Annotated in this window: 104 protein-coding genes, 18 pseudogenes and 1 riboswitch; of the genes and pseudogenes, 47 read left to right on the top strand and 75 right to left on the bottom strand. The window is 35.4% G+C overall.

Annotated features, from left to right (window positions below; all coding sequences use genetic code 11):
* Positions 1 to 135: 135 nt before the first annotated feature.
* The 6 genes from trmD to H1220_02570 form a co-directional block, all read right to left on the bottom strand.
* Positions 136 to 888: a tRNA (guanosine(37)-N1)-methyltransferase TrmD gene (gene trmD, locus H1220_02595; protein ID QMI86262.1), complete on the bottom strand. Its 753-nt coding sequence runs from the start codon at positions 886 to 888 to the stop codon at positions 136 to 138.
* Positions 885 to 1,397, bottom strand: coding sequence for a ribosome maturation factor RimM (rimM, locus tag H1220_02590; GenBank protein ID QMI86261.1), 513 nt, complete (start codon positions 1,395 to 1,397; stop codon positions 885 to 887). The genes trmD and rimM overlap by 4 nt, the downstream gene beginning before the upstream one ends.
* A gap of 16 nt (positions 1,398 to 1,413) precedes the next feature.
* Positions 1,414 to 1,854, bottom strand: coding sequence for a gamma-glutamylcyclotransferase (locus H1220_02585; GenBank protein ID QMI86260.1), 441 nt, complete (start codon positions 1,852 to 1,854; stop codon positions 1,414 to 1,416).
* 84 nt (positions 1,855 to 1,938) lie between these two features.
* Positions 1,939 to 2,193, bottom strand: a complete 255-nt coding sequence (locus H1220_02580; GenBank protein ID QMI86259.1) for a KH domain-containing protein — start codon at positions 2,191 to 2,193, stop codon at positions 1,939 to 1,941.
* Between the two features lie 32 nt (positions 2,194 to 2,225).
* On the bottom strand, positions 2,226 to 2,498 hold the full coding sequence (gene rpsP / locus H1220_02575) for a 30S ribosomal protein S16 (GenBank protein ID QMI86258.1): 273 nt from the start codon (positions 2,496 to 2,498) through the stop codon (positions 2,226 to 2,228).
* Positions 2,499 to 2,582: 84 nt separating this feature from the next.
* Positions 2,583 to 3,230, bottom strand: a complete 648-nt coding sequence (locus H1220_02570; protein ID QMI86257.1) for a metal-dependent transcriptional regulator — start codon at positions 3,228 to 3,230, stop codon at positions 2,583 to 2,585.
* Positions 3,231 to 3,404: 174 nt separating this feature from the next.
* On the opposite strand from H1220_02570, the gene H1220_02565 reads away from it, so the two are divergent.
* From H1220_02565 to H1220_02550, 4 genes are read left to right on the top strand one after another with little or no spacing between them, the layout of a single operon-like run.
* On the top strand, positions 3,405 to 4,346 hold the full coding sequence (locus tag H1220_02565) for a zinc ABC transporter substrate-binding protein (GenBank protein ID QMI86256.1): 942 nt from the start codon (positions 3,405 to 3,407) through the stop codon (positions 4,344 to 4,346).
* A gap of 15 nt (positions 4,347 to 4,361) precedes the next feature.
* Positions 4,362 to 5,135, top strand: a complete 774-nt coding sequence (locus H1220_02560) for a metal ABC transporter ATP-binding protein (protein QMI86255.1) — start codon at positions 4,362 to 4,364, stop codon at positions 5,133 to 5,135.
* A gap of 2 nt (positions 5,136 to 5,137) precedes the next feature.
* Positions 5,138 to 6,019: a metal ABC transporter permease gene (locus tag H1220_02555; protein ID QMI86254.1), complete on the top strand. Its 882-nt coding sequence runs from the start codon at positions 5,138 to 5,140 to the stop codon at positions 6,017 to 6,019.
* Complete coding sequence (locus H1220_02550; GenBank protein ID QMI86253.1) at positions 6,013 to 6,846, top strand: metal ABC transporter permease; 834 nt, start codon at positions 6,013 to 6,015, stop codon at positions 6,844 to 6,846. Before H1220_02555 ends, H1220_02550 begins: the two co-directional genes overlap by 7 nt.
* Positions 6,847 to 7,035: 189 nt before the next feature.
* Here H1220_02550 and H1220_02545 read toward each other — a convergent pair whose 3' ends face one another.
* The 5 genes from H1220_02545 to H1220_02525 all read right to left on the bottom strand — a co-directional run bounded on the left by H1220_02545 (position 7,036) and on the right by H1220_02525 (position 12,074).
* Positions 7,036 to 8,538, bottom strand: a complete 1,503-nt coding sequence (locus tag H1220_02545) for a bifunctional metallophosphatase/5'-nucleotidase (GenBank protein ID QMI86252.1) — start codon at positions 8,536 to 8,538, stop codon at positions 7,036 to 7,038.
* Between the two features lie 2 nt (positions 8,539 to 8,540).
* The gene (gene phnE, locus H1220_02540) at positions 8,541 to 9,356 is read right to left on the bottom strand and encodes a phosphonate ABC transporter, permease protein PhnE (protein QMI86251.1); all 816 of its coding nucleotides are present in this window, start codon (positions 9,354 to 9,356) and stop codon (positions 8,541 to 8,543) included.
* 4 nt (positions 9,357 to 9,360) lie between these two features.
* On the bottom strand, positions 9,361 to 10,182 hold the full coding sequence (gene phnE, locus H1220_02535; protein ID QMI86250.1) for a phosphonate ABC transporter, permease protein PhnE: 822 nt from the start codon (positions 10,180 to 10,182) through the stop codon (positions 9,361 to 9,363).
* A 1-nt stretch (position 10,183) separates the two neighbouring features.
* On the bottom strand, positions 10,184 to 10,939 hold the full coding sequence (phnC, locus tag H1220_02530) for a phosphonate ABC transporter ATP-binding protein (protein ID QMI86249.1): 756 nt from the start codon (positions 10,937 to 10,939) through the stop codon (positions 10,184 to 10,186).
* Between the two features lie 82 nt (positions 10,940 to 11,021).
* Positions 11,022 to 12,074: a PhnD/SsuA/transferrin family substrate-binding protein gene (locus tag H1220_02525; GenBank protein ID QMI86248.1), complete on the bottom strand. Its 1,053-nt coding sequence runs from the start codon at positions 12,072 to 12,074 to the stop codon at positions 11,022 to 11,024.
* A gap of 172 nt (positions 12,075 to 12,246) precedes the next feature.
* Here H1220_02525 and H1220_02520 point away from each other — a divergent pair, with 172 nt between their 5' ends.
* Complete coding sequence (locus tag H1220_02520; GenBank protein QMI86247.1) at positions 12,247 to 13,437, top strand: pyridoxal phosphate-dependent aminotransferase; 1,191 nt, start codon at positions 12,247 to 12,249, stop codon at positions 13,435 to 13,437.
* A 426-nt stretch (positions 13,438 to 13,863) separates the two neighbouring features.
* The gene (locus H1220_02515; protein QMI86246.1) at positions 13,864 to 14,346 is read left to right on the top strand and encodes a hypothetical protein; all 483 of its coding nucleotides are present in this window, start codon (positions 13,864 to 13,866) and stop codon (positions 14,344 to 14,346) included.
* Positions 14,347 to 14,478: 132 nt separating this feature from the next.
* Here H1220_02515 and H1220_02510 read toward each other — a convergent pair whose 3' ends face one another.
* The 6 genes from H1220_02510 to sufC form a co-directional block, all read right to left on the bottom strand.
* Positions 14,479 to 15,363: an EamA family transporter gene (locus H1220_02510; GenBank protein ID QMI86245.1), complete on the bottom strand. Its 885-nt coding sequence runs from the start codon at positions 15,361 to 15,363 to the stop codon at positions 14,479 to 14,481.
* An 85-nt stretch (positions 15,364 to 15,448) separates the two neighbouring features.
* Entirely contained in the window at positions 15,449 to 16,843 is a 1,395-nt protein-coding gene (gene sufB, locus H1220_02505; protein ID QMI86244.1) for a Fe-S cluster assembly protein SufB, read from the bottom strand.
* Positions 16,836 to 17,276, bottom strand: coding sequence for an SUF system NifU family Fe-S cluster assembly protein (locus tag H1220_02500; GenBank protein ID QMI86243.1), 441 nt, complete (start codon positions 17,274 to 17,276; stop codon positions 16,836 to 16,838). Before H1220_02500 ends, sufB begins: the two co-directional genes overlap by 8 nt.
* On the bottom strand, positions 17,251 to 18,492 hold the full coding sequence (gene sufS / locus H1220_02495; protein QMI86242.1) for a SufS family cysteine desulfurase: 1,242 nt from the start codon (positions 18,490 to 18,492) through the stop codon (positions 17,251 to 17,253). The genes H1220_02500 and sufS overlap by 26 nt, the downstream gene beginning before the upstream one ends.
* A gap of 1 nt (position 18,493) precedes the next feature.
* On the bottom strand, positions 18,494 to 19,765 hold the full coding sequence (gene sufD, locus H1220_02490) for a Fe-S cluster assembly protein SufD (GenBank protein ID QMI86241.1): 1,272 nt from the start codon (positions 19,763 to 19,765) through the stop codon (positions 18,494 to 18,496).
* Positions 19,755 to 20,528 (bottom strand): Fe-S cluster assembly ATPase SufC, encoded by a 774-nt coding sequence (sufC, locus tag H1220_02485; protein QMI86240.1) that lies wholly within the window; start codon positions 20,526 to 20,528, stop codon positions 19,755 to 19,757. The genes sufD and sufC overlap by 11 nt, the downstream gene beginning before the upstream one ends.
* Before the next feature lie 296 nt (positions 20,529 to 20,824).
* Between sufC and H1220_02480 the strand changes: the two genes are divergently transcribed.
* Positions 20,825 to 22,228, top strand: coding sequence for an IS1182 family transposase (locus tag H1220_02480; GenBank protein QMI86239.1), 1,404 nt, complete (start codon positions 20,825 to 20,827; stop codon positions 22,226 to 22,228).
* Between the two features lie 16 nt (positions 22,229 to 22,244).
* Here H1220_02480 and H1220_02475 read toward each other — a convergent pair whose 3' ends face one another.
* From H1220_02475 to tkt, 4 genes are all read right to left on the bottom strand, one after another.
* Positions 22,245 to 22,634, bottom strand: coding sequence for a hypothetical protein (locus tag H1220_02475; protein QMI86238.1), 390 nt, complete (start codon positions 22,632 to 22,634; stop codon positions 22,245 to 22,247).
* Positions 22,635 to 22,694: 60 nt separating this feature from the next.
* Positions 22,695 to 24,167, bottom strand: coding sequence for a TrkH family potassium uptake protein (locus H1220_02470; GenBank protein ID QMI86237.1), 1,473 nt, complete (start codon positions 24,165 to 24,167; stop codon positions 22,695 to 22,697).
* A 13-nt stretch (positions 24,168 to 24,180) separates the two neighbouring features.
* Complete coding sequence (gene trkA, locus H1220_02465) at positions 24,181 to 25,533, bottom strand: Trk system potassium transporter TrkA (GenBank protein QMI86236.1); 1,353 nt, start codon at positions 25,531 to 25,533, stop codon at positions 24,181 to 24,183.
* A gap of 277 nt (positions 25,534 to 25,810) precedes the next feature.
* Positions 25,811 to 27,784: a transketolase gene (gene tkt / locus H1220_02460; GenBank protein ID QMI86631.1), complete on the bottom strand. Its 1,974-nt coding sequence runs from the start codon at positions 27,782 to 27,784 to the stop codon at positions 25,811 to 25,813.
* Between the two features lie 128 nt (positions 27,785 to 27,912).
* Between tkt and H1220_02455 the strand changes: the two genes are divergently transcribed.
* Positions 27,913 to 28,455, top strand: coding sequence for a thioredoxin family protein (locus H1220_02455; protein QMI86235.1), 543 nt, complete (start codon positions 27,913 to 27,915; stop codon positions 28,453 to 28,455).
* A riboswitch (PreQ1 riboswitch) is annotated at positions 28,455 to 28,499 on the top strand. Its footprint overlaps the gene before it by 1 nt.
* Before the next feature lie 3 nt (positions 28,500 to 28,502).
* On the top strand, positions 28,503 to 29,012 hold the full coding sequence (locus H1220_02450) for a QueT transporter family protein (GenBank protein ID QMI86234.1): 510 nt from the start codon (positions 28,503 to 28,505) through the stop codon (positions 29,010 to 29,012).
* A 56-nt stretch (positions 29,013 to 29,068) separates the two neighbouring features.
* Here H1220_02450 and H1220_02445 read toward each other — a convergent pair whose 3' ends face one another.
* The 11 genes from H1220_02445 to hrcA all read right to left on the bottom strand — a co-directional run bounded on the left by H1220_02445 (position 29,069) and on the right by hrcA (position 41,628).
* Positions 29,069 to 29,254: a hypothetical protein gene (locus H1220_02445; GenBank protein QMI86233.1), complete on the bottom strand. Its 186-nt coding sequence runs from the start codon at positions 29,252 to 29,254 to the stop codon at positions 29,069 to 29,071.
* Positions 29,255 to 29,272: 18 nt separating this feature from the next.
* On the bottom strand, positions 29,273 to 30,472 hold the full coding sequence (locus tag H1220_02440) for an IS1182 family transposase (protein ID QMI86232.1): 1,200 nt from the start codon (positions 30,470 to 30,472) through the stop codon (positions 29,273 to 29,275).
* A 258-nt stretch (positions 30,473 to 30,730) separates the two neighbouring features.
* Positions 30,731 to 31,828, bottom strand: coding sequence for an alanine racemase (alr, locus tag H1220_02435; GenBank protein QMI86231.1), 1,098 nt, complete (start codon positions 31,826 to 31,828; stop codon positions 30,731 to 30,733).
* A complete protein-coding gene (locus H1220_02430; GenBank protein ID QMI86230.1) occupies positions 31,825 to 32,181 on the bottom strand; it encodes a holo-ACP synthase in 357 nt (118 codons plus the stop codon). The genes alr and H1220_02430 overlap by 4 nt, the downstream gene beginning before the upstream one ends.
* 65 nt (positions 32,182 to 32,246) lie before the next feature.
* Entirely contained in the window at positions 32,247 to 33,590 is a 1,344-nt protein-coding gene (locus H1220_02425; GenBank protein QMI86229.1) for an APC family permease, read from the bottom strand.
* 172 nt (positions 33,591 to 33,762) lie between these two features.
* Positions 33,763 to 34,515 carry a DNA repair protein RecO gene (recO, locus tag H1220_02420; GenBank protein QMI86228.1) on the bottom strand — a complete coding sequence of 251 codons (753 nt, stop codon included), beginning with the start codon at positions 34,513 to 34,515 and terminating at the stop codon, positions 33,763 to 33,765.
* On the bottom strand, positions 34,516 to 36,393 hold the full coding sequence (locus tag H1220_02415; GenBank protein QMI86227.1) for an endonuclease MutS2: 1,878 nt from the start codon (positions 36,391 to 36,393) through the stop codon (positions 34,516 to 34,518).
* Between the two features lie 333 nt (positions 36,394 to 36,726).
* Positions 36,727 to 37,890: a molecular chaperone DnaJ gene (dnaJ, locus tag H1220_02410; GenBank protein ID QMI86226.1), complete on the bottom strand. Its 1,164-nt coding sequence runs from the start codon at positions 37,888 to 37,890 to the stop codon at positions 36,727 to 36,729.
* A 232-nt stretch (positions 37,891 to 38,122) separates the two neighbouring features.
* Entirely contained in the window at positions 38,123 to 39,946 is a 1,824-nt protein-coding gene (gene dnaK, locus H1220_02405; GenBank protein QMI86225.1) for a molecular chaperone DnaK, read from the bottom strand.
* A 59-nt stretch (positions 39,947 to 40,005) separates the two neighbouring features.
* A complete protein-coding gene (gene grpE, locus H1220_02400) occupies positions 40,006 to 40,560 on the bottom strand; it encodes a nucleotide exchange factor GrpE (protein QMI86224.1) in 555 nt (184 codons plus the stop codon).
* Positions 40,561 to 40,581: 21 nt separating this feature from the next.
* Complete coding sequence (gene hrcA, locus H1220_02395) at positions 40,582 to 41,628, bottom strand: heat-inducible transcription repressor HrcA (protein QMI86223.1); 1,047 nt, start codon at positions 41,626 to 41,628, stop codon at positions 40,582 to 40,584.
* Positions 41,629 to 41,990: 362 nt separating this feature from the next.
* On the opposite strand from hrcA, the gene H1220_02390 reads away from it, so the two are divergent.
* Positions 41,991 to 42,614 carry an IS30 family transposase gene (locus tag H1220_02390; GenBank protein QMI86222.1) on the top strand — a complete coding sequence of 208 codons (624 nt, stop codon included), beginning with the start codon at positions 41,991 to 41,993 and terminating at the stop codon, positions 42,612 to 42,614.
* Positions 42,615 to 43,209: 595 nt separating this feature from the next.
* On the opposite strand, the gene H1220_02385 is transcribed toward H1220_02390, so the two are convergent.
* Positions 43,210 to 43,320, bottom strand: coding sequence for a helix-turn-helix domain-containing protein (locus tag H1220_02385; protein QMI86221.1), 111 nt, complete (start codon positions 43,318 to 43,320; stop codon positions 43,210 to 43,212).
* Positions 43,321 to 43,515: 195 nt separating this feature from the next.
* On the opposite strand from H1220_02385, the gene H1220_02380 reads away from it, so the two are divergent.
* From H1220_02380 to H1220_02365, 4 genes are all read left to right on the top strand, one after another.
* On the top strand, positions 43,516 to 44,601 hold the full coding sequence (locus H1220_02380) for a transposase (protein ID QMI86220.1): 1,086 nt from the start codon (positions 43,516 to 43,518) through the stop codon (positions 44,599 to 44,601).
* A gap of 130 nt (positions 44,602 to 44,731) precedes the next feature.
* A complete protein-coding gene (locus tag H1220_02375) occupies positions 44,732 to 45,826 on the top strand; it encodes an ISL3 family transposase (protein QMI86219.1) in 1,095 nt (364 codons plus the stop codon).
* Between the two features lie 88 nt (positions 45,827 to 45,914).
* Positions 45,915 to 46,874 (top strand): IS30 family transposase, encoded by a 960-nt coding sequence (locus tag H1220_02370; protein QMI86218.1) that lies wholly within the window; start codon positions 45,915 to 45,917, stop codon positions 46,872 to 46,874.
* A 3-nt stretch (positions 46,875 to 46,877) separates the two neighbouring features.
* Positions 46,878 to 47,201 (top strand): transposase, encoded by a 324-nt coding sequence (locus H1220_02365; GenBank protein QMI86217.1) that lies wholly within the window; start codon positions 46,878 to 46,880, stop codon positions 47,199 to 47,201.
* A gap of 1,495 nt (positions 47,202 to 48,696) precedes the next feature.
* Here H1220_02365 and H1220_02360 read toward each other — a convergent pair.
* The 3 pseudogenes from H1220_02360 to H1220_02350 form a co-directional block, all read right to left on the bottom strand.
* Positions 48,697 to 49,197 (bottom strand): annotated as a pseudogene (locus H1220_02360) (DUF1542 domain-containing protein).
* Positions 49,198 to 49,563: 366 nt separating this feature from the next.
* Positions 49,564 to 50,064: pseudogene (locus tag H1220_02355) on the bottom strand (DUF1542 domain-containing protein).
* 369 nt (positions 50,065 to 50,433) lie between these two features.
* Positions 50,434 to 50,934 (bottom strand): annotated as a pseudogene (locus H1220_02350) (DUF1542 domain-containing protein).
* Between the two features lie 72 nt (positions 50,935 to 51,006).
* Here H1220_02350 and H1220_02345 point away from each other — a divergent pair.
* Positions 51,007 to 51,144: a hypothetical protein gene (locus H1220_02345; GenBank protein QMI86216.1), complete on the top strand. Its 138-nt coding sequence runs from the start codon at positions 51,007 to 51,009 to the stop codon at positions 51,142 to 51,144.
* A 3-nt stretch (positions 51,145 to 51,147) separates the two neighbouring features.
* On the top strand, positions 51,148 to 51,579 hold the full coding sequence (locus H1220_02340) for a hypothetical protein (protein QMI86215.1): 432 nt from the start codon (positions 51,148 to 51,150) through the stop codon (positions 51,577 to 51,579).
* A 158-nt stretch (positions 51,580 to 51,737) separates the two neighbouring features.
* On the opposite strand, the pseudogene H1220_02335 reads toward H1220_02340, so the two are convergent.
* The 3 genes and pseudogenes from H1220_02335 to H1220_02325 all read right to left on the bottom strand — a co-directional run bounded on the left by H1220_02335 (position 51,738) and on the right by H1220_02325 (position 56,289).
* A pseudogene (locus H1220_02335) lies at positions 51,738 to 52,130 on the bottom strand (DUF1542 domain-containing protein).
* Positions 52,079 to 55,273 (bottom strand): DUF1542 domain-containing protein, encoded by a 3,195-nt coding sequence (locus H1220_02330; protein ID QMI86214.1) that lies wholly within the window; start codon positions 55,271 to 55,273, stop codon positions 52,079 to 52,081. Before H1220_02330 ends, H1220_02335 begins: the two are co-directional and overlap by 52 nt.
* A 497-nt stretch (positions 55,274 to 55,770) precedes the next feature.
* Complete coding sequence (locus tag H1220_02325) at positions 55,771 to 56,289, bottom strand: hypothetical protein (GenBank protein ID QMI86213.1); 519 nt, start codon at positions 56,287 to 56,289, stop codon at positions 55,771 to 55,773.
* A gap of 43 nt (positions 56,290 to 56,332) precedes the next feature.
* On the opposite strand from H1220_02325, the gene H1220_02320 reads away from it, so the two are divergent.
* Positions 56,333 to 57,007 carry a hypothetical protein gene (locus H1220_02320; protein QMI86212.1) on the top strand — a complete coding sequence of 225 codons (675 nt, stop codon included), beginning with the start codon at positions 56,333 to 56,335 and terminating at the stop codon, positions 57,005 to 57,007.
* Here H1220_02320 and H1220_02315 read toward each other — a convergent pair.
* Positions 56,904 to 59,117 (bottom strand): YSIRK-type signal peptide-containing protein, encoded by a 2,214-nt coding sequence (locus H1220_02315; protein ID QMI86211.1) that lies wholly within the window; start codon positions 59,115 to 59,117, stop codon positions 56,904 to 56,906. The two genes, H1220_02320 and H1220_02315, sit on opposite strands and share 104 nt — an antisense overlap.
* Positions 59,118 to 59,485: 368 nt before the next feature.
* Entirely contained in the window at positions 59,486 to 59,812 is a 327-nt protein-coding gene (locus H1220_02310) for an LPXTG cell wall anchor domain-containing protein (GenBank protein ID QMI86210.1), read from the bottom strand.
* 37 nt (positions 59,813 to 59,849) lie between these two features.
* Here H1220_02310 and H1220_02305 point away from each other — a divergent pair, with 37 nt between their 5' ends.
* From H1220_02305 to H1220_02295, 3 genes are read left to right on the top strand one after another with little or no spacing between them, the layout of a single operon-like run.
* Positions 59,850 to 60,596, top strand: a complete 747-nt coding sequence (locus tag H1220_02305) for a hypothetical protein (protein ID QMI86209.1) — start codon at positions 59,850 to 59,852, stop codon at positions 60,594 to 60,596.
* A 32-nt stretch (positions 60,597 to 60,628) separates the two neighbouring features.
* A complete protein-coding gene (locus tag H1220_02300) occupies positions 60,629 to 61,162 on the top strand; it encodes a hypothetical protein (GenBank protein QMI86208.1) in 534 nt (177 codons plus the stop codon).
* Positions 61,150 to 61,548, top strand: a complete 399-nt coding sequence (locus tag H1220_02295) for a hypothetical protein (GenBank protein QMI86207.1) — start codon at positions 61,150 to 61,152, stop codon at positions 61,546 to 61,548. Before H1220_02300 ends, H1220_02295 begins: the two co-directional genes overlap by 13 nt.
* Positions 61,549 to 61,574: 26 nt before the next feature.
* Here the strand turns inward: H1220_02295 and H1220_02290 are convergent, their stop codons facing one another.
* Positions 61,575 to 61,718: a hypothetical protein gene (locus H1220_02290; GenBank protein ID QMI86206.1), complete on the bottom strand. Its 144-nt coding sequence runs from the start codon at positions 61,716 to 61,718 to the stop codon at positions 61,575 to 61,577.
* Positions 61,719 to 61,775: 57 nt separating this feature from the next.
* Between H1220_02290 and H1220_02285 the strand changes: the two genes are divergently transcribed.
* The 18 genes from H1220_02285 to H1220_02200 all read left to right on the top strand — a co-directional run bounded on the left by H1220_02285 (position 61,776) and on the right by H1220_02200 (position 66,867).
* Entirely contained in the window at positions 61,776 to 62,282 is a 507-nt protein-coding gene (locus tag H1220_02285; GenBank protein ID QMI86205.1) for a hypothetical protein, read from the top strand.
* Complete coding sequence (locus H1220_02280; protein ID QMI86204.1) at positions 62,270 to 62,542, top strand: hypothetical protein; 273 nt, start codon at positions 62,270 to 62,272, stop codon at positions 62,540 to 62,542. Before H1220_02285 ends, H1220_02280 begins: the two co-directional genes overlap by 13 nt.
* Before the next feature lie 73 nt (positions 62,543 to 62,615).
* Positions 62,616 to 62,801, top strand: a complete 186-nt coding sequence (locus H1220_02275; protein ID QMI86203.1) for a hypothetical protein — start codon at positions 62,616 to 62,618, stop codon at positions 62,799 to 62,801.
* Positions 62,789 to 63,322: a hypothetical protein gene (locus tag H1220_02270; protein QMI86202.1), complete on the top strand. Its 534-nt coding sequence runs from the start codon at positions 62,789 to 62,791 to the stop codon at positions 63,320 to 63,322. Before H1220_02275 ends, H1220_02270 begins: the two co-directional genes overlap by 13 nt.
* The gene (locus H1220_02265) at positions 63,310 to 63,495 is read left to right on the top strand and encodes a hypothetical protein (protein ID QMI86201.1); all 186 of its coding nucleotides are present in this window, start codon (positions 63,310 to 63,312) and stop codon (positions 63,493 to 63,495) included. Before H1220_02270 ends, H1220_02265 begins: the two co-directional genes overlap by 13 nt.
* On the top strand, positions 63,426 to 63,668 hold the full coding sequence (locus tag H1220_02260; GenBank protein ID QMI86200.1) for a hypothetical protein: 243 nt from the start codon (positions 63,426 to 63,428) through the stop codon (positions 63,666 to 63,668). Before H1220_02265 ends, H1220_02260 begins: the two co-directional genes overlap by 70 nt.
* Positions 63,656 to 63,841 (top strand): hypothetical protein, encoded by a 186-nt coding sequence (locus H1220_02255; protein ID QMI86199.1) that lies wholly within the window; start codon positions 63,656 to 63,658, stop codon positions 63,839 to 63,841. The genes H1220_02260 and H1220_02255 overlap by 13 nt, the downstream gene beginning before the upstream one ends.
* Before the next feature lie 17 nt (positions 63,842 to 63,858).
* Complete coding sequence (locus tag H1220_02250; GenBank protein QMI86198.1) at positions 63,859 to 64,188, top strand: hypothetical protein; 330 nt, start codon at positions 63,859 to 63,861, stop codon at positions 64,186 to 64,188.
* Positions 64,176 to 64,358 (top strand): hypothetical protein, encoded by a 183-nt coding sequence (locus tag H1220_02245; protein ID QMI86197.1) that lies wholly within the window; start codon positions 64,176 to 64,178, stop codon positions 64,356 to 64,358. The genes H1220_02250 and H1220_02245 overlap by 13 nt, the downstream gene beginning before the upstream one ends.
* A gap of 17 nt (positions 64,359 to 64,375) precedes the next feature.
* Complete coding sequence (locus H1220_02240; protein QMI86196.1) at positions 64,376 to 64,531, top strand: hypothetical protein; 156 nt, start codon at positions 64,376 to 64,378, stop codon at positions 64,529 to 64,531.
* Positions 64,519 to 64,704: a hypothetical protein gene (locus tag H1220_02235; GenBank protein ID QMI86195.1), complete on the top strand. Its 186-nt coding sequence runs from the start codon at positions 64,519 to 64,521 to the stop codon at positions 64,702 to 64,704. The genes H1220_02240 and H1220_02235 overlap by 13 nt, the downstream gene beginning before the upstream one ends.
* Before the next feature lie 12 nt (positions 64,705 to 64,716).
* Entirely contained in the window at positions 64,717 to 64,962 is a 246-nt protein-coding gene (locus H1220_02230) for a hypothetical protein (GenBank protein QMI86194.1), read from the top strand.
* 12 nt (positions 64,963 to 64,974) lie between these two features.
* Positions 64,975 to 65,220 (top strand): hypothetical protein, encoded by a 246-nt coding sequence (locus H1220_02225; protein QMI86193.1) that lies wholly within the window; start codon positions 64,975 to 64,977, stop codon positions 65,218 to 65,220.
* Between the two features lie 17 nt (positions 65,221 to 65,237).
* Entirely contained in the window at positions 65,238 to 65,480 is a 243-nt protein-coding gene (locus H1220_02220) for a hypothetical protein (protein QMI86192.1), read from the top strand.
* 73 nt (positions 65,481 to 65,553) lie between these two features.
* Entirely contained in the window at positions 65,554 to 65,826 is a 273-nt protein-coding gene (locus tag H1220_02215; protein ID QMI86191.1) for a hypothetical protein, read from the top strand.
* Positions 65,814 to 66,002: a hypothetical protein gene (locus H1220_02210; GenBank protein QMI86190.1), complete on the top strand. Its 189-nt coding sequence runs from the start codon at positions 65,814 to 65,816 to the stop codon at positions 66,000 to 66,002. The genes H1220_02215 and H1220_02210 overlap by 13 nt, the downstream gene beginning before the upstream one ends.
* Positions 65,930 to 66,259 carry a hypothetical protein gene (locus H1220_02205; protein ID QMI86189.1) on the top strand — a complete coding sequence of 110 codons (330 nt, stop codon included), beginning with the start codon at positions 65,930 to 65,932 and terminating at the stop codon, positions 66,257 to 66,259. Before H1220_02210 ends, H1220_02205 begins: the two co-directional genes overlap by 73 nt.
* Positions 66,187 to 66,867, top strand: a complete 681-nt coding sequence (locus H1220_02200) for a hypothetical protein (protein QMI86188.1) — start codon at positions 66,187 to 66,189, stop codon at positions 66,865 to 66,867. Before H1220_02205 ends, H1220_02200 begins: the two co-directional genes overlap by 73 nt.
* On the opposite strand, the gene H1220_02195 is transcribed toward H1220_02200, so the two are convergent.
* The 3 genes from H1220_02195 to H1220_02185 form a co-directional block, all read right to left on the bottom strand.
* Positions 66,764 to 67,081: a hypothetical protein gene (locus tag H1220_02195; protein ID QMI86187.1), complete on the bottom strand. Its 318-nt coding sequence runs from the start codon at positions 67,079 to 67,081 to the stop codon at positions 66,764 to 66,766. The genes H1220_02200 and H1220_02195 overlap by 104 nt on opposite strands.
* Positions 66,993 to 69,644 carry a YSIRK-type signal peptide-containing protein gene (locus tag H1220_02190; GenBank protein QMI86186.1) on the bottom strand — a complete coding sequence of 884 codons (2,652 nt, stop codon included), beginning with the start codon at positions 69,642 to 69,644 and terminating at the stop codon, positions 66,993 to 66,995. Before H1220_02190 ends, H1220_02195 begins: the two co-directional genes overlap by 89 nt.
* Before the next feature lie 335 nt (positions 69,645 to 69,979).
* Positions 69,980 to 70,597, bottom strand: a complete 618-nt coding sequence (locus H1220_02185; protein QMI86185.1) for a recombinase family protein — start codon at positions 70,595 to 70,597, stop codon at positions 69,980 to 69,982.
* 961 nt (positions 70,598 to 71,558) lie between these two features.
* Here H1220_02185 and mobC point away from each other — a divergent pair.
* From mobC to H1220_02165, 4 genes and pseudogenes are all read left to right on the top strand, one after another.
* Complete coding sequence (mobC, locus tag H1220_02180; protein ID QMI86184.1) at positions 71,559 to 71,909, top strand: plasmid mobilization relaxosome protein MobC; 351 nt, start codon at positions 71,559 to 71,561, stop codon at positions 71,907 to 71,909.
* Positions 71,910 to 71,914: 5 nt separating this feature from the next.
* Positions 71,915 to 72,285, top strand: a pseudogene (locus tag H1220_02175) (relaxase/mobilization nuclease domain-containing protein).
* 464 nt (positions 72,286 to 72,749) lie between these two features.
* Positions 72,750 to 74,626 (top strand): annotated as a pseudogene (gene ltrA / locus H1220_02170) (group II intron reverse transcriptase/maturase).
* A pseudogene (locus H1220_02165) lies at positions 74,627 to 75,720 on the top strand (relaxase/mobilization nuclease domain-containing protein).
* 14 nt (positions 75,721 to 75,734) lie between these two features.
* Here the strand turns inward: H1220_02165 and H1220_02160 are convergent.
* The 7 genes and pseudogenes from H1220_02160 to H1220_02130 all read right to left on the bottom strand — a co-directional run bounded on the left by H1220_02160 (position 75,735) and on the right by H1220_02130 (position 90,253).
* Positions 75,735 to 76,559 (bottom strand): hypothetical protein, encoded by an 825-nt coding sequence (locus tag H1220_02160; GenBank protein QMI86183.1) that lies wholly within the window; start codon positions 76,557 to 76,559, stop codon positions 75,735 to 75,737.
* A gap of 14 nt (positions 76,560 to 76,573) precedes the next feature.
* On the bottom strand, positions 76,574 to 76,903 hold the full coding sequence (locus H1220_02155) for a hypothetical protein (GenBank protein QMI86182.1): 330 nt from the start codon (positions 76,901 to 76,903) through the stop codon (positions 76,574 to 76,576).
* 30 nt (positions 76,904 to 76,933) lie between these two features.
* Positions 76,934 to 77,248: a hypothetical protein gene (locus H1220_02150; GenBank protein QMI86181.1), complete on the bottom strand. Its 315-nt coding sequence runs from the start codon at positions 77,246 to 77,248 to the stop codon at positions 76,934 to 76,936.
* An 85-nt stretch (positions 77,249 to 77,333) separates the two neighbouring features.
* A complete protein-coding gene (locus H1220_02145; protein QMI86180.1) occupies positions 77,334 to 79,568 on the bottom strand; it encodes a S8 family peptidase in 2,235 nt (744 codons plus the stop codon).
* Positions 79,561 to 80,628, bottom strand: coding sequence for an AAA family ATPase (locus H1220_02140; GenBank protein QMI86179.1), 1,068 nt, complete (start codon positions 80,626 to 80,628; stop codon positions 79,561 to 79,563). Before H1220_02140 ends, H1220_02145 begins: the two co-directional genes overlap by 8 nt.
* 166 nt (positions 80,629 to 80,794) lie before the next feature.
* Positions 80,795 to 81,457: pseudogene (locus H1220_02135) on the bottom strand (DNA-binding protein).
* Positions 81,458 to 81,499: 42 nt separating this feature from the next.
* Positions 81,500 to 90,253, bottom strand: a pseudogene (locus tag H1220_02130) (DEAD/DEAH box helicase family protein).
* A 36-nt stretch (positions 90,254 to 90,289) separates the two neighbouring features.
* Between H1220_02130 and H1220_02125 the strand changes: the two are divergent.
* The 3 genes and pseudogenes from H1220_02125 to H1220_02115 all read left to right on the top strand — a co-directional run bounded on the left by H1220_02125 (position 90,290) and on the right by H1220_02115 (position 92,155).
* Positions 90,290 to 90,478: a hypothetical protein gene (locus tag H1220_02125; protein QMI86178.1), complete on the top strand. Its 189-nt coding sequence runs from the start codon at positions 90,290 to 90,292 to the stop codon at positions 90,476 to 90,478.
* Positions 90,438 to 91,838 (top strand): ISL3 family transposase, encoded by a 1,401-nt coding sequence (locus H1220_02120; protein ID QMI86177.1) that lies wholly within the window; start codon positions 90,438 to 90,440, stop codon positions 91,836 to 91,838. The genes H1220_02125 and H1220_02120 overlap by 41 nt, the downstream gene beginning before the upstream one ends.
* Before the next feature lie 158 nt (positions 91,839 to 91,996).
* A pseudogene (locus H1220_02115) lies at positions 91,997 to 92,155 on the top strand (transposase).
* A gap of 540 nt (positions 92,156 to 92,695) precedes the next feature.
* Here the strand turns inward: H1220_02115 and H1220_02110 are convergent.
* From H1220_02110 to H1220_02090, 5 genes and pseudogenes are all read right to left on the bottom strand, one after another.
* On the bottom strand, positions 92,696 to 96,964 hold the full coding sequence (locus H1220_02110) for a DUF1542 domain-containing protein (protein ID QMI86176.1): 4,269 nt from the start codon (positions 96,962 to 96,964) through the stop codon (positions 92,696 to 92,698).
* Positions 96,956 to 97,303: pseudogene (locus H1220_02105) on the bottom strand (DUF1542 domain-containing protein). Before H1220_02105 ends, H1220_02110 begins: the two are co-directional and overlap by 9 nt.
* Positions 97,304 to 97,506: 203 nt before the next feature.
* Entirely contained in the window at positions 97,507 to 98,076 is a 570-nt protein-coding gene (locus tag H1220_02100) for a GA module-containing protein (protein ID QMI86175.1), read from the bottom strand.
* Positions 98,068 to 98,415: pseudogene (locus tag H1220_02095) on the bottom strand (DUF1542 domain-containing protein). Before H1220_02095 ends, H1220_02100 begins: the two are co-directional and overlap by 9 nt.
* Before the next feature lie 215 nt (positions 98,416 to 98,630).
* Positions 98,631 to 101,402: a GA module-containing protein gene (locus tag H1220_02090; protein ID QMI86174.1), complete on the bottom strand. Its 2,772-nt coding sequence runs from the start codon at positions 101,400 to 101,402 to the stop codon at positions 98,631 to 98,633.
* A 317-nt stretch (positions 101,403 to 101,719) separates the two neighbouring features.
* Here H1220_02090 and H1220_02085 point away from each other — a divergent pair, with 317 nt between their 5' ends.
* Positions 101,720 to 102,679, top strand: a complete 960-nt coding sequence (locus H1220_02085; protein ID QMI86173.1) for an IS30 family transposase — start codon at positions 101,720 to 101,722, stop codon at positions 102,677 to 102,679.
* A 108-nt stretch (positions 102,680 to 102,787) separates the two neighbouring features.
* Here H1220_02085 and H1220_02080 read toward each other — a convergent pair whose 3' ends face one another.
* From H1220_02080 to H1220_02000, 17 genes and pseudogenes are all read right to left on the bottom strand, one after another.
* On the bottom strand, positions 102,788 to 106,210 hold the full coding sequence (locus H1220_02080; protein QMI86172.1) for a YSIRK-type signal peptide-containing protein: 3,423 nt from the start codon (positions 106,208 to 106,210) through the stop codon (positions 102,788 to 102,790).
* A 178-nt stretch (positions 106,211 to 106,388) separates the two neighbouring features.
* Complete coding sequence (locus tag H1220_02075; GenBank protein QMI86171.1) at positions 106,389 to 107,804, bottom strand: DUF1542 domain-containing protein; 1,416 nt, start codon at positions 107,802 to 107,804, stop codon at positions 106,389 to 106,391.
* A 77-nt stretch (positions 107,805 to 107,881) separates the two neighbouring features.
* Entirely contained in the window at positions 107,882 to 108,325 is a 444-nt protein-coding gene (locus H1220_02070) for a DUF1542 domain-containing protein (GenBank protein QMI86170.1), read from the bottom strand.
* 56 nt (positions 108,326 to 108,381) lie between these two features.
* Entirely contained in the window at positions 108,382 to 109,368 is a 987-nt protein-coding gene (locus tag H1220_02065) for a DUF1542 domain-containing protein (GenBank protein QMI86169.1), read from the bottom strand.
* Between the two features lie 77 nt (positions 109,369 to 109,445).
* Entirely contained in the window at positions 109,446 to 109,889 is a 444-nt protein-coding gene (locus H1220_02060; protein ID QMI86168.1) for a DUF1542 domain-containing protein, read from the bottom strand.
* A gap of 307 nt (positions 109,890 to 110,196) precedes the next feature.
* Positions 110,197 to 110,487, bottom strand: a pseudogene (locus H1220_02055) (DUF1542 domain-containing protein).
* A gap of 162 nt (positions 110,488 to 110,649) precedes the next feature.
* Positions 110,650 to 110,769: pseudogene (locus H1220_02050) on the bottom strand (DUF1542 domain-containing protein).
* Between the two features lie 15 nt (positions 110,770 to 110,784).
* Positions 110,785 to 111,066 (bottom strand): DUF1542 domain-containing protein, encoded by a 282-nt coding sequence (locus tag H1220_02045; GenBank protein ID QMI86630.1) that lies wholly within the window; start codon positions 111,064 to 111,066, stop codon positions 110,785 to 110,787.
* Positions 111,003 to 111,305 carry a DUF1542 domain-containing protein gene (locus H1220_02040; GenBank protein ID QMI86629.1) on the bottom strand — a complete coding sequence of 101 codons (303 nt, stop codon included), beginning with the start codon at positions 111,303 to 111,305 and terminating at the stop codon, positions 111,003 to 111,005. Before H1220_02040 ends, H1220_02045 begins: the two co-directional genes overlap by 64 nt.
* Before the next feature lie 245 nt (positions 111,306 to 111,550).
* Positions 111,551 to 111,841 (bottom strand): annotated as a pseudogene (locus tag H1220_02035) (DUF1542 domain-containing protein).
* Between the two features lie 162 nt (positions 111,842 to 112,003).
* Positions 112,004 to 112,210: pseudogene (locus tag H1220_02030) on the bottom strand (DUF1542 domain-containing protein).
* 245 nt (positions 112,211 to 112,455) lie between these two features.
* Positions 112,456 to 112,605, bottom strand: a pseudogene (locus H1220_02025) (DUF1542 domain-containing protein).
* Positions 112,592 to 112,828, bottom strand: a complete 237-nt coding sequence (locus H1220_02020) for a DUF1542 domain-containing protein (protein ID QMI86628.1) — start codon at positions 112,826 to 112,828, stop codon at positions 112,592 to 112,594. Before H1220_02020 ends, H1220_02025 begins: the two are co-directional and overlap by 14 nt.
* A 301-nt stretch (positions 112,829 to 113,129) precedes the next feature.
* Positions 113,130 to 113,279 (bottom strand): annotated as a pseudogene (locus H1220_02015) (DUF1542 domain-containing protein).
* Between the two features lie 79 nt (positions 113,280 to 113,358).
* Positions 113,359 to 113,562, bottom strand: a complete 204-nt coding sequence (locus H1220_02010) for a DUF1542 domain-containing protein (protein QMI86627.1) — start codon at positions 113,560 to 113,562, stop codon at positions 113,359 to 113,361.
* 316 nt (positions 113,563 to 113,878) lie between these two features.
* Positions 113,879 to 114,190, bottom strand: coding sequence for a DUF1542 domain-containing protein (locus H1220_02005; GenBank protein ID QMI86626.1), 312 nt, complete (start codon positions 114,188 to 114,190; stop codon positions 113,879 to 113,881).
* A gap of 66 nt (positions 114,191 to 114,256) precedes the next feature.
* Entirely contained in the window at positions 114,257 to 114,538 is a 282-nt protein-coding gene (locus H1220_02000; protein QMI86167.1) for a DUF1542 domain-containing protein, read from the bottom strand.
* Between the two features lie 276 nt (positions 114,539 to 114,814).
* On the opposite strand from H1220_02000, the gene H1220_01995 reads away from it, so the two are divergent.
* Positions 114,815 to 114,958: a hypothetical protein gene (locus H1220_01995; protein QMI86166.1), complete on the top strand. Its 144-nt coding sequence runs from the start codon at positions 114,815 to 114,817 to the stop codon at positions 114,956 to 114,958.
* Here H1220_01995 and H1220_01990 read toward each other — a convergent pair.
* Positions 114,917 to 115,342, bottom strand: a complete 426-nt coding sequence (locus tag H1220_01990; protein QMI86625.1) for a DUF1542 domain-containing protein — start codon at positions 115,340 to 115,342, stop codon at positions 114,917 to 114,919. The genes H1220_01995 and H1220_01990 overlap by 42 nt on opposite strands.
* Position 115,343 lies beyond the last annotated feature (1 nt).

The following is a 115,343-nucleotide window of genomic DNA, read 5'->3' as shown; positions in this document are numbered from 1 at the left end:
ATCACTTTTTATTCATTTTTTCAGAAAAAATGACTTTTTCGGTACTATCATACAAATCATGTGGGTCTTTTATACTCATTCTAAATAATAAACAAAAGGTAGCAAAAGGCTATACCCTTTGCTACCAATACACACTCATTCTTCTTTTTCAATACTATGCTCACGCTTTATTTCTTCTAATAAAGTAACTTGTTTTGATGTTAAGTCTATTTTTTCCAACATATCTGGACGTTTCAATAATGTTTGTCTTAGACTTTCTTTTTCTTTCCATTCTTCAATTTTTTGATGATGTCCACTCAACAAAACATCTGGCACACACATACCTCGATATTCTCTTGGTCTTGTGTATTGTGGATGCTCTAGCAATCCTGTTGCATGAGAGTCTGTTATTGCCGACATATCATTACCCAACACATTGGGTAATAAGCGTACCGTTGCATCAATCATCACCATGGCAGCAAGTTCTCCACCTGTTAACACATAATCCCCTAAAGAAATCTCATCCGTTACATAGTGTTTAATACGTTCATCATACCCTTCATAATGCCCACAAATGAAAATAAGTTCTTGTGCTGTTGCTAAATCTTGTGCAACGTCATGACTAAAGGGTACTCCCGCAGGATCTAATAAAACAATTCTTTGATGTGGTTTTTTAGCAGGTAATGATGTCACACTTTCAAGTGCTTCTACAATAGGTTCTACTTTCAAAAGCATACCTGCTCCTCCACCAAAAGGATAATCATCAACATGATGTTGTTTATTGTTTGCAAAATCTCTAAAATTAACAACATTTAAAGAAATAATATCGTTTTCCAAAGCTTTACCAATAATAGAATGTTCCATAGCTTGAAACATTTCTGGGAATAAACTTAAAATATGGATATTCATTCGTCTAATAACCCCTCTATATTGGCAATATCAATCCGTTGATTTGCCACACTCACCGATAAAACAACATCATTGATATATGGAATCAAAACATCTTTTTTTCCTTGACGTTGCACAACCCATACATCATTAGAACCCAATTCTAAAATTTCTTTCACTTTACCAATCATGTTGTTTTCACAAAATACAGGTAATCCAATAATTTCGTGGTAGTAAAATTCATCCTCTTCTAATGCCGTCAAATATTCTTCTGATACACCTAATAGCATACCTTTATAACGTTCGACATCGTTAATCGAAGAATGATTCTCAAACGTTAATAAATCAAAGTTTTTATGTTTTCGATGACTTGCTACTACAACGTCTTTGACAGGTTTTCCATTGTCTAACACTACTAGTGTTTGTCCTTTTTTATAGCGTTCTTGAGCAAAGTCCGTAGTCGAAATCACACGTACTTCACCTTTTAAGCCTTGTGTGTTTACAATTTTTCCAACGTGATAGACTGTCATTTATCTACTCTCCTTTTTATTTTTTCTCATTTTTTTCTTTTATCAATGCTTTTTCTAAATAAGTGATATCGAACTGATGAGCGATATAGGCTTCTTTTACCATATTATAATAATCTTGTTCTGGTTTTATATAAGGATAATCTTTCATCACATACATCATTCCTTTTATCAAACGTTCTTGGAACATAATAGACACATAAACTTTATCATATAATATTGGATAATCTTCATATTCATCTAATAGTCGTTCATGTTCATGCGTGTTAATCTCCCAAATAACAACGGGTACTTTATCCTCTTTGCTTTCTTCGAGTGTTAAATAACCGACATCTTTTCCTCGAAATGCTAAGCAATACTGTTCTAAAAAACTCGTACCCATATAAACGGCATCTTTTAGTAAATCTTTCATCCATTGGTGGTGCATATTGCTACCGTATGCGATATAATACTGTTTCATCTTTAGCTCCCATCGTTATGATGTATTTAGTGTATCATATTTTATATCATAACAGCAAAAAAGAGCCTTTATCGGCTCTTTTGATTATTCATTTTCTTGTGCATCGTTGATAACTAGGCGAACACGTTTGTTCCCTTTGTCACGTACGCTATACAAAATCGTACGAATAGCTTGCACAACACGACCTTGACGTCCGATGACACGTCCTATATCATCTTGGTTTAACACTAAATGATATTCCATAAATTCAGACGTTTCTTCTATACGAACAATCAATTCATCTGGATGTAGTACCAATGGTTTCACCATAGATAGTAATAAATCTTCAATATTTGGCATATACATCATCTCCTCGATGCGTCATTTAAGCATTATTTTGCTTGTTTTGATTCGTGGAATTTTTTCAAAACTCCTGCTTTTGATAATAAGTTACGAACTGTATTTGTTGGTTGTGCACCATTTCCTAACCATTTTAATGCTAACTCTTCATCAACTGTTACTGTTGCTGGTTCTGTTAATGGGTTGTAAGTTCCCACTTTCTCAATAATACGTCCATCACGTGGTGAACGAGAATCAGCCACAACGATACGGTAGAAAGGTGCTTTTTTAGAACCCATACGTTTTAAACGAATTTTTACTGCCATGTTTTTTATCCTCCTAAATCTTTTACTTGGTAAGTTTATCAAACTAGACAGTGTCTGTCAAGTGTTTTTTCTTTACAGTTATTTTTAAACAGCATCTACATAAATCTGCTTAGCTACAGCATGTGTCATTTGAATGGATTGAGTACCTAAAGAAATAGTGTAAATACCTGTAAAGTCATCTTTTTCACTAAAGAAAAACTCTGTACCGATTTTTAAATGATTATTTTCTAAATATCTTAATAAATCAATATTATCAATCACTCGTTTAATACGATACGACTGCCCCACCGTTACTTTATCCAATGGATAGGCAATCAATTCTTCTAAAATCTCTTCTTTTCTAGGGACAATACCTCCATGTGGACAAATACGAGGATACCCTAAAATGTGTTCCAATTTATCAACAAATAAATCTGATACAACATGTTCCAATACTTCTGCTTCTGCATGTACTTGTTCAAATGTATACCCTAGATGATTAAATAAAAACAATTCAATTAAACGGTGCTTTCTGACTAAATCTGACACAATAGCCATACTAGTTCCCTTTAATTTGTATCCTTTAACTTTATCTTTTTCAATAAAATTATCTGCCAATAATTTTTTCATCATCTCACTTGTTGCTGGAGCAGACACACCCATTACTTCTGCAATCAATTTATTAGTCACTTTAAAGTCTTGATTGCCCAATTCATAAATACATTTTAAATAGTCCTCTTTATTTGGGGTCATTGTTTTCTCCTTTCTAACATTCTTCTCGTCTAACATGATGCCACATTTTCTCTAAATTGTCCATAGTAAACAAATTTTCTAAATTTGTATAAAAATGTTGACTTTTCATATTTTTTTAATTATGATTAAAGCACTAGTTAAGCATGCTTAATTTTTTTAGAAAAGGAGAATGATATGAAAGTAAAAAAATTTTTATCAACATTAGTTCTAAGTCTATTGACACTAGGTCTTTTGTTTGGATGCCAACAACAAAAAAATGAAGCATCAACACCAATGGAGAAAAAACCAACCGTAACAGTAACAACATCCTTTTTACAAGATATGGTAAAACAATTAGTTGGGGACGATGTTAAAACAGAATTGATTATTCCAGCTGGAGAAGATCCACATTTATATATTGCTAAAGCTGGTGATTTAAAAAAATTAAAAGAAGCTGATTTAGTACTATATCACGGCCTTCACTTTGAAGGAAAAATGGTAGATGTCTTAGAACAAAAAGGACAAGCTGTTTCTAAACATTTCCCAAAAGAAAAAATTGGAACATTTGATGAGGACGGAAAAGTTATCACAGACCCTCACTTCTGGTTCGATATTAGTTTATACAAATTAGCTGTTGAAGAAGCATCTGCTGAATTACAAAATTTATTACCAAATAAAGCAACAGAGATTAAATCAAAAACAACTGACTATTTGAAAAAATTAGATGAACTAGACGCATGGAATATAGAACAATTAAGTCAGATTCCAGAAGAAAGACGCTATTTGATTACACCACATGATGCGTTTAATTATTTCTCAAGAGCGTATCATATACCCGTACAAGCACCACAAGGTGTAAGTACAGACTCAGAAGTTGATAATAAAGCAATGATTGATACAGTAGATTTCATTATTAAACATAACATTAAAGCTATTTTCTCTGAATCAACAACAAACCCTGAACGTATGGAAAAATTAAAAGAAGCTGTAAAAGCACGTGGTGGCGATGTAAAAGTAGTCACTGGTGAAGGACAAGAATTATTCTCTGACTCACTTGCACCACAAGGAGAAGACGGAGATACATACATTGATATGTACCGTCACAACACAAAACTCATTGTAGATAATTTAAAATAATAAGAGGTACAACATATGACAATAACTAATGCTGTAAAAGTACAAAATTTATCCATTAACTATAAAGGAAATACTGCTTTGCATGATGTGAATTTAATCATTCCTAATCAAACACGTACTGCCATTGTAGGACCGAATGGTGCTGGGAAATCAACATTAGTAAAAGGTATTTTAGGCATTGAAAAATTAGCATCTGGAACAGTAGAAATTTTAAATGAAACAGAACATTTGAATAAAATCATCAGTCAAAAAATTGCATATATTCCTCAAAGTTCTCAAGTAAATTGGCAATTTCCTGCAACAGTTGATGAAATTGTTTTAATGGGAAGATACCCTCATATTGCACATATGTTAAAAAAACCTTCTAAGTTAGATAAAGATATTGCAAGTCATGCACTTGAGCAGATGAAACTATCTGATTTAAAAAACAGACAAATTACAGAGCTATCTGGCGGTCAACGTCAGCGTGTGTTTATCGCCAGAGCATTAGCTCAACAAGCTGAATTATATATTTTAGACGAACCTCTTGCAGGCATTGATATTCAAACAGAACATATTATCATGGATACATTAAAAGATTTTCAAAAAGAAGGAAAAACATCTATTGTGATTCATCATGATTTACATACGGTATCAACTTATTATGATTATGTCGTTTGGGTCAATAAAACAATCGTACATTCAGGTCCTGTTGAAACAGCCTTTAATGACGAATGGTATTTTAAAACATATAAAAATGTCCAGTCTAATCAACAATTTATTAACTTTACAAATAAAGGACGTGATTAGACATGATAGATACAAGTGTTTTATTTGATTATTCTTTCATTACCGTTGCCGTTGGAACCATTATTTTAGCATTAGCTTCTAGCATGGTTGGTACTATTAGTGTTCTGACAAAACAAAGTTTAATTGGGGATACAATCGGTCATGCTTCTTATCCAGGTGTTATCTTTGCGTTTATACTCTTTCAACAAAGAGATCCACTCATTTTAACACTAGGTGCCATGTTCTCAGGATATGTTTCCTACTATTTGGTTCATTGGATTACAAGACATAGTGAACATAGTCTTATCAATGCACTGGCGTTAGTATCGTCTTCATTTTTTGGACTAGGGATGGTTTTGAAAAACTTTATACAAGGACATAAAGCCTTTAGCAAAGCTGCACAAGCAGGTTTACAAAAATATTTATTTGGACAAGCTGCCTTCATTCAACAAGATGATGTGATATTGATTTCCATTGTTTCTATTTTTTGTATCGTCATTTTCTTGTTGTTTTATGAAAAATATAAAATCTTTTTATTTGATCCAACTTTTGCACAATTAAATGGTATTTCACCTAAATTATTAAATCAACTGACAACATTTATGATGATTAGTTTGATTTCTGTGGGGTTAAAAGTCGTTGGTGCCATTTTAATGAGTAGCTTTTTAATTGCTCCTGCTGTAACAGGTATTTTATGTAGCAAACATTACAAAACAGCTCTATGGATTGGACTTGTTTCCGCTACGATTTCTGCATTTCTAGGTACTTATTTCAGTTCCATTATCAGTGGTTTATCAACAGGACCTGCCATTATCGTTTGTATGAGTATTATTGCGTTAACGACATTCTTTATCACGCAATACATCAAACCTAACTTGCACAAAGGAGGTTCTACAACATGTTAGATACATTATTGATTTTATATTTAACAGCTTTGGCTTGTGGGTCTTTAGGGACAATTCTTGTTGTTCGCAATGAATCGATGATTGCAGATGCTTTATCGCACTCTGTTTTATTAGGAATTGTTCTAGGTTTCTTTATTAGTAATAGTTTAGATTCACCATTACTCATTATTGGTGCTGCCTTATTTGGCGTGTTTACCGTCTTTTTCATTGACAAACTCATGATATCGCCTAAAATCACACATGATGCTGCAACTGGTTTAGTATTCCCTCTTTTATTTTCCATTGCAGTCATCTTGATTTCTATGTTCGCGCGAAATGTTCATTTAGACTTAGACATGGTTTTAATGGGTGAAATTATTTTTGCGTCATTGAACACAACAAACATATTCGGTATAGATATACCTATTTCATTGATTAAAATTAGTATTATTTGTTTTATAAATATTCTCTTTTTAAGCATGATGTATCGTAGATTAAGTTTATTTTTATTTGATAGTACACAAGCAAGACTTGTCGGTTTAAAAACAAAAGTATTACAGACAATCATCATGTTGTTAGTGTCGTTTACAACCGTTATATCGTTTGATATGGTTGGATCTATCACCGTTATTTGTTTCTTTGTCGGCCCAGCAATGTCTGCATTATTATTTGCTAAGCATTACAAACAACTACTCTTTTTAACAGCTTTATTTAGTCTGTTGAACTGTGTTATTGGTTTTTTCACAGCGATATATTTAGATGTTACCGTTTCTGGAACGACAACAACCATTACATTGATAACACTACTTCTTTGTGTTTATATCAAACATATTTTAAAAAATAAATAATGGAGCAAAAAAGACAGTAAATTAGCTGTCTTTTTTAGATTATTCATCAAATCGTCTTGGCTTTGAACGATATTAACCATTCACTAAATTTTTTCATTAAAATACACATTCTAAAATTAGCAAGCACTTATCTTAATCCTTTAATATAAAAAGATGCTGGTGGATAAAATCTACCAACATCTTTTTATATTAGTCTACAACAGTCAAACGGATATTCTGTTCATCAGTAATGACAATGTGTCGTTTTTCTTTCACATAGTCGATTAAAATCTCAGCAATATCGTGTGTGTCTTCTTTGATTGTTTTTAATTCTGGAAACATAGCAAAGTTTCCACCACCCGTTGCACGATAATTATTTAAGACTAATTTATATGTCTTCTCTAAAACAAGCGGTTCTCCTTTGACGTACACATCACTAATAAAATTATCCTTTGTCTTTGAAATATTCATCGTATAAGTAATACCGTCTAATAAATCATAATTATATACTTCTCGTTTTGGGTATAAAAATTTTGGATTGATATCAATAGCATCTTCTTTAACCACCCAATACTGTGACAGTTGTGTTAAATAATCCATAATATGTTGTCCTGTCATTTCTTTCAAAACAAGCGTATTTGGAAATGGGTAATTTAAAATAATATCTCTATATTTTAACGTATCTCCAAATCCCGGCATGACATCAAATAAGCAACATGCAGATATATCGGCTTGCATATAAGTCATTTGCACTCGGTTAATAAAAGCAGTAATAGGGTGCTTTGTCAGTTGTGCCTGTTTAATATCTTTAATATAACAATCTTTAAGATTAGTTGTACCAATTTCTGTGTCTAGCCAGTTTTCTGTTTTATCAAGTTCATTCTTAAAGTAATTTTCAAATTCAGTATCTACTTCATACTCAGATACGTCGATAAGATTAACTGAAATGGTATCACTAAAAGTAATTTCCATACATTTAAAGCAGCCGTCTGGAGCTTGAATAATATGTGTACCATTGATTTTCCCAACTAATTGGCGATGTTGATGCCCCGTAATCAGCACATCAATCCCGTCAATTTCTGTACATAATGCATAACCTACATTCTCGCCCGTCAATCTTTCTGTGGGTTCTCCTGTTTCAATATCTCGTTCAAACCCACCATGGTAAACGACGACAACATAATCTACTTCTTGGCGAATATGTGCTACTTCTTTTTTGACGGTATCAATAACACTTAAAATATCTAAATGGGTTAAATTGTTTGGATTTTCCCAATGTTCAATATAGTCTGTCACAACACCTACTAATCCAATTTTTTTCTCATCACATGTTATCACATGTGTTTGTCCAATAGGCTGATTTTTATAAAGTACATTGCTCGTAACACATTTTGCATGATTTTCTTGAATATAACGATATAAAAAATCACTTCCATAGTTAAAATCATGGTTCCCAATATTAACAAAATCACAAGATAATAAATTTAAAGCTTTGGCAGAGATATTTTCTGGAACATAACTATTGGCATACGTGACAAGAGGGGTTCCTTGATTGATGTCGCCATTATCAATGTAAATCACATGATGTAAAGCTCTTTGTTGTTTTAAATAAGTTGAAAATTTAGATAATCCTTTAATTGCTTGCTTTGATGTAACAAAATCATACGCTAATAAATTACCGTGTACATCTGTTGTGGCAAGTATTTTAAACATGTTTAATACCCTCTTGCTAGTTTTCTTCTAATTTTATTTGAAAAGACTTCAATGATTAAGACTAAAATAATAATCCCAACTAAAATAGAGCCCACTTCATTCCAACGATAGTTATTCATCGCAAAAATCAACGGTGCTCCGATACCTCCGGCACCAACAAGACCTAGAACCGCAGCATCTCTTAAATTCATGTCAAAACGATAAATAACAATGGAAATTAGTTTAGAATATAATTGTGGTAAAATACCGTAACGAATTTGTTCCACTTTTGTACACCCAATCGCTGATAAAGATTCGATAATCCCAAAATCTAAATCTTCAATGGCATCAATATACAATTTAGTCACCATACCAACAGATACAACAGACATTGTAAAAACACCTGCTAATGCTCCGGGACCTGTAACACCAATAAACATCAATCCATAAATAAATGCTGGAATTGTTCGAACACACATCGTTAATAATTTTCCAATCCATGCTACATATTTAGAAACAATTTTTTTAGCAGATAAAAAAGCAAATGGTATAGAAATAATCGCACCAATAATTGTTCCTAAAAATGCAATACAAATTGTTTCAAATAACAAGTATAAAACACCCTTATTATCTAATCTGAATAAAAAATGCCAATCTGGATTTAAAATACCACCCATAATATTGCTGGCAACACTTAAAGAATCTCCTGTTGTATCACCTTTTTTTATTGCAGATGACGACCAAATCAATAAACCTAAAACAATAACCGTAATCAATAAGATATACATATACGACTTAGGTTCTTTTTGTAATTTTTCTTCTATCTTTTCACGATTCATACATTTACTCCAATCTATCTCTAAAATGCTCACTTACTGTTTCAATAATAAAGACAGTTATTAACAATAACACAATAATGGTACCCACTTTAGAGTAATCTCTCCACCCTAATTTTTCGTTTAATATCAATCCGATACCACCTGCACCAACATATCCTAAAATGGCTGCGTAACGAACATTTCCTTCGAAATTAAATAATGCTGTAGAAATAAATGACGGTAAAATAATCGGTAAAACAGCATATCTAAATGCATAAAATCGTGTAAAGCCCATTGACTCCATACATTCAAAAGCGCCCATATCAACTGTTTCAATAGACTCATACAATAACTTACCAACATAAGATAAAGAAAAAATAAAAATAGCAACTGTTCCTGCAAATGTCCCTAATCCCCAAATATATGTTGCAATTAAGGCAATAACAAGCGACGGTAATGTTCTAAGAACACTTAAAAACAGTTTGAAAAAGCCGTTGATAAATTTATTTTTTGTAATATTATTTGCCGCTAAAATAGCTACTGGTAAAGAGCAAACAGCTCCTAAAAACGACCCTACAAAAGACATTTTCACTGTATCAAAAAGAGGAGGCAATACATCATTTGTATAATCCATATCCGGTGGAAACATGCTGACTAAAATATCAAAGAAATTAGCAGAGTTTTCAAAAACATCGGCATCAAATTGTGTCACATGTAAAGAAATGATAATACATATCAATAAGCCGAGTATCAGTAAAGGTGTTTTAGAACGCGGTCTTAAAATTGTTTTACCATTGTTTAAAACAATTTGTTCATTAAAAATTAGACTATCCTTTATTGTTTTCATATTACTCTCCATTGCTAAATAAATCTTTTTGATAAATTTTTTCTAAAATATCTTTTGTGACATCTTTGGCACTTCCGTCATATACGATATGCCCTTTATTGATTCCAATCACTCTATCGCAGTATTTTAATGCTAAATCAACATCATGAATGTTTAACAAAATCGTGATATTATTTTCTTTATTGATACGTCTAAAATCGTCCATTACTTGATTAGATGTCACTGGGTCTAACGCAGCAACTGGTTCATCTGCTAAAATGATTTCTGGGTTTTGTGCCAATGCTCTAGCAAGTGCCACACGTTGTTGTTGCCCACCTGATAATTGATCGACACGTACATAAGCTTTTTCAAACATATCCACTTTATCTAGTGCCTCTAATGATTTTATCTTGCATTCTCTTGGGAAAATACCAAAGAATTTTCTGAATCCTGATAATTCTGGGACAAATGCTGTTAAAACATTTTTAATCACAGTTGTTCTTGTCACTAAGTTAAAAGATTGGAATACCATACCAATATTACGTCTAAATTTACGTACATCTCTACCTGTAATTTTTTGTACATTTTGTTCATTCACAAATAGTTCTCCAGATGTAATATCATGCATTTTATTTACACAACGAATAAATGTTGATTTACCCGATCCAGACAATCCAATAATCGCAATAAACTCTCCTTGTTCAATGGTTACATCAACATCAATCAATCCTTTTGTGCCATTTGGATATGTCTTACTTACCTTTTTAAACTCTATCATACTACTTCTCTCTTTCTTCATGCTTAAAAAAGAGAGAGAGGAACACTCTCTCCCTAAAAATTCATGTTATGTCAACAATTTCCTATTTTAAGTTTTTCACGATGTCTTGAGCTTTTGCTTCATTGTCATAATCAGCATCTTTTGCTAATTGGTATCCTTCGTGACTATATACAGCGATAACTTTTTTACCTTCTTCTGTTTTTGCAATTTCCATTAAAGCATTTGCTAAAGCTGTTTTAAATTCAGGTGTTACAGTTTTTGATTTTTTAGAAACACTTACTGTATCGTTATAAATAGCATCTGTTACACCAATAACATTTGTTTCTTCCCAAATACTCATTTCTCTTGAGTAACTTTCGTTCCATTTTTTCTCTTGGTCTGTTCTAGCGTCTGCATAAGTTGCTAATACATCTACTTGGCCAGAAGCTAATCGAGCAAAAGCAGAACCATAAGAATCACTGATAACAGCATTATTGCCTAAATCTTTAATTGTTTTACCAAATGTTTTATTTAACCATAATGTTGGGTAAATGTATCCAGCAGGAGATGTTGGGTTCATAACGCTCCATTTCAAATCTTTCACATCATCCCATGTTAATGTTTCGCCTGCATTTACTTTTTTCGCAATCGCTTGTCCTTTTTCAGACGGACCAGCAATCAACAATGAACGATAAGAAGTTGCTTGTGTATCAGCTTTTTTCGTTGGTTTATTGTCATTCCAAGCTTTTGCTGAAGCATCGTCAATAGATAATCCTTTACGAGTTGCTGTTAATAATACTTCTGCACCATTTCTGTATAAAACATAAGTTCCTGCTGGAATAAAACCAACGTCTAACGTTCCTGCATTTAATCCTTCACCAACAGCTTCAAAACTTGTACCAACTGTGATATCAATGTTTTTAACATCATATCCTGATTTTGCTAATTGTGCTTTTAATAGTTCTTTTAAAGGTTCAGTGGCTGTTACAATTTCAGAAGGTTCTCTTGACGGTACAAAACCAATGGATAATTTTTCAATAACTGTTTTTCCATCAGATGATTTCATCTCTTCTTTTTTAGAGCTACAAGCCCCTAACATACCTAGTGTCACAATAAGTCCTAAAACAAAGACTAATGTTTTCTTTAAATTTTTCATACTTCCTCCTAAAACTAACATGAATTTTATAGTTCTTACCGCAGTATACCATATTTGGAACTGAAAAAAAATACAAAACCATATAAATATGTTTATCTAACAATGAAATGCTTTTTCATATCACACCAAATAATACTTAAATTATGTTACAATGAGAAAAAGGAGTGATTATATGCAAACATACGATTTTGATACACTCATCAATCGTCAAACACAATCATCAAAAAAATGGGAATTGATGCACACATGGGCAACAGATATTCCTGAACATATCTCCCCTTTTTCTGTGGCTGATGCAGATTTAAAAACAGCACCGGAAATCGTAGAGGGTTTACAAGAGTATATTCAACAAACGGTTCTAGGCTATACAACAATGACACCGGACTACAAAAAAGCCATTAAACAATGGAATAAAGATCAATTTAACTGGGATATAGAAGAAGAGTGGATTTCGACATCTCCAGGCATTGTGTCAGCATTACACTCTGCTATCTATGCTTTTACACAGCCGAATGACAATGTACTGATTATGACACCTGTTTATCCACAGTTTAAACAAACGGTTCTACATACTGGTCGAACAGTATTAGCATCATCACTTATCAACGATTTTCCAACGTACCATATAGATTTTCAAGATTTAGAAGAAAAAATGTCTTTAAAAGAAACAACATTGATGATTTTGTGTAGCCCTCACAATCCTGTTGGACGTGTATGGACAAAGGAAGAACTGGACAAAATCATTTCTCTTGCTTTAACGTATGATGTGCTCATCGTTTCAGACGAGATTCATTATGATTTAATCATGCCAAATCATACACATCATGTATTACCAACCTTATCCAAAGAAATTGAGCAAAAATGCATTGTCTGCACAGCACCAAGTAAAAGTTTTAACCTTGCTGGATTGCAAATTTCGAGCATTATTATTCCAAATGAAACATTAAGAGAACGGTTCACACATACACAACTAATACACGGCGTTCCTAGTGCCAATATGATTGGTATGCAAGCAACGGCTATAGCATACACGCAAGGAAAACAATGGCTAGAGGCTTTTCTAGCATTGATTTGGACAAACCATTTAACAGTCAAAGATTTTATGGAAACACATCTTCCTAAAGTTAAAGTTTATGCATTACAAGGGACTTACTTACAATGGCTTGATTTTTCGGCATATGGTTTTTCAACCACAACATTACAAAATCTATTAAGACAAGACGCATTTGTTTTTTGCAATGAAGGCTATACCTTTGGGAAAGAAGGCTATGGTTTTGAACGTTTAAATTTAGCTTGCCCTACCTCTACTCTTATAGATGCTTTACATCGTTTAAAAGACAGTCTATCTCGATATGAACATTAAAATGCCGTTCTCTCAAAAGTAAAAAATAAAGAATTAGAATTATTTATAAGTTACTTGAAATCAACACATTAAACAAGTTGATTTCAAGCATTTTTGAGTCATATTAAATCTATTGATTTACTGTTAAGACAATCTAAAAATGTATTATATTTATATCTATCGATACGGTTTTACAAATAGCAAACAGTCGATTAACAATAAATACGATTACTTTGACAAAATATCATTTTAATACTATACTTTAAATAGAAAACATCGTTAAAAGATGATAGGAGTGACGGTTCTGACTCCTTTGCCAAATAAAAATTGACCGAATTGATGATAGGAGTGACGGTTCTGACTCCTTTGCCAAATAAAAATTAACCGAAACGATGTTAACGATAGAGTTTTCTCTATCGTTTTTTAGTAACAAAAGGGGAATAAAATGTGACAATTCAATTCGAACAAGCACTATATACGTTAACAAGTGATTTCTACAATGATTACCCTAATAGTTCTTTCCCAGAACTTCTAAAACCTCATGGAAATCGTACTTATAATTGTATTATAGTTGAATATAAAGACTATTTTATCTGTATTCCATTTCGAAGCCATATGAAACATAAAAATGGGTATCATTTTAAAAATACCGTTCGTTCACGTCATGTTTCATCTGGTCTAGATTATTCAAAAATTGTGATCGTAAAAAATGCTACTCAATATTTAAGTACGAGTCATATTCTTATAGATAAAGATGAATATGTTGAGGCAATGCATCATTCAGAGCGTATCATTTCTGAAGCAACCAAATATTTAGATGACTATATCAATCATGCACAAAATAAAATAACATTAAATAGTCAAGAATATAAAAAAAGATATTCCTATTCAACGTTAAAATATTTTCATGATATACTACAAATTTTTTAAGAAACTACCCTGAAAAATAGGTAAAACGCTTGAAATCAACATATTCAACAAGTTGATTTCAAGCATTTTTGAGTCATATTAAATCTATTGATTTACTGTTAAGACAATCTCTTTTTCTCAAATTATATCAGCTTATATGCTGCTATTTTTTGTACTGATATATTCATGGCACATCATAGAACCTAAAATAAGAGCAGCACCAATATACTCCAATAAACCAATATGCTCTTTTAATATAAAACTAGATATGAATACTGCTACAACTGGGTCAATATAGCCTAATAATGCAACCGTTTGTGCAGGTAATTGATTAATAGCTCCAAAATACATGGCATAAGCAATACCTGTATGAAGTACACCAAGTAAAAGTAACATCACGATACTTAATGTATCGACTTTTATTTGAGATAAATTTTCAGTCCATAACACATAAGGGAATAAGACGAGTGTAGCAATACTTAATTGTGTCATTGTCTTATCGTAAGCATCAATCTCACTCATTTTCTTATTAAGCATTATGACCGTCGCATACATCATAGCTGCCATTAACCCACATAAAATACCTTTTATATCGTCTATACTTTGAATGGATGTGTTAAACACACCTGATACACATATCATGCCACATAAAGCAACTAAAATGGTCATGCACTGTGCAATATTTAAACGTTCTTTTAAAACAAATGGCGATGCAATTAAGACAAAAATAGGCGCCATATAATAGCATACAGTGGCTGTTGCAACTGTTGTATATTGTAGTGCTTCAAATAATAAAATCCAATTAAAACCAATAAGAGCACCTGATAATAGTAGTAAATAACGCTTTTGATAAAGGAAACGCCAATTTAACGGTTTACGTGTGACAACTAGAAAAAGACACAAACAGCAAACCGCAATAAATCCTCTACCAAGTGATATAAGACTGGACGGAAGTGCAATATAGCGTCTAAAAACACCAATTGTCCCAAAAATTGTCATCGAACTAATCATCATTAATGTATATTTTTTACTTTTCATTGTTTCTCTCCAGATATGTCTTATTCACTATCTTTATAAGAAATCGTGTTGATGTCTAGCAAAGACACCAACACGATTTCTATTTTTACCCAACGCTACCTTCCATTTCATAGGCAATCAATCGATTTAACTCGACGGCATATTCCATTGGCAATTCTTTTGTAAATGGTTCGACAAAGCCCATGATAATCATTTCTGTTGCTTCACTTTCAGATAACCCTCTACTCATTAAATAGAATAATTGTTCTTCTGAAACTTTAGATACTTTTGCTTCGTGTTCTAGTGAAACTTTTCCATTGTGTAACTCATTAAATGGAATAGTGTCTGAATAAGATTTATCATCAACTAAAATCGTATCACATTCGATATGCGAAATAGATCCTTCTGATTTTTTTCCAAAAACAACTTGTCCACGGTAATTTACTTTTCCACCGTCTTTAGCAATGGATTTTGATACAATAGAACTAGATGTATGTGGAGCATTATGTATCATTTTTGCACCTGTATCTTGTACTTGATTTTCTCCAGCAAAAGCAATGGATAACATTGTTCCTCTAGCATGACGTCCGTTTAAGTAAACACTTGGATATTTCATTGTTGTTTTGGCACCTAAGTTTCCATCAATCCATTCCATTGTTGCACCTTCATGCGCAATGGCACGTTTTGTTACTAAATTATAGACATTGTTTGACCAGTTTTGAATAGTTGTGTAACGACAATACGCATCTTTTTTAACGATAATTTCAACAACAGCTGCGTGTAAGCTTGCTGTTGAATAGGTTGGTGCTGTACATCCCTCTACATAATGAATACTTGCACCTTCATCAACAATAATCAGTGTCCGTTCAAATTGTCCAGATTTTTCATTGTTAATTCTAAAATAAGTTTGTAATGGCACATCACATTTAACACCTTTTGGCACATAAATAAATGTCCCACCAGACCATACTGCCGCATTCAATGCCGCTTCAAAATTATCCGAAGCAGGAACAGCTGTTCCAAAATGTTCTTTAAAAATGTCAGGATATTCTCTCAATGCAGTATCTGTATCCGTAAAAATAATCCCTAATTTTTCAAATTCTTGCTTCATACTATGGTAAACAGCTTGAGATTCATATTGTACAGTTGCACCTGCTAAATAAGCTCTCTCAGCTTCTGGAATACCAATTCGTTCAAATGTTTCTTTAATTTTTTCTGGCACATCATCCCATGATTTTGCCACTGTTTCATTCGCTTTTTGATAATATGTAATATCTGAAAAATCAAGTTCAGATAAATCGGCACCCCAAGTTGGTTTATCTAATTTATAAAATAAATTCAAAGATTTTAAACGATAGTCTAGCATCCATTCCGGTTCATTTTTTTGTTGAGAAATATCTCGAACAACCGCTTCAGACAATCCTTGTCCTGTCGAATATAATATTTCAGCATCGTCTTTAAATCCAAATTTATATTCTGCTAAAGCAGGTACTTCACTCATTTTCTTCCAACCTTTCTAATAATGTTTCTAGCACTTTCCAACTCAATGTAGCACATTTAATACGTGTTGGAAATTTGGATACACCTTGCAATAATTCAGCATCTGCTAAATCAATCCCCACATCGTGCCCTTGCACAAGTTCAAAAAATGATTTGATTTTTTCTTTTGCAAGTGTCACATCTTCGCCTTTCAACAACTCACACATCATACTGGCACTTGCCTTGCTAATGGTGCATCCTTCTCCTGAAAACGAGATGTCTTCAATACGATTTTCTTTGGCACGAATGTGAACAGTTATCACATCTCCACACGTTGGATTTAACATTTCTAAAGAGTCTGTTTCTTCAATCTGTTTACGAAATTGTCGTGGGTGTGCTGAATGATCTAAAATCACTTGTCTATATAAATCATCTAATTTCGTCAATGCGACCATTCGTAAAAAACTCCTTTACTTTTTTGACCGCCTCAACAAAACGATCCACATCTTCTTTGGTATTATATATATAAAAACTTGCTCTAACTGTTGCTGTGACATTTAACTGTCGCATCAAAGGTTGTGCACAATGATGCCCTGCACGAACAGCAACGCCTTCCATATCTAAAGCTGTTGCGACATCGTGAGGATGAATACCTTTTAAGTTAAAACTAATGATGCTTCCACCATTATAGCCTTTTTCATGCCCATAAATCAGTACATCCGGTATAGTCTGTAACTGATGTAATGCAGCCATTGTTAACTGCTGTGTATATTGTCGAATAGTATCCATATCACATTGTTGTATATATTCAATAGCGGCACCTAAGCTAATCGCACCAATAATATTTGGTGTCCCCGCCTCAAATTTATAAGGTGTTTTTTGATACGTACTTTCCATATCGCCTACATATTCAATCATATCGCCTCCAAATGTGATTGGTGGCATCTTTTCAAGTAATTCATGACGACCATACAGTACGCCTATTCCATTCAACGCTCCTAATTTATGTCCACTAAAAGCATAAAAATCATAATGGGTTACATCAACAGACAGATGTGGTGTAGATTGTGCTCCATCAACAACGATAACACCACCTACATTATGAACTATATTGGCTAATGTTTCTATATCATTATGAACACCTAAAACATTGGATACATGTGTCACAGCCACTATTTTGGTGCGATGTGTCGCCATTTTTGATACAGCCTTAACATCTACTTCGCCTGTTTCTAATAGAGGCATAAAAATCAATTTTGCACCTGTTTTTTTCGCCAATTCTTGCCAAGGAACTAAATTTGCATGATGCTCTAAAGCAGATACAAAAATTTCATCTTGTTCTTGTAGTATACTTTCACCATAACTTTTTGCGACTATATTCAAACTATCTGTTGTACCACTTGTAAAAATAATATCCTTTTCAGACGTAGCATGAATAAAGTTTTTCACAATATCTCTGACTTTTTCATACTCTTGCGTTGCTTGGTATGCCGTTGTGTACACACCTCTATGCACATTCGCATACGTCGTATTTAAAAATGTTGTTATTTTTTCTTGAACAGGAAGTGGCACAAATGAAGAAGCTGCACTGTCTAAATAAATATAAGGTTCATCATTGATAGATTGATTTAATACGGGAAAATCCTTTTTTATATCCATACTATTATCCATACTATTCACCTAGCTTATGATCAATCACGTCAATCATTTCTTTTTGAATATCACGCATTGGAATTTCTGTAATAACAGCACCTAAAAAACCACGAATAACAAGTTTTTCTGCATCATCTTGGCTTAAACCTCTACTCATCAAATAGAATAATTGTTCTTCATCCACTTGTCCGACACTTGCTGCATGCCCTGCTGTCACATCACATTCATCAATCAATAAAATTGGGTTGGCATCTCCTCTAGCAAATTGAGATAACATTAACACACGACTTTCTTGTTGTGCATCTGCTCCTTTTGCTCCTTTAATAATATGTCCAATACCATTAAACGTTAGCGTTGATTTATCCATAATAACACCATGTTGTAAAATATGCCCTACGGAATGTTTAGCATAATTTGTCACACGTGTGTCAATCCCTTGCACTTGTTTACCAGTTGAAATACCAATAACTTTTACATGACTTGTCGAACCGGTACCTACTAAATCGGAATCAAAATCGGCAATGACATTACCGTCATTTAAAGCACCTATCGCCCAGTTAATATCTGCATCTTTTTGGATACGTCCACGACGATTGATATACGCATGTGTTTGTTCACCCAGTCTGTCAACGGCAGCGTATTTTATTTTTGCACCGTCTTTAGCGATTACTTCTACCACAATATTCGCTGTGTTTTTCTTATTGCCAAATGTTTCTAATTTTTCAACGTATGTTAATTGACTATTCACATCGGCAACAATCAGAACGTGTTTAACAAAGGCTTCTTGAATGCTACTGTCTTGTAATAAAATCGTTTGAATAGGTTCTTCAATCACGACATTTTTTGGAACATATAAAAACACACCACTGTTCATATACGCACGATTAAATGCTGTTAATTTATCCTCATCAACTGCTACAACAGTGTTTAAATGGGCTTGTACCAACTCTGGATATTCTTGCATTGCTGTGAATAGGTCTGTTAAAATAACACCTTGTTCAACCAACGATGTAGGTAATTGTTCAAAAACAGTACGTGTTCCATATTGTACTAATAATGGTTTATCATGCTCTAAATTCGTTAAAACACCATATCCTGTTTCATCACTTTGCTCATCTGAATCAATCATTGTATCAAACAAATGCCAACGATTAAATTTCACACGTTCAATAATAGGTAATGCTAATGTGTCTAATAATCCGTATGCTTGTGTCCGTTGTGCAATTGCCCACTCAGGTTCTTGCTTTAACATAGAAAATGTTTGTAATGTATCCATTCTATTATTCTCCATCAATCTCAATATCTAAGCCTAACTCATCACGGATACCTTTATATCCTTCTGCTTCTAAACGTTTCGCTAAATCTGCGCCACCTGTTTTCACAATTTTTCCACCCATCATCACATGAACAATATCTGGTTCGATATAATTCAATAAGCGTTGATAGTGTGTAATAATCAATGACCCAAAACGATTACCACGCATTGCATTCACACCTTTTGAGACAACTTTTAAGGCATCAATATCTAAACCAGAATCGATTTCGTCTAAAATAGCAAATGTTGGCTCAATCATCAATAATTGTAAAATTTCATTACGTTTTTTCTCTCCTCCAGAGAAACCTTCATTTAAATAACGTTCTGCCATTTCTTCAGGCATGTCTAATAAAGCCATTTTTTCATCTAATTTTTTAATAAAATCACGTACGGAAATTTTATTATCATCATCACGTCTTGCATTCATGGCTGCACGCATAAATTCAGCATTTGTCACACCTGCAATTTCACTTGGGTATTGCATGGCTAAAAACAATCCAGCTCTTGCACGTTCGTCTACTTCCATATCTAAAACACTTTCACCATCGAGTAAAATTTCACCTTTTGTTACTGTATAGCTTGGATGCCCCATAATCGCTGCTGATAGAGTTGATTTACCTGTTCCATTAGGTCCCATTACGGCATGAATTTCTCCTGTTTTCATGACTAAGTTGACACCTTTTAAAATTTCTTTATCTTCAATTGATACATGTAAATCTTTAATTTCTAAAATAGACATATTATACCTCTTTTCAAATTTTATCGTCTTTATTTTATAATAATTCCTAATAATAAGCTAGCTTTTGCTTTTACAAAAAAAGCATCTATAAAAGATGCTCAGACTGTTGACAAATTAAAATGTCGACAGTCTTTTTTCGTATCAGACGTTAAGTTGCACGGCTTACCACGATGTACACGATACATCGCTCGTTCTCTACCATGTGCGAGAACGAAGCCATTCGTACCACAACGTCTGATACGATAATAACGCTTAAAAGTGGTATAATAGAGATAAGAAAAAGGAGGGAAAAATCTATGTTTTATAAAGAAACTCACCCAAATGATGAAATCATATTAAACACATTGTCCGAATTAGTACCAAAAGACCATTTACTACGTAAAATTGATAAATCAATTGATTTCAATTTTATTTATAAGATTACTTCTCCTTATTATAGCCATACGAATGGTCGCAATAGTTTAGACCCTGTTGTTTTATTTAAATTGGTCTTTTTAAAAGATATTTATGGCATTAAATCCATGCGGGAAACCATTAAACGTGTCGAAACGGATGTAGCGTTTAGATGGTTTTTAAACCTCCCTTTCTCTAAACCTACCCCACATTATTCTACTTTCTCTCAAAATTATATTCGCCGTTTTCAAGGGACGTCTGTGTTTGAAGATATATTCAACACTATTGTACACCAAGCTATCTCACATCATTTAATTAGCGGCACAGCCTTATTCACAGATTCCACACACATTAAAGCAAACGCCAATAAAAATAAATTTAGAAACGCCGTTATTGAAGTGGTTCAAGAACGTAAGCGAGATTTAGAAAACGAAATCAACGCCGAACGAGAAGCTATTGGAAAAAAGCCGTTTCATTACACCGATAAAACCATCTCTAAAACGATTAAAGAAAGTACGACTGATAAAGAAAGCGGCTATTACCATCGGGATAATAAAGAAAAAGGATTTATGTACTTAGACCATCGTAGTGTCGATGGTAAACATAACTTTATTGTGGACTGCTTTATTACACCGGGGAACGTGCATGATAGCGTACCGTATGTGTCGCGATTAACATATATCATGGATAAATTTAAGTTTGATGTGAATTGTGTCGCGTTAGATAGCGGGTATTATAAAAAAGACATTTTAAAATTTTTAGAAGAGAAAAAGATATTTTCTGTGATTGGGTATAGACGTTTTCATCGCAATCCTGACCATAAGTTTTTTCGATATGATTCATCTAGAGATTGTTTTACGGATACACGTACGGGAGAAATTTACACCTACAGAAACATTGATAGACAAGGATATAAACAGTATCGTATAAGCGATAACAGTAATAAACGGATACTACGTCGCGCGATAGATGCTGATGTATACGATAGATGTCGTGAGCGTCGATTATCTACGTTTGGGAAAGCACTATATAAACGACGGAAAGAAACGATTGAGCGTAGCTTTGCAGACTCTAAACAAAATCATGGGTATCGGTTTGCACAATATAGAGGAGTAGCCAAGATGCAGCAGTACACTTGGTTATCTTGTGCTGCCCAAAATATGAAAAAAATGGCAATTCTACTCACGAGAGATAGCCATTTTTTACAATATAGTTTTTTATTTATCATTTTTAAATGTAAAATCCAACGTATTTTTCAAAACTGGAAAAATACGTTGGATTTTTTATCGCTATTGTCAACAATCTGAGCATCTATAAAAGATGCTAATTTCTTTTTAAGAGATAATAAGGGAATAGAAAAGCGCTTGGTAAAAATAAGACACACATCATGAGAAAATAGGCAAAAAAGTCTTGTACACTTAACTTTTTCAAAAGGCAATATATCAATGCATATATCGCATACGATACAATACGTGTCGTCAATTTTGTCGTTTGTTCCACGTGTATCTCATGTTTTCTTGCATAAAAAACATTCGATAACCCAACTCCTAAATATAATAGCCACGTCATCCCAGTCAGAACGACTGTCCCTTGTATAAGCATAAAGGAATGAGCTATTTCTGGTAAGATATGATATGCTGACAAAAGGGTAAAAATCCATCCTACAGCACTTAATCCACCTAATACTAAAATAATTTTTTTTACTATTTTCATTCGTTTCCACTCCTTAGAGTACTTTTTCTTATTATATCAAAAAAAGCTCATCAGTTCATACTAATGAGCTTTATTTCCTTTAAATAATTTTTTAAGCGTTGATGGCGCCAATAAAATAATAATTGGATATATTTCCAAACGTCCTGCTATCATACTCAACGATAAAATGATTTTTGTCATATCCGAGTAAAATGCAAAATTAGAAATAGGACCAACCGCTGCTAATCCAGGGCCTATATTATTAAATGTTGCTGCAACACTTGAAAATGCCGTTAGAAAATCTGGGGCTTCAATAGACACACAAATCAATAAAAGAATAAAGGTTAATAGATATATTTGTAAATAATTCGATACTTTTGTACTATCTGATTTTCGTAATGCTTTCCCATTGAATTTTGTCGTTACAATACGGTTTGAATGCCCTAAACGCTTCATTTCAGAAACAGCTTCTTTTATATACATCACAATACGAGATACTTTCATACCCCCTGCCGTAGAACCTGCACAGCCGCCAATAAACATTAAAATTAACACAATCACTTGAGCAAACAATGTCCATTCTCCAAAGTTAGCTGTTGCATATCCCGTTGTCGTTACAATAGATGCTACTGTAAACAACACATGTCTAAACGTTTCTTCTAGCGTAGCCCAATTTGGTGCTAAAGATAGCGTAATCAGTAAAATGGCAATAATAACGATACCTAAATAGTAATGTAACTCTTCATCTTTAAAAGCAGCTTTGGCATAACCAATCATCATTAAAAAGAATAAATTAAAGTTAATACCAAATATAAGCATACCAATACCAATCACGTATTCAACAAAAGCTGGATTGGCATAAATAGAAAATCCTGCATCGTTAATGGCAAAACCACCTGTTCCTGCTGTACCGAATGATAATAGCATTGAGTCATATAGCGGTACGCCACCTAATACTAAAATAAGTATTAAAATAAGTGTTAAAGATAAATAAATCGCATATAAAATACGTGCTGTATCGCTTAATTTCGATACGAGTTTTCCAAAAACAGGTCCGGGAACTTCAGCTCGCAGTAATTGTGCGGAATCTGCTTTAGAATCTGGCAAAATTGCTAACGTAAAAACAAGCACACCCATACCGCCGATTAAGTGAGTAAAACTTCTCCAAAATAAATTTGATTTGGACAATGGAGCTAGTGTTGTTAAAATGCTGGAACCAGTTGTCGTAAATCCACTTGCTGTTTCAAAAAATGCGTCGACAAGAGATGGAATATCTCCTGAAAAGACAAATGGCAAACCTCCAAAAAAGGCGAGTAAAATCCAACCCAATGCGACAATAACAGCACCATCTCTAGCACGTAGTGTAATGCCTTTTGGATTTTTTAATGACATGATACAACTTAATGAGAGTAATAATCCTATGGTCATTAAATAAGCCGATATGTATTTCCAATCTTCTTGATAAATTAGGGATACAAAAAGTGGTGCCAATAATAATAATGCTTCAACTAGTAATAATTTTCCTATTAAATAAATAATAATTTTTCGATTCATCTTCTGAGCCTGCCTATTTATCCAAAATATCTTCTAAATCAGAAAAATGTTTATTTGTTGTAATAACAATGACTTTATCATCTGCTTGTAAACTATCTCGTCCATTCGCATAAATAATTTTTCCTTGTCTTAAAATATACGCAATCAATAAATTTTTCTTCAATGGCATATCTTTAATTTGTCTATCTAAAATATGACACTGTTCAGATACTTTAAACATGAGTACTTCAACCTTACCTTGTGCAACACGATACAACGCTTCAACACGTGAACCTTGTGCATTGGCACGTGAACGAACAAATCGAGAAATTTGACTAGCAATCAAGTTTTTAGGTGTTACAATTTTCTTTAATTGTTTTGTATCTAATACTTTTAAAATATTTGTACGGCTCATTTTCGTAATAACTTTACGTACACCTTTTTTATCTGCATAAATAGACGCAATTAAATTTTCTTCATCAACTCCTGTTAAAGACACAAAAGCATCATAATTTTCTAAACCTTGTTCATCTAAAATATCCGGATTTGTTCCGTCTGCATGAATGACTTTTAATGCTGGATATTCCGCACTTAATTGTTCACATTTTTCTAAATTATGTTCAATAACTTTCATATCCATGTGTGTATGCTCTAACAATTTGAATAAATAATATGCAATTTTCCCACCGCCCAAAACAAAAACAGATTTAATGGCTTTTTCACTGTTCCCAATTTGTCGATGAAACGTCGTCATATCCTTTGGCAATCCTGCCACATAGATTTTATCGTTAGCTTGTAATGTATCACTACCAGATGGAATAAAGACATCGCCATCTCTATCAATAATACAAACTAAAACAGAACCATATTTTGTTCTAAAATCACTTAAACTCAAACCATTTAAGGTAGATTTGTCTGTGATGTCTACCTCAACAAGAGAGGCTCTATTTCCTGCCAATGTTTCAACATTTGATGCTGAGGCATAGCGAATTGCTCTAGCAATATCCATTGCCGCTGCCATTTCTGGATTGATAATTAAAGAAATACCTAGCGCATTTCTCATAAAGTCTAGTTGTTTTGCATATTCTGGATTTCGTACACGAGATACGGTATGTCGTACACCTAGTTTTTTCGCTAAAGTAGCAGAAATTAAATTGACTTCATCTGAATCTGTTGCTGCAATAAAAATATCCGCATGTTCCACACCAGCTTCTTTTTGCGTGTCAATACTTGCCCCATTTCCAACCATACCTGTAATATCGTATTTATTCATTAGTTCATCTACTAAATTTGATGATAAGTCAATCATCACCACATTATGAATTTGCGATAATTCTTCGCATAATGTTTGACCAACTTTTCCAGCACCAACAATTACAATGTCCATTTTAATTTATTCAACTCTTTTCGAATGATATTATTGGCACATCATACCACTAAGACTATAAAAAAGCTACTACTTATGTGATAGTTTTCATCATTTTATTAAAAATACTATCTATCTCATTCACTTCAACACATCAACATAACACATGTCTGTTTGCTTTATAAGAATCACATATAATCTCACGATAATTTAACAAAAGTGGTGAACGGATAATTTAAGCATCCGTTCACCACTTAGTGTATATAAATATAATCTTATTTTTTAAGTTAGGTTTTTATTATCCTAATTTTTTCACTTGTTCAACCACATTATCAACTGTAAATCCGAAGTGTTTTAATAAATCATTTGCTGGACCACTTTCTCCAAAACTATCAATCCCTAAAACAGATCCTTGTAAACCTACATATTTATACCATGGCATTGTTGCAGCCATTTCAACAGCAAAACGTTTTGTCACATTGCTTGGTAAAATACTTTCTTTATAATCAGCAGATTGTTTGTCAAATAATTCAAAACATGGCATGCTGACAACACGTACAGCTTTGCCTTCTTCTTTTAACACTTTAGCTGCTTCAATACACAATGATACTTCTGAACCAGATGCTAATAATAAATAGTCTGGTGTTTCACTTGTTTCATAGACAACATACGCACCTTTTGATACATTTTCAAAAGATGTATTTTCTAGTACAGGTAATGCTTGTCTTGTTAACACCAATGCTGTTGGCGTTTGTGTTGATGTTGCTGCTAAGTACCATGCTCCTTGTGTTTCTCTTGCATCTGCCGGACGAATAACATTTATATTCGGTAATGCTCTTAATGCTGCTAAATGCTCAATCGGTTCATGTGTTGGGCCGTCTTCCCCTACGGCAATACTGTCATGTGTAAAGACATACGTAACTGGCAATTTTTGAATAGCTGCTAAACGAATAGCACCTTTTAGATAGTCACTAAAGACGAAGAATGTGCCACCATACACACGTACACCTCCGTGTAAAGTCATCCCATTTAAAATAGTTCCCATCGCAAATTCACGAACACCAAACTGAATATTACGTTGTGTACGATTTGTATCGTCTTGTAATGTATCTTCTTTAATGTATGTCATATTAGAATGTGCTAAGTCAGCAGAACCACCTAAAAATTGTGCAGATACTTTAGCAATCGCATTTAAGGCATCTTGTGACGAATTACGTGTCGCTTGATTAAAACCAACTTCATATACCGGAAAATCATTTTCTTTTAATTCTGTTAACACATCATCGTTTACAACACGGTCAAATGCTTGTGCTAATTCTGGATAAGTAGCTTTATATTTTTCAACTAAATCTATCCATTTGTCATAGGCTTGTTTTCCACGTTTGACAACATGTTCATCAAAATCAGCATAAACATCTTCTGGTACTTCAAATGGAGCATAGTCCCAACCTAATTGTTCACGTGCATACGCTGTGTCTTCCTCACCTAAAGGAGCACCGTGCACAGCATTTGTGCCCTGTTTTTTAGAACCAAAACCAATAATTGTTTTTACTTCAATTAACGATGGACGTGGATCTTTTTTTGCTTCTTCAATTGCTTTTGACAATGCTTCTACATCATTTCCGTCTTCAACTAAAAGTGTATGCCAACCGTATGCATCGTATCTTTTACGTACACTTTCTGTTAAAGCATCTTCTGTTTTACCGTCCAAACAAATATCATTTGAATCATATAAAGCAATTAGTTTTCCTAATTTTTGTTGTCCTGCATAAGAACTTGCTTCTGCACTAACCCCTTCCATAAAATCACCGTCACCACAAATAGCATATGTGTAATGATCTACAACAGGAAATTCTGGTTTATTATATTGTGCAGCTAAATAACGCTCTGCAACAGCCATACCAATAGCTGTAGAAATACCTTGCCCTAATGGACCAGATGTAGCATCAACCCCTTGTGTATAGCCATACTCAGGGTGTCCTGGTGTTTTAGAATGTAATTGACGGAATTGTTTTAATTCATCAATCGTAACATCTTTAAATTGGCTTAAATGCAATAAAGCGTATAATAATGCTGAACCATGTCCCGCAGATAATACAAAGCGATCACGGTTGAACCATTTAGGTTGCTCTGGATTAACATGGAAATGATTTGCATAAAGAGCATACGCCATTGGAGCCGCTCCCATAACAACACCAGGGTGTCCTGATTTTGCTTTATTGATAGCATCAACTCCTAAAAAACGTATTGCATTTACTGATTTTGTAGACACCATAAAAAAATTCCTCCTAGTCGAATAGTGATATACACATCTATTTTATCACAACATTGAGGATATATTCTATTTATAAGTTGAAAATTTATAAAAAAAACGTATACTGTTACATGGAGGTTACCTAAATGAAAAAAACGTTTATTCCTTATTACATCAGTATCTTCTTTGTCCTCATTAGTCTTTCACTTATTTTTAATCTCTTTCGTCAACACGATAAAGCAACAGCTTTATTGCATGAAAAACAAGAAATGATTGACAAAAAAGAAATGGAACGACAGCACATACAAGAAAAATATAGTGATGTCTACTATACATTAAATAGCTTATTACCGAGTACATTTGAAGAAAAAATGGCAAATCAAGACACATTTTATGTCTACATTGGTAGACCAACATGTGCTGATTGTCAATTTTTTGAGCCTTTCTTTATAAAAGAGATTCAAAGAAGACAATTACACTCATCTATTTTTTATGTCAATGTCTTGCCGGTTCATCAAGACAAAGAAAAATGGACAGTATTTAAACAAACTTATCACATTAGCGGTACGCCCGTTGTCGCTAAAGTAGAAAAAGGTGTCATAACGGATAAATTAGATTTTGAAGAAATGCAAGGTATTACTCCAAAACAATTAAGTGATTGGTTGGATAAACAATCGTTCCAACCGTAATCAACGTGGTTCGCAACCATCCCACGAAAAAAAACTAGGAGGATTCTATGAAAAAGTTGTCTATTAAAGAGCAAGTTTATCTTGCTTTAATGGCAGGTGTTTATGTTGCTTTAACATTGGGAACACCTGTTATTTCTATGGCATACGGAGCCATTCAATTCCGTATTTCTGAATTTTTAAATCATTTATTGATTTACAACAAAAAATATATTATTTCATTAGGTATCGGTGTTGCTATTGTTAATTCTTTTTCAACATTTGGTATTTACGACGTTATTTTTGGAACAGGTGCTACATTACTATGCTCCGTTCTTTCCATTGCGGCATTCAAATTTATTAAATCTAAACTCGGGCGTTTTATTTTTAATACACTAAATTTTTCTTTTGTCGGTATGATACCTATTACATTTTTAATCATCTATATTGGACAAGCTGAAGAAGCATTCTTCACTTTATATGGACCACTTGTCTTAAGCGAATTGATTATTATGACAGCTAGCGGTATTTTATTATATACTCTTGATAAAAAAATAGATTTGAAAAAATATATAGGATAATTTCATTTATACAATTAAAGGTGCGAACCAAAAACTCAAGTTTTTGGTTCGCACCCTCAGACTGTTGACAATAGCGATAAAAAATCCAACGTATTTCTCCAGTTTTGAAAAATACGTTGGATTTTGCATTTAAAAATGATAAATAAAGAACTATATTGTAAAAAATGGCTATCTCTCGTGAGTAGAATTGCCATTTTTTTCATGTTTTGGGCAGCACAAGATAACCAAGTGTACTGCTGCATCTTGGCTACCCCTCTATATTATGCAAACCGATACCCATGATTTTGTTTAGAGTCTGCAAAGCTACGCTCAATCGTTTCTTTCCGTCGTTTATATAGTGCTTTCCCAAACGTAGATAATCGACGTTCACGACATCTATCGTATACATCAGCATCTATCGCGCGACGTAGTATCCGTTTATTACTGTTATCGCTTATACGATACTGTTTATATCCTTGTCTATCAATGTTTCTGTAGGTATAAATTTCTCCCGTACGTGTATCCGTAAAACAATCTCTAGATGAATCATATCGAAAAAACTTATGGTCAGGATTGCGATGAAAACGTCTATACCCAATCACAGAAAATATCTTTTTCTCTTCTAAAAATTTTAAAATGTCTTTTTTATAATATCCGCTATCTAACGCGACACAATTCACATCAAACTTAAATTTATCCATGATATATGTTAATCGCGACACATACGGTACACTATCATGCACGTTCCCCGGTGTAATAAAGCAGTCTACAATAAAATTGTGTTTACCATCTACACTACGATGGTCTAAGTACATAAATCCTTTTTCTTTATTATCCCGATGGTAATAGCCGCTTTCTTTATCAGTCGTACTTTCTTTTATGTTTTTAGAGATGATTTTATCTGTGTAGCTAAAAGGCTTTTTTCCAATAGCTTCTCGTTCGGCGTTGATTTCGTTTTCTAAATCTCGCTTACGTTCTTGAACGGTTTCCATAACGGCGTTTCTAAATTTATTTTTATTGGCGTTTGCTTTAATGTGTGTGGAATCTGTGAATAAAGCTGTGCCGCTAATTAAATGATGTGAGATAGCTTGGTGTACAATAGTATTAAATATATCTTCAAACACAGAAGTCCCTTGAAAACGGCGACTATAATTTTGAGAGAAAGTAGAATAATGTGGGGTAGGTTTAGAGAAAGGGAGGTTTAAAAACCATCTAAACGCTACATCCGTTTCGACACGTTTAATGGTTTCTCGCATGGATTTAATGCCATAAATATCTTTTAAAAAGACCAATTTAAATAAAACAACAGGGTCTAAACTATTGCGACCATTCGTATGGCTATAATAAGGAGAAGTAATCTCATAAATAAAATTGAAATCAATTGATTTATCAATTTTACGTAGTAAATGGTCTTTTGGTACTAATTCGGACAATGTGTTTAATATGATTTCATCATTTGGGTGAGTTTCTTTATAAAACATAGATTTTTCCCTCCTTTTTCTTATCTCTATTATACCACTTTTAAGCGTTATTATCGTATCAGACGTTGTGGTACGAATGGCTTCGTCCTCGCACATGGTAGAGAACGAGCGATGTATCGTGTACATCATGGTAAGCCGTACAACTTAACGTCTGATACGAAAAAAGACTGTCGACATTTTAATTTGTCAACAGTCTGAAGGTGCGAACCAAAAACTCAAGTTTTTGGTTCGCACCCTTTCTTTATATAAAAGTCATTGTTACTCAACATAGATACGTGGCACTCTATCTGAAATACCGCATAAAATTTCATAGCCAATCGTTCCTATGCTAACAGCTAAACTTGATGCGGTATTGTGTTCACCAATTAACTCGACTTTTGTCCCGATAGGATATGGTTGACTAATACGTATCATCATTTGATCCATACAAACAACACCTACAACATCACATTTTTCATCACCTATATACACACTTTGTGTGCCTAGTGCTCGACGAAATCCGTCTGCATATCCAATAGGTAATGTGGCAATCCATTCATCTTGTTTTGCAATATACTTAGCACCGTAACTAACCGATTCACCTTGTTTTAAGCGATGTACAAAACTAATTTCTGTTTCCCATGTGAGTACCGGTTTCAATGGGTACGGCAGTTTTAAAGCAAAGTCTGACGGATTCACACCATACATCCCAATCCCTACACGTACAATATCTGTTTCAACGGTTTCTCGCCATAGTGTCATTGCCGAATTGGCTAAATGTATATATTTTGGACGTGTTGTCAAAACACTTAATAATGTTTCAAATAAGCGACACTGTTGTTTGACTTTGTTATCATCTTCGCCATCTGCTGTTGCAAAATGTGTAAAAACACCTTCAAAATCAATATTCTTCATTTCCAAAACACCTTGCTCAAAGGTGATGACATCCTCTTTGGTTTGTAACCCTAGTCGATTCATTCCCGTGTTTAACGCCAAGTGTACTTTTAAACGACCTTTTTTTATATGAACTTGTGCCTCTTTCAAAAATATCAAACTTGTTACGGTCAGTGAAATATCATATTCAATAGCTAATGGTACATCACAAATTTGTGTTAAACCTAAGACTAAAATAGGTTTTGTAATACCTGCGTGTCGTAGTTCCAACGCTTCATCTAACATGGCAACACAAAACCCGTCTACTCCACACGCTTGTGCTTTTTTTGCAATTTCAATAGCACCATGCCCGTAGGCATTTGCTTTCACAACTGCAAAAAATGCTTTGTCCTTTGTCAGATGTTGCTTTATCATGTCAATATTAAATGCCAATCTGTCTAAATGAATCGTAACAGTGGCAGGTCTGTGTATTGCTGGGTTCATTCTTCTTCCTCCAAAACTACTTGAGCAGCTGCATATTCATTTGAATGCGTAATAGATACAAATATCTTTCCATGATATTTTGTACATGTCATCACTGGTTTTTGTTTATCATTTGGTAACACTTCCATATCATGAAACCCCAATGTCCCAATGCCTGTTCCAAACGCTTTTGAAAATGCCTCTTTCGCACAAAAGCGTCCAGCTAAAAATTCCATTTGTCTATATTCTACTAAAGTTAAAAAATATGTATATTCTTTCTCTGTTAAAATCTTCTTTGCAAACGAATGATTTTTGTCATAAGCCTTTTGAATACGTTCTATCTCAATAATGTCTAATCCAATTCCTTTTATCATGTTGATGCCTTTCTAAATAAAAAAGTGCTAACTTATCTTAGTTTAGCACTTTTTTTAATTGATTTCTATTGTTTATGTTGTATAAGTGCTTTCTTACCTAAACGATAACCTAAAACACAAGGAATAGCGCAAACACCGAAAAACAATACAACATTAAATGCATTTATCGTTAAAGAACCAAATAAAATAACACAAGATCCTAACATAGCCACTGTCGGCACTACATATCTAAAAATTGGATTTTTAATAGAGTTTAGTCTATATACTTGACTGTATAATAATATGTACAAAATATAGTTAAATACAATCGCAATCTCACTAATATCACTTTCTCCCAAAAGCATATACTTCATGACAAAATAATGAATACCAAACCATACAAATAAAATACATCCAGCGATGACACTTGATTGTTTCGATACACCTGATTCTGTTATATCAACTTGTTTTGAATAGTGTCCCAACATGTCTTTGCTAGCTAAAATTTGTGGCATACGTACCATTGCCATAACAAGACCATTTGTTGTACCTAAAACAGAAATAAGTACAATAATAGACAATAATTTTCCACCGATATTACCTAATAACATATCGCTCACTAAAAATATAGCATTTTTTCCTTCTTTTAAAACCGTGTCCACACCCAAGAAAGATGTTACCCCTAAAAAGTAAAGGACGTAAATACTTAAAATAAGCAGCGGCCCTATAATAAGCACTTTTCTAAATGTTTTTTGTGGATTTGCAACATCATGCACCATCGTTGTCGACACTGTCCAGCCGTCATACGCAAAACTCATGGGTACTATTGCATAGAGCCAACCTGACATACCTATATCTAGTTGCGATAAACTTTGTAAAGTCGTCTGTTGTTCTTTCCCAAAAATCAATCCTGTAAGTGCAATTAAAAATAATGGAATCAATTTAATAATCGTTGTGAGTGATTGAATACGTCCCCCTAGTTTTGTCGAGAGAGTATTCAAATAAATAAACATAATCATATATACAACACCAATAGCTATTTGAACGAGTAATTCATAATATTTAGGTATTTGTATATCGAATAAGACCAGTGTATAAATGCTTGAAACCCAACATAGAATAACGGTAATCGTCGGTAAATAGAGCGACATAAAAAATAATCCGTATGCACTTGCCCATTTAAACGATACAAATTCTTCAAAATAGCCAACAAGTCCCCCTTCTTTTTTTGAGCGCAATGCCAATTCTGCCATGGCTAATCCACCAAAAACGATACATATTGCTGCCAATATAAATACTAGTACACCTAATGAAACACTTCCATTCGTTGAAGATAAAATATTCGAGGTTTTAAAAAAAATCCCTGACCCGATACAAATACCAATCAACATAGACAGTGCTGTAAAAAAACCAAATTTCTTCTGGTTCATAATAAACTCCTTTTTATTTCATGCTGCGTCAATTATATGTAATTTTTGAACTCTTGACAACTGTTTAATGACAAAGATAGGTCAATAATCAACATCGCAAAATGTTGATTATTGACCTACGTTTAATACAAATCGTGTTGAGGCTGTCCTCAACACGATTTGAGCTTTTAAACTAAATATACCACTGATTCATTTGTTCAATAAATGTTTTGCTTTTTAAATGAATATCGACATACTCTTCATATAATGCGTCCATAATACGTCTTAATTCTTTTTTCATAGCATCACTAATATCTATACTCGTGAGTTTATCCATAGAGATACGTTGACACTTTTGTAATAAATAAATTGCATTAGGATTTGCTTGCAAACGATATGTATCTAAATGCCATTGATTTTTAGCAAGTAATCCCCCATATTTTAAAGAATAATCAAAAGGCCCTTGTTCTTCATCAGAAACCATACATCTGTTTAAATTTGGATTAATACCAAAATATCGTAATAATTTTAATTCAAATATTAAGGTGACAACCTCAACATCAAGTCCTTTTTCAATCGCACTCAATGTCTGTTTTAGTAAGTCATATAAATCTTCATTTACAATTCTATCATCAATAACCGCATCGCATAAATTCACAATATACGTTGCATAAGCATGTACATATAAATCTTCTTGTGCCCGTTTAAATAATCCAATATCTTTATATTCTCGTAAAAATGACAAACCATTTCGATTGATTGTTCCTAAAAAAGTAGCCTGTGTAAAAGGCAATAACACTCCTCTTAACACATGATTGCCCGATTTAAAGTGTCGTACAAAAAACATTTGCTTGCCATACTCTTTTGTAAAGATTTTTACCATTGCATCGGACTCTTTATAATCTCTTATAGATAAAACAATGCCCTCAAATGTATGTACTTGCACTTAATTACCTCTTTTCTCTTTTTCTTTCCGATATTTTTTCCACGCTTTTTTAGATCCTCTATTTAAATCTTTTTGCTGTTTATAAATGGCATACTCCGTAAACAGCAATGCCATATTGTATCCAACTGGATATAATTGTTTTGCAGGTAAAACAAGTTTTATTTTCTTTAATGGTATTGTATGCATCTGTTTATCAAAATAAACGGTTGCACATTGTTGATACATATCTACCTCATAAATAAGCGCTTCTTTTTTAAGTGTTTGTATCCATACTTTATCTCCCTTTTCATAAGTGATGTCATGGATACGTTTCTGTTTTTGTTTTAAAGATTCAAACACAACCTGTTCTAATGGATATATATGATGTGTCAGCACTTGTCTTGCTTTTTGGAGTACAATCTCTGCTATACCCATTTGGCTAGCAATAAAAAACGCATGACTTTTACCAGTCTGTCCCATTTGTAATTGATAGGTTGGTTTTAATGTGTCTTTTTCAAAGAGCATTGCTGCCGTTTGAAAATCGGGATGTTGTAAAGCAAACTCTTTTAGTTCACCGTAATGTGTTGTCGCCACAATTAAACTTCCTTTTTGATAAAACTCCGACAAAATAGCTATACCTAAAGCTGCACCGTCATTAGGTTCCGTACCACTCCCAATTTCATCAAGCAAGACTAATGTATGCCTTTTCGCATCTTTCAAATAAAATGCTAAATCACGCACGTGACTAGAAAATGTACTTAATGCATTCTCTAAGTTTTGATTATCGCCAATATTCACATAAATATCGTCCATAATGGCTATTTGAGTACCGTCCTCACATGGCACAAGTAAGCCAAACATGACCATGACGGTAATCAATCCGATTGTTTTTAGTACAACCGTTTTTCCTCCCGCGTTTGGACCAGTAATCATCAACGCTCGATGTTGGCGCCCAATTTCTAAAGACAGTGGAACTGCTTGTTTTAATAGAGGATGTCTAACTTGGCAAAAGCGTATATATTCCTCTTTATTAACCATAACCGATTTACCGTCAATCTGTTTTGAATATTTTGCTCGTGCAAAAATGACATCAAACTCAACAATAATTTCAATTGTTTGATAAATACTATCTAAATCTTGTGCAATCAACTCCGTTAACTCGGCTAAAATTTCATACACTTGAGCAATTTCCGTTGCTTTTAATAATGCTCTTTCTTGTGTTAAACCAACCACGCTATTCGGTTCGATAAATGTTGTTAGACCTTTATACGATTCGTCAATCACAATACCCGGCACTTGATTTTTAAAACTACTCTTAATCGGAATGGTATAGTGAGTATCCTTTTCAACAACAATAAATTCTTGTATTTTTTCTTTATAGCGAGCGTCTTTCAAAAACTTTTTCAATCGCTGTCTGATTTCTTCGTCATTTAGCAATAATGCTCGCCTTGTTTTACGCAACTCTCTACTGGCGTCATCATCAACTTGATTATGTCTAATTTTATCATAAATTACCTCTTCAATATGACAAAAAGAGCCTAATCCATTCGCATATCGACATAAAGTTGGCACTCTATCAACGTGCTTATTCAAAAAAGACGAAATTAATCTTGCACTTCTCAAAAAATCGGCATAATCAACCAACTCATTTGGCTCCAATAATAATCCTTTTTTGATTTTTTGTGTTAAGTGCTCAATATTGGTAAGCCCCATAAATGGCATATACAGACCACTATCTAATAAATAGCACGCTTCGACTGTTTCTAATAACCTTTTTTCTACAATATCCAAAGAAGACGACGGTTCTCTTTTATCAATTTCCTTTTTGGCATAATCAGATATAGCTAATGATTTTACATATCCTTTTATCTCTTGAAAATTTAGTTCTTGATAATTCATTCTTTCCCTTTCTCAACTTTTGAATTATCGAACAATCAATAACTCAAAAATCTATATCTTTTATTTCTAAAAATTTTGATTTTTTTGTATACATTTGCATAGGGCATATCCTCTTTTCTAATTGATGTACTAACTTTAGCTCAATACAGATACTTTGTCAAAATCTTTGGATACTATTCAATAAAATATACCTTATTTGTAGATAAATGACTCTTTCATCATATTTTTGATTCTATAATAAGTCGTGTTAGTAGATTAAAATTCTGCCAACACCATTTGACATAGAACAAAAAAGCAGTGAACAGCTATGCCATTCACTACTAAACTACTTATTTATTTTTTCTTCTTATCTTTCCCACCATGGAATAACTTATCAAAGAAATTACCTTCCTCATCTGGTAAATCAGCTCCACCTGCTTGTGCAAACTGACGTAATAAGTCTTTTTGTTTATCATTTAAATCACGTGGTGTTAATACACGTACTTTCACATGTTGATCGCCCATAATAGAGCTTCTTAGTTTTGGAGCTCCTTTTCCTTTTAATCTAAAAGTTGTGCCACTTTGTGTCCCAGCAGGAATTTTTAATTTAACATTTCCATGAACAGTTGGTACTTCTACTTCATCACCTAAAGTAGCTTGAACAAAACTAATTGGTTGTTCAAAATAGATTTCTGAACCGTCACGATCAAATCGGTCACTTTTAGCTACTGAAAAGATGATGTATAAATCACCATAAGGTCCCCCATTATATCCGGCTTCTCCTTGTCCAGACAATCGCATTTGTTGCCCATCTTCCACACCTGCTGGAATCGTCACATTCACTGTATGCTCTTCATTAGAACGACCTGAACCATGACATGTTGAACATTTCTCTTTGATTTCTTTTCCTGTTCCACCACATACATCACACGCAGCTTGTGTCATTACACGTCCAAAAATAGAATTTTGTTCAACATTGATAACACCACTACCATGACATTTATGACATGTAACCGGATCTGTTCCTTCTTTAGCTCCGCTACCATGACATGTATGACATTCTTCCTCACGACGATATTTAATCGTTTCTTTTTTACCAAAAATGGCATCTTCAAAGCTCAAATTGATACGATATTGTAAATCCGACCCTTGTCGTGCCATATTTCTTGTTCTACCACGAGAACCACCCATACCGCCACCAAAGAATGTATCAAATATATCTTCAAAACCACCGGCACCAAAGCCACCAGAGAAACCACCAAAACCACCGCCAAAACCACCAGCACCAAAATTAGGGTCATTGGCTGCATGCCCGTATTGATCATACGCAGCACGTTTTTGCGGATCACTCAACATTTCATATGCTTCTGAAATTTCTTTAAATTTTTCTTCTGCACCTGTTTCTTTATTAATGTCAGGGTGATATTTTTTTGATAATTTACGATAGGCTTTTTTTATCTCATCATCTGATGCTGTTTTTGACACACCAAGAACTTCGTAGTAGTCTCTCTTTGACATTTTCTCCTCCAAACTTGCAAGATTCTCTTGCTTTTGATCACTAGTACTCCGATCGCTTTACGTATCATCATTCATTACCTTTTTCATGACACGTCCTTTTTATACAACATCTTTTTAGTAGCAATCGTCCGTTTCATACTGCATCCGTAACTCACTACGTTTTAACGGCTATAGCAATTTATACGGATATACAGCTATCCTATTCAGGATAGCTGCTTATCATCTCCACTTCTTATTTTACTTCTTCAAAGTCGCCATCAACAACATTGTCATCTGAATTTGTAGAAGAACCTGCATCTGCTTGAGCTGCTTGTTGTGCTGCTGCCGCTTGTTCATATAATTTTACTGTTAAATTTTGAACAACTTCATTTAATGCATCACGTTTTACTTTCATGTCCTCTAAGTTATTTGCTTCAACAGCTGCTTTTAATTCATCACGAGCTACTTCTGCTTTTTTCACTTCTTCAGCATCTACTTTGCCTTCTAACTCTTTCAATGTTTTGTCTACACTGAATAATAATTGATCAGCTTCGTTTCTTAAATCAACTTCTTCTTTACGTTTTTTATCTGCTTCTGCATTTGCTTCAGCATCTTTTACCATGCGTTCGATTTCTTCGTCTGTTAAACCTGAAGAAGATTTGATTGTAATTGTTTGCTCTTTTTGAGTACCTAGATCTTTTGCACGTACGCTTACGATACCATTTTTGTCAATATCAAATGTTACTTCAATTTGTGGCACACCACGAGGTGCTGCTGGAATATCTGCTAATTGGAAACGACCTAATGTTTTGTTATCCACAGCCATTGGACGTTCACCTTGTAACACGTGAATATCTACTGCTGGTTGATTATCTGCTGCTGTTGAGAATACTTGTGATTTACTTGTTGGAATTGTTGTATTACGATCAATAAGTTTTGTAAACACACCACCCATTGTTTCAATACCTAATGATAAAGGTGTTACGTCTAATAAAACAACGTCTTTAACATCTCCTGTAATAACACCACCTTGAATAGCAGCACCCATCGCAACAACTTCATCTGGGTTTACAGATTTATTAGGTTCTTTACCTGTTTCTTTACGAACAGCTTCTACAACCGCTGGAATACGTGTTGATCCACCAACTAAAATAACTTCATCAATATCTGATTGTGATAAACCAGCGTCTTTTAATGCTTGACGTACTGGAACTTTTGTACGCTCTACTAATTCATGTGTTAATTCATCAAATTTTGCACGTGTTAATGTTGTTTCTAAGTGTAATGGTCCTGCTGCACCTGCTGTAATAAACGGTAAGCTAATTTGTGTTGATGTCACACCTGATAAATCTTTTTTCGCTTTTTCAGCAGCATCTTTCAAACGTTGTAAAGCCATTTTATCTTGTGACAAATCAATACCATTGTCTTTTTTGAATTCAGCTACTAAGAAATCAATAATTTTTTGGTCGAAGTCATCTCCACCTAATTTATTGTCTCCGGCTGTTGCTAATACATCAAAAACACCGTCCCCTAATTCTAATATAGAAACGTCAAATGTACCGCCACCTAAGTCAAATACAAGTACTTTTTCATCTTTATCTGTTTTATCTAAACCATAAGCCAATGCTGCTGCTGTTGGTTCGTTCACAATACGTTCTACTTCTAAACCTGCAATTTTACCTGCATCTTTTGTTGCTTGACGTTGTGCATCATTGAAGTAAGCTGGTACTGTAATAACTGCTTTTTGTACTTTTTCACCTAAATAATCTTCAGCATATCCTTTTAAGTATTGTAAAATCATTGCTGAAATTTCTTGTGGTGTATATTCTTTATCTTCTACTTTTACTTTGTAACCTGCTTCACCCATTCTGCTCTTAATAGAAATGACTGTATCTGGATTTGTCACAGCTTGGCGTTTTGCTACTTCACCAACTTGAATTTCACCATTTTTAAATGCGACAACAGAAGGTGTTGTACGGTTTCCTTCTGGATTCGGAATAATTTTTGCTTCATTTCCTTCTAATACAGCTACTGCTGAGTTTGTTGTTCCTAAGTCAATACCAATAATTTTTGTCATATTTTTTACCTCTTATCTTTCTTTTCTGTTTAAATTACTTTTATCAAAAAGTGATGTTTCTATTGTGAAACGACAACCATTGCAGGACGAATAACTCTATCATGCATTTTATAACCTTGTTGAAACACTTGTACGACCGTATCTGCTTCTTGACCTTCTTGAGCAGGAACGACTTGCACAGATTGGTGATACATCGGATCAAATTTTTGATTTAAAGCATCTACCATTTCAATATTTTCAGCTTGCAATGCAGCCACAAAACTTGAATATGCCATTTCAATACCTTTTTTCAACGCTTGCCCTTGTTCATCAGCCACTTCAATAGCCAATGCTCTTTCTAAGTTATCCAAAACTGGTAACAATTCTTCTGCTAATTTTTGTGAACGATATTTCAATAAATCTTGACGTTCTTTTGCTTGTCTTTTTTGAACATTTTGTAATTCTGCTTGAGCACGCAACACTTTATCTGCCAGCGCATCGTTTTCTTGCTGTAATCGTTCGATTTCCAATTCTTGTTCGGTCTTTTCCACAACCTCTTCCGTCACTTCTTGCGATAATTCCGTTGGTTGCTCCACAGTTTCTTCTACTTCAGGTTGATGTGTTTCTTCTGACACGTTATCCCTCTTTTCCTTATATTATATATCTAAATCATCAAAATACTGGTTGATGCTACCCGATAACTCTTCGCTTAACGCATTCATCAAACCAACAACACGTGCATACGACATATTTGTCGGCCCAATCAAAGCAATAACACCTTTCCCATTGTTCGTTTCATAAGTTGTCGTCACAAAACTTAAATCTTTAAACGCTTCATGATTTAACTCTGAACCAAATTTAATATCCACACCTTGATGTGTCGGTGACATTAACTGATACAAATCACTCGAATTTTCAATCATATTGTATAAGTTTTTTAAATTTGTCCGACTATTTTCATAATCTATGTAATCAAATAAATTGGTTTTTCCAGCAATAAACATGCGATCTGTTTCCATTTTAGTCATCAATTCTTGTAAAATTGGTAAAATATCAAACTGCTCTGAAATATTTTGTCGAATGAGTTGTGGAATATCGTATTGTAATTTATCATAAACTTCGGATAAATATAAACCCACCAATTCATCATTTAAAATACGGACAATTTTTTCTAAGTCATCGTGTATAATGCTTGCCGGAATATTAAAAATACGATTTTCAACCATTCCTTTATCCGTTACCAAAATAGCCATTACTTGTGTATCACTTAATGGCACCAATCTAAAACCAGTCAACTTACTTTGTCTTGTTTCAGGACCTAAAACAATAGTTGTATAATTGGTTAAATTAGATAACATTTTTGCTGATATATCCACAATTTCACTAATTTCATGATACCGATGTCTTAATGTTTGTCGAATATCTGTTAACTCTTGTGGTTGAATATTGGCTGTTTGAACAGCCGGTAACATATTATCAACATAAAAACGATACCCTAAAACTGATGGAATACGTCCCGATGAAGAATGTGTTTTTTCTAAAAAACCCAATTCTTCCAATTTCATCATTTCATTTCGAATCGTTGCAGAACTAAACGGTAAATCAGCTTCTTTTAATAATGTTTTAGAACCGACAGGTTCTTGTTGTTCAGCATACAATCGAATAATTAACTGCAATATTTTTAATTGACGTTCGGTTAGCATATTCTCACCTCTTTACCATAACGTCTTTGTTCTGGCACTCTTTAATCTCAAGTGCTAAAAATAGTTTAACATCTTTTAGCACTCTTGTCAACAATGTGCTAATTTTTTTGTTTTATAGTAAATTATATAATTAAGTTAGCCAGTAGTACAAAAAAAGCATCTCATAGGATATACTTTTAGTAACAACAAAAAAAGGATACCAAGAGATGCAAGAATACTATAACACAAAAGGCACAAAACGATTATCGTCGTTTACGTTTAGCCGTAGGTAGAACAGATACGTGGACGGTAGAAAAAGAAGCTCTCATCAGAGAAAAAATCATGGATAAATATTCCCCTGAAATAATTAGTCAACTACCTGTATGCCCTCTTGTACAACGATTTACACATGGGTATACAAAGGATGGATTACAGGTATTTCGCGTAAACATTTACTTTATCCTAGAAAAACTAAACCGATAACATCAACTGAAAAACGACCACCAAGAAAGGCTAATGCCCTCTCTATCGAACAGCGACCACAAGAGATTAACGAGAGAAAAGAAATCGGACATTTTGAAATAGATTTAGTGATTTTAAACAAGAAACGTGGACAACAATTATTGACATTAACAGACAGAAAAACACGCTATGAAATCATTCGTCTGATTCCTGATAAAACGGCTCAAAGTGTGAATACCGCTTTGACGTCTATTCAACAAGACTATTTAATCCGCTCTTTAACAGCTGATAATGGTTCTGAATTTTTAAGATTAGACGAAGCCATCACTTGTCCTATTTATGATGCACATCCATTCTCTTCTTATGAACGAGGTAGTAACGAAAATGCAAATCGATTGATTAGACGATGGTTCCCAAAAGGCACAACAACCGTTACTCCTAACGAAGTAACGGCTGTTGAACAATGGATAAATCGTTATCCACGTAAATTATTTAACTATGTATGTCCTTATGATTTGCCTGAGGTGGCTAACTTACTATTGTAATTTGTGTTTTTTGTTTTATAATTATCACAAATTTGTGACAAGAAAGCAATCTAATAACATTTTTCAAAGGGCATATTTCTCATTTACAAACAATACATATTCAGTCAAAGAGAAAAGCAAAGCGTTCCTTTACAAGGATATACATTATTTGTAGTATTATGCACATCTTTGAAACGATTTATACATTTCTTTTTCAGCAATATAAATCCATTTCTGTTATTTGATAATATCTCTCATAGTTACTCTTGAATCCTATACCTTAAAGTGGGGCATACTTGACATCTATTTATACAAATTATCCTAGATATGTTGCTTTTAATGATTTGTATTTGTTTTTGAGATAGCTTGTATTCTTTGTTTTTTAGTAATTATTTATCTTCTTTACTTTTTTGCATATTACATAATAACTTCGCTTATATCTCATCTAAATATTTTCTGTACACTTATCCTAATCCTTCATATTTATGATATTGATATATTCGCTAAGTAATTCTATTTTTTTCTATATGTTGATTAGGGAGAATATATAGCAATTTTGAATTGTTCACTAACGATTCGAATGCCCCATCCTATTTTTCACCCATCTTTGTACTTGTTATCTACTTATTTTGTATTTTCTAACTGTTTCTTCATTATTTTTATGTTTTATTGTGAATTTTACAACTTTTTGATGAAATCTCATTTCTTCTGCTAGTCTTATTTTCATAGAAAGCTTTTCTCTAGTGTTTTGGTTAGTGGTTATACTATTTTCCCTAATGGATTTCTTTTTTCTTATTTTTTTGTCACAACTCTATTATTACCTAACATTATTTAAAAATAAGAAAACCAATACTTCTCTATAGGTTATAATCAAGTCATTTAATTTTGGCTCTTCGTCAAATCGTGTTGGTGGAGAGAAATAGTGAGTATGTTGGTAGTGAATGGCATAAAATCCATGCGAGAAACCATTAAACGTGTCGAAACGGATGTAGCGTTTAGATGGTTTTTAAACCTCCCTTTCTCTAAACCTACCCCACATTATTCTACTTTCTCTCAAAATTATATTCGCCGTTTTCAAGGGACGTCTGTGTTTGAAGATATATTCAACACTATTGTACACCAAGCTATCTCACATCATTTAATTAGCGGCACAGCATTATTCACAGATTCCACACACATTAAAGCAAACGCCAATAAAAATAAATTTAGAAACGCTGTTATTGAAGTGGTTCAAGAACGTAAACGAGATTTAGAAAACGAAATCAACGCCGAACGAGAAGCTATTGGAAAAAAGCCGTTTCATTACACCGATAAAACCATCTCTAAAACTATTAAAGAAAGTACGACTGATAAAGAAAGTGGCTATTACCATCGGGATAATAAAGAAAAAGGATTTATGTACTTAGACCATCGTAGTGTAGATGGTAAACACAATTTTATTGTAGACTGCTTTATTACACCGGGGAACGTGCATGATAGTGTACCGTATGTGTCGCGATTAACACATATAATAGAAACATTTCATTTTAATGTGAATTGTGTCGCGTTAGATAGCGAATATTATAAAAAAGACATTTTAAAATTTTTAGAAGAGAAAAAGATATTTTCTGTGATTGGGTATAGACGTTTTCATCGTCATCCTGACCATAAGTTTTTTCGATATGATTCATCTAGAGATTGTTTTATGGATACACGTACGGGAGAAATTTATATCTACAGAAACATTGATAGACAAGGATATAAACAGTATCGTATAAGCGATAACAGTAATAAACGGATACTACGTCGAGCGATAGATGCTGATGTATACGATAGATGTCGTGAACGTCGATTATCTACGTTTGGGAAAGCACTATATAAACGACGGAAAGAAACGATTGAGCGTAGCTTTGCAGACTCTAAACAAAATCATGGGTATCGTAACTTTTCACATTTTAGAAATCGTATTTTATTCATGTGTAAGTTATATGTACCGTATACCGTACCATCTACTTCACTAGTTGCTTAATAGTTTAAGTCAAAAGTGACGTACGAATAGCTCCTTCCCCGCACAACGTAGGGGAAGAGACATGTATCGTGTACATTTCGGTGAGTCGTACATCACTTTGTGACTTAAAATAAAGGCTCTATAATAAATCGTGTTGGTGAGAATAATCCACCAACACGATTTTGTATATAAAAGTGGACAAAAAAAGAGAAATACCTGTATGATTAAATCACCACAATTAAACAAGGAGGTATTTCTCATGGATTATTATACAAAAAAATTATTGACATTAACAGATAAATCTTTCATAGCTGATGAACATTGGTTAGAAGAAAAAATAATAAATGGTATTCCACACCACTTTATTAAAGGCACTTGGACAAAGCCTTGCCACACCTGCCCACATTGTCATGCTAAAACACTCATCAAACATGGGACATATCAAACGAAAACATTATTACCAAAGTTTAGACAAATCAAAACTGTTTTACTTCTTAAAAGAACCCGTTATCGCTGTAAAACGTGTCTAAAAACCTGTTCTTCTTCGTGTTCTTTAGTCGATAAACATTGTTGTATTTCTAAAAAATTAAAACAACTTATCGCACTTGATTTAACGAAAAATATTTCAAGAAAACATATCTGCCAAGACCACTTTGTATCTGATGTGACCGTACAACGTGTCTTAGATAAATATACAAAACAAGTTAAACCGTCTTTTCATTATCTACCTAAGGTACTATGTATCGACGAATTTAAGTCTGTGACATCTCATTTAGGGAAGATGAGTTTCATCTGTGTAGACGGATTGACACACCGTATTATTGATGTGTTACCTAGTCGCCAATTAGACCATTTAATCACTTATTTTAAACAATTTTCTAAAAAAGCAAGACATAGCGTTCGCTATCTTGTTATGGATATGAATGCCAATTATGGCAAACTTATTCAGAAGGTTTTTCCTAATGCCGTTATTGTCACAGATAGATTTCATATCATACAACATATACATCGAAATTTAAATACACTACGTATAAAAGAAATGAACACCTTTAAAAAAGAAGAAAAGGCTTATAAACACTTAAAGAAATACTGGAAATTATTATTAAAAGATGCCTTTGATGTAAATGATACAGACTATCATTATCACCAATCCTTTAAAACATATCTGACACACGCACAAATCCTTGATAGATTATTAGACTATAGTCCTGTTTTAAAACAAGCATATGAGTTTCTACAAGAGTAGTAAATTATATAATTAAGTTAGCCAGTAGTACAAAAAAAGCATCTCATAGGATATACTTTTAGTAACTACAAAAAAAGGATACCAAGAGATGCAAGAATACTATAACACAAAAGGCAAACATATAACAGAAAAAGAACGTTACTTCATCGAAAAATGGAAAAAAGAAGGTAAAAGCAATAGAGAAATCGGTCGATTATTGGGAAAAAATCACCAAACCATCAATAATGAAATCAAACGTGGACTTATCGATTTATCTTTTCATGGTGGCACTAAAGAATACTCTGCTCAAAAGGCACAAAACGATTATCGCCGTTTACGTTTAGCCGTAGGTAGAACAGATACGTGGACGGTAGAAAAAGAAGCCCTCATCAGAGAAAAAATCATGGATAAATATTCCCCTGAAATGATTAGTCAACTACCTGATATGCCCTCTTGTACAACGATTTACACATGGGTATACAAAGGATGGATTACAGGTATTTCGCGTAAACATTTACTTTATCCTAGAAAACATAAACCGCTAAAATCCAATGAAAAACGACCACCAAGAAAGACTAATGCACTCTCTATCGAACAGCGACCACAAGAGATTAACGAGAGAAAAGAAATTGGGCATTTTGAAATAGATTTAGTGATTTTAAACAAGAAACGTGGACAACAATTATTGACATTAACAGACAGAAAAACACGCTATGAAATTATTCGTCTGATTCCTGATAAAACGGCTCAAAGTGTGAATATCGCTTTGACGTCTATTCAACAAGACTATTTAATCCGCTCTTTAACAGCTGATAATGGTTCTGAATTTTTAAGATTAGACGAAGCCATCACTTGTCCTATTTATTATGCACATCCATTCTCTTCTTATGAACGAGGTAGCAACGAAAATGCAAATCGATTGATTAGACGATGGTTCCCAAAAGGCACAACAACCGTTACTCCTAACGAAGTAACGGCTGTTGAACAATGGATGAATCGTTATCCACGTAAATTATTTAACTATGTATGTCCTTATGATTTGCCTGAGGTGGCTAACTTACTATTGTAATTTGTGTTTCTACAAGAGTTGAGATATGCTTATAGACAGCGAGATTTTGATTTATTTATGAAGGTTATTCATCATATTGACCCGTCATTACCAGAGTGGTTTAGAAAGAAATTTGATATTTTTAAAACCTATCAGAATGGTATTTATCAAGCTTTTACCACACCTTATTCAAACGGTATCACAGAAACTATCAACAATCATATTAAAGTCATCAAACGCATTGCCTATGGCTACAGACGTTTTTCTTATTTTAGATTGCGTATTTTAATCATACAACACCATTCTCAGTGGCAGAAAAAGAATGTGAAAAAGGTAGTGAATGGTTAATGCCATTCACTACCAACATACTCACTATTTCTCTCCACCAACACAATTTGACGAAGAGCCAAAATAAAAAGATAGTGACGTAACATTCGTTACATCACTACCTTTTATGAGTCATCAACCCTATTTGACATAGAGCCAAAAAGGCAACCCTTAAGGGCTGCCTAAATTCGGCTCTCTATAATAAATCATTTGATGTCTTGAGAACTTCGTCTATCAGAATGACGCCAATAGCGTCTCCTACAAAGATGACTACAAAATACTGTACGCCTATCTAAAACACCTTCTAAAGTCTCAACTTTTCTTCCGCACTTCTTGCAAAAAAATTCTCGATGACTTTTCAACTTAGAGTTCATATTATTATCTCCTTTATTTTAAGATATTATGATAAACAAAGTACATAATTTATTTAAATAAATATACTGATAGGTTTCAAAAAATAATTAGCTAAAGATTACTTCTTTTTTTATTCACCAAAAACAACTGATATTAATAGAAGTAGAAATGAAATATCTCGTTTTTTACTTCCTAGTTACATTAACTTTATATGGCAATATCAACTTGATATTTTATATTCGATTTATTCCTTTTCTTCTTCAATTCGTCTTCTTAATGATGCAATCATTAAACCTAATCCCAGTACAGTAGCTCCATAGAATATTGTATTTTGCTCTATTGCTCCTGTTTTTGGTAGTTTTTTGTTTTGATATTCATCTTTATTAGATGAAGTTGTACCTTCTTTGTTACTATCTACATCTATATTAGAGATTGATTTATTGAAGTTAAGTTTATCTTTACCAACTTTATTGTTATCAGGTAAGATTACGCCTAATTCAAATCTTGGTCTATCGTAATTAGGAGTATCTACATTAACTTCGTAGTTACCTTTTGCTATTAACTCTGTATATGGTATTTCTAAGTTATTAACTGTTACTCTGTTGTCACCAAAAATAATCGTTACACCTGGATTTAAACGTAGTAGCTCTTCTTTTAGTTTATCTTTTGTTGTTTGGTCAATGTTAGCTGTGTCAGATACTCTTATTTTATAAGCTGGTAATATGACAGAAACTTTTGATACCCCTGCTTCTTTTGCACTTTCGATGGCTGCTGTGTTTGTTGCTTTATCGATTTCGCCTTTTGCTGCGTCAGCTGCTTCTTGTGCTTTTTGTTTTGCTGCTTGTCTTTCTGCCGGTGTTAGGTCATTGTTGGCATCAAGTTGTGTGTCTCTTGCGTCTTTGGCTGTATCGATGGCTTCTTTGGCTTCTGCTTTGGCTTTCGGTAAGTCTAGTGACGCTACGCCGTCTGCTTTGGCTTTTTCAAGTCCTGCTTCGTCTGCTTGATCGATGGCTGCCTTCGCTGCTTCTGCTGCTTTTTCTAGTTCAGCTTTAGCTGCTTCTTTGTCTTTTAGACTAGAGTTGTCGATGTCTCTTGCTTTCTCGGCTTTTGCCTCATCGATGGCTTTTTTAGCGTCTGCTTTGGCTGATACGACTGGTGAAGAGGAAATGGCTGTTTCCCCTGCTTCTTTTGCACTTTCGATGGCTGCTGTGTTTGTTGCTTTATCGATTTCGCCTTTTGCTGCGTCAGCTGCTTCTTGTGCTTTTTGTTTTGCTGCTTGTCTTTCTGCCGGTGTTAGGTCATTGTTGGCATCAAGTTGTGTGTCTCTTGCGTCTTTGGCTGTATCGATGGCTTCTTTGGCTTCTGCTTTGGCTTTCGGTAAGTCTAGTGACGCTACGCCGTCTGCTTTGGCTTTTTCAAGTCCTGCTTCGTCTGCTTGATCGATGGCTGCCTTCGCTGCTTCTGCTGCTTTTTCTAGTTCAGCTTTAGCTGCTTCTTTGTCTTTTAGACTAGAGTTGTCGATGTCTCTTGCTTTCTCGGCTTTTGCCTCATCGATGGCTTTTTTAGCGTCTGCTTTGGCTGATACGACTGGTGAAGAGGAAATGGCTGTTTCCCCTGCTTCTTTTGCACTTTCGATGGCTGCTGTGTTTGTTGCTTTATCGATTTCGCCTTTTGCTGCGTCAGCTGCTTCTTGTGCTTTTTGTTTTGCTGCTTGTCTTTCTGCCGGTGTTAGGTCATTGTTGGCATCAAGTTGTGTGTCTCTTGCGTCTTTGGCTGTATCGATGGCTTCTTTGGCTTCTGCTTTGGCTTTCGGTAAGTCTAGTGACGCTACGCCGTCTGCTTTGGCTTTTTCAAGTCCTGCTTCGTCTGCTTGATCGATGGCTGCCTTCGCTTCTGCTGCTTTTTCTAGTTCAGCTTTAGCTGCTTCTTTGTCTTTTAGACTAGAGTTGTCGATGTCTCTTGCTTTCTCGGCTTTTGCCTCATCGATGGCTTTTTTAGCGTCTGCTTTGGCTGATACGACTGGTGAAGAGGAAATGGCTGTTTCCCCTGCTTCTTTTGCACTTTCGATGGCTGCTGTGTTTGTTGCTTTATCGATTTCGCCTTTTGCTGCGTCAGCTGCTTCTTGTGCTTTTTGTTTTGCTGCTTGTCTTTCTGCCGGTGTTAGGTCATTGTTGGCATCAAGTTGTGTGTCTCTTGCGTCTTTGGCTGTATCGATGGCTTCTTTGGCTTCTGCTTTGGCTTTCGGTAAGTCTAGTGACGCTACGCCGTCTGCTTTGGCTTTTTCAAGTCCTGCTTCGTCTGCTTGATCGATGGCTGCCTTCGCTGCTTCTGCTGCTTTTTCTAGTTCAGCTTTAGCTGCTTCTTTGTCTTTTAGACTAGAGTTGTCGATGTCTCTTGCTTTCTCGGCTTTTGCCTCATCGATGGCTTTTTTAGCGTCTGCTTTGGCTGATACGACTGGTGAAGAGGAAATGGCTGTTTCCCCTGCTTCTTTTGCACTTTCGATGGCTGCTGTGTTTGTTGCTTTATCGATTTCGCCTTTTGCTGCGTCAGCTGCTTCTTGTGCTTTTTGTTTTGCTGCTTGTCTTTCTGCCGGTGTTAGGTCATTGTTGGCATCAAGTTGTGTGTCTCTTGCGTCTTTGGCTGTATCGATGGCTTCTTTGGCTTCTGCTTTGGCTTTCGGTAAGTCTAGTGACGCTACGCCGTCTGCTTTGGCTTTTTCAAGTCCTGCTTCGTCTGCTTGATCGATGGCTGCCTTCGCTGCTTCTGCTGCTTTTTCTAGTTCAGCTTTAGCTGCTTCTTTGTCTTTTAGACTAGAGTTGTCGATGTCTCTTGCTTTCTCGGCTTTTGCCTCATCGATGGCTTTTTTAGCGTCTGCTTTGGCTGATACGACTGGTGAAGAGGAAATGGCTGTTTCCCCTGCTTCTTTTGCACTTTCGATGGCTGCTGTGTTTGTTGCTTTATCGATTTCGCCTTTTGCTGCGTCAGCTGCTTCTTGTGCTTTTTGTTTTGCTGCTTGTCTTTCTGCCGGTGTTAGGTCATTGTTGGCATCAAGTTGTGTGTCTCTTGCGTCTTTGGCTGTATCGATGGCTTCTTTGGCTTCTGCTTTGGCTTTCGGTAAGTCTAGTGACGCTACGCCGTCTGCTTTGGCTTTTTCAAGTCCTGCTTCGTCTGCTTGATCGATGGCTGCCTTCGCTGCTTCTGCTGCTTTTTCTAGTTCAGCTTTAGCTGCTTCTTTGTCTTTTAGACTAGAGTTGTCGATGTCTCTTGCTTTCTCGGCTTTTGCCTCATCGATGGCTTTTTTAGCGTCTGCTTTGGCTGATACGACTGGTGAAGAGGAAATGGCTGTTTCCCCTGCTTCTTTTGCACTTTCGATGGCTGCTGTGTTTGTTGCTTTATCGATTTCGCTTTTGCTGCGTCAGCTGCTTCTTGTGCTTTTTGTTTTGCTGCTTGTCTTTCTGCCGGTGTTAGGTCATTGTTGGCATCAAGTTGTGTGTCTCTTGCGTCTTTGGCTGTATCGATGGCTTCTTTGGCTTCTGCTTTGGCTTTCGGTAAGTCTAGTGACGCTACGCCGTCTGCTTTGGCTTTTTCAAGTCCTGCTTCGTCTGCTTGATCGATGGCTGCCTTCGCTGCTTCTGCTGCTTTTTCTAGTTCAGCTTTAGCTGCTTCTTTGTCTTTTAGACTAGAGTTGTCGATGTCTCTTGCTTTCTCGGCTTTTGCCTCATCGATGGCTTTTTTAGCGTCTGCTTTGGCTGATACGACTGGTGAAGAGGAAATGGCTGTTTCCCCTGCTTCTTTTGCACTTTCGATGGCTGCTGTGTTTGTTGCTTTATCGATTTCGCCTTTTGCTGCGTCAGCTGCTTCTTGTGCTTTTTGTTTTGCTGCTTGTCTTTCTGCCGGTGTTAGGTCATTGTTGGCATCAAGTTGTGTGTCTCTTGCGTCTTTGGCTGTATCGATGGCTTCTTTGGCTTCTGCTTTGGCTTTCGGTAAGTCTAGTGACGCTACGCCGTCTGCTTTGGCTTTTTCAAGTCCTGCTTCGTCTGCTTGATCGATGGCTGCCTTCGCTGCTTCTGCTGCTTTTTCTAGTTCAGCTTTAGCTGCTTCTTTGTCTTTTAGACTAGAGTTGTCGATGTCTCTTGCTTTCTCGGCTTTTGCCTCATCGATGGCTTTTTTAGCGTCTGCTTTGGCTGATACGACTGGTGAAGAGGAAATGGCTGTTTCCCCTGCTTCTTTTGCACTTTCGATGGCTGCTGTGTTTGTTGCTTTATCGATTTCGCCTTTTGCTGCGTCAGCTGCTTCTTGTGCTTTTTGTTTTGCTGCTTGTCTTTCTGCCGGTGTTAGGTCATTGTTGGCATCAAGTTGTGTGTCTCTTGCGTCTTTGGCTGTATCGATGGCTTCTTTGGCTTCTGCTTTGGCTTTCGGTAAGTCTAGTGACGCTACGCCGTCTGCTTTGGCTTTTTCAAGTCCTGCTTCGTCTGCTTGATCGATGGCTGCCTTCGCTGCTTCTGCTGCTTTTTCTAGTTCAGCTTTAGCTGCTTCTTTGTCTTTTAGACTAGAGTTGTCGATGTCTCTTGCTTTCTCGGCTTTTGCCTCATCGATGGCTTTTTAGCGTCTGCTTTGGCTGATACGACTGGTGAAGAGGAAATGGCTGTTTCCCCTGCTTCTTTTGCACTTTCGATGGCTGCTGTGTTTGTTGCTTTATCGATTTCGCCTTTTGCTGCGTCAGCTGCTTCTTGTGCTTTTTGTTTTGCTGCTTGTCTTTCTGCCGGTGTTAGGTCATTGTTGGCATCAAGTTGTGTGTCTCTTGCGTCTTTGGCTGTATCGATGGCTTCTTTGGCTTCTGCTTTGGCTTTCGGTAAGTCTAGTGACGCTACGCCGTCTGCTTTGGCTTTTTCAAGTCCTGCTTCGTCTGCTTGATCGATGGCTGCCTTCGCTGCTTCTGCTGCTTTTTCTAGTTCAGCTTTAGCTGCTTCTTTGTCTTTTAGACTAGAGTTGTCGATGTCTCTTGCTTTCTCGGCTTTTGCCTCATCGATGGCTTTTTTAGCGTCTGCTTTGGCTGATACGACTGGTGAAGAGGAAATGGCTGTTTCCCCTGCTTCTTTTGCACTTTCGATGGCTGCTGTGTTTGTTGCTTTATCGATTTCGCCTTTTGCTGCGTCAGCTGCTTCTTGTGCTTTTTGTTTTGCTGCTTGTCTTTCTGCCGGTGTTAGGTCATTGTTGGCATCAAGTTGTGTGTCTCTTGCGTCTTTGGCTGTATCGATGGCTTCTTTGGCTTCTGCTTTGGCTTTCGGTAAGTCTAGTGACGCTACGCCGTCTGCTTTGGCTTTTTCAAGTCCTGCTTCGTCTGCTTGATCGATGGCTGCCTTCGCTGCTTCTGCTGCTTTTTCTAGTTCAGCTTTAGCTGCTTCTTTGTCTTTTAGACTAGAGTTGTCGATGTCTCTTGCTTTCTCGGCTTTTGCCTCATCGATGGCTTTTTTAGCGTCTGCTTTGGCTGATACGACTGGTGAAGAGGAAATGGCTGTTTCCCCTGCTTCTTTTGCACTTTCGATGGCTGCTGTGTTTGTTGCTTTATCGATTTCGCCTTTTGCTGCGTCAGCTGCTTCTTGTGCTTTTTGTTTTGCTGCTTGTCTTTCTGCCGGTGTTAGGTCATTGTTGGCATCAAGTTGTGTGTCTCTTGCGTCTTTGGCTGTATTTATTGCACCTATAGCTTCTGCTCTTGTTTTTTCTAATTCAATAGCTTCTAGTCCACTATTTTTTGCATTGTTTATTGCATTATCATCTGTTGCATTTCCAATCACTCTTGATGCTACTTCTATTGCTTTTGTTATTTTTCCTTTTGCTTTTGTTTTTTCTTCTTGTGATAGATTGTTATTATCATCAATTGTTCTATTTGCTTTTTCTTGTTGTTGTGCTAAAGCACTTACTGCTGCTTCCTTATCTAATAGATTTAAAGTTACAGTTATAGTTTTAGATACACCAGAGTTAAAATCATCACTCTCATTATTTATTGTAGCTAAAATTCTAATAGTATTGCCTTTTCCTTTTATTTTACTAATAGTTTCAACTGACTCACCTTGAGAATTTCGTATTTCTTCTACTGTAAAGCTAATATCATTTGTTTTATCGAATTTATCAGTAGGAGCTTTAATATATCCCAAAATCATTTCCTCAAATTCAACTTTGTTAGTAGATTCTTTACCAATATTTAAAGTTATATTCTCTGGTGCATAAACAGTTCTTAGTCTAAATGGTTTACTAACATCTAGTCCTGTACCACTTTCAATTCTCCCATTAGTTATTTTAATAACTTTAGTGTAATTATCAAATGTATTTTTTGAACTTGAAGTTAAAACACTTCCTTCTTTTAAAACAAACTCTTTAGCGCTATTCAACTCTTCAATAAGGCGAGTATTTCCACTGTAAAATGCTTGTTCATGATTTTTAGTACCAATATCATTTTCAGCTATATAAATTTTAGGGACATTACCTGTTGGTGTTGTGATTACAATATCTTTGTCTGTTGGTGTATCTTTCCACATGATTACATCTTTTGGAGTTCCCGTAGTGGTTCTTTCTGTTGGTGCTGAATTTGATGAATCTGGTTGTGGATTTGTTGTTCTTACAACAGGTTTAAACCATGCACGAGCATAATTGTTTGATACTGGTTGCTTAGACTTCATCCCAGCTACAAAAGCAAGATCGTCTATACTTCTTACGCTATTGTCCACTGTAGCTGTATAGTAAAGATAGTACTCCTTATTACCTTCTGCTACTTCAAATGAAAAAATTGCTCCTGTTCTAGCTCTGATAGAATCGTACATATCTTTTACATCACCTTTTAGATTTCCATCATTTACATGCCATCCAATTACATCTCGCCAACGCTCATCAAAGCTATCTATTCGACCACCTATAGAATTACCAATTCTAGGTGTATAAGTTCTAGTGCCTCCTTTTTCATCACCAACTCTTGCTCCTCTTACCCAATCTCCAATTATATTTCCATCTACCCATCCAGTAAAATTACTTTCAGTACCGAAATTAATACTTGTAATACGGGTAACTTCTTTCGGAATTGACACGTAATAGAATGGTTCTTTCCATCTATCATGATGTGAATTAAATACTACTCTTACATTAATTGTATGGCTACTAGGATTAAACGAAAGAACTTCAAACTTAGCAGCATTAATCGCTATATTACCATCATTTCCTTCTTTACTATTCCATCCATAGCCTCCTATTAATCCAGATATAGGTCCTCCATTACGAAAGTTTGTTCTTTCAATAAGTGATAGGTTCTTTCTGTTGTAGTCTTGAAAGTTTTTAGACAAACTCAAGGATTTTTGTTGTTCAAGTGATAGACTTGCTACTATTTCATCTGTAAGGTTTAATTGTTCAAAGTCTTCAATAGTACATGCCTTGATTTCTTTTGGTGTCATTCTTTTAAAGTCTTCTAAGGTTATTGTTTTTTCTTTTTCTACTTTTTCAGAAACTACTGGTTTTATTTCTGAAGTTTGACTGTCATATAATTTTACATCTGAAGACATCTCTACGACTTCTTTTTTAAATGAGCCAGCGCTCGTCTCTGATACTACTTCTGTTACAAGGGCAGATTTAACAGTATCAAGTGTATTCGCCAATACTTGCGGTGGCATTATCAAAAAAGAACCTAAAAATACAGATCCTACACCTACCTTAAATTTCCGAATAGAAAATCGATCTTTTTGCTTATAAAACATTTATTTTTCTCCTTTTTTTAACATTTAGCACATTTTAATTTTAAATCCGTTCAAAAAATTAGGATTTTTGGAACAAGTGAGGTATACTTAGGAAAGCATAATTGCGATTTTAATAATTCTTAAGAAATAAGGATTTTTGGATACGTTTTTATAGAATAGATAATTAATTATTTGCTGTTTTTCATGAATATTGGTAATTCCAAAAGTCCTAGTATTTTGTACAACTTCTTTAATTTTTTCTTTTGCCGAGTTGTAAAATAAAGTGCAAAAGCAAAATAGTGTTATAAAAAGGCTTTAATTTAAGAGAAAATTGCCTTTTTGTCTACATGAAATTAGGGTTGGTGGCTTATGCCATCAACCCTAAAAATTATACAGCCATAAAAAATATACTTCTAATCTAGTGGTAGCTAAATACTTTGTTTTCATTTTTCATAAATAACGATACAGTCACTATGTGCGTCTTACCTAACATAATATTTTCGACTACTATTCTATTTTTAATCTTCTGTTTTTTTAGAATATATACTAATTGTTATACCCATAACAAATAATACAACACCCATGATTGAAATAGACGAAAATATAGTCCCCGTATGCGGTAAGTACTTATCATTTTTTAAAACTTTATTATTAAACAATCCATTGCCGATATATGACAAATACTCTCTCTTTGTATTGACTGATTTAATGTCTAAATTTGTATCTACCTCACTATTCCCTAAACTAATATTTTCTGACCTTATACTATTTATATCTAAAATAGAAGTTATATCTAGTTTTTCGAAATCTTTTGTACACTCATTTAACTCTAATATATTTGTTTCTTCCATTTTAATCTCTTTACTTAACGTATCATTTTTATCTATTTCAGAAACATTTTCATCTATGTATGTCACATTATTTATTAAATCTTCATGACCTTCATTATCACTTAGTTTATTTTCTCCAATTGAGTCTCTTTGTGTTTCTGGCTGAATTTGATCATGTTCATTTTCAACATTCTCTTTTATCTCCAATGAAGTACCTTCATTCCTCTCTATTGCATTCGGATTTACAGGATTGCTTCCTTTTTCTTTTTCTTCAACGTCTGGGAAACCATCTCCATCTGTATCTACTGTGTTTGGTGTAGAAGTCGCATCGTTTGGATTGCTTCCTTTTTCTTTTTCTTCAACGTCTGGGAAACCATCTCCATCTGTATCTACTGTGTTTGGTGTAGAAGTCGCATCGTTTGGATTGCTTCCTTTTTCTTTTTCAACGTCTGGGAAACCATCTCCATCTGTATCTACTGTGTTTGGTGTAGAAGTCGCATCGTTTGGATTGCTTCCTTTTTCTTTTTCTTCAACGTCTGGGAAACCATCTCCATCTGTATCTACTGTGTTTGGTGTAGAAGTCGCATCGTTTGGATTGCTTCCTTTTTCTTTTTCTTCAACGTCTGGGAAACCATCTCCATCTGTATCTACTGTGTTTGGTGTAGAAGTCGCATCGTTTGGATTGCTTCCTTTTTCTTTTTCTTCAACGTCTGGGAAACCATCTCCATCTGTATCTACTGTGTTTGGTGTAGAAGTCGCATCGTTTGGATTGCTTCCTTTTTCTTTTTCTTCAACGTCTGGGAAACCATCTCCATCTGTATCTACTGTGTTTGGTGTAGAAGTCGCATCGTTTGGATTGCTTCCTTTTCTTTTTCTTCAACGTCTGGGAAACCATCTCCATCTGTATCTACTGTGTTTGGTGTAGAAGTCGCATCGTTTGGATTGCTTCCTTTTTCTTTTTCTTCAACGTCTGGGAAACCATCTCCATCTGTATCTACTGTGTTTGGTGTAGAAGTCGCATCGTTTGGATTGCTTCCTTTTTCTTTTTCTTCAACGTCTGGGAAACCATCTCCATCTGTATCTACTGTGTTTGGTGTAGAAGTCGCATCGTTTGGATGACTTACATCTGTTGGATTCGTAGAATCCACAATCATCACAGCTACCTCAATGAATGCTTTTGAACGGTCTGGATATTCCACAATCAATGTTACTATTTTCTTACCTACTGTCCTCGTATCTGGCAAATGTTGTAAATCCCAATATAAATATGTCTCGGACTTAGGTAACTCATCCCTATTCTTCAACATATTCTCTGAATTTGGCAAACTAAATGGCATTAAAGCATTTACTGGTAACACAATCCTTTCATCTTTCACCATTGGACGATACCGTACTGAATCATCATCTTTTGTGGTGAATTTCAAATGATATAACCACTCATCTTGATACCCCGTTCCCGACAAACTACCTTTATTCCCATTCACAAAACCACTAAATTCTTTAGAAATTCGCTCTTCAAAATAACTTCTTGACCCATGTCCTTCTTGGGTTTTACCAACATTAATAGCATGTTTAAAATTGCCAACTAAAGAAATAACGCCGTCATTAGACACCTTATAATGCGTGACCACTCCGTCTTTTGCCAGCTTATCTCCTTTTTCTGCTAACTGATTTAAATATCGATTAAATAGATTTCCTGCAATTTTCGGCGCATTAAAGGTATATCCTTTTCTAATCCATGAATATTTTCTATCGTATGCTTCAATCATAGCACGTTGTGTTAGATAACCTCCTAAAGAATGACCAGTAATATAAAGATTATTCACTTTTTTCTCACGGTTTAATCTTTCTAACAGTTTAACAACAGAATCTGCTTGACTAGGATTTGTTTTAAACAGAATACTCGCATCATTTTGGACATCTTTAAAACCTGCTGTTCCTCTAATTGCAAGTACCTGAATATGCGAATTATCAATATACGAATCTGGAACAGAACCGTATTTTTTTGCATCAAATCTCGTTTCAAAAAGCACTGCATCAAATCCATTTGACTCATGATACGTTTCTTTCACATACCAAAATGGTGCAAGTTCCTTATGCATGATATCATATTCTAATCGATCCTTATAACGGTCTACTGAGTAAAGAGTTGGATCTAATACTTTTTTGATATAATCATCATCTCGATACACCAATTCCATAAATAACACTGTTTCTCTAGGAGAGATCGTCTCCCATTTTCGTGGATTCGTGTGCTTATTATTTACTTCATCTCCATCTAGCCAACCATCACCGTCTGTATCTGCTAATTTTGGGTGACTATTGTATCCATAGTACTTCTTATCGTTCAGAGTATAGATATAAATTTCTTCTTTATTGATTAAACCATCTTTATCATCGTCCATATCTGGATCTAATGGTGGTTGTTGATATAAAGTACGATCAACAATTTCCCCCTCCAACGTAATAACTCCTCGAGAAATATTTAAAGCATATTCATTTGTCAATGCTTCTTTTTTTGCATCAAGAATATTAGAACTTCTAAATCCTGTATTAACTGTACGGTCACTCGTTACCGAGATATTTTTTGAATTGTCTATTTTTTCTTCAACTAATTGAATTTTATCTTTCTCCCCAGAAATAGAAAATTCTTCCTTTTCATCTGCCTTTGCTTTCAAGACAATCAAAGTAGTTTCTTTACTTATTTTGTCTAATTTATTAATATCTTCTGTTTCATCACTAGATATACTCTTTTCCCCTACTGTTGATTTTTCTACCGTACTTTCTGAATCATCCTTATCCGTAAGAGTAGACATATCTTCTTTTATTTTGTCTAAGACGGATACAGACGATTCATTTACCACACTGTTCATCTGCTGTTTGGAAGTATATTGAATTTCCTTAGCTTTTGCCTCACTTATTCCAAAACAGAACATTATTCCTATAGCAAAACTAACCGTTCCTATACACAATTTTCGAATAGAAAATTGCTGTTTCAAAGTATACCAATTATATTGTTTCTTTCTATTTTTCATACTTAATCTTCTCTCCTGTTTTCTGCTTAGGTACTCCATCACAATTTACTTTATACAGTATTCAATAAACAGATGTCTATATTATGGTTGTCTTCATCCTAATTTAAACAAAACGATTATTTTAAAAAGAGAGAAGATCGCAATCTTCTCTCCTCATGTGCCTAGACCACATGACAATATCTAATTACTGTTGTGTTTTAACCCTCTGGGAATGTCTCCAATAACGTCTGCGACATACCGAACTACAAAATACTGTGCGTCTATCTAACGTTCCTTCAATGGTTTTAATTTCTTTACCACATCTTTTACAAGTAAATACTCTACTATGATAAAGTATACTTGTTCCAGGCTCTTTCATACTATCCATGCTATTCTTCATCTTTTTTATATTTACTTAATAAACCAGATAATCCAAGTGTTATAAATCCAACAAATAATCCCAGATGATTTGTCGCTTCTCCTGTGTGTGGTAATTGGTTTTCAGATTTAGATACTGTATCTTCCAGTTCATTTGGAACATTAACATTTTCCGATTTATCTTTTGAACCAACACCTATATTACCACTTTGTTTATAACGTTTTGGATGACTATCTTTATCAAACGGATCTGTACCATTCTCTAACTCCTCACGGTTTGTGAAACCATCATGATCAGAATCTTCATCAAGATTTAGAACTGGTTTATCTGGTGTCACCAATCCTACGCCTATTTCATGATGTCCTTTATGTGGCTTGCTGTTTGGTGTAGAAGTCGCATCGTTTGGATTGCTTCCTTTTTCTTTTTCTTCAACGTCTGGGAAACCATCTCCATCTGTATCTACTGTGTTTGGTGTAGAAGTCGCATCGTTTGGATTGCTTCCTTTTTCTTTTTCTTCAACGTCTGGGAAACCATCTCCATCTGTATCTACTGTGTTTGGTGTAGAAGTCGCATCGTTTGGATTGCTTCCTTTTTCTTTTTCTTCAACGTCTGGGAAACCATCTCCATCTGTATCTACTGTGTTTGGTGTAGAAGTCGCATCGTTTGGATTGCTTCCTTTTTCTTTTTCTTCAACGTCTGGGAAACCATCTCCATCTGTATCTACTGTGTTTGGTGTAGAAGTCGCATCGTTTGGATTGCTTCCTTTTTCTTTTTCTTCAACGTCTGGGAAACCATCTCCATCTGTATCTACTGTGTTTGGTGTAGAAGTCGCATCGTTTGGATTGCTTCCTTTTTCTTTTTCTTCAACGTCTGGGAAACCATCTCCATCTGTATCTACTGTGTTTGGTGTAGAAGTCGCATCGTTTGGATTGCTTCCTTTTTCTTTTTCTTCAACGTCTGGGAAACCATCTCCATCTGTATCTACTGTGTTTGGTGTAGAAGTCGCATCGTTTGGATTGCTTCCTTTTTCTTTTTCTTCAACGTCTGGGAAACCATCTCCATCTGTATCTACTGTGTTTGGTGTAGAAGTCGCATCGTTTGGATTGCTTCCTTTTTCTTAACGTCTGGGAAACCATCTCCATCTGTATCTACTGTGTTTGGTGTAGAAGTCGCATCGTTTGGATTGCTTCCTTTTTCTTTTTCTTCAACGTCTGGGAAACCATCTCCATCTGTATCTACTGTGTTTGGTGTAGAAGTCGCATCGTTTGGATTGCTTCCTTTTTCTTTTTCTTCAACGTCTGGGAAACCATCTCCATCTGTATCTACTGTGTTTGGTGTAGAAGTCGCATCGTTTGGATTGCTTCCTTTTTCTTTTTCTTCAACGTCTGGGAAACCATCTCCATCTGTATCTACTGTGTTTGGTGTAGAAGTCGCATCGTTTGGATTGCTTCCTTTTTCTTTTTCTTCAACGTCTGGGAAACCATCTCCATCTGTATCTACTGTGTTTGGTGTAGAAGTCGCATCGTTTGGATTGCTTCCTTTTTCTTTTTCTTCAACGTCTGGGAAACCATCTCCATCTGTATCTACTGTGTTTGGTGTAGAAGTCGCATCGTTTGGATTGCTTCCTTTTTCTTTTCTTCAACGTCTGGGAAACCATCTCCATCTGTATCTACTGTGTTTGGTGTAGAAGTCGCATCGTTTGGATTGCTTCCTTTTTCTTTTTCTTCAACGTCTGGGAAACCATCTCCATCTGTATCTACTGTGTTTGGTGTAGAAGTCGCATCGTTTGGATTGCTTCCTTTTTCTTTTTCTTCAACGTCTGGGAAACCATCTCCATCTGTATCTACTGTGTTTGGTGTAGAAGTCGCATCGTTTGGATTGCTTCCTTTTTCTTTTTCTTCAACGTCTGGGAAACCATCTCCATCTGTATCTACTGTGTTTGGTGTAGAAGTCGCATCGTTTGGATTGCTTCCTTTTTCTTTTTCTTCAACGTCTGGGAAACCATCTCCATCTGTATCTACTGTGTTTGGTGTAGAAGTCGCATCGTTTGGATTGCTTCCTTTTTCTTTTTAACGTCTGGAAACCATCTCCATCTGTATCTACTGTGTTTGGTGTAGAAGTCGCATCGTTTGGATTGCTTCCTTTTCTTTTTCTTCAACGTCTGGGAAACCATCTCCATCTGTATCTACTGTGTTGGTGTAGAAGTCGCATCGTTTGGATTGCTTCCTTTTTCTTTTCTTCAACGTCTGGGAAACCATCTCCATCTGTATCTACTGTGTTTGGTGTAGAAGTCGCATCGTTTGGATTGCTTCCTTTTTTTTTCTTCAACGTCTGGGAAACCATCTCCATCTGTATCTACTGTGTTTGGTGTAGAAGTCGCATCGTTTGGATTGCTTCCTTTTTCTTTTTCTTCAACGTCTGGGAAACCATCTCCATCTGTATCTACTGTGTTTGGTGTAGAAGTCGCATCGTTTGGATTGCTTCCTTTTTCTTTTTCTTCAACGTCTGGGAAACCATCTCCATCTGTATCTACTGTGTTTGGTGTAGAAGTCGCATCGTTTGGATTGCTTCCTTTTTCTTTTTCTTCAACGTCTGGGAAACCATCTCCATCTGTATCTACTGTGTTTGGTGTAGAAGTCGCATCGTTTGGATTGCTTCCTTTTTCTTTTTCTTCAACGTCTGGGAAACCATCTCCATCTGTATCTACTGTGTTTGGTGTAGAAGTCGCATCGTTTGGATTGCTTCCTTTTCTTTTTCTTCAACGTCTGGGAAACCATCTCCATCTGTATCTACTGTGTTTGGTGTAGAAGTCGCATCGTTTGGATTGCTTCCTTTTTCTTTTTCTTCAACGTCTGGGAAACCATCTCCATCTGTATCTACTGTGTTTGGTGTAGAAGTCGCATCGTTTGGATTGCTTCCTTTTTCTTTTTCTTCAACGTCTGGGAAACCATCTCCATCTGTATCTACTGTGTTTGGTGTAGAAGTCGCATCGTTTGGATTGCTTCCTTTTCTTTTTCTTCAACGTCTGGGAAACCATCTCCATCTGTATCTACTGTGTTTGGTGTAGAAGTCGCATCGTTTGGATTGCTTCCTTTTCTTTTTCTTCAACGTCTGGGAAACCATCTCCATCTGTATCTACTGTGTTTGGTGTAGAAGTCGCATCGTTTGGATTGCTTCCTTTTTCTTTTTCTTCAACGTCTGGGAAACCATCTCCATCTGTATCTACTGTGTTTGGTGTAGAAGTCGCATCGTTTGGATTGCTTCCTTTTTCTTTTTCTTCAACGTCTGGGAACCATCTCCATCTGTATCTACTGTGTTTGGTGTAGAAGTCGCATCGTTTGGATTGCTTCCTTTTTCTTTTTCTTCAACGTCTGGGAAACCATCTCCATCTGTATCTACTGTGTTTGGTGTAGAAGTCGCATCGTTTGGATTGCTTCCTTTTTCTTTTTCTTCAACGTCTGGGAAACCATCTCCATCTGTATCTACTGTGTTTGGTGTAGAAGTCGCATCGTTTGGATTGCTTCCTTTTTCTTTTTCTTCAACGTCTGGGAAACCATCTCCATCTGTATCTACTGTGTTTGGTGTAGAAGTCGCATCGTTTGGATTGCTTCCTTTTTCTTTTTCTTCAACGTCTGGGAAACCATCTCCATCTGTATCTACTGTGTTTGGTGTAGAAGTCGCATCGTTTGGATTGCTTCCTTTTTCTTTTTCTTCAACGTCTGGGAAACCATCTCCATCTGTATCTACTGTGTTTGGTGTAGAAGTCGCATCGTTTGGATTGCTTCCTTTTTCTTTTCTTCAACGTCTGGGAAACCATCTCCATCTGTATCTACTGTGTTTGGTGTAGAAGTCGCATCGTTTGGATTGCTTCCTTTTTCTTTTTCTTCAACGTCTGGGAAACCATCTCCATCTGTATCTACTGTGTTTGGTGTAGAAGTCGCATCGTTTGGATGCTTCCTTTTTCTTTTTCTTCAACGTCTGGGAAACCATCTCCATCTGTATCTACTGTGTTTGGTGTAGAAGTCGCATCGTTTGGATTGCTTCCTTTTTCTTTTTCTTCAACGTCTGGGAAACCATCTCCATCTGTATCTACTGTGTTTGGTGTAGAAGTCGCATCGTTTGGATTGCTTCCTTTTTCTTTTTCTTCACGTCTGGGAAACCATCTCCATCTGTATCTACTGTGTTTGGTGTAGAAGTCGCATCGTTTGGATTGCTTCCTTTTTCTTTTTCTTCAACGTCTGGGAAACCATCTCCATCTGTATCTACTGTGTTTGGTGTAGAAGTCGCATCGTTTGGATTGCTTCCTTTTTCTTTTTCTTCAACGTCTGGGAAACCATCTCCATCTGTATCTACTGTGTTGGTGTAGAAGTCGCATCGTTTGGATTGCTTCCTTTTTCTTTTTCTTCAACGTCTGGGAAACCATCTCCATCTGTATCTACTGTGTTTGGTGTAGAAGTCGCATCGTTTGGATTGCTTCCTTTTTCTTTTTCTTCAACGTCTGGGAAACCATCTCCATCTGTATCTACTGTGTTTGGTGTAGAAGTCGCATCGTTTGGATTGCTTCCTTTTTCTTTTTCTTCAACGTCTGGGAAACCATCTCCATCTGTATCTACTGTGTTTGGTGTAGAAGTCGCATCGTTTGGATTGCTTCCTTTTTCTTTTCTTCAACGTCTGGGAAACCATCTCCATCTGTATCTACTGTGTTTGGTGTAGAAGTCGCATCGTTTGGATTGCTTCCTTTTTCTTTTCTTCAACGTCTGGGAAACCATCTCCATCTGTATCTACTGTTTGGTGTAGAAGTCGCATCGTTTGGATTGCTTCCTTTTTCTTTTTCTTCAACGTCTGGGAAACCATCTCCATCTGTATCTACTGTTTTGGTGTAGAAGTCGCATCGTTTGGATTGCTTCCTTTTTCTTTTTCTTCAACGTCTGGGAAACCATCTCCATCTGTATCTACTGTGTTTGGTGTAGAAGTCGCATCGTTTGGATTGCTTCCTTTTTCTTTTCTTCAACGTCTGGGAAACCATCTCCATCTGTATCTACTGTGTTTGGTGTAGAAGTCGCATCGTTTGGATTGCTTCCTTTTTCTTTTTCTTCAACGTCTGGGAAACCATCTCCATCTGTATCTACTGTGTTTTGGTGTAGAAGTCGCATCGTTTGGATTGCTTCCTTTTTCTTTTCTTCAACGTCTGGGAAACCATCTCCATCTGTATCTACTGTGTTTGTGTAGAAGTCGCATCGTTTGGATTGCTTCCTTTTTCTTTTTCTTCAACGTCTGGGAAACCATCTCCATCTGTATCTACTGTTTGGTGTAGAAGTCGCATCGTTTGGATTGCTTCCTTTTTCTTTTTCTTCAACGTCTGGGAAACCATCTCCATCTGTATCTACTGTGTTTGGTGTAGAAGTCGCATCGTTTGGATTGCTTCCTTTTTCTTTTTCTTCAACGTCTGGGAAACCATCTCCATCTGTATCTACTGTGTTGGTGTAGAAGTCGCATCGTTTGGATTGCTTCCTTTTCTTTTTCTTCAACGTCTGGGAAACCATCTCCATCTGTATCTACTGTGTTTGTGTAGAAGTCGCATCGTTTGGATTGCTTCCTTTTTCTTTTTCTTCAACGTCTGGGAAACCATCTCCATCTGTATCTACTGTGTTTGGTGTAGAAGTCGCATCGTTTGGATTGCTTCCTTTTTCTTTTTCTTCAACGTCTGGGAAACCATCTCCATCTGTATCTACTGTGTTTGTGTAGAAGTCGCATCGTTTGGATTGCTTCCTTTTTCTTTTTCTTCAACGTCTGGGAAACCATCTCCATCTGTATCTACTGTGTTTGGTGTAGAAGTCGCATCGTTTGGATTGCTTCCTTTTTCTTTTTCTTCAACGTCTGGGAAACCATCTCCATCTGTATCTACTGTGTTTGGTGTAGAAGTCGCATCGTTTGGATTGCTTCCTTTTTCTTTTTCTTCAACGTCTGGGAAACCTCTCCATCTGTATCTACTGTGTTTGGTGTAGAAGTCGCATCGTTTGGATTGCTTCCTTTTTCTTTTTCTTCACGTCTGGGAAACCATCTCCATCTGTATCTACTGTGTTTGGTGTAGAAGTCGCATCGTTTGGATTGCTTCCTTTTTCTTTTTCTTCAACGTCTGGGAAACCATCTCCATCTGTATCTACTGTGTTTGGTGTAGAAGTCGCATCGTTTGGATTGCTTCCTTTTTCTTTTTCTTCAACGTCTGGGAAACCATCTCCATCTGTATCTACTGTGTTTGGTGTAGAAGTCGCATCGTTTGGATTGCTTCCTTTTTCTTTTTCTTCAACGTCTGGGAAACCATCTCATCTGTATCTACTGTGTTTGGTGTAGAAGTCGCATCGTTTGGATTGCTTCCTTTTTCTTTTTCTTCAACGTCTGGGAAACCATCTCCATCTGTATCTACTGTGTTTGGTGTAGAAGTCGCATCGTTGGATTGCTTCCTTTTTCTTTTTCTTCAACGTCTGGGAAACCATCTCCATCTGTATCTACTGTGTTTGGTGGTGTAGAAGTCGCATCGTTTGGATTGCTTCCTTTTTCTTTTTCTTCAACGTCTGGGAAACCATCTCCATCTGTATCTACTGTGTTTGGTGTAGAAGTCGCATCGTTTGGATTGCTTCCTTTTCTTTTTCTTCAACGTCTGGGAAACCATCTCCATCTGTATCTACTGTGTTTGTGTAGAAGTCGCATCGTTTGGATTGCTTCCTTTTCTTTTCTTCAACGTCTGGGAAACCATCTCCATCTGTATCTACTGTGTTTGGTGTAGAAGTCGCATCGTTTGGATTGCTTCCTTTTTCTTTTTCTTCAACGTCTGGGAAACCATCTCCATCTGTATCTACTGTGTTTGGTGTAGAAGTCGCATCGTTTGGATTGCTTCCTTTTTCTTTTTCTTCAACGTCTGGGAAACCATCTCCATCTGTATCTACTGTGTTTGGTGTAGAAGTCGCATCGTTTGGATTGCTTCCTTTTTCTTTTTCTTCAACGTCTGGGAAACCATCTCCATCTGTATCTACTGTGTTTGGTGTAGAAGTCGCATCGTTTGGATTGCTTCCTTTTTCTTTTTCTTCAACGTCTGGGAAACCATCTCCATCTGTATCTACTGTGTTTGGTGTAGAAGTCGCATCGTTTGGATTGCTTCCTTTTTCTTTTTCTTCAACGTCTGGGAAACCATCTCCATCTGTATCTACTGTGTTTGGTGTAGAAGTCGCATCGTTTGGATTGCTTCCTTTTTCTTTTTCTTCAACGTCTGGGAAACCATCTCCATCTGTATCTACTGTGTTTGGTGTAGAAGTCGCATCGTTTGGATTGCTTCCTTTTTCTTTTCTTCAACGTCTGGGAAACCATCTCCATCTGTATCTACTGTGTTTGGTGTAGAAGTCGCATCGTTTGGATTGCTTCCTTTTTCTTTTTCTTCAACGTCTGGGAAACCATCTCCATCTGTATCTACTGTGTTTGGTGTAGAAGTCGCATCGTTTGGATTGCTTCCTTTTTCTTTTTCTTCAACGTCTGGGAAACCATCTCCATCTGTATCTACTGTGTTTGGTGTAGAAGTCGCATCGTTTGGATTGCTTCCTTTTTTTTTCTTCAACGTCTGGGAAACCATCTCCATCTGTATCTACTGTGTTTGGTGTAGAAGTCGCATCGTTTGGATTGCTTCCTTTTTCTTTTTCTTCAACGTCTGGGAAACCATCTCCATCTGTATCTACTGTGTTTGGTGTAGAAGTCGCATCGTTTGGATTGCTTCCTTTTTCTTTTTCTTCAACGTCTGGGAAACCATCTCCATCTGTATCTACTGGCTCTGGATAATTAACGATTACTGTTACAATCTTATCCTGACCACTTGGTGTTGTAAGTTTCACATACACTTTATTATTTTTACCAGAAGTTGGTAAAGCAGTCGTTTCCATCGCAGTATCCACATCATCTGAATTTACAATGACAGCTTTAATGCTTTCTTGTTTAACATCAAAAGCAACCTTTCCGTCTACTTCCATTAACTTCCCTTTATATGTTTCAAACACTTTATTCTTAATCTCTTCAGCTGTAACTTGCTCACCTTCTGTTTTATCAATAGGTGTTGTCGGATTTGTCACTACTAAAGCCGCAATTTTGAAACGATCTGAAATTGCTGCTCTATTTGAATCTCTCGTTCCAGCTACAGCACGAAGTGTATACTGTGACATTCCTTGTGTACTTTCCACACCTCTAACAAGACTCCCTTTTTTGAACGTTACTTGACGATTATCCTGTGAAAAGACAGATGTTACTGTATCTCCTTGAGCATACGTTTGTACTCTGCTTACATCACCGCCGCCATTTGTCAAATGCGCTTCCGTTATAACAGTACCATCTACACCTTGAATATTCCCTGTTGTGAAGTCATTGTTTGTTACTGTATCTGCCCATACATAATAGTTGCTAAATTCTGTTGCAGTCACTTTTTGTGGATAGTTCACTGTTACAGTGACTACTTTTTGATGACCAGACGGCAATGTCAAACGTACTTTAACTTTATTATTTTGTGCCTCAGGTAACTCTGACAGATTATTTTTATCAACAAGTTCTCCTGTCGGTGTTCTCACTTCAATAATCTCTTTGGTTACTTTACTCCAATCAACATCACTTCCACCTCTTTGATAAGTAGCTTGAACAGCTCCATAAATATCATTTTCTGCAGTAGGTTGACCAGATTGTTTCGTAATGGTTGTATCCGTTGCATGTACAGCACTAATTCTTATAGGTGAACTAACTGCTGGAGTTTTTCCATTCTTATCTACACGAACACGCACAGTATAACCAGAAGTATGTGTATTATCTCTTCCCAAAATAACACTACCAGCATCTAAAACAACATCTTTTTCTTTTAATTTTGTATTTATTGTATCTCCTAAAGCTGGATTTGTAACTTCATCAATCGTATCTTGGCTATTTGTTATCAATCTTGCTGACGTTGGATACCCTTCTGTATGCCCAATTACTATCGGTTTTGTAAGAGGTTCATCTGACCAAACTGTTCCTGATTGTCCATTTACTTCAAGTGGAACAGGAATACGCATATAGGCACGTGCAAAGTTTTGAGAATTTTGATAACTCTTAAAACCAATCATCATTGGTAGTTCTGAGATATCTCTAATAGGTTCTTTTAATATAGCTCTATATTCAAAAACATGTTTAAATTTTCCTACTCCTCCTCTAAACACCAAAATACCAGCAGTCTCTTTTTTAATATCTTCCCCCATTCTACGTTCTGCATCAGATGTATACTTGCCCATCTGCCATCCAATTAAATCATACCAACGACGATCCAAATTATCTTTATAATATCCTTGACCACCATTTTTGCTCGAATAACTTCTGAAATCGCTACCAGTCCTATTCTCTGATATCCACTCTGAAACAGGGTTATCTCCAGCATAACCTTGTGCTGTCTCTTTATATCGACCTCCTGTTAGAGGTTCTGAAGTCAGTGTATCAATTCCTATAATGCGTTCTACTTTTTCAGGAATAGTCAGATAATATAAAGGATTCGCCCATGCATCTTCATGTGGATTAAATTGTACAGTAACTTTAATTTCTCTACCGCCTTTTAATAATTCAAATTTTGTGTCAACAGAATTATGTGCGACATTACCTTCTCCACGAGTCCATTCATATTCGGAATTTGAAGGTTCACCATTAGGATTTATGATAAACCCACCGTCTCGAAAACTCGCACCCTCAGGTAACTTTTCTGCTAAACGAACCGTTACAGTTTTGTCAATAACATAAACTTTATCTTTATACGTTACAGATACTGTACCATCACTACCTACTGTTACCATCTCCGCTCTCAGTTGCGGATTCGCTTTTAAAACACGTTTTAAAACACGCTCTTTATCATTAGCACTTAAATTGGTAATATCAGCTACAGCAATCTGTTCTGGATCTTGGATAATCTCCTTTTCCTCTGATAATACTACTTTATTTAATATTTCATTGTCATCTACAACAGATGGAGCATTTCCATGTTCAGTTTTTGAAGGTTCAAAAGCATTTGCTTGACTATTTGAAAAAGCAAGTGGAACACTTAAAATAAATGAACCCAAAAACACCGAAAAGACACCCACTTTATACTTACGAATCGAATATCTTTGTTGTCGTTTGAAAAACATTGTATTTTCCTTTCTTATCTTAATCATTCATGAATACGGGTAGTTATTTAAATATCCCTATCCACATTATTGACAGCTTTTCTTGATTGTGATATGAAACAATAAAAATGACAGATGAATCACTACTCTCATTCTCCTTTCTTTCACCTTTTATTTTCGGATATTTTATACTTGTCCAAATATCAGGACTTTATGTACAAATATGTTAAAATAAAAGAAGCTTGAATTAAGATTGTGATTTTTCCAATGAATATAGGACTTTTAGAGCCATTATGCATCAAAAAACAACCAATTTATCATTTTGAAATTGGTTTGTTTAGTGCGTTCCAAAAGTCCTAGTATTTTGTACAACTTTTTTGATTTTTTCTAAGTATTAACCAGTTATAACACGTTGTTTTAGCCACTCCTAAAAGTTGAGCTGCCTCTCGAGTATTTAATTTATTTAAATTCCACTGTTGATAAACATCTTCAAAATTAGCTGGCAACTCTTTTTTTGGTCGCCCAAATTGAACACCTTTTTTCTTTGCTTCTATAATTCCCTCTTTTTGCCTTTGAAGCATATTTTCACGTTCTACTTGAGCAATATAAGATAATATTTGTAGTACTAAATCAGAAATGAATCGACCTGTTATATTATTATCAAAAGATGATTTCGTATTTAATAATTCTAAGTCAATAACCCGAATATCTACCTCTTTTTCTCTCACTAAATAGCGCCACTGTTCAAGAATCTCATCATAATTTCTTCCTAAACGATCAATCGATTTAATCACAATTTCATCTCCTTTTTTTACACGTTTTATCATACGTTTGTAAGCTACTCGATTGAAATCTCTCCCTGACATTTTATCAATATAAATCTGTTTTTTTGCAATCCCTTCTTTGTACATAGCTGTTAACTGACGATCAATGTTTTGTTCCTTTGTCGACACACGAATATACCCGTATTTCATAGTTAGTCCTCCTATTGTTTTTTTACTATTATCTCAAAGTAAAAATAAGATAAAAGAATAAAAAACGAAAATAAACGGATACTATAAAAATCCTGTTTCATCACGACATCAATGTAATAACAAAAGACAATTAAATTTATCTATTTTTATGTTTAGAGTTACTGTTTTTATAAAGGCACGGTTTTATTATTTAGTACATTCTCATTCAAAAACGATACATTAATAAGCTTTGTTTAGCTAACATTTTAAGTTGGTGTCCTCAAATATTAGAAAAGTTTTCTTTAAACACACGCACGTTATCTGATAAAAAATTATTGGATTTATGTTTCTATTTAAATATCCCTATATTTGAAAAAAAGAAACAAAATATGCACCAGTATTGTTGTAGAAGTAAAATTCAGTTTCTATACAGAAAAAAGAAAACATAACGAGTATTCTTATGGATACAATGAATAGTATACCCATATCTTTCATTTAAAAAGATATGTTGCGAATAAATATACTGATTTAGTTGCAAAATAGTTTGGTAGAAAAGTTATCGAAATATAGTTTTATAAAATGTTTATGCATTTTTGTATAAAAACAATTTTCAAAAACAGATATTTATTATCTTTTCATTTTGAAAATATACAAAATATTGTATAAATAAACAGAATACTTTATTTCATAAGAAATAATAGTGTTTAAAACACAAATTACAATAGTAAGTTAGCCACCTCAGAAAGTTTCGTAAATTTTCAAATCAATTAACTAAATTTTCATTTTTGTGCTATACTGTCTTAAAAGAATTAAATTGATGCTTAATGCTTGCTATCCAAATCATTCTTTTGTAGCAAGCACAGTAAGTGTACGGACAAAATTGATGAAGCAGACCTTCGGGAACTGCTTCTTTTTTTATCAATTTTTAGCTTGTTAGGGAGAACCCTAAGACCCCGAAATACATCTAAAGGAGGAACTATTTATGGCAAATAGAATACGAAATGAAAGACTTGAAATTAAACTAACAAAAGAAGAAAAGGCTCTTTTTGAGGAGAAAAGAAAACTTGCTAAGTGCAGAAATATGAGCCATTTTATACGCAAATGTGGTTTGGAAAAGGAGATTTATCAAGTAGATTTAGAACCTTTCCGAGATTTACAAGGTTTACTTTCCAATAGTACAAACAACATCAATCAGATTGCCAAGCGAGTAAATTCGACCGGTGTAATCTACAAAGAGGACATCGATGATATAAAAAATGCGATTGAACATTTCTCAAAAGAGCTATGGCAAATTCATTCACTGCTGCTTAACAGGACTTCCGGAGGTGATTAGTTTTTATGGCTATTACAAAAATACACCCAATAAAATCGACCCTTAATCTTGCTATCGAGTACATTGTAAATGGAGATAAAACAGACGAGCAGCTTTTAATCAGCACTCATAAATGCCACGAATCAACTGCTCACACTCAGTTTTTAAGGACACGAAATGATGCAGGAACAAAAGAACTGTTCTTGCAAGACATTTAATTCAATCTTTTCTTCCTGATGAAGTTAGTCCTGAACTTGCACACAAAATTGGAAAAGAATTATGTAATAAATTACTAAAAGATAACTATGAATATATTCTTACTACTCACATTGATCGTGGACATATTCATAATCATATTATATGTGCGTCCATAAGGTACGAAGTAAATCCATTTTAGCAAAATGGTAGAATAGTAGTTTTAATATCTAGGGTCAATAACTAACTTAGAGGAGAAATCCAAAGAGGACAATAGCACGTTATTAAAGTCATAAGTTGGATAGATATCATTCCACAGCTGAATGGCGAGACCTAAAGTTGATATGAGGATAAAATCTAAACTGATTGAATGCCAGTCCGAGGAACATTTGTGGTGGTCATAACGAAAGATATCTATATACGTTATGTTGAGTGTACCTATGTAGTGAAAATGAATGCATTAGGCAAAACTTTACACTCAATCCGCTTGCATAAGCATGAAAGGACGAAAAGCATATCCGACAATCAACGCTTGCTTTTTACTTCGATACTAAATGGAGATTACCTAAGTCAGAAAGCGAAAAAAATGCTATGGTTTTAAGAACCTGAATATCTGATATGGTAACGGAGCCTTCGTAGTAATCCGAGAGAGATAATGACTCTTACATGGTGAAGGAAGGCAGTTTATTCATTCAATTCAGAGGAAAGGAAGGTGCGAGAGGCACTATGAGAAATCCCAACAATGTATTGATTAGTTTGAGAAAACATTCAAAAGAAGAAAACTACACTTACAAAAGATTGTATCGTAACCTTTACAATACAGACCTATTCTTGCAAGCATACCAAAATATTTATGCTAACACAGGAAATATGACTAAAGGTGTAGATAATCAAACAATAAGTGCAATGAGCTTAGAAAGAATTAACAAAATCATTGATTCACTAAAAGATGAAAGTTACTCACCCACACCAACAAAAAGAGTATATATTCCAAAGAAAAACGGAAAATTAAGACCATTAGGCATACCAAGCATTGACGATAAATTAGTACAGGAAGTATGTAGAATGTTATTAAATTCTATCTATGATGAAAGCTTTGAGGACACATCTCATGGCTTTAGAGATAATAGAAGTTGTCATACCGCTTTAAGACAAATTCAAAATAGATTCGTAAGATGTAATGGTTCGTTGAAGGAGACATTAAAGGTTTCTTTGACAATATAGACCATAACATTATGATAGACATTCTATCCAAGCGTATTGACGATGAAAGATTCCTAAGATTAATAAGAAAGTTTCTTAAAGCTGGATACATGGAACAAAACCAATATCACAACACCTACAGTGGAATGCCACAAGGGTCAATAATAAGTCCCATACTTTCAAATATTTACTTGGATAAGTTTGACAAGTATATGCAAAATTACAAGGAAAGCTTTGATAAAGGTAATAAAAGAAAGCAAAATAAGGAATATAAAGCTCTCTATGATAGAAGAAAAAGACTTGAAAATAAGTTAAGCAAGACAACCAATAAAATTGAAATAGATGATATTAAATCAGAAATTGAAGAGATAAACAAAAGATATTTCAATATACCTTGCTTAAATCCTATGGATGAAAACTTCAAGAGAATACAATATGTTAGATATGCTGATGATTTCATTATTGGCATTATCGGTTCTAAGGCAGATGCTGAAAAGGTAAAACAAGACATTGGTCAATTTATCAAATCAGAATTAAACCTCGAACTATCTGATGAAAAAACGCTAGTAACAAAATCAACAGATAGAGCCAAGTTCCTAGGTTTTGATATCAGAGTAACTCCTGGAAGTAATCATACAAAGAGGACAAAAGCAGGTATAAAAGCAAGAAACTTTGGTGGTCATGTAAGACTTGAGCTATCAACTTCAACAATACAAAATAAGCTAGCAGAGCTTGGAGCATTAAGAATTAAAAATCTAAATGGAAAAGAAGTATGGTTTCCTAAAGAAAGAACTGAGCTAATATCAAGAACAAACTTAAGTATATTAGACCAATATAACGGAGAAATCAGAGGATTCTGCAACTACTACAGAATCGCAAATAATTCTTCAAAGCTCCATAAGTTTAGATACATTATGGAATATAGTCTGTATAAAACATTGGCTTGCAAATATAGGACAAAGGTAACGGATATTATAACTAGATACCGCACTGATAAAGATTTTGGTATAAGTTATACAGATAAAAATGGTAATAACAAAACTCGTTTACTTTGGAAAGACAGCTTGGCTAGAAAAGAATTTCCCCAATGTGATAATGCTGATGTGATTCATAAGCAAAAATTCTATCTTAAGAAACCAACGCTAGGTTTAAGATTAAAAAATAATAAGTGTGAATGGTGCGGGAAAGAAACTAATAATCTAAAAGTGTATCAAGTAAAAAAGCTTAAAGACTTAACTGATGAATATGCTTGGCATGTTTTTATGAAAAGCATTAATAGAAAAACTCTAGTAATTTGTAATGAATGTTTTGAAAAAATTAATAACTCAAATGAAGAATAAATGGAAAGCCGTATACATCGAGAGGTGTACGTACGGTTTGGGGGCGAGTATCTAAAAACCTACATTAGAAATAATGCAAGGCGTTGGATGCTTAGCCTACTTAATAATGTAAATATGGTAACAGGTAGGTGCTACCAGTCTAATAAAAAAAGCTACCATAAAATCCGTTATCAAAGCGATAGGCTATGCAAAGAAAATAACCTATCCGTCATTGACGAGTTTTACGAAAGCTATAAAAAAAATATAAGACTAACAGCAAGTCTTGGTATGAAAACGAACAGGCAAAGCGTGGTACTTCTTGGAAAAGCAGTCTTCAATTTGACATTGACAGAATGATAAAACAGTCTAAGGATTGAGATGAGTTTCTAAAAAAGATGGCTGATCTTGACTATGAAATTAAGTATAGCAAACACATTGCTTTTAAGCCGAAAGATAAGCCAAGATTTACAAGAACTAAAACAATCGGAGAAGATTATACTGAAGAAAGATTAAAAGAACGCATCGCAGAAAGAGTATCTATTAAAACTCCTGCTGTCAAAAAACACATCGGCAAGGTTATTGATATGAACACCAATATAAAAGTAAAAGAAAGCAAAGGCTATGAATATTGGGCAACCAAACATAACCTTAATACAATGGCTGAGTCTGTCATCTATATCAGAGAACATGGCATTAAATCCGTTAAACAGCTTGATGAGTATATCCAACAAGCAGCCGACAAAAGACAAAATATACAAGAAAAAATCAAGGCTATTGATAAGAAAATGCAGGAGCTTTCTGTAATTATGGAGCAAGTTCACATTGTCAAAAAATATAGGGAACACTATAAAATATATAAGGCTAATCCATCTGATAAGGCTTTTTTTGAAGAATACAAAGCTCAGATTACACTATATGAAAATGCCCTTTCAGAGCTTAAAAAATCATATTCCAAGTTGCCAAATTCTAAGGGTATTTTAGATAGACTTGATAAATTACAAGAAAAAAAGAATACCCTTATGCAAGAGTATTCTTCGTCAAAATCTACTATGAACGAGCTTTACAAGATACGAAAAAATTATGGAATTTATATGGGTAAGGAGATGGAGAGATAGGCTTTTAAATCTTCTTATTGCTTTAATAGAAATTTATGAACAGCTTCTAATGTAAATGCGTATGATAAAATTGACAAAAATATTACTATAATGCTAAGGAACATAACCGATTCAAATTGTTTTGTTTTAGCGATGAAACGACGAACTGATTGTATCGGTTTTTTCTTTTTTCTATCAATATAAACACTTATTACTCTAAGCAATAATATATAAGATATTAACTGTTGAATTACTCCTATAAATACGCCAAAAATTTTATATACCGATGCAAAAAGATTTCTTCCATCTGTTATTGTTGCACTCATTGTTGTCGCCATTTCTCTAAGATTAAGTCCATAATATAAGGTCAATGCAGAAACAACTATTGAAACTGCGATGAATTTAACTGTAACTTTTTGAACTTCTTGACTAATAGATATAACAAATAAAAATAATATACATATTATCAGTGGGATAAGTCCAAACCACTTTAAAAACAAAGAAATATAATCTACATATTCTTTAAAAAAACTAACTACTATAGAAGCTACAAACACTCCTGCAATGATTAGCAAAAAAACATCATTGTCATTAGAATTTTCACTTCTAACATTTTCAGCTCGTCTTATTGTAGTGTAATGATAATCTGGAGATTCAATAAAAGTGGTTTTAGTAGATATTTCTATCTTCGTATTAAACAATTTTAATATGATATTTTTAATTTTAGAAGTTAAAAATTTAACTTTGTTAACAAGTTTTATTATAAGTAAAATTAAAAATGATGCTATTAGTCCCTTGATAATATCTTCAGGTATTGCTTTTACCAATCTCCATAACCAATATATAATTGTATCAGGCATAGTCATCACTCCCCCTAATCCTTTTCTAATATCATATCTAATAATTTATATCCCAATGCAGTAATCCTAAATTTCTCAATGCCTCCATTAGCTTGAATCGGTATGTTGCCAAAATACATTGCTGATGTTTCTTGATGAAATCCCTCACAACAATATAATCTAAATAAATTAAGCATTGCCAATTCATATTCTTCTTTAGACAAACAAAGATGTTCTCGTACAACATTGCCATCTACGTACGAATTTTTGTTATACCTAAGATTATTTCTATCTAAACTGGTATGAATTGCTGATAAAATACGAATTTCATTTTTAGATAGATTTTTTAATATTTCTATAAACACCATTGCTATGTCTGTACGATTTTCAGCAAACTACCAATTAGAAAGAAGATTAGCCCACAAATCTTGCACTTCATCCTCTTCTTCCATAAAAGCATTACCTAATATTTCAAATAAAAATTTTGGTGGCAATGGTGTTTCTTTGCCAATTGAACTTCTTTTCGTTTTTTTCTGATCATATTTGTCAAAAAACTTTACAGCATTATTCCATCTGTAATAATTCAGTTTATCTAATAAAACATCTCCAATTTTTGCTAAAACTCTATTATTACTATTCTGTATCCTAAGCTTCCCTCCTATACCACAACTGTTAATTTCTATTTCATATATCTTATCTTGATTCTCCATATCTCTTCACCTCTTATACTTGCTATAATTTTTATAAATATTCCATACCATTCCATTTACTGTCGATAGTGCAAAAAAACAAATACTATTCCCACTTAATTTCTTCATTAACTTTTTGGTGAATATCTACTCTATTAACAACATCGATTACATTTACTAACCAACCATTTAATGTACAACTTCTGATAAATTCATCAATTCTATTAACTCCATTCATTTCTTTGAGTGTTACAACAACACCAAACTTAACTCCTATACCATCTTGAGGAGCTAATCGGTTATTTGTCTTTACTTCCATACCCCAGTTTTTATTTCTATAAGAGTCTTTTGGTATCATTCTTTTTGTAGCACTCTCTGCGATATACTTTACATTATCCCATTTTCTAAACTGCTTTCTGGCTTCACCTTCCAAAAGATAATTTCTTTCTCCCTCTGAGGTGTCTTCTGTATTCTGTTTATCCCCCTTAATATCCTTGATTTTTTTATCATCCCCTATTCTCCCAAAATGTAAATTTAATTCCGTATTTGTATAATCCACACCTTGCAATCTATCACACAATGGAAAATAACACATAGTAGCCTTTGCAATATATGGATACTTGTTATCCTTTAGAGGCACTGGAAAATCGTAGCTATAAGTATTCCATTTTTCACTAACGTCTGATACCACAAATTTTATTTCATCATCTTTTGTTTGAATAATATCGTTTATATGAATTGGTACAACTCCATGCCCATATAAAGCAACTTCCTCAGGAGTCGGTTTTTCATCCCAACCTCTTGCAGCGTCAATAATCATGGCTTTTGCAACTTCTCTATTAAGTCCCAACACATCAATTAAATAAGATAATTTTCTCGCAATCCAAGGCGCAGCATAAGAAGTACCAGCAACACTCGCAGCCCCTAAAGGTTCACAAACCCTAATGTACTCTTCTTCACTGCCACCATAATAGCTCACATCAGGCTTTGCAAAGAAAGATAATACTAATCCTTTACGAGCATATTTAGTAGACAGCCCATTCTTACTAACTGAATTTACAACTATACTATTAACAGAATCTGCCGGAGATCCTATTTTTACTATATCTGCACTTGGTTTATTTGTTCCTGCCACAACAAATATTACATTGTTTTCAAACTGAATTTTATCTAATGTTGCAGCTTCAGCAGAAATAAAGTTGTCATTAATTTCCTGATTACTACCAAGTGAAATATTCCAGACTTTTATATCTGAATTGTTTACTACAATACTCTTTATTTTCTTTATTATTGAAAATGAAGAAAATTCAGCACCTACCGCTACTCCAAAATGCCTAACCTTAAATCTTCCGCAGCCATCGTCCAGCCAAGGATTTAATCTTGCTCCATCAACGATAATGGAAGATACTGCTGTCCCATGATTATAATCTTTTGGATTTTTTGGTATATCTTCTGAGACCATATCATGATATTCAACCCAATCACTAAAATAAACACTTTCATCAAATAAGGTATCTATCACACCAATTGTTGGTTCAATAGTTGGGGATGATATAGTTACCATTTTTGTTTGATACTCATTTATAAAATCATCAGGTGATAAACTTGACAAATCAACGGTTGCCATTGAAACAAGATAAGGTGCTTTTACGAAAAGTAGTTCTATCTGCTTTTCGTCTAAGTAAACAGTTTGATTATCTAAAATTCTGCTACTTAAAATATCTATCCCTAATCTTTCAAATAATAATTTTGTATCTTTTCTTACATCATACAAAGTTATAATACTTTGTTTTACATCTATCGTAGGTAACTCTACCTCAAAAGAATCAATATACGATACATCTGCAATCACCTGTTTAAATGTAGACATACTTACAGAAAGGTTTTTAAAAACTTCTGAATTAACAATACTTTTGTCTTCAAATTTGCTCTTGCTGATATTTCCTTCAAATTTTTGAGATAATATATTTGAAGTATTTACAATTAACTCTATGCTTTTAGTTAAATCATCCTCATCAAGAAAATACGTTATTATATGCTTACTCTTATCTAAATTAAATTTTGCACCAACAATTGCATCATTAGAAGTCGTCCCTTTAAAAAGTCCTGCAATTCGATTACTTTTCGCAACAATTTTATTATAATAAACACTAATTAAAATTCCTTCAAATGGTTTTGTTTCTTTATCCCAAAATTCTTTAATTTGGCTTAACTGAGATTTTAACCTTAACAAATGCTGTGTGCTAACATCATTTTTTCCATTCATGGCTATACCACCGCCATTAACATTTCTACGTGCTTGTACAAAGCGTTTCCCTTTTAATTCCAAAACATTATTCACTATCTACTTCCTCCTTTTTCAGCTTTCTTGATACAGCACTTTTAGACTCCCCTTTTAACTTTTCTATTTCTCTTACAGTAAATCCTTCTTCATGAAGTTGGCTTATGTCCTTTTGATCCAGGTTTCCTATCAAACTATTGTACAATCTTTTCAAATAATCATACTCAGAACCAACATCACTAAATGCAAGTGATGTTTTTATAATGTTTTTTAATTCTCCGGGATAAGGTATTTTCTTTGCTATCCTCAATATTTTTTTAAATAATCTTGTATCCTTGGATATTCCTTTAAAATTCTTGATAAATGAAGAAAAATAATATTCAGCAACTTCTATTAAATCCTCATCACTATACCTATTGAAATTAATAACAGCATCAAATCTCCTAATTAATGCTTTATCAAAATTTGAATATAGATTAGTTGTTGCAATAAGTACAATCTCTTTATTAAGGTCTGTCAATCTATCTAATTCTCTTAAAATTGTGGATGTTACTCTTCCCATCTCTCTAATATCATTAGAATTAATTCTATTCAATGCAATAACATCAATTTCATCAAATAAAAGCACAACCTTATTTGCATTTGGAAGCATATTTATTTCTCTAAATACTTCTATTATGTTTTTATTACTCTGTCCCAACTTGCTATCTATCAAGTTTTCAAAATCCACCCTAAAAAGAGATCTATCCAATAATCTTGCAACATTTTTAGCTGCTTCTGTTTTTCCACTTCCCGGTAATCCTTCAAATAAAAATTTATTAATACCAAGATTATGGTTTACAGCGTTAATAATACCTTTTATATCTTCTGTTATTTCAAGTGGTAAATTTAAAGCCTCTAAATTTCTTATTTCTACTTGTTTTAAAAACTCACTTTCAAAATCACTACTTTGTGGTGAATATAAATTTGATTCAGATATTAACCCCATAATATATTCGGATAACTGATAATCTCCTATGCTATCAAAATATCTTGCTATTGCTATTGCTTCATTTCTAAAGGAATTTTCATTCCTTTCCACATGGTATTTTATTAAATTCAAAACATTTTGTTTTTTCATATTGCCATACCTCCTATTTTCTTTATTATTATATCATAAATCGGGACATGTTTCTATATTTATGGGACAAATATTTAAATTTTAATTTCTACATCAAAGGTTATATTAGCGATCCTTCATGATTAAAAAAAGCCGGTGCAGTCCTAAGACCACACCGACCATATATTTATCTCTCAGCTTCTTTTGATGCTTCTTTCTTTTCTCTAGGCTTTTCCTTATTATCTTCAGCCTGATATTTCTTGATAGCTCCAAGAACAGATTCTTTCTTTTCTTCCTGTCTTTTCATTTGTTCTTTTGCCTTTAAGAGCTTTGAAGAAAGTATCTTGATGTTAGTATGTTCCTTACCGTTATCATCAATGGAAGTTCTAATCTGTCCAAAAAGCTTCACAAAATCTCCCTGCTTAAAATCCTTTGGAATATCACTCTTTTCTCCATAAGCGGATCAATTATGATATACCTTATTTTCCTCATCATCTTTAGATACAACAGAGAAATTTGCCACCTTAAAGGCTTCTCTATTCTTGTTTTCTCTTTCAACTACATCGACCTTGCCGACAACATTTCCAACTATATTTATAAGGTTATCTTGTTCTTCCTGAACATAAGGCAGATCTTTTATCTATCCCTGTTCTCTTAAATCTTCAATCATATAGTCAAATTCCTCGTGCAGTAAATTAACGGTGTCATTGTCCATATAAGCCTCATAGAGCTTGTCTAAAGCACTTTCATCGTTGATACCTTTTTCCATGCTGATAACCGCCTTAACAAAGTCATTGTGATTATCATTGACCATATCTTCAATTCTATCTCTCATTGTTTTGTAATCCATGTTTTTATCTCCTTTCATGGTAAAAGGGAGGTTGCCCTCCCGTTATCGTACATATTCCTGTTCTTTTGTAATTTGTTTTTCCTCTGTCTTGCTCTCATTTTGATAAGCTCTTATCTGACCTAAAATAGATGGCTTATCACCCGTTTTCTGTGTGGCTTCCTCTTTGGTATACAGATTGTCCTCCACATCATAAGTTGACTCAAAATAGTCGCTGTCCTTAAAGTCATTGTCATATCTGTCAGTAATTCCATCATTATCAAGGTCTTTAGAAAGTAGATCATAAAAGTTACCTTCATCATCAATGTCAAGTCCAAGTGCTGCTCTTAAATCTTCAGAATCCACATAGACTAAATCTTCAAAAGAAGATAGCTCAATCTCATTTTTTATGTTCTTTAGAGTTTCATTTTCTCCCTTGTTCTCATAATCAAAGCTCTCTGTTTTTATTGGTATATCATCAATATACTGTGTCCATGTATTATCCTCTAAATTAAGCTCATACTGAATACCATGTCTTTCATCTGGCGTATTCGTATAGGCAATGCCTATGTGCTTCAAATCAGGATACAAGGTGTTAAAGTCATCATAACTATGATTTTCTTTGTACTCTCTGTTACAGAAATCAATAATTGCTCTTTTTACATCTTCTACAAGTGGATTATCATTTCTCTTTTCTTCAACATCTCCAATGTCAAGCAGCTTATTCAGTTCTGCCAAGCGAAGTACCTTACTCTTTAATTCATCAGCTTTTTCAAACGGATTTTTTAATTCCTCTTTGGCATTTTCAAGCTGCTTTTTTGTGCTGATGAGCTTTTCTTCAAGCCTCTTTAATTTCTCAGGCATTTTCTCAAGAGCGTTATCCAGTCTTGTAATGTTACCGTCCGCACTCGTTCCAAGCTCTCCTGAATACTTTGTAGCACCATTTAAGCTAAAGTCATGGGCATTGGTAAAAAAGTTGTAGCTTACCTCTAAATCTATATTTCTGTACTTGCCGATAATCTTGCTTCCATTGATTTTCACTTTGGAAATGGCTTCAAGCAGCTTTTCTCCAGCTAACTTCTTATCGGTAATCTTTTCTCCAAAAAGGGTAATGGAAGTAAACTTTTCTCTCCTTCCTCTTTAGGTTCAACTTCCGATATATCTTTCCTTACAGCTTCTATTAGCTTTTCCGTTCTTGCAATTTCTTCCGGATAGTTTTTCGCTACCTTATTCTAATCTGTAACGATTGGACTTATAGTTTGATTCCAACATCTTCAGCTTCGTAACCTCGTTATCCAAATCCATCTTTTCTTTAATCTTAGGATCACCTGTAGCAAGAGCTTTAATCTCTGCATAGTTTAAACTGCTTTCATCTACATCTTCCGCCACACGAACAGGAGTCTTTGAAGTCATAATCTGTGAAATAAATTTCTGTTTGTTTTCTATCGTCTGACACAAATAGGCATAAAATGTGTTCTCTGTAACATAACGATAGATATTTACTTTCTCATTTTCGTTACCCTGTCTTACAATTCTACCCGCACGCTGTTCAAGGTCAGCAGGGCGCCAAGGGACATCGAGGTCATGAATTGCAACCAGTTTGTTTTAAACATTCGTGCCGGCTCCCATTTTCTGAGTAGAGCCGATCAATATCCTCACATCTCCTTTTCTTACCTTTGCAAATAGCTCGTCCTTTTGCTTATCGGAACCTGCTTCATGGATAAAGGCGATTTCTTCTTTCGGTATTCCCATTGCTACAAGTTTATCCCGTATATCATCATAGATATTAAACTCTCCATCACCTTTCGGTGTGGACATATCAGAGAATAGAAGCTGTGTTGACCTATCTTCTTTTGTCTTATCCCAAATGGCAAACACATTTTTCACGCAGACATTTACCTTGCTGTCAGGATTATCAGGTAGCAGAGGATTGATTAAACGCGGATCTAAAGCAAGTTTTTTACCGTCATTAGTAATTTTTAGCATATTATCTTCATCAGGCTCTACCACCCTATTTCTCACATCATCTGCTCTTTCAGATAAACTCTTTAGGATTTCCTTTTGCTCCTCACTTGGCAAGGTCTTAATAACTTCATAGTGTGCTTCAGGTGTTGGAAGATTTAGCATATCTGCTGTCTGAATATCTTCAACTTCCTTAAACATTGACATTAGTTCAGGAAGGTTATAGAACTTCGAAAAACGAGTTTTTACTCTATACCCTGTTCCCTCCGGAGAAAGTTCAAAAGCAGATTGTGTTTCCCCAAAGGTAGAAGCCCAAGAATCAAAATGCTCCAGATTGTTTTTCTTTAGGCTTTCATACTGAAGATAACGCTGCATGGTATAAAGCTCAGTCATAGAATTTGATACAGGAGTTCCCGTTGCAAAGACAATGCCTTTTCCATTTGTCATTTCATCCATGTATCTACATTTCATAAACATATCGGAGGACTTAAAGGCTTCACTTTGACCGATTCCTGCAACATTACGCATTTTTGTATAAAGATAAAGATTTTTGTAGTTGTGTGCTTCATCAACAAAGAGCTTATCAACTCCTAATTCCTCAAAGGTAATGACATCATCTTTCTTAAAATCGTCATTTAATTTCTCGAGCCTTGTTTCCAGTTTCTTCTTCGTCTTTTCAAGCTGCTTTACCGTAAAGTTCTGATTTCTATCATGCTTATATTCCTCAACATAGTTAATGATTTCATCAATCTGATCCTGAATATGCTTCTCTTGATATTCCTTAGACATAGGGATTTTTTCAAACTGCGTATGCCCGATAACAACGGCATCATATTCCCCTGTGGCAATCTTCCCGATAAATCTCTTTCTGTTTTTTGGCTCAAAGTCTTTCTTATCAGCCACCATAATGTTCGCAGACGGATAGAGCTGCATAAACTCACGACCGATTTGTCCTGTTAAGTGATTGGGTACAACAAACAAGGACTTACTACACATTCCAAGTCTTTTAGATTCCATTGCAGAAGCTACCATCTCAAAAGTCTTTCCACTACCCACGACATGAGCAAGCAGGGTATTTCCTCCGTAAAGACTTCGTGCGATAGCGTTTCTCTGATGAGGTCTAAGTTCTATTTTAGTATTCATTCCCTCAAAAGAAAGATTACTTCCGTCATATTCTCTGTTTCTTATCGAGTTAAAACGCTCATTATACAGTTTTACAAGGCGGTTTCTTCTTTCCTGATCGTTAAATATCCAGTTCTTAAATTCTTCTTTTAATAACTCCTGCTTTTGTCCTGCAAGCATGGTTTCTTTTTTATTTAGGACAGAAGTTTTAGAACCGTCCGGATTTACAATCTGGTCAAATACCTTTGTTTCTTTAAGGTTTAGAGCATCTTCAATCAGCTTATAGGCATTTACCCTTGATGTACCATAGGTCATTTCAGCGAGGTCATTTCCTCTATCCCTACTTTTACCTTCTACATTCCATTCACTTGTCAGGTTTGAAAACTTAACCTTAATATCCCATCTTGCATATCCCGGGGTTTTCAGCGTTTCAAAGATATATTTCTCAATATCTTTAATCGGTATCCAAGTTGCACCAAGACGCACATTGATTTCACTTGCTTCAAGCTCCTTTGGGAGAACTTTCATAAGCTCAGCCTTTTGGTATTCCGAACGATTCATCTCATAGCTAATCAGTTCTTTTTCTTTACCATCTTCTGCATAGCCAAGATGGGGGAGTTCTCTTTCCGTTTGTCTTAGCTTTGCAAAGTAGCTGTCTACGATGGCAATCTTATCCCTGATATTTCCTGATAGGTACTCATCTTTTGTTACATAGCCATACTTATAGGAGTTGCTATCATTGGCACAAGCAAAAGGTAAATCTCCATATTCCAAGTTAAAAGACAGTGGTCTATAAAAGTTTTGTTCCTCTCTGATATTTAGATAAATCTCTCCCCTAAGTTCCTCAATCAAAGTCGGTCTGTCTTTACCTGTCAGGCTTTCCATATAGTCAAAGTCTACATATCCTTTTTCAGATACCGATAAAACAAGGGCTTCTAAAGAAGTATCAACATGATCTATGACTTTAGCCTTTGTAATAGTTCTTTTGGAGAAAATATCTCCCTTTGCCTTGAAATTTTCTTCTTCATCAAGGATTTCAATGGAGGAAACAAGTGGAAAGTTGCTATCCTCTTTTAAAGCTCTGGTATTGCTTAAATTATTTACAAAGCCATGCTTATTAGAAAAACGATCATAGACTTCATTTAGTTTTTCCTGTGAAGCCTTGATTTCTTCCTCACTAAAATCTTCTTTCTGCTTGTAAATCACATCTTTTAAGGCAGCATTCAGCTCAAGATAATCCTTGATTTTTTCTTTGTTTTTATCCGTTAACTCTTTCTTTACAAATAGGGAGTTTTCTCTGTAATAGACTTCATCATCAATTAAGGTATAAGAGAAGTTCTTTACATCATCCGTTGCCGGGATTGAAGTGATTTCATCATCTAAAAGCTCTATTTCTTCATACTTGGCATCTTTTGAAATTCTTTCTCTTGCAATCTCGATACGATCCTTCAATGAAGCCATATTTAGCTCTGTGCCTAAATAAGCTATCGGCTCACAAGTTAGAGTTTTTCCAAATCTTCCGCTTACTTCACGCATTGAGCCAAGTACCTGTTCAGGATGATCAACAAAGTATTTGTTATATACAAGACCGTTTTCATCTTCCGCAAGGTGTATCCAATCTTCATCACGCTCTAATACGCTATCTCTTTTCTTTAGAAAGATAATATCGCTTGTTACCTCTGTTCCGGCAACACTCTTAAAAGTATCGTTCGGAAGTCTTATCGCTCCTAAAAACTCAGTCCTTGCTGCAAGATAACGTCTGACACTTTCGTCCTTTTTATCCATTGTTCCACTTGATGTGATAAAGGCGATGACGCCGCCGTTTCTGACTTTATCAATAGACTTGGCAAAGAAATAATCGTGGATAAGGAAGTTATTTTTGTTATACTCCCTGTCATTGACCTTATATTCTCCAAAGGGAACATTACCGATAACTGCATCGAAGAAGTTATTGGAAAAGGAAGTTTCTTCAAGTCCTTTAATCTGTATATCACTTTCAGGATATAAAAGTTTTCCAATCCTACCGCTTATAGAGTCAAGCTCTACACCATAAAACTTTGACCTACGCATTTCATCAGGAAGATTTCCTATAAAGTTTCCGATGCCCATTGATAGCTCAAGGATATTTCCGCTCTTAAATCCCATATCTGAAAGTGTCTTATATACGCCGTCAATAACAGTTTTCGGTGTGTAAAAGCTCGTTAGGGTAGATTCTCTTGCAGCTTCATATTCTGCCTGAGATAAGTTTTCCTTTAGAAAGCTCCTCGCTTCTTTCCACTGTCCGCCTTTTTCTTCATCGAATACATCAGCAAGTCCACCCCAGCCTACATACCTTGCTAAAACTTTCTGAGCTGTACTGTCAAGCTCTCTTTGCCCATTCTCCACTCTATTAAGCATGGAAATTGCTTCAAGGTTATTATTTAGCCTTTCACTTGGAGATAACTTTTCAGGTAATGTTTCTTCCGTAATCTTGAAGTTATGAGCTTCTGTTCTCTCTATTTCACTTTCTTTAGCAATAGTTTCAGGCTTTTTATATGTCAGATTTTCAAATACTCTCTCAAGATCGCTTTCAAGACGATAAGGAATTACATCGGAGCCTGTTATCATACCGCCAAGATATTCGGTATTATCCTTAACTGTTACCGTCTTTAAGTTATTTCCCATATCATCAAAGCGTGTGATGGTGTAGTCTTTCCCCTTATAGTTCACTTCATCGCCGATGATAAATTCAGGTCTTTCAAGACTTATTTGTCTTAATAAATCCTCATTATCTGTAAAGGCTACAATCGGGATTTGATGATTACCTTGTCTTACAGGATCAAGCCATAAATCATTTCTTCCTGTAATTTGATTTTTAGAAAGCTCTCTTACTTTGTACTCCACATGATTAAAATAGACGGTATCGCCTTCTTTAACTGCAAACTCATCTGAAAGGCTGTCCTCTTTTTCATTAAGCTCTACTTCTTCTTTTTCCTTTAGATAATCAAATAAGGTAGCCTGAAAAGGTTCTGCTTTTATGCTTTTTTCTACTTCTTCAGGTGCTTCAAACTCTGTATTATTCTCCTCAAAACTTAGCTCTCCATTAAAGACATGATGAAGCTCCTGCTCATCCATCTGCTTTTTAAGTTCACTGTCTTTAAGTTCTCTAAAGGTCTTTGGAAAATCCTCTAAAACAAGCCTTTGGACATTTAATTCCTTTAACTCCTCAAGATTAAAATATCCCCATTCAGGTTCTATCCCAAGTACAAGTCCAAAAGCATCTTTACTTTCCCTGTCATATTCCGTCATATACCAAGTCCAGTTAGAACGGAAAGGAATAATATATGCTGCATGAACCTCTTTATCCGCTAAAGCTACATCTTCCTGTGCGTAAAGTTCAGGTACTCTTTCAAGCATTTCATCAGTCATTAAGTTTTCAGGATTATCTTTAGAATAATATTGCGGTGCTTTTGCTTCTTCTATCTCTGACTTACTTTCTATTTTCTTTTCTTCAAGATAAAGATTTTTAGAAAGCAGCTCGTCAATATACTTTGCCATACTTGACCAAGTAAGGAAAACATCATTACAATTATTCTTCTGTAATTTAAGTCCCTTTGCATCGTGCCATTCATCACTTCCCATTGCACCTGATACTGCATGACTTCTACCACCTATGCCATATTCGTCTTTTAGAAAATTAGCTTTTTCCTGCAAAGTATGAGTTTCTTTGAAAAACTTTGTTATTCGCTCTTTTCCTCTATCGACGCCACTTCCTCTTGAAAGATTTTCAAGGACTTCATCTTCTGTAATAAAGGACTTTACTTTTGGAAGCTCTGTTAGATTGGTACTATATTCCTTTCGTGGCAGCTCAAGTTCCTGTAACCTCTTATATAGACTATCTACCTTGTGATAGTGAAACCTTAATACATTTCTCTTTTCTTTGTATCCCCCTAAAAATCTGCCATATTCTTTGATTGTTTCCTTTAAGTATTCAGGATTTTTTAATGCTTCAGACAACCTTTTCGTTTCTTCCGGAAAGCCTCCTCCACTTGTTTTCAATAGTTCAAAATATCCCTGTGCTTGTCCTTCTTCGCTTAAATCATGCGTTAGATACCATAGTGATTCTGAAATCCGATTTCTTTCATAATCAAGAGCCTCAGAAAGATCTACATTTGTAGCAAACTTACCACTATCAAGAAGCTCATTTATTCTACTTGCTGCATCACTCCAGCTTAAAATTTGCGTATCATCTTCTCTTGCAGAAGTTCCATAAGCTAAATGAATGCCTTTATCCGAATACCAGGAAGATACTTCTCTTTCATCAATGTAAAATCCATTTCCTCCTCTAAAGGTATTTTTTAGATAATCTCCCAATTCTTCATTGCTCTTTCCTTTAGAAAACTCAGCGATAACAGGAAGTCTACTTCCATCATGATTTCCTCCGTTAATAAGGATAGTATCTATATCCCTTTCATTAAGCGGAATTGTGAGCCTCATCTGTCCGTAGGTATTTTCAGGTAAAGAAAAAGAAGCCTTTTCAGCCTCTTTTAACTCTACATTAGTATTATCTTTTAAATTTCCACTACTTCCTTGATTGTCATTTCCTTCAGAGCTGAAATCATCGCCCCATACTGTGGATGGTTCTCGTCCTCTATCTTCCACGCCTTCATCAATTTCGGCTTCTCCGTTCTCATAAACTCTATCGCTTGTTTCTGAATATCCATCAGGTGTCCTGTCAGCTTCTTCTCCTTGTATAGATCCACTAACATCTCGAAGTGGCTCTGCTCCTCTCTCTGTGATAAATAATCCAGCCTCATCACTGCGTAGGTCGGATTCGGATACTCCCTTATGAAGTCCATCTGTTCCTCCAAGCTGTTTAGCGTATTCTCCCTGATTTTCTCTATTATCTCGTCCGTACTCTCCATTTCTGAGAACTCGCTCATTTTCATTTCTTTTCTGATCATCTCGTCGAAGTACATTATTATCTCCTTTCTCAATTTCTTCTTTAATCCTATTGTATCCTGCTTCTTTACCTCTTAAAACTTCTTTTTTAAGCTCAAGCTCTTTGCTTCTTTGAATAGTTTCATCAATAATCTTTCCGCTAATATCCGATACGGTTTCACCAAGACTCATTAGGGATATACTGCCAAGTCTTTGAAAATTTTCTCTTAAAAGCTCATTATCCACAGGATAGTCTACCTTAAATCTTGAAGCTACTGCATAACTCGCTGAGTCCCTAACAAATTTGGTAAAGGATATTCTATCCTCATCAGCTATTCTAAGCTCATTCATAAGGCTGTCTATCTTTTCATCACCGTAAAGTTTACTTAAAGAAAAGATATTTTCTAAGGTGCTTTCACTTTCCTCATAGCCCTCTCTTGTTATCATTTCCTTTAAGACATCCCTATGAGCTTCCTTATCATATCTCCAAAGATTGACTTCATTGACCTCCCTGTTTCTTGAAACTGTCTGGCTTATATCAAAAATATATGCCACTTTTTTGTATGTGCCATAGTCCTCTAAAATTGGTATCCCTTTCTGTCCTCGCATAACTGTTCGGTTAAAGCGTTCCCTCCAATAGTCGAACTTGGCACAGGCTGTCGCTTCAGGATTTTTATCATAGATACTTAATTGACTTCTAAAGTCGTATCTTTGATTATTTCCGACAACTTTTAAGAGCTTTAGATACTCTGCTTCATTATGCAGGACATCTTGTTTTACAAGTTCTAAAACGTTATGAAAATCATTTATTCGCATGTTTACCTCCTTCTTTTTTCGGCTCTATAATAAATCGTGTTGGTGAGAATAATCCACCAGCACGATTTTGTATATAAAAGTGGACAAAAAAAGAGAAATACCTGTATGATTAAATCACCACAATTAAACAAGGAGGTATTTCTCATGAATTATTATACAAAAAAATTGGGCTCTATAATAAATCGTGTTGGTGGGAATAATCCACCAACACGATTTTGTATATAAAAGTGGACAAAAAAAGAGAAATACCTGTATGATTAAATCACCACAATTAAACAAGGAGGTATTTCTCATGGATTATTATACAAAAAAATTATTGACATTAACAGATAAATCTTTCATAGCTGATGAACATTGGTTAGAAGAAAAAACAATAAATGGTATTCCACACCACTTTATTAAAGGTACTTGGACAAAGCCTTGCCACACCTGTCCACATTGTCATGCTAAAACACTCATCAAACATGGAACATATCAAACGAAAACATTATTACCAAAGTTTAGACAAATCAAAACTGTTTTACTTCTTAAAAGAACCCGTTATCGCTGTAAAACGTGTCTAAAAACCTGTTCTTCTTCGTGTTCTTTAGTCGATAAACATTGTTGTATTTCTAAAGAATTAAAACAACTTATCGCACTTGATTTAACGAAAAATATTTCAAGAAAACATATCTGCCAAGACCACTTTGTATCTGATGTGACCGTACAACGTGTCTTAGATAAATATACAAAACAAGTTAAACCGTCTTTTCATTATCTACCTAAGGTACTATGTATCGACGAATTTAAGTCTGTGACATCTCATTTAGGGAAGATGAGTTTTATCTGTGTAGACGGATTGACGCACCGTATTATTGATGTGTTACCTAGTCGCCAATTAGACCATTTAATCACTTATTTTAAACAATTTTCTAAAAAAGCAAGACATAGCGTTCGCTATCTTGTTATGGATATGAATGCCAATTATGGCAAACTTATTCAGAAGGTTTTTCCTAATGCCGTTATTGTCACAGATAGATTTCATATCATACAACATATACATCGGAATTTAAATACACTACGTATAAAAGAAATGAACACCTTTAAAAAAGAAGAAAAGGCTTATAAACACTTAAAGAAATACTGGAAATTATTATTAAAAGATGCCTTTGATGTAAATGATACAGACTATCACTATCACCAATCCTTTAAAACATATCTGACACACGCACAAATCCTGGATAGATTATTAGACTATAGTCCTGTTTTAAAACAAGCATATGAGTTTGTACAAGAGTTGAGATATGCTTATAGACAGCGAGATTTTGAGTCATTTATGGAGGTTATTCATCATATTGACCCGTCATTACCAGAGTGGTTTAGAAAGAAATTTGATATTTTTAAAACCTATCAGAATGGTATTTATCAAGCTTTTACCACACCTTATTCAAACGGTATCACAGAAGCTATCAACAATCATATTAAAGTCATCAAACGGATTGCCTATGGCTACAGACGTTTTTCTTATTTTAGATTGCGTATTTTAATCATACAACACCATTCTCAGTGGCAGAAAAAGAATGTGAAAAAGGTAGTGAATGGTTAATGCCATTCACTACCAACATACTCACTATTTCTCTCCACCAACACAATTTGACGAAGAGCCAAAAATTGTTGACATTAACAGAGTGGTTTAGAAAGAAATTTGATATTTTAAAAACCTATCAGAATAGTATTTATCAAGCTTTTACCATACTACCTTATTCAAACGGTATCACAGAAGCTATCAACAATCATATTAAAGTTATCAAACGCATTGCCTATGGCTATAGACGTTTTTCCTATTTTAGATTACGTATTTTAATCATACAACACCATTCCCAATGGCAGAAAAAGAATGTGAAAAAGGTAGTGAATGGTTAATGCCATTCACTACCAACATACTCACTATTTCTCTCCACCAACACAATTTGACGAAGAGCCAAAATAAAAAGATAGTGACGTAACATTTGTTACATCACTACCTTTTATGAGTCATCAACCCTATTTGACATAGAGCCAATAAATCATTTGATGTCTTGAGAGCTTCGTCTATCAGAATGACGCCAATAGCGTCTCCTACAAAGATGACTACAAAATACTGTACGCCTATCTAAAACACCTTCTAAAGTCTCAACTTTTCTTCCGCACTTCTTGCAAAAAAATTCTCGCTGACTTTTCAACTTAGAAATCATATTATTATCTCCTTTATTTTAAGATATTATGATAAACAAAGTACATAATTTATTTAAATAAATATACTAATAGGTTTCAAAAAATAATTAGATAAAGATTACTTCTTATCTTTTTTTATTCACCAAAAACAACTGATATTAATAGAAGTAGAAATGAAATATCTCGTTTTTTACTTCCTAGTTACATTAACTTTATATGGCAATATCAACTTGATATTTTATATTCGATTTATTCCTTTTCTTCTTCAATTCGTCTTCTTAATGATGCAATCATTAAACCTAATCCCAGTACAGTAGCTCCATAGAATATTGTATTTTGCTCTATTGCTCCTGTTTTTGGTAGTTTTTTGTTTTGATATTCATCTTTATTAGATGAAGTTGTACCTTCTTTGTTACTATCTACATCTATATTAGAGATTGATTTATTGAAGTTAAGTTTATCTTTACCAACTTTATTGTTATCAGGTAAGATTACGCCTAATTCAAATCTTGGCTTATCGTAATTAGGAGTATCTACATTAACTTCGTAGTTACCTTTTGCTATTAACTCTGTATATGGTATTTCTAAGTTATTAACTGTTACTCTGTTGTCACCAAAAATAATCGTTGCACCTGGATTTAAACGTAGTAGCTCTTCTTTTAGTTTATCTTTTGTTGTTTGATCAATGTTATTTGTATCAGATACTCTTATTTTATAAGCTGGTAATATGACAGAAACTTTTGATACCCCTGCTTGTTTTGCTGCTGTTACACCTTCTTTGTCTGTTGCATTACCTACTGCTTCGATCGCTTCAGTTGTAGCTGCATCTACTTCACCCTTAGCTTTGTCTTTTTGTTCGCTGCTTAAGTGTCCATTTTGTTCGATTGCTGCTTTGGCATCTGCTTTTGCTTTTTCTAAATTCCCTACTGCTTCTGCTTTTGCTTTCGCTAACTCGATTTTGCCTAATCCTTCTGTTTGTCCAGCTGTTATTCCTTCGCTATTTGTTGCTTTATTTATTGCATCGATTGCTGCACTTGTCGCATCATCTACTTCTTTTTTAGCTTTTGCTTTCTCTTCTGGACTTAGATTGTCATTTGCTGCTATTGCTGCATTTGCTTCATTTTGGGCTTGGGCTAATGCTGTTACTGCTGCTTGTTTTGATCCTGAATCTGTTGACACTGCGTTTATCGCACTTTCCCCTGCTTGTTTTTTGGAATCTACATCTGCATTTGTTGTTGCTGCTGCTATTTTCGCTTTTGCGTCTTTTGCTGCTGCATCTGTTGCTGCTTTTGCTTCTGCTTTTTCCCCTTCTGTTAGGTTTGAATTGTCAATTGCACTATCTTTTACTCGCTTAGCTTCATCGATCGCTCTTTCTGCCTCTGCTTTTTTAGCTGATGTTTCACTTACTGCTGCTATATTGTTTGCTCCAGTATCGTATGCTCCAGTAATTTCGTTTTCATCAGATATTTTTTCAATCGCTTCTTCTGCAGCTTTTTTAGCTTCTTTTGCTTGGTTTATTGCTTCTACTTTTTCTTCATCAGTTAAGCTTGAGTTGTTGATCGCATTTGTTTTATCAGCTAATTTCTTATCTAGATTTGCTTTTGCTGTTTCTTTTGCTTTTCTTAGGTTTACTTCTGATAGTCCTGCATCTTTTAAGCCAGGTATTGTCGATACATCTGTTGCACTGTTGATGCTGTCTTCTGCTTTCTTAGCTTCTTCTTTTACCTTGTTTTTTAATGCTTCTTTTTGAGAATTATCTAAACCTTGGGCATTATCTATTTCACTATTTGCACTCTCTACTCTTGCTGCTAGGGCTTCGATCGCTTCGGCTTTTGCTTTCGCTAAGTCAACTTTTGGTGTTGCACTAGTTTCTGCTGCTGTTACACCTTCTTTGTCTGTTGCATTACCTACTGCTTCGATCGCTTCAGTTGTAGCTGCATCTACTTCACCCTTAGCTTTGTCTTTTTGTTCGCTGCTTAAGTGTCCATTTTGTTCGATTGCTGCTTTGGCATCTGCTTTTGCTTTTTCTAAATTCCCTACTGCTTCTGCTTTTGCTTTCGCTAACTCGATTTTGCCTAATCCTTCTGTTTGTCCAGCTGTTATTCCTTCGCTATTTGTTGCTTTATTTATTGCATCGATTGCTGCACTTGTCGCATCATCTACTTCTTTTTTAGCTTTTGCTTTCTCTTCTGGACTTAGATTGTCATTTGCTGCTATTGCTGCATTTGCTTCATTTTGGGCTTGGGCTAATGCTGTTACTGCTGCTTGTTTTGATCCTGAATCTGTTGACACTGCGTTTATCGCACTTTCCCCTGCTTGTTTTTTGGAATCTACATCTGCATTTGTTGTTGCTGCTGCTATTTTCGCTTTTGCGTCTTTTGCTGCTGCATCTGTTGCTGCTTTTGCTTCTGCTTTTTCCCCTTCTGTTAGGTTTGAATTGTCAATTGCACTATCTTTTACTCGCTTAGCTTCATCGATCGCTCTTTCTGCCTCTGCTTTTTTAGCTGATGTTTCACTTACTGCTGCTATATTGTTTGCTCCAGTATCGTATGCTCCAGTAATTTCGTTTTCATCAGATATTTTTTCAATCGCTTCTTCTGCAGCTTTTTTAGCTTCTTTTGCTTGGTTTATTGCTTCTACTTTTTCTTCATCAGTTAAGCTTGAGTTGTTGATCGCATTTGTTTTATCAGCTAATTTCTTATCTAGATTTGCTTTTGCTGTTTCTTTTGCTTTTCTTAGGTTTACTTCTGATAGTCCTGCATCTTTTAAGCCAGGTATTGTCGATACATCTGTTGCACTGTTGATGCTGTCTTCTGCTTTCTTAGCTTCTTCTTTTACCTTGTTTTTTAATGCTTCTTTTTGAGAATTATCTAAACCTTGGGCATTATCTATTTCACTATTTGCACTCTCTACTCTTGCTGCTAGGGCTTCGATCGCTTCGGCTTTTGCTTTCGCTAAGTCAACTTTTGGTGTTGCACTAGTTTCTGCTGCTGTTACACCTTCTTTGTCTGTTGCATTACCTACTGCTTCGATCGCTTCAGTTGTAGCTGCATCTACTTCACCCTTAGCTTTGTCTTTTTGTTCGCTGCTTAAGTGTCCATTTTGTTCGATTGCTGCTTTGGCATCTGCTTTTGCTTTTTCTAAATTCCCTACTGCTTCTGCTTTTGCTTTCGCTAACTCGATTTTGCCTAATCCTTCTGTTTGTCCAGCTGTTATTCCTTCGCTATTTGTTGCTTTATTTATTGCATCGATTGCTGCACTTGTCGCATCATCTACTTCTTTTTTAGCTTTTGCTTTCTCTTCTGGACTTAGATTGTCATTTGCTGCTATTGCTGCATTTGCTTCATTTTGGGCTTGGGCTAATGCTGTTACTGCTGCTTGTTTTGATACTGAATCTGTTGACACTGCGTTTATCGCACTTTCCCCTGCTTGTTTTTTGGAATCTACATCTGCATTTGTTGTTGCTGCTGCTATTTTCGCTTTTGCGTCTTTTGCTGCTGCATCTGTTGCTGCTTTTGCTTCTGCTTTTTCCCCTTCTGTTAGGTTTGAATTGTCAATTGCACTATCTTTTACTCGCTTAGCTTCATCGATCGCTCTTTCTGCCTCTGCTTTTTTAGCTGATGTTTCACTTACTGCTGCTATATTGTTTGCTCCAGTATCGTATGCTCCAGTAATTTCGTTTTCATCAGATATTTTTTCAATCGCTTCTTCTGCAGCTTTTTTAGCTTCTTTTGCTTGGTTTATTGCTTCTACTTTTTCTTCATCAGTTAAGCTTGAGTTGTTGATCGCATTTGTTTTATCAGCTAATTTCTTATCTAGATTTGCTTTTGCTGTTTCTTTTGCTTTTCTTAGGTTTACTTCTGATAGTCCTGCATCTTTTAAGCCAGGTATTGTCGATACATCTGTTGCACTGTTGATGCTGTCTTCTGCTTTCTTAGCTTCTTCTTTTACCTTGTTTTTTAATGCTTCTTTTTGAGAATTATCTAAACCTTGGGCATTATCTATTTCACTATTTGCACTCTCTACTCTTGCTGCTAGGGCTTCGATCGCTTCGGCTTTTGCTTTCGCTAAGTCAACTTTTGGTGTTGCACTAGTTTCTGCTGCTGTTACACCTTCTTTGTCTGTTGCATTACCTACTGCTTCGATCGCTTCAGTTGTAGCTGCATCTACTTCACCCTTAGCTTTGTCTTTTTGTTCGCTGCTTAAGTGTCCATTTTGTTCGATTGCTGCTTTGGCATCTGCTTTTGCTTTTTCTAAATTCCCTACTGCTTCTGCTTTTGCTTTCGCTAACTCGATTTTGCCTAATCCTTCTGTTTGTCCAGCTGTTATTCCTTCGCTATTTGTTGCTTTATTTATTGCATCGATTGCTGCACTTGTCGCATCATCTACTTCTTTTTTAGCTTTTGCTTTCTCTTCTGGACTTAGATTGTCATTTGCTGCTATTGCTGCATTTGCTTCATTTTGGGCTTGGGCTAATGCTGTTACTGCTGCTTGTTTTGATCCTGAATCTGTTGACACTGCGTTTATCGCACTTTCCCCTGCTTGTTTTTTGGAATCTACATCTGCATTTGTTGTTGCTGCTGCTATTTTCGCTTTTGCGTCTTTTGCTGCTGCATCTGTTGCTGCTTTTGCTTCTGCTTTTTCCCCTTCTGTTAGGTTTGAATTGTCAATTGCACTATCTTTTACTCGCTTAGCTTCATCGATCGCTCTTTCTGCCTCTGCTTTTTTAGCTGATGTTTCACTTACTGCTGCTATATTGTTTGCTCCAGTATCGTATGCTCCAGTAATTTCGTTTTCATCAGATATTTTTTCAATCGCTTCTTCTGCAGCTTTTTTAGCTTCTTTTGCTTGGTTTATTGCTTCTACTTTTTCTTCATCAGTTAAGCTTGAGTTGTTGATCGCATTTGTTTTATCAGCTAATTTCTTATCTAGATTTGCTTTTGCTGTTTCTTTTGCTTTTCTTAGGTTTACTTCTGATAGTCCTGCATCTTTTAAGCCAGGTATTGTCGATACATCTGTTGCACTGTTGATGCTGTCTTCTGCTTTCTTAGCTTCTTCTTTTACCTTGTTTTTAATGCTTCTTTTTGAGAATTATCTAAACCTTGGGCATTATCTATTTCACTATTTGCACTCTCTACTCTTGCTGCTAGGGCTTCGATCGCTTCGGCTTTTGCTTTCGCTAAGTCAACTTTTGGTGTTGCACTAGTTTCTGCTGCTGTTACACCTTCTTTGTCTGTTGCATTACCTACTGCTTCGATCGCTTCAGTTGTAGCTGCATCTACTTCACCCTTAGCTTTGTCTTTTTGTTCGCTGCTTAAGTGTCCATTTTGTTCGATTGCTGCTTTGGCATCTGCTTTTGCTTTTTCTAAATTCCCTACTGCTTCTGCTTTTGCTTTCGCTAACTCGATTTTGCCTAATCCTTCTGTTTGTCCAGCTGTTATTCCTTCGCTATTTGTTGCTTTATTTATTGCATCGATTGCTGCACTTGTCGCATCATCTACTTCTTTTTTAGCTTTTGCTTTCTCTTCTGGACTTAGATTGTCATTTGCTGCTATTGCTGCATTTGCTTCATTTTGGGCTTGGGCTAATGCTGTTACTGCTGCTTGTTTTGATCCTGAATCTGTTGACACTGCGTTTATCGCACTTTCCCCTGCTTGTTTTTTGGAATCTACATCTGCATTTGTTGTTGCTGCTGCTATTTTCGCTTTTGCGTCTTTTGCTGCTGCATCTGTTGCTGCTTTTGCTTCTGCTTTTTCCCCTTCTGTTAGGTTTGAATTGTCAATTGCACTATCTTTTACTCGCTTAGCTTCATCGATCGCTCTTTCTGCCTCTGCTTTTTTAGCTGATGTTTCACTTACTGCTGCTATATTGTTTGCTCCAGTATCGTATGCTCCAGTAATTTCGTTTTCATCAGATATTTTTTCAATCGCTTCTTCTGCAGCTTTTTTAGCTTCTTTTGCTTGGTTTATTGCTTCTACTTTTTCTTCATCAGTTAAGCTTGAGTTGTTGATCGCATTTGTTTTATCAGCTAATTTCTTATCTAGATTTGCTTTTGCTGTTTCTTTTGCTTTTCTTAGGTTTACTTCTGATAGTCCTGCATCTTTTAAGCCAGGTATTGTCGATACATCTGTTGCACTGTTGATGCTGTCTTCTGCTTTCTTAGCTTCTTCTTTTACCTTGTTTTTTAATGCTTCTTTTGAGAATTATCTAAACCTTGGGCATTATCTATTTCACTATTTGCACTCTCTACTCTTGCTGCTAGGGCTTCGATCGCTTCGGCTTTTGCTTTCGCTAAGTCAACTTTTGGTGTTGCACTAGTTTCTGCTGCTGTTACACCTTCTTTGTCTGTTGCATTACCTACTGCTTCGATCGCTTCAGTTGTAGCTGCATCTACTTCACCCTTAGCTTTGTCTTTTTGTTCGCTGCTTAAGTGTCCATTTTGTTCGATTGCTGCTTTGGCATCTGCTTTTGCTTTTTCTAAATTCCCTACTGCTTCTGCTTTTGCTTTCGCTAACTCGATTTTGCCTAATCCTTCTGTTTGTCCAGCTGTTATTCCTTCGCTATTTGTTGCTTTATTTATTGCATCGATTGCTGCACTTGTCGCATCATCTACTTCTTTTTTAGCTTTTGCTTTCTCTTCTGGACTTAGATTGTCATTTGCTGCTATTGCTGCATTTGCTTCATTTTGGGCTTGGGCTAATGCTGTTACTGCTGCTTGTTTTGCTTTAGGTAATTTCATAGCCTCTATTCCAGCATTTTTCGCTTCATTGACTTTATCTCTAGTTGGCGAATTATTGATTGCTTCTTTAGCTTTTTCTGCTTCTTTTGCTATTTTATCTTTTGCAGCTTGTTTTTCTGATTCTGATAGTGAAGAATTATTTATTTCTTCATCTTGTTTTCTTTTTTCTTGATCAATTTCTTCTATTGCATTTGGTTTATCTTTTGCTGCTACACGATGCTTCTCATATATTTTTTTATCTGCTTCTGCTTTGATCCTTTTTAGATTTGATATATCATTTGCTCCATCAATTTTGTTTTTTGCATCCTCTGCAGCTAATCTTGTCGCTTCTGCTGCAGCTTGTTTTTCTTCCTCTGTTAGATCATCTCTTCTATTATTAGAATCATCTATTTCTTTTTTTAATTCATCAATTGATTTTTTAGTAGCTTCTTTGTCTAAGATATTTAGGGTTACAGTGATATTTTTTTCAAAACCATCCTTTGTTACAGCTGTTACTTCAAGAGTATTTCCCAGACCATTCAAGTCAGTTATCTTATCAACTTCTTTCCCAGATCCATTTCTCATTCTGTTAATTATGAATGTAGTTGCATCTGCTTGTTCTTTATAAGCAGCCTCATATTTTACTAATTTTAAAAGTTCTTCTTGTAAATCACTCTTGGCTATTAATTTGCTGTTTTTATCTATCGTTACATCTTCTGGTATGTGAAAATACATAAATCTAATTTTCCCACTTCTTGCAAGTGGGTTATCAATTCTATCCTTACTAGTATTTGCTACAATACGTTTGTTGAATCCTCCTGGAGTAGCACTATTTCCATGACCAAATATACTACCTGCTTTAAGATAAAATTCTTTTTTTGCTTTATCATAATGGAATATAGGTTTAGTAGGAGCTAGATTTCCCGTGAATTTTGCTTCTATTCCTGGGTGATCTGATGAATCATCTGCCAGGTAGATAACAGGTGGGTCTCCTGCTTCTACATCAATAAGCTTAACGTCTTTATCAGTTCGAACACCTGCCCACATGATTAATTCAGTAGACTCAGTAGGCGAGCTTGAAAATGTAACTGAAGCTGGATTTGAAGATGGACTCGGTGTTGGTGCTGGTTGTACAGGAGTAGCTTCTTTGTAAACTTTCAGATAAGCACGAGCATAATTTTGTGCAGATCCTATAGGTAGTTGGTTAGATTTAAATCCAGCAATTAACGCAACTTCATCAGCACTTTTTATACTACTATCTACAGTTGCTGTGTAGGTGATTCGATAATCTAAAGTTGTTTCTTCTGTTTCAAATGATAAAATTCCTTTAGTTCTATTTTTGATGCTGTTTATTCTATCTATTTCACTTGGAGTTGTATTCCAACTCTTCTCCATGTGCCAGCCTATTGTATCTCTCCAACGACCTTCAAATCCATCATTTTTATAACCATAACTTACTGTTTTTTCAACATAACTTCTCTTTCCTTTTTCTCGTGATAATCTATGTATAGAAGTTGCCCAATCATTAAGTACATTTCCATCTGAATAAAAATAAGATGAAGTATTTTCTGCCATAGACACGGATGTTACTGTTAGTCCTTCTGGTACAGTAACATAAAATAATGGTTCTTTCCACCAGTCATGTTTTTTATTGATATTTGCTGTTACTCTAACTCTATTTTGTCCACTTCCATTATCTCCAAGCCATTCTACTTTTACATCGATAGAGTCTTTTACTATGTTGCTATCGTTTCCTTCTCTTGAGTTCCATCCATACTCTGTATCACTTATAACTCCTCCATCACGGAATTTATTTCCTTCAATGTTTTTCTTTTGCTTGCTTTTGTAATTTTGGAAGTTTTTAGAAAGCGTCAAAGCTTTTTGTTGTTCAAGCGATAGACTTTCTACTATTTCATCTGTAAGGTTTAATTGTTCAAAATCTTCAACAGTAAGTGCCTTAATTTCTTCTGTTGTCATTTTTTTAAAGTCTTCAAATGTGATATTTTTTGCTTTTTCTTTTGTTTGTTTTTCTGTTTCTGAAGCTGTTTTCTCTTCTGCTGTGGTTGTTTTTGGTTTTTCTACTACGCTGGCATTAGTTGCTTCTGTTGTTAGTTCTGTGTTTTCTACTCCGTGTGCAAATACTTGCGGTGTTATCAAAAGAAAAGATCCTAGGAAAATCGATCCTACTCCTGTCTTAAATTTCCTAATCGAAAATCTGTCTTTTTTCTTATTAAACATTGTTTTTTCTCCTTTTTTATGATGTTGTTTTTTATTTATTCAAAAAATCAGGATTTTTGGAACAAGTGGGGTATAATTAAGAAAAATATAGTTGTTATTTTAAGAATTCTTAAGAAATAAGGATTTTTTGATATGTTTTTATAGAATAGACAGTTAATTATTTGATGTTTTTCATGAATATTAGTAATTCTAAAAGTCCTAGTATTTTGTACAACTTTTTTGATTTGAGTAAATTATATAATTAAGTTAGCCAGTGATACAAAAAAAGCATCTCATAGGATATACTTTTCATAATCACAAAAAAAGGATACCAAGAGATGCAAGAATACTATAACACAAAAGGCAAACATATAACAGAAAAAGAACGTTACTTCATCGAAAAATGGAAAAAAGAAGGTAAAAGCAATAAAGAAATCAGTCGATTATTGGGAAAAAATCACCAAACCATCAATAATGAAATCAAACGTGGACTTATCGATTTATCTTTTCATGGTGGCACTAAAGAATACTCTGCTCAAAAGGCACAAAACGATTATCATCGTTTACGTTTAGCCGTAGGTAGAACAGATACTTCAACGGTAGAAAAAGAAACCATCATCAAAGAAAAAATCATGGATAAATATTCCCCTGAAATGATTAGCCAATTACCTGATATGCCCTCTTGTACAACGATTTACTCATGGGTATACAAAGGGTGGATAAGTGGTATTTCACGTAAACTTTTACTTTATCCTAGAAAACATAAACCGATAAAATTCAATGAAAAACGACCACCAAGAAAGGCTAATGCCCTCTCTATCGAACAGCGACCACAAAAGATTAACGAGAGAAAAGAAATCGGGCATTTTGAAATAGATTTAGTGATTTTAAACAAGAAACGTGGACAACAATTATTGACATTAACAGACAGAAAAACACGATATGAAATCATTCGTCTTATTCCTGATAAAACGGCTCAAAGTGTGAATACCGCTTTGACGTCTATTCAACAAGACTATTTAATCCGCTCTTTAACAGCTGATAGTGGTTCTGAATTTTTAAAATTAGACGAAGCCATCACTTATCCTATTTATTACGCACATCCATTCTCTTCTTATGAACGAGGTAGTAACGAAAATGCAAATCAATTGATTAGACGATGGTTTCCAAAAGGCACAACAACCGTTACTCCTAACGAAGTAACGGCTATTGAACAATGGATAAATCATTATCCACGTAAATTATTTAACTATGTATGTTCTTATGATTTACCTGAGGTGGCTAACTTACTATTGTAATTTGCGACTGTGACTTAAAACAAAAAGATAGTGACGTCACATTTGTTACATCACTACCTTTTATGAGTCATCAACCCTATTTGACATAGAACCTATAATAAAACTACTTTATGGTAGAGAAATAGCTTCCATATATGTATCTATGATTGTTTGTGTTCCTTTACCGTCATTCAAATCATATATAACTTCTAATCTGATTTTATATGGTGTGTTTGCTTCTAAACCTTGAACCTCCACATCATATATATGTTCATCCATTGGTAACTCTTTTACAATAGAATCATCACTTTCTTTAATAATAACAAGTTTTCTACTGATAATACCTTGTCCTTGAATGTCTACAGCAACAGTTAACGAACGATTATCTTCGTCTTTTTCAATATCAACAATACTAATCATTGGTTTTTGTAAACTTGTATCGGTATTCGTATGATTGTTTTGTCGAATCAAGCGAATTACTTTTTCTTCTTTTATTAACGTATAAATATCTGCATCTCCATTACGTTCATTAAACAGGATATGCGATGTGACAGTGTTTAAAGAACCTTTTTGAATCGTCATATATATTTTTTCTTCAGTCACATCAAATTGTACTGGATTGATAAGAACATTTAAGTTCCCTTTTATTTCATTGTCTACATTCACACTTGCTGTCAATGGTAAAACAAATACTCCACCAGATGATACAATATCGCCTACACTCACTTGAGTATTCGATGCTAATTGTACCGCATCTCTAACTGTATCCAATGTCAAGGTGTCTGCCCCTTGGAAATTTTTAGAGAAAAAAACGACTGAGTTGTTTAACTGAATATGTTTTATACGTCCTTTAATATCTAAATTTTCCTGAGTCGTACGATAATTGATGTTTAATTTACTATCCCTTGCATTTGTTGCATCAATATAATTTATTTTATCATTTTCTTGTAATGTTACATTCACTTCTCCAAGGTTTTGATGTTGTTCACTTGATAAACGTATGCCTACAGGATGTCTTTCAGAAGAGTCAATTCTGACATTTCTATCAAGTATTAGTGTTGTTGGTGTCGTTTTATCTCGATAGGTATCTCCAAGAATAATCTCTTTAAAGACAGTACCTGTATAACTATATCCGTCGTTTTGTCTATGCTCTGTTGGTTGTGGAGAGTTTTTAAATATAATATTAGCACCTTTAGTTGCTGGAACAGTCGTACGATGACTACCTACTACTAAAGTAAAGCCATCACTGTTAATCGTCGCACTTGTTCTTGTGACAACATTATCAAAAATCAAATGAGAATCATTCGCATAAATATAAAGTGCGTTGCTACCGTCCGGTGTACTAGAAAGTGTGATATCTTTCAATAATGTGTGTTCTCCTTCAAAGGAATAACTCAAACCTCTACCATAAATCGTATGTCCTCGCCCATCTATTGTGATAGATTTATCAATAGTCAACACTTGATTCGCCATACTTGTTGCTAAATTCACATCACTCAATAGTACAATCGTATCTCCTTCTTTAATTGATGTTAAAGCTTTTTGAAGTGTATTGTACGGACTTTCTTCTGTACCATTTCCTCCCTGTGTTGCATTCGTGTTCACATATAAACGATTTGCTGATTTTGGTGTAAACTGCCATGTCCCAGTAAAAACGGTATTTTGTGTTACGGTGACAGGAATTGTTGGTTCATATCCAACAAATGTCCATACACCCTCATCTGTTGTAATTGTACCATCAATCGCACTTGGACTAAATATTTGTCCATGTGGTACAAGCACTTGATGTGGTTTCAATGCATTCACTTCTACTGGAAGTATTTTCCCCTCCGTAGCAGACCTAAATACATATTGAACTGTATATTGATTTTTTTCAAAATGCCATGTCCCAACAACTTCTGTATCACTTTGAATATGTGTCAGAGATGTAGGAGCATACCCTTTAAATACCCACTTTCCACCTTCTACACGCTTTTCTTGCTCAGTTGGCTGAATAAGTGTCACAGCATTTCCTTTAGGAACTGTTTGTTGACTAGGTGTTAAGGCTATCACACTCTCTGGCAGTACTTCGTCTTGAGTGTCTGATTGAAAACGATACGTTATCGCATATAATTCCGGCACTGGATTTTCCTTAAATGTCCATGTCCCAATAACCGTTACATCAGCTTTATTGACAACTTCACTTGTTTTTGTCCATTCAACAAATGTCCATAACCCATGATGAACCGTATCGACATAATCACTTGTGTCAATCATATCCGTTGTAACTGATGTACCATTCTCCACTTTGGATTGTGTTTTACCATTCAATCTTTCTTTTAAAGATTGTGGTAAGTCAAAAGAACTATTGACATCTTTTTCAAATGCATACTGTATTTTATAAGTGTTAGGAGTAAACTGCCATATTCCCGTAAACACTACATCAGCTTTATTGACTGTCGCAATCGTTTTATCCCAACCTATAAACTGCCATATTCCATCATTGACTATGTCGTTGTAATCTGATGTATCAATCTCTTTTGTTGTCAAGATTGTTTCATTTTTTACTTGTTGTGAGGTATGCAATACTCTCTCTTTAAGAACTTGAGGTAATTCTTTTTCAGCTGTAAATTGATAGGACACATGATACAATATTTCTTTTGGCATATCTTGCGTTGTCGTTACCTTAGTCGTTTCCGTCACTTGACTTGTTGTTACTCTTGTTGTTTCTGAAGTCGTTTCTTTGTTTATTAATTTTGTTGTTTCTTTAGAATTTTCTATTGGCACTACTTTTGAAGATTCCTTTGATACTTCATTTACAGATGTTTCTCGTGTCGTCACGGGTGCTGACTCATCTAGTGTTGTCATGTTTTTTGTAGTTGATATTACTGACAACTCTGATTCTTTATGTGATATAGAAGGAGCTACTTCATCTATATAAATATTCTTACCACTTGAATCCACTGCTGAATGCGTCGCTTCACCTTTGATAAAACCAATATAACGATAACCATTAATATCAACACCTTTAGGTAAAACAGATTGGCTATCCAAAGTCAAAAGTTGATTGTATTTTGCCAATTGCTGACTTTGTACAGCGTATAAAGCTGTATGAGAATATAAAAATGCACTTGCTGCCGTTACAAAAAATAAAGGTATCATCATTTGTTTCGTTTTTCGTTTTCTATCTGACAGTATTATAAATCCACTTGCAAGGCATACCATACCCGATAAACCATAAAATATCATATTTTGTTCTGCTGTATGAGGTAATTTCTCCTGTGAAACACAACGATAAACCATATAATAAACTTGGTTTTCTTCTTGTGAATTCATAGGTAATTCAGCAATGATATGTTGTTTCTCATCAGCTGTTAATTCATCTTCTAAAACATATTGATACGAAACTTTTATTTGTTTGTGACTCTGCTGCTCACTGTTGGCAAAAGCAACTTGATGATTAGAGACAGCTGCCCCACATAAAAAAATACCAACTGCAACAGAAACTGTACCTAGTGTTAACTTTCTAATAGAAAATATTTGTTTTCTAAAACCCCTGTCTATGTTCCTCATATCTACTCCCTCACTTTTTTATTATAAAACTATTTTCGATCTCCTATAGAATATCATAACTAGTATACCTAAGTCAAAATAGTAAACGAGAAGATAACATCGCAATGCTATCTTCCCATTTTTACTTTTCAGTCATATCTATATGACATCAGTAAGCTTGCATTAAAAAATATACCACTTATTCCGTTTCTTCTTCCAATCGTTTTCTTAATGCTGCAATCATTAAACCTAATCCAAATACAGTAGCTCCATAAAATATTGTGTTTTGTTCTGTTGTTCCTGTTTTTGGTAGTTTTTTACTTGAATATGAATCTTTATTAAGTGAACCTGTTCCGAATTTTGTTTCTTCACCATTTATTAATCCATTATTATCGCCTTTATGATTGTTAGACCCATCTGCTACTCCTAGAACTAGATTTGGCTTGTCATACTTAGGAGTATCATTATCAACTTCATATTTACCATATACTATCAAGTCGGTTAATGGTATTTCTACACCATTGACTATTACTTTATTTTCATTAAAAGTAATTGTCGCACCAGGATTTAAACGAAGCAATTCTTCTTTTAATTTATCTTTCACAGACTGATCAATATTAGATAAATCAGGTACTCTGAATTTATTATTTGGTAGTGTAACAGAAATTTCTTTTTCGCCATCTTCTTTTGCTTTGTTGACTTCTTCCACATCTGTTGCAGCGTCAATAGCTGTTTTTGCTTTATCTGCTGCGTCTTGAACTGCTTGTTTTGCTTTGGCTTTTTCTGTTTCTGTTAGGCCTTCTGCTTTATCGATTGCTTCTTCTTTAGCCACTTTGGCATCATCAATCGCTTTTTTCGCATCTTCTTTCGCTTTATCAACTGCTACTTTTACATCTTCTTTTTCTGATGTTACTGGTGAATTTTCAATTTCTTTTTCGCCATCTTCTTTTGCTTTGTTGACTTCTTCCACATCTGTTGCAGCGTCAATAGCTGTTTTTGCTTTATCTGCTGCGTCTTGAACTGCTTGTTTTGCTTTGGCTTTTTCTGTTTCTGTTAGGCCTTCTGCTTTATCGATTGCTTCTTCTTTAGCCACTTTGGCATCATCAATCGCTTTTTTCGCATCTTCTTTCGCTTTATCAACTGCTACTTTTACATCTTCTTTTTCTGATGTTACTGGTGAATTTTCAATTTCTTTTTCGCCATCTTCTTTTGCTTTGTTGACTTCTTCCACATCTGTTGCAGCGTCAATAGCTGTTTTTGCTTTATCTGCTGCGTCTTGAACTGCTTGTTTTGCTTTGGCTTTTTCTGTTTCTGTTAGGCCTTCTGCTTTATCGATTGCTTCTTCTTTAGCCACTTTGGCATCATCAATCGCTTTTTTCGCATCTTCTTTCGCTTTATCAACTGCTACTTTTACATCTTCTTTTTCTGATGTTACTGGTGAATTTTCAATTTCTTTTTCGCCATCTTCTTTTGCTTTGTTGACTTCTTCCACATCTGTTGCAGCGTCAATAGCTGTTTTTGCTTTATCTGCTGCGTCTTGAACTGCTTGTTTTGCTTTGGCTTTTTCTGTTTCTGTTAGGCCTTCTGCTTTATCGATTGCTTCTTCTTTAGCCACTTTGGCATCATCAATCGCTTTTTTCGCATCTTCTTTCGCTTTATCAACTGCTACTTTTACATCTTCTTTTTCTGATGTTACTGGTGAATTTTCAATTTCTTTTTCGCCATCTTCTTTGCTTTGTTGACTTCTTCCACATCTGTTGCAGCGTCAATAGCTGTTTTTGCTTTATCTGCTGCGTCTTGAACTGCTTGTTTTGCTTTGGCTTTTTCTGTTTCTGTTAGGCCTTCTGCTTTATCGATTGCTTCTTCTTTAGCCACTTTGGCATCATCAATCGCTTTTTTCGCATCTTCTTTCGCTTTATCAACTGCTACTTTTACATCTTCTTTTTCTGATGTTACTGGTGAATTTTCAATTTCTTTTTCGCCATCTTCTTTTGCTTTGTTGACTTCTTCCACATCTGTTGCAGCGTCAATAGCTGTTTTTGCTTTATCTGCTGCGTCTTGAACTGCTTGTTTTGCTTTGGCTTTTTCTGTTTCTGTTAGGCCTTCTGCTTTATCGATTGCTTCTTCTTTAGCCACTTTGGCATCATCAATCGCTTTTTTCGCATCTTCTTTCGCTTTATCAACTGCTACTTTTACATCTTCTTTTCTGATGTTACTGGTGAATTTTCAATTTCTTTTTCGCCATCTTCTTTTGCTTTGTTGACTTCTTCCACATCTGTTGCAGCGTCAATAGCTGTTTTTGCTTTATCTGCTGCGTCTTGAACTGCTTGTTTTGCTTTGGCTTTTTCTGTTTCTGTTAGGCCTTCTGCTTTATCGATTGCTTCTTCTTTAGCCACTTTGGCATCATCAATCGCTTTTTTCGCATCTTCTTTCGCTTTATCAACTGCTACTTTTACATCTTCTTTTTCTGATGTTACTGGTGAATTTTCAATTTCTTTTTCGCCATCTTCTTTTGCTTTGTTGACTTCTTCCACATCTGTTGCAGCGTCAATAGCTGTTTTTGCTTTATCTGCTGCGTCTTGAACTGCTTGTTTTGCTTTGGCTTTTTCTGTTTCTGTTAGGCCTTCTGCTTTATCGATTGCTTCTTCTTTAGCCACTTTGGCATCATCAATCGCTTTTTTCGCATCTTCTTTCGCTTTATCAACTGCTACTTTTACATCTTCTTTTTCTGATGTTACTGGTGAATTTTCAATTTCTTTTTCGCCATCTTCTTTTGCTTTGTTGACTTCTTCCACATCTGTTGCAGCGTCAATAGCTGTTTTTGCTTTATCTGCTGCGTCTTGAACTGCTTGTTTTGCTTTGGCTTTTTCTGTTTCTGTTAGGCCTTCTGCTTTATCGATTGCTTCTTCTTTAGCCACTTTGGCATCATCAATCGCTTTTTTCGCATCTTCTTTCGCTTTATCAACTGCTACTTTTACATCTTCTTTTTCTGATGTTACTGGTGAATTTTCAATTTCTTTTTCGCCATCTTCTTTTGCTTTGTTGACTTCTTCCACATCTGTTGCAGCGTCAATAGCTGTTTTTGCTTTATCTGCTGCGTCTTGAACTGCTTGTTTTGCTTTGGCTTTTTCTGTTTCTGTTAGGCCTTCTGCTTTATCGATTGCTTCTTCTTTAGCCACTTTGGCATCATCAATCGCTTTTTTCGCATCTTCTTTCGCTTTATCAACTGCTACTTTTACATCTTCTTTTTCTGATGTTACTGGTGAATTTTCAATTTCTTTTCGCCATCTTCTTTTGCTTTGTTGACTTCTTCCACATCTGTTGCAGCGTCAATAGCTGTTTTTGCTTTATCTGCTGCGTCTTGAACTGCTTGTTTTGCTTTGGCTTTTTCTGTTTCTGTTAGGCCTTCTGCTTTATCGATTGCTTCTTCTTTAGCCACTTTGGCATCATCAATCGCTTTTTTCGCATCTTCTTTCGCTTTATCAACTGCTACTTTTACATCTTCTTTTTCTGATGTTACTGGTGAATTTTCAATTTCTTTTTCGCCATCTTCTTTTGCTTTGTTGACTTCTTCCACATCTGTTGCAGCGTCAATAGCTGTTTTTGCTTTATCTGCTGCGTCTTGAACTGCTTGTTTTGCTTTGGCTTTTTCTGTTTCTGTTAGGCCTTCTGCTTTATCGATTGCTTCTTCTTTAGCCACTTGGCATCATCAATCGCTTTTTTCGCATCTTCTTCGCTTTATCAACTGCTACTTTTACATCTTCTTTTTCTGATGTTACTGGTGAATTTTCAATTTCTTTTTCGCCATCTTCTTTTGCTTTGTTGACTTCTTCCACATCTGTTGCAGCGTCAATAGCTGTTTTTGCTTTATCTGCTGCGTCTTGAACTGCTTGTTTTGCTTTGGCTTTTTCTGTTTCTGTTAGGCCTTCTGCTTTATCGATTGCGGTATCTTTAGCGGCTTTGGCGTCATCAATGGCTTTTTTCGCATCTTCTTTGGCTTTTGGTAAGTCTATCGCTTGTTTACCAGCTTCTTTTTCAGTGTTGACGTCAGCGTCCGTTGTGGCGTTATCGATCGCTTGTTTAGCGGCTTCTTTGGCTTTCTCTACTGCGTCTTTTGCTTTTGTTTTGACGTCTTCTGGTAAGTCAGAGTTGTCGATGGCTTCTTTGGCTTTCTCTGCTGCAGTATCAATGTCTTGTTTAGCGTTTGATTTGATTGCGCCATTTACTTCAGCGTTTACTTTTGGTAGACCCTCTGTTTTTGCCGTATTGACTCCCTCAACATTTGTTGCGGCATCGATGGCTTCTTTTGCCGTATCTGCTGCTTGTTTAGCGGCTTTTTTCGCATCGTCTCTTTCTGTTTCTGTTAATTCTTTGTTGTTGAATTTCTCGTCGATTGCGGTATCTTTAGCGGCTTTGGCGTCATCAATGGCTTTTTTCGCATCTTCTTTGGCTTTTGGTAAGTCTATCGCTTGTTTACCAGCTTCTTTTTCAGTGTTGACGTCAGCGTCCGTTGTGGCGTTATCGATCGCTTGTTTAGCGGCTTCTTTGGCTTTCTCTACTGCGTCTTTTGCTTTTGTTTGACGTCTTCTGGTAAGTCAGAGTTGTCGATGGCTTCTTTGGCTTTCTTGCTGCAGTATCATGTCTTGTTTAGCGTTTGATTTGATTGCGCCATTTACTTCAGCGTTTACTTTTGGTAGACCCTCTGTTTTTGCCGTATTGACTCCCTCAACATTTGTTGCGGCATCGATGGCTTCTTTTGCCGTATCTGCTGCTTGTTTAGCGGCTTTTTTCGCATCGTCTCTTTCTGTTTCTGTTAATTCTTTGTTGTTGAATTTCTCGTCGATTGCGGTATCTTTAGCGGCTTTGGCGTCATCAATGGCTTTTTCGCATCTTCTTTGGCTTTTGGTAAGTCTATCGCTTGTTTACCAGCTTCTTTTTCAGTGTTGACGTCAGCGTCCGTTGTGGCGTTATCGATCGCTTGTTTAGCGGCTTCTTTGGCTTTCTCTACTGCGTCTTTTGCTTTTGTTTTGACGTCTTCTGGTAAGTCAGAGTTGTCGATGGCTTCTTTGGCTTTCTCTGCTGCAGTATCAATGTCTTGTTTAGCGTTTGATTTGATTGCGCCATTTACTTCAGCGTTTACTTTTGGTAGACCCTCTGTTTTGCCGTATTGACTCCCTCAACATTTGTTGCGGCATCGATGGCTTCTTTTGCCGTATCTGCTGCTTGTTTAGCGGCTTTTTTCGCATCGTCTCTTTCTGTTTCTGTTAATTCTTTGTTGTTGAATTTCTCGTCGATTGCGGTATCTTTAGCGGCTTTGGCGTCATCAATGGCTTTTTTCGCATCTTCTTTGGCTTTTGGTAAGTCTATCGCTTGTTTACCAGCTTCTTTTTCAGTGTTGACGTCAGCGTCCGTTGTGGCGTTATCGATCGCTTGTTTAGCGGCTTCTTTGGCTTTCTCTACTGCGTCTTTTGCTTTTGTTTTGACGTCTTCTGGTAAGTCAGAGTTGTCGATGGCTTCTTTGGCTTTCTCTGCTGCAGTATCAATGTCTTGTTTAGCGTTTGATTTGATTGCGCCATTTACTTCAGCGTTTACTTTTGGTAGACCCTCTGTTTTTGCCGTATTGACTCCCTCAACATTTGTTGCGGCATCGATGGCTTCTTTTGCCGTATCTGCTGCTTGTTTAGCGGCTTTTTTCGCATCGTCTCTTTCTGTTTCTGTTAATTCTTTGTTGTTGAATTTCTCGTCGATTGCGGTATCTTTAGCGGCTTTGGCGTCATCAATGGCTTTTTTCGCATCTTCTTTGGCTTTTGGTAAGTCTATCGCTTGTTTACCAGCTTCTTTTTCAGTGTTGACGTCAGCGTCCGTTGTGGCGTTATCGATCGCTTGTTTAGCGGCTTCTTTGGCTTTCTCTACTGCGTCTTTTGCTTTTGTTTTGACGTCTTCTGGTAAGTCAGAGTTGTCGATGGCTTCTTTGGCTTTCTCTGCTGCAGTATCAATGTCTTGTTTAGCGTTTGATTTGATTGCGCCATTTACTTCAGCGTTTACTTTTGGTAGACCCTCTGTTTTGCCGTATTGACTCCCTCAACATTTGTTGCGGCATCGATGGCTTCTTTTGCCGTATCTGCTGCTTGTTTAGCGGCTTTTTTCGCATCGTCTCTTTCTGTTTCTGTTAATTCTTTGTTGTTGAATTTCTCGTCGATTGCGGTATCTTTAGCGGCTTTGGCGTCATCAATGGCTTTTTTCGCATCTTCTTTGGCTTTTGGTAAGTCTATCGCTTGTTTACCAGCTTCTTTTTCAGTGTTGACGTCAGCGTCCGTTGTGGCGTTATCGATCGCTTGTTTAGCGGCTTCTTTGGCTTTCTCTACTGCGTCTTTTGCTTTTGTTTTGACGTCTTCTGGTAAGTCAGAGTTGTCGATGGCTTCTTTGCTTTCTCTGCTGCAGTATCAATGTCTTGTTTAGCGTTTGATTGATTGCGCCATTTACTTCAGCGTTTACTTTTGGTAGACCCTCTGTTTTTGCCGTATTGACTCCCTCAACATTTGTTGCGGCATCGATGGCTTCTTTTGCCGTATCTGCTGCTTGTTTAGCGGCTTTTTTCGCATCGTCTCTTTCTGTTTCTGTTAATTCTTTGTTGTGAATTTCTCGTCGATTGCGGTATCTTTAGCGGCTTTGGCGTCATCAATGGCTTTTTTCGCATCTTCTTTGGCTTTGGTAAGTCTATCGCTTGTTTACCAGCTTCTTTTTCAGTGTTGACGTCAGCGTCCGTTGTGGCGTTATCGATCGCTTGTTTAGCGGCTTCTTTGGCTTTCTCTACTGCGTCTTTTGCTTTTGTTTTGACGTCTTCTGGTAAGTCAGAGTTGTCGATGGCTTCTTTGGCTTTCTCTGCTGCAGTATCAATGTCTTGTTTAGCGTTTGATTTGATTGCGCCATTTACTTCAGCGTTTACTTTTGGTAGACCCTCTGTTTTTGCCGTATTGACTCCCTCAACATTTGTTGCGGCATCGATGGCTTCTTTTGCCGTATCTGCTGCTTGTTTAGCGGCTTTTTTCGCATCGTCTCTTTCTGTTTCTGTTAATTTTTGTTGTTGAATTTCTCGTCGATTGCGGTATCTTTAGCGGCTTTGGCGTCATCAATGGCTTTTTTCGCATCTTCTTTGGCTTTTGGTAAGTCTATCGCTTGTTTACCAGCTTCTTTTCAGTGTTGACGTCAGCGTCCGTTGTGGCGTTATCGATCGCTTGTTTAGCGGCTTCTTTGGCTTTCTCTACTGCGTCTTTTGCTTTTGTTTTGACGTCTTCTGGTAAGTCAGAGTTGTCGATGGCTTCTTTGGCTTTCTCTGCTGCAGTATCAATGTCTTGTTTAGCGTTTGATTTGATTGCGCCATTTACTTCAGCGTTTACTTTGGTAGACCCTCTGTTTTTGCCGTATTGACTCCCTCAACATTTGTTGCGGCATCGATGGTTCTTTTGCCGTATCTGCTGCTTGTTTAGCGGCTTTTTTCGCATCGTCTCTTTCTGTTTCTGTTAATTCTTTGTTGTTGAATTTCTCGTCGATTGCGGTATCTTTAGCGGCTTTGGCGTCATCAATGGCTTTTTTCGCATCTTCTTTGGCTTTTGGTAAGTCTATCGCGCTGTTTACCAGCTTCTTTCAGTGTTGACGTCAGCGTCCGTTGTGGCGTTATCGATCGCTTGTTTAGCGGCTTCTTTGGCTTTCTCTACTGCGTCTTTTGCTTTGTTTGACGTCTTCTGGTAAGTCAGAGTTGTCGATGGCTTCTTTGGCTTTCTCTGCTGCAGTATCAATGTCTTGTTTAGCGTTTGATTTGATTGCGCCATTTACTTCAGCGTTTACTTTTGGTAGACCCTCTGTTTTTGCCGTATTGACTCCCTCAACATTTGTTGCGGCATCGATGGCTTCTTTTGCCGTATCTGCTGCTTGTTTAGCGGCTTTTTTCGCATCGTCTCTTTCTGTTTCTGTTAATTCTTTGTTGTTGAATTTCTCGTCGATTGCGGTATCTTTAGCGGCTTGGCGTCATCAATGGCTTTTTCGCATCTTCTTTGGCTTTTGGTAAGTCTATCGCTTGTTTACCAGCTTCTTTTCAGTGTTGACGTCAGCGTCCGTTGTGGCGTTATCGATCGCTTGTTTAGCGGCTTCTTTGGCTTTCTCTACTGCGTCTTTTGCTTTTGTTTTGACGTCTTCTGGTAAGTCAGAGTTGTCGATGGCTTCTTTGGCTTTCTCTGCTGCAGTATCAATGTCTTGTTTAGCGTTTGATTTGATTGCGCCATTTACTTCAGCGTTTACTTTTGGTAGACCTCTGTTTTTGCCGTATTGACTCCTCAACATTTGTTGCGGCATCGATGGCTTCTTTGCCGTATCTGCTGCTTGTTTAGCGGCTTTTTTCGCATCGTCTCTTTCTGTTTCTGTTAATTTTTGTTGTTGAATTTCTCGTCGATTGCGGTATCTTTAGCGGCTTTGGCGTCATCAATGGCTTTTTTCGCATCTTCTTTGGCTTTGGTAAGTCTATCGCTTGTTTACCAGCTTTTTCAGTGTTGACGTCAGCGTCCGTTGTGGCGTTATCGATCGCTTGTTTAGCGGCTTCTTTGGCTTTCTCTACTGCGTTTTGCTTTTGTTTTGACGTCTTCTGGTAAGTCAGAGTTGTCGATGGCTTCTTTGGCTTTCTCTGCTGCAGTATCAATGTCTTGTTTAGCGTTTGATTTGATTGCGCCATTTACTTCAGCGTTTACTTTTGGTAGACCCTCGTTTTTGCCGTATTGACTCCCTCAACATTTGTTGCGGCATCGATGGCTTTTTTGCCGTATCTGCTTGTTTAGCGGCTTTTTTCGCATCGTCTCTTCTGTTTCTGTTAATTCTTTGTGTTGAATTTCTCGTCGATTGCGGTATCTTTAGCGGCTTGGCGTCATCAATGGCTTTTTTCGCATCTTCTTTGCTTTTGGTAAGTCTATCGCTTGTTGTACCAGCTTTTTCAGTGTTGACGTCAGCGTCCGTTGTGGCGTTATCGATCGCTTGTTTAGCGGCTTCTTTGGCTTTCTCTACTGCGTCTTTTGCTTTGTTTGACGTCTCTGGTAAGTCAGAGTTGTCGATGGCTTCTTTGGCTTTCTCTGCTGCAGTATCAATGTCTTGTTTAGCGTTTGATTTGATT

The organism is Carnobacteriaceae bacterium zg-84, assembly GCA_013874835.1.
Classification (GTDB): Bacteria; Bacillota; Bacilli; order Lactobacillales; family Aerococcaceae; genus WM01.
Note: the sequence above shows the minus strand (reverse complement) of the source record. Positions and strands in the feature narration are given on the sequence as shown.

Bases quoted from the DNA above. Each gene is read 5' to 3' on its own strand.
- trmD (QMI86262.1), bottom strand. From the start codon at position 888: ATGAATATCCATATTTTAAGTTTATTCCCAGAAATGTTTCAAGCTATG.
- rimM (QMI86261.1), bottom strand. From the start codon at position 1,397: ATGACAGTCTATCACGTTGGAAAAATTGTAAACACACAAGGCTTAAAA.
- H1220_02585 (QMI86260.1), bottom strand. From the start codon at position 1,854: ATGAAACAGTATTATATCGCATACGGTAGCAATATGCACCACCAATGG.
- H1220_02580 (QMI86259.1), bottom strand. From the start codon at position 2,193: ATGCCAAATATTGAAGATTTATTACTATCTATGGTGAAACCATTGGTA.
- rpsP (QMI86258.1), bottom strand. From the start codon at position 2,498: ATGGCAGTAAAAATTCGTTTAAAACGTATGGGTTCTAAAAAAGCACCT.
- H1220_02570 (QMI86257.1), bottom strand. From the start codon at position 3,230: ATGACCCCAAATAAAGAGGACTATTTAAAATGTATTTATGAATTGGGC.
- H1220_02565 (QMI86256.1), top strand. From the start codon at position 3,405: ATGAAAGTAAAAAAATTTTTATCAACATTAGTTCTAAGTCTATTGACA.
- H1220_02560 (QMI86255.1), top strand. From the start codon at position 4,362: ATGACAATAACTAATGCTGTAAAAGTACAAAATTTATCCATTAACTAT.
- H1220_02555 (QMI86254.1), top strand. From the start codon at position 5,138: ATGATAGATACAAGTGTTTTATTTGATTATTCTTTCATTACCGTTGCC.
- H1220_02550 (QMI86253.1), top strand. From the start codon at position 6,013: ATGTTAGATACATTATTGATTTTATATTTAACAGCTTTGGCTTGTGGG.
- H1220_02545 (QMI86252.1), bottom strand. From the start codon at position 8,538: ATGTTTAAAATACTTGCCACAACAGATGTACACGGTAATTTATTAGCG.
- phnE (QMI86251.1), bottom strand. From the start codon at position 9,356: ATGAATCGTGAAAAGATAGAAGAAAAATTACAAAAAGAACCTAAGTCG.
- phnE (QMI86250.1), bottom strand. From the start codon at position 10,182: ATGAAAACAATAAAGGATAGTCTAATTTTTAATGAACAAATTGTTTTA.
- phnC (QMI86249.1), bottom strand. From the start codon at position 10,939: ATGATAGAGTTTAAAAAGGTAAGTAAGACATATCCAAATGGCACAAAA.
- H1220_02525 (QMI86248.1), bottom strand. From the start codon at position 12,074: ATGAAAAATTTAAAGAAAACATTAGTCTTTGTTTTAGGACTTATTGTG.
- H1220_02520 (QMI86247.1), top strand. From the start codon at position 12,247: ATGCAAACATACGATTTTGATACACTCATCAATCGTCAAACACAATCA.
- H1220_02510 (QMI86245.1), bottom strand. From the start codon at position 15,363: ATGAAAAGTAAAAAATATACATTAATGATGATTAGTTCGATGACAATT.
- sufB (QMI86244.1), bottom strand. From the start codon at position 16,843: ATGAGTGAAGTACCTGCTTTAGCAGAATATAAATTTGGATTTAAAGAC.
- H1220_02500 (QMI86243.1), bottom strand. From the start codon at position 17,276: ATGGTCGCATTGACGAAATTAGATGATTTATATAGACAAGTGATTTTA.
- sufS (QMI86242.1), bottom strand. From the start codon at position 18,492: ATGGATAATAGTATGGATATAAAAAAGGATTTTCCCGTATTAAATCAA.
- sufD (QMI86241.1), bottom strand. From the start codon at position 19,765: ATGGAGAATAATAGAATGGATACATTACAAACATTTTCTATGTTAAAG.
- sufC (QMI86240.1), bottom strand. From the start codon at position 20,528: ATGTCTATTTTAGAAATTAAAGATTTACATGTATCAATTGAAGATAAA.
- H1220_02480 (QMI86239.1), top strand. From the start codon at position 20,825: ATGTTTTATAAAGAAACTCACCCAAATGATGAAATCATATTAAACACA.
- H1220_02475 (QMI86238.1), bottom strand. From the start codon at position 22,634: ATGAAAATAGTAAAAAAAATTATTTTAGTATTAGGTGGATTAAGTGCT.
- H1220_02470 (QMI86237.1), bottom strand. From the start codon at position 24,167: ATGAATCGAAAAATTATTATTTATTTAATAGGAAAATTATTACTAGTT.
- trkA (QMI86236.1), bottom strand. From the start codon at position 25,533: ATGGACATTGTAATTGTTGGTGCTGGAAAAGTTGGTCAAACATTATGC.
- H1220_02455 (QMI86235.1), top strand. From the start codon at position 27,913: ATGAAAAAAACGTTTATTCCTTATTACATCAGTATCTTCTTTGTCCTC.
- H1220_02450 (QMI86234.1), top strand. From the start codon at position 28,503: ATGAAAAAGTTGTCTATTAAAGAGCAAGTTTATCTTGCTTTAATGGCA.
- H1220_02445 (QMI86233.1), bottom strand. From the start codon at position 29,254: ATGCAGCAGTACACTTGGTTATCTTGTGCTGCCCAAAACATGAAAAAA.
- H1220_02440 (QMI86232.1), bottom strand. From the start codon at position 30,472: ATGTTTTATAAAGAAACTCACCCAAATGATGAAATCATATTAAACACA.
- alr (QMI86231.1), bottom strand. From the start codon at position 31,828: ATGAACCCAGCAATACACAGACCTGCCACTGTTACGATTCATTTAGAC.
- H1220_02430 (QMI86230.1), bottom strand. From the start codon at position 32,181: ATGATAAAAGGAATTGGATTAGACATTATTGAGATAGAACGTATTCAA.
- H1220_02425 (QMI86229.1), bottom strand. From the start codon at position 33,590: ATGAACCAGAAGAAATTTGGTTTTTTTACAGCACTGTCTATGTTGATT.
- H1220_02415 (QMI86227.1), bottom strand. From the start codon at position 36,393: ATGAATTATCAAGAACTAAATTTTCAAGAGATAAAAGGATATGTAAAA.
- dnaJ (QMI86226.1), bottom strand. From the start codon at position 37,890: ATGTCAAAGAGAGACTACTACGAAGTTCTTGGTGTGTCAAAAACAGCA.
- dnaK (QMI86225.1), bottom strand. From the start codon at position 39,946: ATGACAAAAATTATTGGTATTGACTTAGGAACAACAAACTCAGCAGTA.
- hrcA (QMI86223.1), bottom strand. From the start codon at position 41,628: ATGCTAACCGAACGTCAATTAAAAATATTGCAGTTAATTATTCGATTG.
- H1220_02390 (QMI86222.1), top strand. From the start codon at position 41,991: ATGCCCTCTTGTACAACGATTTACACATGGGTATACAAAGGATGGATT.
- H1220_02385 (QMI86221.1), bottom strand. From the start codon at position 43,320: ATGAAAATAAGACTAGCAGAAGAAATGAGATTTCATCAAAAAGTTGTA.
- H1220_02370 (QMI86218.1), top strand. From the start codon at position 45,915: ATGCAAGAATACTATAACACAAAAGGCAAACATATAACAGAAAAAGAA.
- H1220_02340 (QMI86215.1), top strand. From the start codon at position 51,148: ATGGCTGCCTTCGCTGCTTCTGCTGCTTTTTCTAGTTCAGCTTTAGCT.
- H1220_02330 (QMI86214.1), bottom strand. From the start codon at position 55,273: ATGTTTTATAAGCAAAAAGATCGATTTTCTATTCGGAAATTTAAGGTA.
- H1220_02315 (QMI86211.1), bottom strand. From the start codon at position 59,117: ATGAAAAATAGAAAGAAACAATATAATTGGTATACTTTGAAACAGCAA.
- H1220_02260 (QMI86200.1), top strand. From the start codon at position 63,426: ATGCTTCCTTTTTCTTTTTCTTCAACGTCTGGGAAACCATCTCCATCT.
- H1220_02190 (QMI86186.1), bottom strand. From the start codon at position 69,644: ATGTTTTTCAAACGACAACAAAGATATTCGATTCGTAAGTATAAAGTG.
- H1220_02185 (QMI86185.1), bottom strand. From the start codon at position 70,597: ATGAAATACGGGTATATTCGTGTGTCGACAAAGGAACAAAACATTGAT.
- mobC (QMI86184.1), top strand. From the start codon at position 71,559: ATGGCAAATAGAATACGAAATGAAAGACTTGAAATTAAACTAACAAAA.
- H1220_02160 (QMI86183.1), bottom strand. From the start codon at position 76,559: ATGCCTGATACAATTATATATTGGTTATGGAGATTGGTAAAAGCAATA.
- H1220_02150 (QMI86181.1), bottom strand. From the start codon at position 77,248: ATGGAGAATCAAGATAAGATATATGAAATAGAAATTAACAGTTGTGGT.
- H1220_02140 (QMI86179.1), bottom strand. From the start codon at position 80,628: ATGAAAAAACAAAATGTTTTGAATTTAATAAAATACCATGTGGAAAGG.
- H1220_02090 (QMI86174.1), bottom strand. From the start codon at position 101,402: ATGTTTAATAAGAAAAAAGACAGATTTTCGATTAGGAAATTTAAGACA.
- H1220_02085 (QMI86173.1), top strand. From the start codon at position 101,720: ATGCAAGAATACTATAACACAAAAGGCAAACATATAACAGAAAAAGAA.
- H1220_02080 (QMI86172.1), bottom strand. From the start codon at position 106,210: ATGAGGAACATAGACAGGGGTTTTAGAAAACAAATATTTTCTATTAGA.
- H1220_02000 (QMI86167.1), bottom strand. From the start codon at position 114,538: ATGCCGCAACAAATGTTGAGGAGTCAATACGGCAAAAACAGAGGTCTA.